The sequence below is a fragment of the Bradyrhizobium sp. WYCCWR 12699 genome (assembly GCF_032144035.1).
Taxonomy (GTDB): domain Bacteria; phylum Pseudomonadota; class Alphaproteobacteria; order Rhizobiales; family Xanthobacteraceae; genus Bradyrhizobium.
In genome coordinates, this window is the sequence record NZ_JAVTJN010000021.1 from 36,032 (window position 1) to 135,875 (window position 99,844).

The 99,844-nt window shown below is 58.4% G+C and carries 83 protein-coding genes and 23 pseudogenes; 66 read left to right on the forward strand and 40 right to left on the reverse strand.

From position 1 onward, the window contains the following. Both tnpC and RPS27_RS09250 read left to right on the forward strand, forming a co-directional pair. A pseudogene (gene tnpC / locus RPS27_RS39685) lies at positions 1–1,188 on the forward strand (IS66 family transposase); the annotation flags it as partial. Positions 1,189–1,217: 29 nt separating this feature from the next. Beyond that, on the forward strand, positions 1,218–1,808 hold the full coding sequence (locus RPS27_RS09250) for a YecA family protein (protein ID WP_128955102.1): 591 nt from the start codon (positions 1,218–1,220) through the stop codon (positions 1,806–1,808). 123 nt (positions 1,809–1,931) lie between these two features. Here the strand turns inward: RPS27_RS09250 and RPS27_RS09255 are convergent. After that, positions 1,932–2,308 (reverse strand): annotated as a pseudogene (locus RPS27_RS09255) (response regulator transcription factor). On the opposite strand from RPS27_RS09255, the gene RPS27_RS09260 reads away from it, so the two are divergent. Together RPS27_RS09260 and RPS27_RS09265 are read left to right on the forward strand one after the other, a co-directional pair. Further along, the gene (locus RPS27_RS09260; RefSeq protein ID WP_128955101.1) at positions 2,280–2,636 is read left to right on the forward strand and encodes a hypothetical protein; all 357 of its coding nucleotides are present in this window, start codon (positions 2,280–2,282) and stop codon (positions 2,634–2,636) included. The pseudogene RPS27_RS09255 and the gene RPS27_RS09260 sit on opposite strands and share 29 nt — an antisense overlap. Before the next feature lie 137 nt (positions 2,637–2,773). Beyond that, a pseudogene (locus RPS27_RS09265) lies at positions 2,774–3,908 on the forward strand (IS3 family transposase). A gap of 273 nt (positions 3,909–4,181) precedes the next feature. Here RPS27_RS09265 and RPS27_RS09270 read toward each other — a convergent pair. Further along, positions 4,182–5,054, reverse strand: a pseudogene (locus RPS27_RS09270) (nucleotidyl transferase AbiEii/AbiGii toxin family protein). After that, complete coding sequence (locus RPS27_RS09275; protein ID WP_232995616.1) at positions 5,044–5,571, reverse strand: type IV toxin-antitoxin system AbiEi family antitoxin domain-containing protein; 528 nt, start codon at positions 5,569–5,571, stop codon at positions 5,044–5,046. The pseudogene RPS27_RS09270 and the gene RPS27_RS09275 overlap by 11 nt, the downstream one beginning before the upstream one ends. 24 nt (positions 5,572–5,595) lie before the next feature. Here RPS27_RS09275 and RPS27_RS09280 point away from each other — a divergent pair, with 24 nt between their 5' ends. Genes RPS27_RS09280 through RPS27_RS09290 form a run of 3 tightly spaced genes read left to right on the forward strand, consistent with a single transcriptional unit; the run spans position 5,596 to position 7,482 of the window. Continuing rightward, positions 5,596–6,123, forward strand: a complete 528-nt coding sequence (locus tag RPS27_RS09280) for a metallophosphoesterase (protein ID WP_167506287.1) — start codon at positions 5,596–5,598, stop codon at positions 6,121–6,123. Continuing rightward, positions 6,120–6,725: a hypothetical protein gene (locus RPS27_RS09285; protein ID WP_167506286.1), complete on the forward strand. Its 606-nt coding sequence runs from the start codon at positions 6,120–6,122 to the stop codon at positions 6,723–6,725. The genes RPS27_RS09280 and RPS27_RS09285 overlap by 4 nt, the downstream gene beginning before the upstream one ends. Then, complete coding sequence (locus tag RPS27_RS09290) at positions 6,706–7,482, forward strand: ATP-binding protein (RefSeq protein WP_128929785.1); 777 nt, start codon at positions 6,706–6,708, stop codon at positions 7,480–7,482. Before RPS27_RS09285 ends, RPS27_RS09290 begins: the two co-directional genes overlap by 20 nt. A 589-nt stretch (positions 7,483–8,071) precedes the next feature. Here RPS27_RS09290 and RPS27_RS09295 read toward each other — a convergent pair. Further along, complete coding sequence (locus RPS27_RS09295) at positions 8,072–8,542, reverse strand: hypothetical protein (protein ID WP_128958632.1); 471 nt, start codon at positions 8,540–8,542, stop codon at positions 8,072–8,074. A 104-nt stretch (positions 8,543–8,646) separates the two neighbouring features. Between RPS27_RS09295 and RPS27_RS09300 the strand changes: the two genes are divergently transcribed. Together RPS27_RS09300 and RPS27_RS09305 are read left to right on the forward strand one after the other, a co-directional pair. Then, on the forward strand, positions 8,647–9,495 hold the full coding sequence (locus RPS27_RS09300) for a hypothetical protein (RefSeq protein ID WP_128958633.1): 849 nt from the start codon (positions 8,647–8,649) through the stop codon (positions 9,493–9,495). Further along, the gene (locus RPS27_RS09305) at positions 9,455–10,186 is read left to right on the forward strand and encodes an ATP-binding protein (RefSeq protein ID WP_128929783.1); all 732 of its coding nucleotides are present in this window, start codon (positions 9,455–9,457) and stop codon (positions 10,184–10,186) included. The genes RPS27_RS09300 and RPS27_RS09305 overlap by 41 nt, the downstream gene beginning before the upstream one ends. Before the next feature lie 352 nt (positions 10,187–10,538). Here RPS27_RS09305 and RPS27_RS09310 read toward each other — a convergent pair whose 3' ends face one another. From RPS27_RS09310 to RPS27_RS09325, 4 genes are all read right to left on the reverse strand, one after another. Continuing rightward, positions 10,539–11,630 (reverse strand): hypothetical protein, encoded by a 1,092-nt coding sequence (locus tag RPS27_RS09310; RefSeq protein WP_206733199.1) that lies wholly within the window; start codon positions 11,628–11,630, stop codon positions 10,539–10,541. A 14-nt stretch (positions 11,631–11,644) separates the two neighbouring features. Beyond that, positions 11,645–12,007 carry an ABC transporter ATP-binding protein gene (locus RPS27_RS09315; RefSeq protein WP_206733200.1) on the reverse strand — a complete coding sequence of 121 codons (363 nt, stop codon included), beginning with the start codon at positions 12,005–12,007 and terminating at the stop codon, positions 11,645–11,647. A gap of 393 nt (positions 12,008–12,400) precedes the next feature. Next, positions 12,401–12,781, reverse strand: coding sequence for a hypothetical protein (locus tag RPS27_RS09320; RefSeq protein ID WP_206733201.1), 381 nt, complete (start codon positions 12,779–12,781; stop codon positions 12,401–12,403). An 8-nt stretch (positions 12,782–12,789) separates the two neighbouring features. Then, positions 12,790–13,557, reverse strand: a complete 768-nt coding sequence (locus RPS27_RS09325) for a hypothetical protein (RefSeq protein WP_206733544.1) — start codon at positions 13,555–13,557, stop codon at positions 12,790–12,792. Here RPS27_RS09325 and RPS27_RS09330 point away from each other — a divergent pair. Further along, positions 13,556–13,804, forward strand: a complete 249-nt coding sequence (locus RPS27_RS09330; protein WP_206733545.1) for a hypothetical protein — start codon at positions 13,556–13,558, stop codon at positions 13,802–13,804. The two genes, RPS27_RS09325 and RPS27_RS09330, sit on opposite strands and share 2 nt — an antisense overlap. Before the next feature lie 237 nt (positions 13,805–14,041). On the opposite strand, the gene RPS27_RS09335 is transcribed toward RPS27_RS09330, so the two are convergent. The 3 genes and pseudogenes from RPS27_RS09335 to RPS27_RS09345 form a co-directional block, all read right to left on the reverse strand. Then, positions 14,042–14,437: a hypothetical protein gene (locus RPS27_RS09335; RefSeq protein WP_206733205.1), complete on the reverse strand. Its 396-nt coding sequence runs from the start codon at positions 14,435–14,437 to the stop codon at positions 14,042–14,044. Then, positions 14,409–14,699, reverse strand: coding sequence for a hypothetical protein (locus RPS27_RS39690; RefSeq protein ID WP_347339917.1), 291 nt, complete (start codon positions 14,697–14,699; stop codon positions 14,409–14,411). Before RPS27_RS39690 ends, RPS27_RS09335 begins: the two co-directional genes overlap by 29 nt. Next, a pseudogene (locus tag RPS27_RS09345) lies at positions 14,696–14,985 on the reverse strand (chorismate-binding protein); the annotation flags it as partial. The gene RPS27_RS39690 and the pseudogene RPS27_RS09345, both read right to left, overlap by 4 nt. A gap of 154 nt (positions 14,986–15,139) precedes the next feature. Between RPS27_RS09345 and RPS27_RS09350 the strand changes: the two are divergent. The 4 genes and pseudogenes from RPS27_RS09350 to RPS27_RS09370 form a co-directional block, all read left to right on the forward strand. Further along, positions 15,140–15,481: a hypothetical protein gene (locus tag RPS27_RS09350; protein ID WP_128929782.1), complete on the forward strand. Its 342-nt coding sequence runs from the start codon at positions 15,140–15,142 to the stop codon at positions 15,479–15,481. After that, positions 15,478–15,981: pseudogene (locus RPS27_RS09355) on the forward strand (helix-turn-helix domain-containing protein); the annotation flags it as partial. The gene RPS27_RS09350 and the pseudogene RPS27_RS09355, both read left to right, overlap by 4 nt. 526 nt (positions 15,982–16,507) lie before the next feature. Then, positions 16,508–17,322 (forward strand): annotated as a pseudogene (gene ltrA, locus RPS27_RS09360) (group II intron reverse transcriptase/maturase); the annotation flags it as partial. Further along, positions 17,313–17,687, forward strand: a pseudogene (locus RPS27_RS09370) (IS630 family transposase); the annotation flags it as partial. The pseudogenes ltrA (RPS27_RS09360) and RPS27_RS09370, both read left to right, overlap by 10 nt. 100 nt (positions 17,688–17,787) lie before the next feature. On the opposite strand, the pseudogene RPS27_RS09375 reads toward RPS27_RS09370, so the two are convergent. Together RPS27_RS09375 and RPS27_RS09380 are read right to left on the reverse strand one after the other, a co-directional pair. Continuing rightward, positions 17,788–18,854: pseudogene (locus RPS27_RS09375) on the reverse strand (hypothetical protein). 245 nt (positions 18,855–19,099) lie between these two features. Then, complete coding sequence (locus tag RPS27_RS09380; protein ID WP_232995615.1) at positions 19,100–19,690, reverse strand: DUF6088 family protein; 591 nt, start codon at positions 19,688–19,690, stop codon at positions 19,100–19,102. A 246-nt stretch (positions 19,691–19,936) separates the two neighbouring features. Between RPS27_RS09380 and RPS27_RS09385 the strand changes: the two genes are divergently transcribed. The 4 genes and pseudogenes from RPS27_RS09385 to RPS27_RS09400 form a co-directional block, all read left to right on the forward strand. Then, positions 19,937–20,494, forward strand: coding sequence for a hypothetical protein (locus RPS27_RS09385; RefSeq protein ID WP_128930177.1), 558 nt, complete (start codon positions 19,937–19,939; stop codon positions 20,492–20,494). Then, complete coding sequence (locus RPS27_RS09390; protein WP_308421722.1) at positions 20,491–21,171, forward strand: hypothetical protein; 681 nt, start codon at positions 20,491–20,493, stop codon at positions 21,169–21,171. The genes RPS27_RS09385 and RPS27_RS09390 overlap by 4 nt, the downstream gene beginning before the upstream one ends. Positions 21,172–22,088: 917 nt before the next feature. Further along, complete coding sequence (locus tag RPS27_RS09395) at positions 22,089–22,418, forward strand: hypothetical protein (protein WP_128929781.1); 330 nt, start codon at positions 22,089–22,091, stop codon at positions 22,416–22,418. Beyond that, positions 22,409–22,890, forward strand: a pseudogene (locus RPS27_RS09400) (transposase); the annotation flags it as partial. The gene RPS27_RS09395 and the pseudogene RPS27_RS09400, both read left to right, overlap by 10 nt. Before the next feature lie 51 nt (positions 22,891–22,941). Here RPS27_RS09400 and RPS27_RS09405 read toward each other — a convergent pair. Further along, positions 22,942–23,858, reverse strand: a pseudogene (locus tag RPS27_RS09405) (IS3 family transposase); the annotation flags it as partial. Between the two features lie 835 nt (positions 23,859–24,693). Between RPS27_RS09405 and RPS27_RS09410 the strand changes: the two are divergent. The 5 genes from RPS27_RS09410 (at position 24,694) to RPS27_RS09430 (ending at position 29,332) form a co-directional block, all read left to right on the forward strand. Continuing rightward, positions 24,694–26,283 carry a hypothetical protein gene (locus tag RPS27_RS09410; RefSeq protein ID WP_232995614.1) on the forward strand — a complete coding sequence of 530 codons (1,590 nt, stop codon included), beginning with the start codon at positions 24,694–24,696 and terminating at the stop codon, positions 26,281–26,283. Between the two features lie 9 nt (positions 26,284–26,292). Continuing rightward, positions 26,293–26,973 carry an HAD family hydrolase gene (locus RPS27_RS09415; protein ID WP_128929780.1) on the forward strand — a complete coding sequence of 227 codons (681 nt, stop codon included), beginning with the start codon at positions 26,293–26,295 and terminating at the stop codon, positions 26,971–26,973. 3 nt (positions 26,974–26,976) lie between these two features. After that, entirely contained in the window at positions 26,977–27,882 is a 906-nt protein-coding gene (locus tag RPS27_RS09420; RefSeq protein WP_128929779.1) for an NAD(P)-dependent oxidoreductase, read from the forward strand. 308 nt (positions 27,883–28,190) lie between these two features. Then, positions 28,191–28,361: a transposase gene (locus tag RPS27_RS09425; RefSeq protein WP_232995656.1), complete on the forward strand. Its 171-nt coding sequence runs from the start codon at positions 28,191–28,193 to the stop codon at positions 28,359–28,361. A gap of 743 nt (positions 28,362–29,104) precedes the next feature. After that, a complete protein-coding gene (locus tag RPS27_RS09430) occupies positions 29,105–29,332 on the forward strand; it encodes a hypothetical protein (protein ID WP_188637434.1) in 228 nt (75 codons plus the stop codon). Positions 29,333–29,348: 16 nt separating this feature from the next. Here RPS27_RS09430 and RPS27_RS09435 read toward each other — a convergent pair whose 3' ends face one another. Continuing rightward, positions 29,349–29,555, reverse strand: a complete 207-nt coding sequence (locus tag RPS27_RS09435; RefSeq protein WP_373291724.1) for a transposase — start codon at positions 29,553–29,555, stop codon at positions 29,349–29,351. A 193-nt stretch (positions 29,556–29,748) separates the two neighbouring features. Between RPS27_RS09435 and RPS27_RS09440 the strand changes: the two genes are divergently transcribed. Further along, positions 29,749–30,708 carry an IS110 family transposase gene (locus tag RPS27_RS09440; RefSeq protein ID WP_232995613.1) on the forward strand — a complete coding sequence of 320 codons (960 nt, stop codon included), beginning with the start codon at positions 29,749–29,751 and terminating at the stop codon, positions 30,706–30,708. 372 nt (positions 30,709–31,080) lie between these two features. Here the strand turns inward: RPS27_RS09440 and RPS27_RS39695 are convergent. Both RPS27_RS39695 and RPS27_RS09455 read right to left on the reverse strand, forming a co-directional pair. Beyond that, positions 31,081–31,622 (reverse strand): annotated as a pseudogene (locus RPS27_RS39695) (transposase). Further along, positions 31,577–31,879, reverse strand: coding sequence for a transposase (locus tag RPS27_RS09455; RefSeq protein ID WP_237866556.1), 303 nt, complete (start codon positions 31,877–31,879; stop codon positions 31,577–31,579). Before RPS27_RS09455 ends, RPS27_RS39695 begins: the two are co-directional and overlap by 46 nt. Here RPS27_RS09455 and RPS27_RS09460 point away from each other — a divergent pair. Next, the gene (locus RPS27_RS09460; RefSeq protein WP_128929778.1) at positions 31,878–32,213 is read left to right on the forward strand and encodes a DUF4365 domain-containing protein; all 336 of its coding nucleotides are present in this window, start codon (positions 31,878–31,880) and stop codon (positions 32,211–32,213) included. The two genes, RPS27_RS09455 and RPS27_RS09460, sit on opposite strands and share 2 nt — an antisense overlap. Before the next feature lie 87 nt (positions 32,214–32,300). Then, a complete protein-coding gene (locus RPS27_RS09465) occupies positions 32,301–33,011 on the forward strand; it encodes a hypothetical protein (RefSeq protein ID WP_128929777.1) in 711 nt (236 codons plus the stop codon). A 4-nt stretch (positions 33,012–33,015) separates the two neighbouring features. Here the strand turns inward: RPS27_RS09465 and RPS27_RS39700 are convergent. Beyond that, a pseudogene (locus RPS27_RS39700) lies at positions 33,016–33,117 on the reverse strand (transposase); the annotation flags it as partial. A gap of 52 nt (positions 33,118–33,169) precedes the next feature. Between RPS27_RS39700 and RPS27_RS09470 the strand changes: the two are divergent. The 4 genes and pseudogenes from RPS27_RS09470 to RPS27_RS09485 all read left to right on the forward strand — a co-directional run. Then, positions 33,170–33,461 (forward strand): annotated as a pseudogene (locus tag RPS27_RS09470) (transposase); the annotation flags it as partial. Positions 33,462–34,085: 624 nt separating this feature from the next. Further along, entirely contained in the window at positions 34,086–34,403 is a 318-nt protein-coding gene (locus RPS27_RS09475; RefSeq protein WP_232995611.1) for a transposase DNA-binding-containing protein, read from the forward strand. Positions 34,404–34,553: 150 nt separating this feature from the next. Then, positions 34,554–35,063 (forward strand): hypothetical protein, encoded by a 510-nt coding sequence (locus tag RPS27_RS09480; RefSeq protein ID WP_232995610.1) that lies wholly within the window; start codon positions 34,554–34,556, stop codon positions 35,061–35,063. Between the two features lie 132 nt (positions 35,064–35,195). Continuing rightward, positions 35,196–35,408 (forward strand): hypothetical protein, encoded by a 213-nt coding sequence (locus RPS27_RS09485; protein WP_232995609.1) that lies wholly within the window; start codon positions 35,196–35,198, stop codon positions 35,406–35,408. A gap of 196 nt (positions 35,409–35,604) precedes the next feature. Here RPS27_RS09485 and RPS27_RS09490 read toward each other — a convergent pair whose 3' ends face one another. Together RPS27_RS09490 and RPS27_RS39705 are read right to left on the reverse strand one after the other, a co-directional pair. Next, positions 35,605–36,297 (reverse strand): substrate-binding domain-containing protein, encoded by a 693-nt coding sequence (locus RPS27_RS09490; RefSeq protein WP_232995608.1) that lies wholly within the window; start codon positions 36,295–36,297, stop codon positions 35,605–35,607. A 147-nt stretch (positions 36,298–36,444) separates the two neighbouring features. Then, a pseudogene (locus RPS27_RS39705) lies at positions 36,445–36,567 on the reverse strand (LacI family DNA-binding transcriptional regulator); the annotation flags it as partial. A gap of 103 nt (positions 36,568–36,670) precedes the next feature. On the opposite strand from RPS27_RS39705, the gene RPS27_RS09495 reads away from it, so the two are divergent. Then, a complete protein-coding gene (locus RPS27_RS09495) occupies positions 36,671–37,906 on the forward strand; it encodes an NAD(P)/FAD-dependent oxidoreductase (protein ID WP_232995607.1) in 1,236 nt (411 codons plus the stop codon). On the opposite strand, the gene RPS27_RS09500 is transcribed toward RPS27_RS09495, so the two are convergent. The 3 genes from RPS27_RS09500 to RPS27_RS09510 form a co-directional block, all read right to left on the reverse strand. Next, positions 37,903–38,325, reverse strand: a complete 423-nt coding sequence (locus RPS27_RS09500) for a MocE family 2Fe-2S type ferredoxin (RefSeq protein ID WP_373291727.1) — start codon at positions 38,323–38,325, stop codon at positions 37,903–37,905. The genes RPS27_RS09495 and RPS27_RS09500 overlap by 4 nt on opposite strands. Before the next feature lie 359 nt (positions 38,326–38,684). Continuing rightward, positions 38,685–39,536, reverse strand: a complete 852-nt coding sequence (locus RPS27_RS09505; RefSeq protein ID WP_128955100.1) for a sugar phosphate isomerase/epimerase family protein — start codon at positions 39,534–39,536, stop codon at positions 38,685–38,687. 7 nt (positions 39,537–39,543) lie between these two features. Then, positions 39,544–40,830 (reverse strand): NAD(P)/FAD-dependent oxidoreductase, encoded by a 1,287-nt coding sequence (locus tag RPS27_RS09510; RefSeq protein WP_128929774.1) that lies wholly within the window; start codon positions 40,828–40,830, stop codon positions 39,544–39,546. Between the two features lie 247 nt (positions 40,831–41,077). Here RPS27_RS09510 and RPS27_RS09515 point away from each other — a divergent pair. The 16 genes and pseudogenes from RPS27_RS09515 to RPS27_RS09590 all read left to right on the forward strand — a co-directional run. After that, positions 41,078–42,193, forward strand: a pseudogene (locus RPS27_RS09515) (DDE-type integrase/transposase/recombinase); the annotation flags it as partial. A 104-nt stretch (positions 42,194–42,297) separates the two neighbouring features. Next, on the forward strand, positions 42,298–42,663 hold the full coding sequence (locus tag RPS27_RS09520) for a hypothetical protein (protein ID WP_128929773.1): 366 nt from the start codon (positions 42,298–42,300) through the stop codon (positions 42,661–42,663). Positions 42,664–42,839: 176 nt separating this feature from the next. After that, the gene (locus RPS27_RS09525; RefSeq protein ID WP_128955099.1) at positions 42,840–43,853 is read left to right on the forward strand and encodes a sterol desaturase family protein; all 1,014 of its coding nucleotides are present in this window, start codon (positions 42,840–42,842) and stop codon (positions 43,851–43,853) included. 94 nt (positions 43,854–43,947) lie between these two features. After that, positions 43,948–45,039 (forward strand): substrate-binding domain-containing protein, encoded by a 1,092-nt coding sequence (locus RPS27_RS09530; protein WP_128929771.1) that lies wholly within the window; start codon positions 43,948–43,950, stop codon positions 45,037–45,039. A gap of 38 nt (positions 45,040–45,077) precedes the next feature. Continuing rightward, complete coding sequence (locus RPS27_RS09535) at positions 45,078–46,616, forward strand: sugar ABC transporter ATP-binding protein (RefSeq protein ID WP_164934141.1); 1,539 nt, start codon at positions 45,078–45,080, stop codon at positions 46,614–46,616. Beyond that, positions 46,613–47,647, forward strand: a complete 1,035-nt coding sequence (locus RPS27_RS09540; RefSeq protein ID WP_128929769.1) for an ABC transporter permease — start codon at positions 46,613–46,615, stop codon at positions 47,645–47,647. Before RPS27_RS09535 ends, RPS27_RS09540 begins: the two co-directional genes overlap by 4 nt. Positions 47,648–47,660: 13 nt before the next feature. Beyond that, positions 47,661–47,902: pseudogene (locus RPS27_RS09545) on the forward strand (hypothetical protein); the annotation flags it as partial. 563 nt (positions 47,903–48,465) lie between these two features. Next, positions 48,466–49,761: pseudogene (locus tag RPS27_RS09550) on the forward strand (extracellular solute-binding protein). A gap of 85 nt (positions 49,762–49,846) precedes the next feature. Further along, on the forward strand, positions 49,847–50,782 hold the full coding sequence (locus RPS27_RS09555; RefSeq protein WP_232995606.1) for a carbohydrate ABC transporter permease: 936 nt from the start codon (positions 49,847–49,849) through the stop codon (positions 50,780–50,782). Between the two features lie 107 nt (positions 50,783–50,889). Beyond that, the gene (locus RPS27_RS09560; protein ID WP_245470880.1) at positions 50,890–51,654 is read left to right on the forward strand and encodes a carbohydrate ABC transporter permease; all 765 of its coding nucleotides are present in this window, start codon (positions 50,890–50,892) and stop codon (positions 51,652–51,654) included. Next, entirely contained in the window at positions 51,651–52,592 is a 942-nt protein-coding gene (locus tag RPS27_RS09565; RefSeq protein WP_128929766.1) for a ribokinase, read from the forward strand. The genes RPS27_RS09560 and RPS27_RS09565 overlap by 4 nt, the downstream gene beginning before the upstream one ends. Before the next feature lie 136 nt (positions 52,593–52,728). Next, positions 52,729–53,361, forward strand: a pseudogene (locus RPS27_RS09570) (SDR family NAD(P)-dependent oxidoreductase); the annotation flags it as partial. Next, positions 53,354–53,751: pseudogene (locus tag RPS27_RS09575) on the forward strand (hypothetical protein). The pseudogenes RPS27_RS09570 and RPS27_RS09575, both read left to right, overlap by 8 nt. A gap of 186 nt (positions 53,752–53,937) precedes the next feature. Beyond that, positions 53,938–54,180 carry an HAD hydrolase-like protein gene (locus RPS27_RS09580; RefSeq protein ID WP_232995604.1) on the forward strand — a complete coding sequence of 81 codons (243 nt, stop codon included), beginning with the start codon at positions 53,938–53,940 and terminating at the stop codon, positions 54,178–54,180. Beyond that, positions 54,180–55,292: an ABC transporter ATP-binding protein gene (locus tag RPS27_RS09585; RefSeq protein WP_128929765.1), complete on the forward strand. Its 1,113-nt coding sequence runs from the start codon at positions 54,180–54,182 to the stop codon at positions 55,290–55,292. Before RPS27_RS09580 ends, RPS27_RS09585 begins: the two co-directional genes overlap by 1 nt. Before the next feature lie 34 nt (positions 55,293–55,326). Beyond that, positions 55,327–57,102, forward strand: coding sequence for a phosphoenolpyruvate hydrolase family protein (locus RPS27_RS09590; RefSeq protein ID WP_188637435.1), 1,776 nt, complete (start codon positions 55,327–55,329; stop codon positions 57,100–57,102). Positions 57,103–57,109: 7 nt separating this feature from the next. Here RPS27_RS09590 and RPS27_RS09595 read toward each other — a convergent pair whose 3' ends face one another. The 4 genes from RPS27_RS09595 to RPS27_RS09610 form a co-directional block, all read right to left on the reverse strand. After that, complete coding sequence (locus tag RPS27_RS09595; protein WP_232995603.1) at positions 57,110–57,661, reverse strand: hypothetical protein; 552 nt, start codon at positions 57,659–57,661, stop codon at positions 57,110–57,112. Positions 57,662–58,500: 839 nt separating this feature from the next. Further along, complete coding sequence (locus RPS27_RS09600; RefSeq protein ID WP_128929762.1) at positions 58,501–59,406, reverse strand: NAD(P)-dependent oxidoreductase; 906 nt, start codon at positions 59,404–59,406, stop codon at positions 58,501–58,503. Between the two features lie 12 nt (positions 59,407–59,418). After that, complete coding sequence (locus RPS27_RS09605) at positions 59,419–60,090, reverse strand: HAD family hydrolase (protein WP_128929761.1); 672 nt, start codon at positions 60,088–60,090, stop codon at positions 59,419–59,421. An 8-nt stretch (positions 60,091–60,098) separates the two neighbouring features. Then, positions 60,099–61,688 carry a hypothetical protein gene (locus tag RPS27_RS09610; RefSeq protein WP_232995602.1) on the reverse strand — a complete coding sequence of 530 codons (1,590 nt, stop codon included), beginning with the start codon at positions 61,686–61,688 and terminating at the stop codon, positions 60,099–60,101. Positions 61,689–62,690: 1,002 nt separating this feature from the next. Between RPS27_RS09610 and RPS27_RS09615 the strand changes: the two genes are divergently transcribed. Then, entirely contained in the window at positions 62,691–63,896 is a 1,206-nt protein-coding gene (locus RPS27_RS09615) for a pyridoxal phosphate-dependent aminotransferase (RefSeq protein ID WP_128929760.1), read from the forward strand. Between the two features lie 1,228 nt (positions 63,897–65,124). Here the strand turns inward: RPS27_RS09615 and nodU are convergent. The 4 genes from nodU to RPS27_RS09635 all read right to left on the reverse strand — a co-directional run bounded on the left by nodU (position 65,125) and on the right by RPS27_RS09635 (position 71,648). After that, entirely contained in the window at positions 65,125–66,837 is a 1,713-nt protein-coding gene (gene nodU / locus RPS27_RS09620) for a nodulation protein NodU (protein ID WP_128955098.1), read from the reverse strand. A 946-nt stretch (positions 66,838–67,783) separates the two neighbouring features. Continuing rightward, complete coding sequence (locus RPS27_RS09625) at positions 67,784–68,482, reverse strand: hypothetical protein (RefSeq protein WP_128929758.1); 699 nt, start codon at positions 68,480–68,482, stop codon at positions 67,784–67,786. Between the two features lie 893 nt (positions 68,483–69,375). Next, entirely contained in the window at positions 69,376–70,158 is a 783-nt protein-coding gene (locus RPS27_RS09630; protein WP_232995601.1) for an enoyl-CoA hydratase-related protein, read from the reverse strand. A 227-nt stretch (positions 70,159–70,385) separates the two neighbouring features. After that, positions 70,386–71,648, reverse strand: a complete 1,263-nt coding sequence (locus tag RPS27_RS09635; RefSeq protein ID WP_128929757.1) for a CaiB/BaiF CoA transferase family protein — start codon at positions 71,646–71,648, stop codon at positions 70,386–70,388. Between the two features lie 202 nt (positions 71,649–71,850). Between RPS27_RS09635 and RPS27_RS09640 the strand changes: the two are divergent. Further along, positions 71,851–73,287: pseudogene (locus RPS27_RS09640) on the forward strand (aldehyde dehydrogenase family protein). Positions 73,288–73,336: 49 nt separating this feature from the next. On the opposite strand, the gene RPS27_RS09645 reads toward RPS27_RS09640, so the two are convergent. After that, entirely contained in the window at positions 73,337–74,692 is a 1,356-nt protein-coding gene (locus tag RPS27_RS09645; RefSeq protein WP_128929756.1) for a PLP-dependent aminotransferase family protein, read from the reverse strand. A gap of 64 nt (positions 74,693–74,756) precedes the next feature. Continuing rightward, a complete protein-coding gene (araD1, locus tag RPS27_RS09650; RefSeq protein ID WP_249798521.1) occupies positions 74,757–75,758 on the reverse strand; it encodes an AraD1 family protein in 1,002 nt (333 codons plus the stop codon). A gap of 864 nt (positions 75,759–76,622) precedes the next feature. On the opposite strand from araD1, the gene RPS27_RS09655 reads away from it, so the two are divergent. After that, a complete protein-coding gene (locus tag RPS27_RS09655; RefSeq protein ID WP_164934143.1) occupies positions 76,623–77,945 on the forward strand; it encodes an MFS transporter in 1,323 nt (440 codons plus the stop codon). Between the two features lie 228 nt (positions 77,946–78,173). Here RPS27_RS09655 and RPS27_RS09660 read toward each other — a convergent pair whose 3' ends face one another. The 7 genes from RPS27_RS09660 to RPS27_RS09690 all read right to left on the reverse strand — a co-directional run bounded on the left by RPS27_RS09660 (position 78,174) and on the right by RPS27_RS09690 (position 85,279). Then, positions 78,174–79,325 (reverse strand): glycoside hydrolase family 88 protein, encoded by a 1,152-nt coding sequence (locus tag RPS27_RS09660; protein WP_128929754.1) that lies wholly within the window; start codon positions 79,323–79,325, stop codon positions 78,174–78,176. Positions 79,326–79,779: 454 nt separating this feature from the next. Further along, positions 79,780–81,012 (reverse strand): NAD(P)/FAD-dependent oxidoreductase, encoded by a 1,233-nt coding sequence (locus RPS27_RS09665; RefSeq protein WP_128929753.1) that lies wholly within the window; start codon positions 81,010–81,012, stop codon positions 79,780–79,782. Then, entirely contained in the window at positions 81,009–81,884 is an 876-nt protein-coding gene (locus RPS27_RS09670) for a sugar phosphate isomerase/epimerase family protein (RefSeq protein ID WP_128955097.1), read from the reverse strand. The genes RPS27_RS09665 and RPS27_RS09670 overlap by 4 nt, the downstream gene beginning before the upstream one ends. Before the next feature lie 17 nt (positions 81,885–81,901). Beyond that, the gene (locus RPS27_RS09675; protein WP_128929751.1) at positions 81,902–82,222 is read right to left on the reverse strand and encodes a Rieske 2Fe-2S domain-containing protein; all 321 of its coding nucleotides are present in this window, start codon (positions 82,220–82,222) and stop codon (positions 81,902–81,904) included. Between the two features lie 129 nt (positions 82,223–82,351). Then, complete coding sequence (locus RPS27_RS09680; RefSeq protein ID WP_128929750.1) at positions 82,352–83,347, reverse strand: sterol desaturase family protein; 996 nt, start codon at positions 83,345–83,347, stop codon at positions 82,352–82,354. Between the two features lie 98 nt (positions 83,348–83,445). Next, complete coding sequence (locus tag RPS27_RS09685) at positions 83,446–84,312, reverse strand: 3-methyl-2-oxobutanoate hydroxymethyltransferase (protein WP_232995600.1); 867 nt, start codon at positions 84,310–84,312, stop codon at positions 83,446–83,448. A gap of 25 nt (positions 84,313–84,337) precedes the next feature. Next, positions 84,338–85,279 (reverse strand): ribokinase, encoded by a 942-nt coding sequence (locus RPS27_RS09690; protein ID WP_128929749.1) that lies wholly within the window; start codon positions 85,277–85,279, stop codon positions 84,338–84,340. Positions 85,280–85,515: 236 nt separating this feature from the next. Between RPS27_RS09690 and RPS27_RS09695 the strand changes: the two genes are divergently transcribed. From RPS27_RS09695 to RPS27_RS09770, 16 genes and pseudogenes are all read left to right on the forward strand, one after another. After that, positions 85,516–86,403 (forward strand): AraC family transcriptional regulator, encoded by an 888-nt coding sequence (locus RPS27_RS09695; protein ID WP_237891805.1) that lies wholly within the window; start codon positions 85,516–85,518, stop codon positions 86,401–86,403. A 428-nt stretch (positions 86,404–86,831) separates the two neighbouring features. Further along, positions 86,832–87,209, forward strand: coding sequence for a nuclear transport factor 2 family protein (locus RPS27_RS09700; RefSeq protein WP_128929748.1), 378 nt, complete (start codon positions 86,832–86,834; stop codon positions 87,207–87,209). 442 nt (positions 87,210–87,651) lie between these two features. Then, on the forward strand, positions 87,652–89,166 hold the full coding sequence (locus RPS27_RS09705; protein WP_128929747.1) for an amidase: 1,515 nt from the start codon (positions 87,652–87,654) through the stop codon (positions 89,164–89,166). A 33-nt stretch (positions 89,167–89,199) separates the two neighbouring features. Further along, complete coding sequence (locus RPS27_RS09710; RefSeq protein WP_128929746.1) at positions 89,200–90,057, forward strand: branched-chain amino acid ABC transporter permease; 858 nt, start codon at positions 89,200–89,202, stop codon at positions 90,055–90,057. A 4-nt stretch (positions 90,058–90,061) separates the two neighbouring features. Beyond that, a complete protein-coding gene (locus RPS27_RS09715) occupies positions 90,062–91,282 on the forward strand; it encodes a substrate-binding protein (protein ID WP_128929745.1) in 1,221 nt (406 codons plus the stop codon). A 78-nt stretch (positions 91,283–91,360) separates the two neighbouring features. Beyond that, positions 91,361–92,398 carry a branched-chain amino acid ABC transporter permease gene (locus tag RPS27_RS09720; RefSeq protein ID WP_128929744.1) on the forward strand — a complete coding sequence of 346 codons (1,038 nt, stop codon included), beginning with the start codon at positions 91,361–91,363 and terminating at the stop codon, positions 92,396–92,398. Beyond that, positions 92,385–93,119 carry an ABC transporter ATP-binding protein gene (locus RPS27_RS09725; protein WP_128929743.1) on the forward strand — a complete coding sequence of 245 codons (735 nt, stop codon included), beginning with the start codon at positions 92,385–92,387 and terminating at the stop codon, positions 93,117–93,119. Before RPS27_RS09720 ends, RPS27_RS09725 begins: the two co-directional genes overlap by 14 nt. Further along, positions 93,112–93,813 carry an ABC transporter ATP-binding protein gene (locus RPS27_RS09730; protein WP_128929742.1) on the forward strand — a complete coding sequence of 234 codons (702 nt, stop codon included), beginning with the start codon at positions 93,112–93,114 and terminating at the stop codon, positions 93,811–93,813. Before RPS27_RS09725 ends, RPS27_RS09730 begins: the two co-directional genes overlap by 8 nt. A 296-nt stretch (positions 93,814–94,109) precedes the next feature. Further along, positions 94,110–94,511, forward strand: coding sequence for an IS66-like element accessory protein TnpA (tnpA, locus tag RPS27_RS09735; RefSeq protein WP_128929741.1), 402 nt, complete (start codon positions 94,110–94,112; stop codon positions 94,509–94,511). Between the two features lie 23 nt (positions 94,512–94,534). Next, positions 94,535–94,726, forward strand: coding sequence for an IS66 family insertion sequence element accessory protein TnpB (tnpB, locus tag RPS27_RS09740; RefSeq protein WP_206733208.1), 192 nt, complete (start codon positions 94,535–94,537; stop codon positions 94,724–94,726). 561 nt (positions 94,727–95,287) lie between these two features. Then, complete coding sequence (gene ltrA, locus RPS27_RS09745) at positions 95,288–96,514, forward strand: group II intron reverse transcriptase/maturase (protein ID WP_128929739.1); 1,227 nt, start codon at positions 95,288–95,290, stop codon at positions 96,512–96,514. A 33-nt stretch (positions 96,515–96,547) separates the two neighbouring features. Further along, positions 96,548–96,742, forward strand: coding sequence for an IS66 family insertion sequence element accessory protein TnpB (gene tnpB, locus RPS27_RS09750; RefSeq protein ID WP_128929738.1), 195 nt, complete (start codon positions 96,548–96,550; stop codon positions 96,740–96,742). A gap of 45 nt (positions 96,743–96,787) precedes the next feature. Next, a pseudogene (locus RPS27_RS09755) lies at positions 96,788–97,597 on the forward strand (IS66 family transposase zinc-finger binding domain-containing protein); the annotation flags it as partial. Positions 97,598–97,799: 202 nt separating this feature from the next. Continuing rightward, positions 97,800–97,934, forward strand: a complete 135-nt coding sequence (locus tag RPS27_RS09760) for a hypothetical protein (protein WP_256436599.1) — start codon at positions 97,800–97,802, stop codon at positions 97,932–97,934. 214 nt (positions 97,935–98,148) lie between these two features. Beyond that, on the forward strand, positions 98,149–99,402 hold the full coding sequence (ltrA, locus tag RPS27_RS09765) for a group II intron reverse transcriptase/maturase (protein WP_128955096.1): 1,254 nt from the start codon (positions 98,149–98,151) through the stop codon (positions 99,400–99,402). A gap of 76 nt (positions 99,403–99,478) precedes the next feature. Next, positions 99,479–99,844, forward strand: a pseudogene (locus tag RPS27_RS09770) (transposase); the annotation flags it as partial.

The window sequence follows — 99,844 nt, forward strand, 5'->3', positions numbered from 1 at the left end:
CTCACAAGATCGGCGAGGACGTCAGCGAGGTGTTGAACGTGATCCCGGCGCTCCTGCGCGTGCTGCGCACGATCCGTCCCAAATACGGCTGCCGCGGCTGCACCGATGGCGCGGTCCAGCCAAAGTGCTGCCGCGCCTGATTGAGGGCGGTATGGCCTCGACGGCCCTCGTGAGCCATATGGTGGTCTCGAAGTTCGCCTGGTATTTGCCGCTGTACCGGTAAGTTCAGATCCTGGCCGGCCACGGCATCCATCTTGACCGCGCGACACTCGCCGGTTGGGTCAAACGTACCGCCTGGTGGCTCAGGAGCCTTTATGAGCTGTAGCTGCGGATCATTCAGGCTGCGCCGCGCGTGTTCTGCGACGAGACGCCGATGCCGGTGCTTGATCCAGGACGACATCGTCCCCGCATCTGCCAGTTCTGGGCGCATGCTATGGATCACCGGCCATGGGGTGGCCCCTCGCCGCCGGCGGTTACCTACGTATTCGCCGACGGCCGCGGCACCGAGGAGATCGCCGGACAGTTGACGGGCTTTTGCGGCGTTCTGCAGGTGGACGGTTATGCCGCCTACAAGGCCGTGGCCCGCCGTCATGGCGGCGCGATCCAGCTCGCCTTTTGTCTCGTCCATGCTCGACGCAAATTCGTCCAGGTGTACAAGTCCACGCAGTCGCCATTCGCGCGCGACGTGATTGAACGGCTGCAGGCGGTCTATGCGATCGAGGCAGAGATCCGCGGCAGCAGTGCGGAGCAGCGGCTGGCCGCCCGCCGCACCAGGAGCGCCCCGTTGATGGTGGCGCTCAATGCGCTACTGATTGAGATGAGCTGTTTTCCCAATCGAAGCTGACAGAGGCGATCAACTATGCGCTCAATCACTGGGACGGACTGACGCTGCTTCTCAGCGATGGCCGCGTCGAGGTCGATTCCAACACGGTCGAGCGTTCCATGCGCCCGATTGCCATGGGAAGACGCAACTCCTTGTTCAGCGGGAGCGAAGGCGGTGCCGAGAGCTGGGCCATCCTCGCGTCGCTCATGAACACCGCAAAGCTCCATGAGCTCGATCCGCAAGCCTATCTGACCGACGTGCTGGAGCGCATTGTCTCCGGTGGAACCAAGAGCCATCAACTGCGCGAACTGCTCGCCTGGCACTGGAAGGCGGCGCGCCAGCGCACCGCACAGGCCGCGGCATGAGCCCGGGTCGTCATAAAGCAGCGTCGTCAATGACGGCAGCCGCGATGCCACTCGAGGAGCTCGAGCGATGGCTGCAGGCTAGGGTCGATCAGCATCCTGACGCCACCAATCTCCCCATGCTCGACGGCTACGTCGCCGCAATCGTGGCCGGACCGGTGTCGATGAGCCCACTCGACTGGATCTGCCCGCTGCTCGCCATCGATGCCGATGCCTTCAACCACGGCGGCACCCCGGAGTTTGCAGCCATATCGGCTGTCGTCCTGCGTCACAACGACATCAGCAACACCCTCTCGACCGCACCCGACAGGTTCGCGCCGATGCACCGGCGTAAACCCAGTGGAGACGTCGATCCGCGACCATGGTGCCAAGGCTTCTACGCCGCGATGCGGCTCAAGCTATTGGCGTGGGCACCGTTGCTGGACATCGGCAACGTCAATCACGGCCTACTTCTACCTATCCTGCTGCACTGTCGCGACGATCAGGGCCGACCGCTGCTTGGACCGCCACGAAGCGGCCGCGAGACCAAGAAACTTCTGCGTAACGCCCACGCCGATATTCCCACGGCGGTCGAAGCCTTGCGGCAATACTGGATGCCGATCCGCTACGCCCGCGCTCACTGATCACTGCGGACGTGGGAGCTCATGCCGGTTACCTTCAAAATAACCGCGGCAGCGCAACCTACGGGAATCTCGCAATGCATCCCCGCTTTGGGACTGAAGGCCGTGGGGAGGGGGCCAAGGTCCTCACGCGTGTGTGTCGCCTGACCCCGGCAGTACAATGGTCAAACACTTGATCAACGCAGCCGTGGAAAACGGTTTGGCAAGAAAGCAGATCCCGCCAGCCTTGATCGCTCGTGCGCGCACCCCATCGCCGTGATGAAGATGAACGGCATACGATGACCGGGGCTTCGCATATGCATCAGCAGGTCAATTCCGCTCATCATGGACATTTGGACGTCGGTAATCACGCAGGTCGTCTCGGCCAATGCCGCAGCGCGCAGGAACTCCTCGGCGGAGGCAAAGGCAAGGACCGCGTATCCGTACGATGCCAGAAGATTGCTCGTTGCACTGCGAACGGATGGATCATTGTCGATGACCGAAATGATAGAAGGCTTTGACAAACTGATTGCTCGTGATCCGGGCTGCTCCGCCTGCGGAATGTTCACAGTAGAGGGGCTACGAGCCACATCAGAGGTTTGGGAGCAGCTTGAGTGTCGGGAGAAGGAGACGCTGCAAGACGCGGAACGTCTAACCGAGCAACTTCTGGACCGGCTGATTTCCGAAAGTTTGCCGGACGAATCCGTAACCCAGGATCATGTCAATGTACTGTATCGGCATTGGCCATTGCCGATGTACAATCTCGACCTCCATCCGATCCCGGTATCTCTCGAAGAGCTGAAGGCCGAGCAGGAGCGCCTCCTCTGGGCAGAGGTCGGCGACCCTCGATGACACTGACGATTTGAGTGATCAATCCGATATCAGCATGAGTTTGCGAGGTTTGAGCTGGTCCCGCAAATCTGAACAGCGCGATAAGTGGAGTTTCTGCCTGACGGCGGGCAAGATTGACCCGCGAATCAGGAGCGACGATGAGCAGACGAGCACGGCGGAACGACACTGCGGCTTTCACGGCGAAGGTGGCGCTTGCCGCCCTCAAGGGTGACGGCACGCTGGCACAACTGGCGGAGCAGTTCGACGTTCACCCCAATCAGATCACATCGTGGAAGGCGCAGCTCGAAGGCGGCGCTGCCGATGTGTTCGGTCCGGACGGCGGGAGTCGGATCGCCGAACCCACCATCGACGTGAAGTCGCTGCACACCAAGATCGGCGAGTTGACGCTGGAGAACGAGTTTTTAGAAGGAGCGCTCACCAAGGCGGGATTGCTGAGCGCAAAGCGATGATCGACCGTGAACACGATCTGCCGATCAGCAAGCAGGCGGAAGCCCTGAGCATCAGCCGCGGCAGCGTCGATTACCTGCCGCGTCCGGTGTCGCCCAAAGACCTCGCGCTGATGCAGCGGCTCGACCGGCTGCACCTGGAGTTTCCATTCGCCGGTTCGCGTATGTTGCGACGCCTACTGGCTGCAGAGGGGTGCAAGATCGGCCGCCGGCATTTCAAACCGCTGATGCGGCGGATGGGGATAAAGGCGCTGTACCGCCGTCCGCGCACCACCCAACCCGAGCCCGGGCACAAGATCTATCCATAGCTGCTGCGCGGTATGGAGATCACGCGTCCGAACCAGGTTTGGGCGATGGACATCACCTACATCCCGATGGCACGAGGCGTCGTTTATCTGGCCGTGGTGCTGGACTGGGCGACCCGCCGGGCGCTGTCGTGGCGGCTGTCGATCACCATGGAGGCCGCATTCTGCGTCGCGCCACTGGAAGATGCCATGGCCCGTCACGGCAAGCCGGAGATCTTCAACACCGACCAGGGCTCGCAGTTCACCGGCGCGGCGTTCACCGGAGTGCTCGCTGACAATGACATCGCCATCAGCATGGAGGCCGCGGCGCCTGGCGGGACAACGTGTTCGTCGAGCGGCTGTGGCGCAGCGTCAAATACGAGGAGGTGTATCTGCGGGCCTACGACAGCGTCAGCGAAGCTCGCGCCTCGATCGGCCGTTATTTGGACTTCTACAATTGCCGCCGTCCACATTCGAGCCTTGACGGCGGCACACCGGATCAAGCCTACTTCACCTCGCTGCCGCTTCGCACGGCAGCCTAAACCCGGCAGAGGCTCCACTTATCGACGCGCAGTTGCTGTTCAGACAACCGGGACCAGGTCAGTTACGCGGCCAAGGTCATTCGAATGGGACGCCTTCTTTGGTGTACCCAAGTTTGTCGGCGGCGACCACTAGTTCGTCTCAGGGTGGGTCGCGCATTTATATGGCTTGGTCACGCCTTGGTCGAAATGCATCTCGCCGAGGCACGAAGAGACACCCGCTATAGGGGCTATGACCGCAGCTTTTCGATCTCCGAACGCAACTGCGCATGTTTTTCAGGATTTTGCGTTTTCAATTTTGCGATATTGAGCAGCTTCCGCCGAACCGCCGGTAATTGCGCGGCCTGCGGTAAGCCGATAGGCCTCGAAGTCCGGCTCGCCGTCATGGAGCGTTAGCAGAAAGCGCATCGCCGCGTCGTCGAGCCGTGCAAGCATATCGGACAATAACCGCGACCGCGCTGCCTTGAGCTCGTTGAGGCCGACGGGCGGCACCGTCACTCCCTCGAACTCCTTGGCAAAGATGTCATCAAGTTCTGACAATGACGGACGGACGAGTTCATGCGGAGGACGCCCCGAACTTGCGACGTAGACGAGGAACGTGCGGTAGAGCGCGTCGGTCAGTTCTTCATTGTCATACAGAAACTTCACCTCGAAGAGGTCGCGCGGATGCTGTCGGTCGACAGCAGCATTGAGCTTGCCGCCGAAGAGATCCTCGAATGCCACCACTTGCATCTCCGCAAATCCGAAGGCTTCGGCGGCCGGATCGCTGACGACGCGAAGCTCGGGAGCGTGAACCTTGCCGCATGCGACAGGTGACGTCTCGACTTTGATTTCGGCGCCAGCCTGCCGGACGAGGAGCCGCGTGTCGTTATTGTCGCTGCCGGCGATGCGCTGAACGCTGACGCCGCGGAGATCACGCTGAATATCCTCGCGAATGCGATCAAGAGCGGCGTCGATCCCTGCGAGGGTTGCGTCGCGGTCGCCGATCGGCAAGTAGACGAGGTCAATATCGACCTACAGTCGTGGCATGTCGCGATAAACGAGATTGATCGCGGTGCCGCCTTTCAGAGCGAAGCTGTCCTGACTCGCGATGTAGGGCAATGTCCGGACCAGCAGCTCCACCTGGCGCATGTATCGTTCACGCGCCATCGACCGTTTCCTGTGGCACGAGCTCGGCCGGAACTGTCATGCGACAGGTCGGGTGAAGCCGCCCGCCTTGCACAAGGCTGCGGTCACCGCGGCCCAATTCTATATGGGCGGTGTCGATGTGCTTTCGCCACGGATGTACATGCTTGTCCGCATAAATGAAAAACAAGCGCTTGACTTTGATGCTGCGGCACTCCTCGAGCAGTTGGTTCAGCAGTTTTGGTCGCAGGCTCACCAAGCCCTCGAACAGCGTATCGACCTTTTGGAAGCTTTCATCCGCAGGGAGCTCATCCAGCATTTCGAGAATCGCTCTCTCAGGCGAAGACATCCTGATCGGCCATCTCCAGGGGCTGAGCGCAAGTTCGCTGTTATCGTTGTCCGACAGGCTGAATGCGGCATCCTCGACGCCGACCGGCTGAGATCCAAACGGTGCGTCGGATGTCTGAGCGGTCAGGAAGGTCCCGCGGCTGAAAGAATCCGAACGGCGACCCGAGCAGCCTTCGAGGACCTTGTCACCCAAGCGATCAACGGACAGGTTGCTTTCATGATCATCGCCGGCGATCTCTATGATGGCGACTGGCGCGATTTTCAGACCGGGCTCCTTTTCGTCCGGCAGATGGGGCGCCTGCGCGCGGCGAACATCCCGGCTTTCGTTCTTCACGGCAATCACGACGTTGAAAGTCAGATCACTAAACGGTTGCCACTCCAGGACAACGTGCAGGTGTTCAGCTATCGCAAATCCCAGACCTTCAAACTCGACGATCCTCGCGTTGCGATCCACAGTCAGAGCTTCCGTATGCAGGCGACGACGGATAACGCGGCGGCGGCTTATCCACCGCCCGTGAAGGGGTATTTCAACATCGGTGTTCTACACACCGCCCGTGGAGGACCGAAAGGCCCCCATGAGAATTACGCACCGGGTACGCTCGATGAACTGGTAAACAAGGGCTACGACTACTGGGCTCTTGCACACGTGCATCAGGGCGGCGTGCTGCACGAGCAGCCGCACGTCTCTGCGGCAACCTGCAAGGCCGCCATATCCGCGAAGCCGGCGCAAAGTCGGCGCAGTTGATCACGGTGAGGGACGGCGCGCTGCAAGGCATTGAGCCATTGCATACCGACGTCGTGCGATGGATATATCTCGACGTGCCGGTTGGCGAACGCGCACGATTTGGGGACGTCATCGATCAAATCAAGAGCATCATCGGCGAGGCCACCAGAAACGCAGAGGGCCGGTTGCTGGCCTGCCGCATCCAGCTGAGCGGCGCGACCGCTCTCCATGGCGAGTTGCTGGCCTCCGGGCTGCAATTGCTGGCGGAAGCGCGCGCCGCAGCCCTCGCGCTCGGTGAAGAGGTCGCCTGGATCGAACGCGTTATCAATGTGACCAGATCGGCATCGGCGGTCTGCATTCTGTCGGATGGGAGCGCGATCAACGATCTCCCTGTCCTGCTGGCTCATGCTGCGGACGACGCTGACTTGCAGGCGGAGATCGCGAGCGATCTGGGCGATCTCGTCCGCAGGCTTCCGCATGATGCCGCGCTGGATATCGACGATCCGCTTCTGGAGGCGGCGATCAACAAAGACTTTGGCGCGGTGATTGAGCAGGCAGGCGCATATCTGAGCGCGCGCTTGGCTGCGAGAGAGGCGGTGATCCATGCGTGTCCGTTCCCTTGACCTGATCCGGTACGGACACTTCACCGAAGCCTCGCTTCATATTCCGTCTGAAGGGCCCGATTTTCATATCGTGTATGGCGAGAACGAGGCCGGCAAGTCGACGACGATGTCGGCGATTGAAGAGCTGCTGTTCGGGATTCCGGGTCAGTCTGCAAGAAACGTTCTTCATGAGAACGCGGCGTTGCGCATCGGCGCGACGTTGGAACGTGAGGGAACGGAGCTATCGATCCGGCGGCGCAAGGGCAACAAGGACACGCTGCTCGGCCTTGACGAGCTGCCTCTTCCTGCGGGCGACGGGCTGCTTGGACCGTTGGTCGGCGGGATAGATCGCGCATTCTTCTGCCGGATGTTCTGTCTCGCCCATGAGCGCCTGCGCGATGGCGGCCGGGACATCATCCAGGCCAAGGACGATGTCGGCGCGACCTTGTTCGCCGCGGGGGCGGGCGTCTCCGGTCTTCGCGATCGACTGGCGGCGATGCAGGAAGAAGCGGACGGGCTGTGGGGCAGCCGCAGGGCGGGGCACCGGAAATATTACCAGGCGGAGGAACGTCTCAAAGAGGCCGAAGCGACGTTGCGCCAACACACGGTCACCGCGACCAAATGGCAGGAGCTGAAATCCGCCTATGAAGAGGCGCGCGACGCTGTGTCCAGATCGAGAAAGAGATCGAAGAGCAAGTCGCCGAGCTCGCCAAAATCGTGCGCGTCCGGCGCGTTTATCGCAACGTACGGCGTCTCGGCGAAATCGAATACGAGATAACGGCCCTCGGCGTCGTTGCCGATCTGCCCGCTGATGCCGCGAAGCAATTCGACAAGGCGTCGGCCGATAACGCCGCCGCGGAGGCGCGCATCACAGCCTTTCAGAAACAGATAGCAACGTTCAGCGCTGAGCGCGCCGCGATCGCGATAGACGATAACGTTCTGCTCCATGAGGCGGAGATCGAACGCCTGTCCAAGCTCAGAATCCAGCTCGCTTCGGGAAGAGCTGATTGCCAAAGCGGCGGGCGGAGCTCGCAGCGGCGGAAGACGCTCTCAAGTGGGCCGCGTCCGAACTGGCTTGGACGGGTGAGACCGCCGAGCTGGTTGATAGAATCCCGCCGCGTGCCAAAGCTTCGGCCGTGCAAGGCTTGCTGACCTCTCGCGGCGGCCGCTTTGCGGCCGTCGAGAATGCCCAGAAGACCCTTGAAGACGCGGGCGAAAAGCTGGCCAATCTCCAGGCTCGCATTGAGGCGATCGGGACCCCCCAGGATCTGTCGGGCTTGGCGGGCGTGGTCAAATCCACTTCCGCCTTGGGCGATCTTGACGCTCCTCTCCTGGCTACCCAGCGAGAGTATCGGGACGCGGATGAACTATGTCGGCAGCAAATGGCGATGATGAATCCCGCGGTCGTTGACGAGACGAGTTTGCGCGCCATGAAAATCCTGGTCGAAGCCGCAGTGAAGGCACATCGCGACGCGGTGCGCGATCTTGAAGGCCGTACTCAAAGCCAGCAAGCGGCTATCCGCGATCCGACTCGGGCTGTCGAGAACAATCGAAAGTCCTACGCGCGGTTGGTATCCGATGAAAAGATCGTGTCGGCCGAGGATTTGACGAAGCTGCGGGAACGCCGGGACGCAGGATGGCCTATCATCAGGCGTCGGCATGTCGACAATATCGCAGTGCCGGAATCGGAAGAGCGCGCCTTCGCAGATGGCGACGCGCTGCTCCACGCCTATGAAACGGCTGTCGGCCATGCCGATGCGGCGGCGGATCAGCGGTTTCAGAACGCAGAGTCGACGGCTGCGGCCATGGTGCTGGCTCGGCAGATCGCCGACCAGCAAGACGCTCTCGACTCCAACAAGCAAGAACTTGCCTCGTTAGCTGCAGAGCGGAGCGCCTTGGCCATGCCTGGGCCGGCATGTGGAACGGTGTCACGGATGGCCCGTTGCCCCCTGACGAGATGCTCGACTGGCTCGACGCGAGGGCCGATCTGCTGGATCAGATCGCCAAGCGCGACGGCGCAGCTCGCTCGGCAACGTCGCTGCAACACGAAATCGCAGAAGCCAAGCGACAGCTAGTGGGCTTGCTGCAGGATACGGCGATTGCGGCCTCGGCAGGCAGCCTGCCCCTGAACGGCATTTTGGCGACGGCGGAAGTGCGCATCCGCACGGAAGAGGCGAATGCGCAAAAGCGGACCGAGCTTGCGCTCGATGAGCGGAAGCTCAAGGCCGACGTCGAGCGCAAGCGCGGTGTGGTCGAGGGCGCCGAGAAAGAACGCGCCGCCTGGAATGCGCAGTGGAAGGACGCCTTGGCGGCGCTCAGTCTTTCGGCTGAAGGTCCCATTGAGACCATTCAGGAGCAAATCGACGCGATCGACCAGATGCGCGAGACGTCAGTTAAGATTGCGGACTTGCAGCACGAGCGAATCGGAAAGATCGAGCGCGACATCAAGGCGTTTGCAACGGAGGTCGAAAGGCTCGTTGCATCGGTGTCGGTGCAGCTGGCGGGTGAGGACGCAGACGAGGCCGCCCTCAAGCTTCATGCACGATTGAATGCGTCGAAGCAGGCGCGTGACTCACTTAACGAGAAGAGTGAAGCGGTTGAAAATCTTCAGAAGAAGCTGGACGACTGCGACAGGTCGAGAAATGACGCGCGGGTCATTATGACAGGGCTCCAACGGGCGGCCGGCGCTGGAACGATCGACGCGTTGCGCGAAGCTATTCAGCGGTCTGACCAACAACGCGCGCTCAAGGATGAACGGGCGCGGTTGCGCGACGCTCGAAGCCGATGGTGACGGTCTTGGCCTAGTGGTTCTCGCCGAGGAGTGCCACAGCAACGATCCCGACCAGGCTGCGGCGCGGGAACAGACTTTGAAGAAATCGCTCGAAGAGGTCCGGGAGCGGCAACTGACCAATATCCAGCACAGTAAAGATACCGAGCGCGTATTCGAGGCCGTCGGCGGCGACGCTGCCGCGCAATATGCGCGCGTTCGTTCGGCGTCGGTGATCCTCAGATGGGCGATCGAGCGGTTCCGGCGTGAAAAGCAGGCGCCGCTGCTCAAGCGAGCCGGGGAATTGTTCTCGATCCTGACCGCCGGTTCCTTCGAACGGCTTACGCTCGCATACGATGAGAAGGATGTTCCGCACCTAGCGGGTCTGCGCGGGGATGGAGGCGCCGTCCCAGTATCAGGACTGAGCGAAGGCGCGGCCGATCAGTTGTTGATGGCCTTACGCATCGCTGCCGTAGAAGAGTATCTTACGCATTCCGCGCCAGCGCCATTTATCGCCGATGATCTTTTCATCAATTATGACGATGCGCGGGCTGCGGCTGGTTTCAAAGTCCTGCAACAGCTGGCGGAAAAGACGCAAGTGCTCTTCTTCACTCATCATCAGCATCTGGTCGGCGTTGCCCGCACAGCTTTCGACGGGCATGTGGCGACCGCGGTTCTCGAACCCCGCGGGGTTCCGATAAAGAACGTGGCCTGACGGGTAGACGGCATCAGCGCGAGGGATCGAAGCCGGACGGCGGGTGGGCTCGTTCACGAGCCCGGCCGGTGAGCCAGCACGCGGAGCGCGCTGCCGAGGCTATTCCTCAAGCCGCCATCGGCTATGCAGGGGCCTTGCCGATGGTAATCGCATCGCCGACAAAGCACCGCAGCGGCGTTGATCTTCTTTAGGATCTCGATGGGCGAGGTTGAAATTGGATGAGATTGCGGGCGACTTCAATTTCGGGAACTGCAAAGACTGGCCGATAGCAGTGAGGCGACTATCTGCACTCTCTGTTAGAAAACGGGCGTTCGGTGTACCTGCGAACGATCCGAACGACTCCGTCGCCTGATCACGCGCAATCATACAGCACGCCAACGACTCCTCGCGCAGTGACCAAGGTCGGTATCACGCCGAAGATATCGGTCGCCTCGGTCGCGAGGACAATCGACGAACCGAGGCCGCCGATCGTCTCGAATTGGCGGAGGTGAGCCAACTTACCGGGCAGACGGGCACCGACCCGCTTGAGAATGCTCGTACCATCATCGAGCGTTACTGCGACAAGTGTGTTCTCCCATCGATCGAGATAGCCAATTGTTAGCTCGGCGCCGCCCAAAATGATCTGACCGGGAAGCGCGAGTGGAACGGCGCTGTCCTCTCTGACGCGGTAAGCGACGACGACGTGCGCAAGCTCCGGCACCATATCGACAGGCGTTGCCTCGCCACTTCCAGGCGGCGGCGGCATATCGGTGAAGATTGCGCCGACAATGCGGTGCACGCGCAGCTTGCTCTCGTCGAACGTCAGTGTCGGGCGCGAGGTCCGCGGGTCGGGCATCTGCGCAGCTAGCGAGACACCGATTGCGCCACGTGACGTCACCAGCCGTCGTGCCAGCACTCGATTGCGATACTGAGCAATCACAAGATGTTGGTCGCGGCCAGGATAAGGTTCAACCTCGACGATCGCGACCGCGCCGCCGGGGATAGCAAAGCCCAACGTGTCGCCGCGGACGTAGAAGAGCGCTTTGCCCTCGAACCATTCGCCACTAAGCCGTTCGACAGCAACATCTTGCGTCCCGCCCACGGGCAATTCGCCGACGAACGCGGCGATTTCTGGGCAGAGCGGAACGGAAAAGGTGGGGCGGATGATCGGCCGCAAGGGCGCGACGTCCGTTCTGCTCTCGGAAGGCGCGAGTGGCTCGCGCCACCGGTACAAGCGAAATTGTTCGTGGACCTTTTCGATGCTGGTCCGCAGCCGCGCGAAGTCGGCTTCGACAGCCTTTACGTCCATGTAGCTGATCGACGCCTTGTCGTGGTGCGACGTGTTGAGGACACGCCGCGGCTCCGCCCCTTCGGCGAGGGCGGTATCCTCCGCGAACCGCTTGACGACCGGATTGGCAAACAGTTCGCCTGTCCCGATCGAGACGAGCCCGCGCAGCTTGTCCATCAGAGGGATGAGCGTCAGCGGCTTCGTCGATGTGGCATACGCGGGATGAGCAACATCATCGAATAGATCACCGAGCCGCGATTCGAGGAAGACGCGCAGGCCGCATAGTTCTGTGCGTCAGAAGCGGAATCGGAGTTCATATGAAACGCGTGGCGCCCGCGATCGATCTCCTCGATCGCTGGCGAGACGATGAGAGTCGGCCGCACCGCGTTCACCGGGTGGACAGATAGATGCTCAACGCGGTCGGCGGCACGATTCTCGGCAACGAGCGAGCGGGCGAACTTGCGATCGTGGGTGGTCACTAGAAGCTGAGCGCCCGCCTCGGCGAGCCCAGCCAAACCTCGCGCGAGGCGCTCGCGATTGTCGTTGTCGAGCATTCTGCGGGTCGTCGAGCACCAGCAATGACAGACCGCCGCGGGTTGTGAGGACGTGCTCGCGGAAGGCGAGAAAGAAGCCGAGCAGCGCGCCGCGCAGCGCAGAAGCGTTGGAGACATGCTGGGCAGGTGCGGTCACGCCCTCGCGGCCGACCTTGAGCTCAAGTACGCCCCGTGCGTCCATACCAGTTCCGGTAAGGTCGGGAGCAAAGCCGGTCGCGTTGCGGTAGATCGCGCGCCGCCAGTGCTCCGACCGGTTGTGCAGCTTCGCCCGTAGCGCCTCAACCTGAGACTGGGCGAGCTCGGCGAGTGGCACAAGCAGATCAAGCGCGGATACGGCCCTGCAGCAGGCGTCCATACGCGCCTGCTTCGATGCATGTTCCACGCGGGCGGCTTCTATCCGGCGAACATATTCGATCGCGGTATTAAGCGGCGCGACGCCCTCAACGATCGCGAGCAGCGATGACAATCGGCGGCCGATCGCCCGGCTCGCGTCGGCGGCACCGTCCTGGCCGCGCCGAACGGCTGGAGGAAACTCTTCAGTGCTGCGGCGTTGGCTCCGCGCCATTCGGCGAACGCCAACGCACGCACAGTGCGGTCGACTATCCGCTGCAACGCCGTCGTTCCAGTCACCAATACGGCAGGCAGCACACGAGTGTCCGGTTCTTCGAAGGCAGGCAAAGTCGCGAGGCGCTCATCCACGAGCGCCGAAGCATCGGCGCGAAGCGCCGATAGCGCACCGCGGAACGATTCCGTCCCGAACAGTTCGTCAATCAATCCAGCTCTCAATAAGTCGATGGGTGACCCTGGCAAGTCGCCGCGGGTTTCCTTCGCGAGGGTAGGCGGAAGATCTTGGAGGAGGCGACTGCACCAGTGCGACGACATTCGGCGACGGTGCGCGCGATAACCTCGCGGTCTCGCGTGGCTTCCGCTAGGTGGTCGCTGACCGTATTACCAGTAACCGGATCGCATTCCCCGTGGAGCGGGCCGACGCAAACCGGGCACATGCCGTCATCGGCATGGCCATGCTCGTGCATCCAGGCGGAAAGCCTAGCGTACAGCTGCGCCCGCCGCGCGCGGTCGGGGCTCGCAGCAAGCGCGGCCAGCGTCGCCGCCTCGGCATCGATCTGCGCCAACAGTCTGGCGACCACCGCGATCTCGTCGGCGCTCGCCGACAGGGCCGAGAGCCGCGCGATGGAGGGCAACTCGCTGAGATGCTTCGATAGCTGTTCGATGGCTGGCCGAATGCTCGCCTCGAGGTCGTCGCGGGCCTTCTTGTCCTCGGGGTTGAATTGTTCGCCCAATACTTCGCGCGCCTTGGCCAGTGCCGTCGCCTTCAGGGCCGCGAAATGCTCATTGATCTTCTGGATTCCGCCTTTGGAATCCTCAGCATCGACCGCAGGTGCATCTCCTTCGAATGCGATGGCGGGAAATTCCGCGACGGCGCCGGCGAGGTCGTCGGCAGCCTGCTGGTAGCGTTCTACGACTGATGCGTTGGGCTTCGAGTTCCTTGGTCGTGCGCTTGGCAATCCGCTCGGACGCTTTACCGGCATGCTTGGCGAGATCGACGAGGTCAGCGAGGCCGGTCAGGCGGGCGACTGCCTCGCCGAGTTGCGACGTAGAGCCGACCGCCAGAAACGGCAGCAGCGCGGGCATGGTCGTCGCAATGCGCGAGGCAATTGGGTCGATGCCGATTGCGTCGAGATCGGGCGGTGTCTCGGTGATCTTGCCGCGCGGGGTGCGGCCCTCCTGGTGGCGGAGGGGTGGCAGCGGGTCACCGTGGGCGTCGACGAAGGTTAGCTCGACCCAACTGTCGGCTGGAATCGCCTCGCCGTCCGCAGGCAGATCGCTAGCTTTGTGTGGCATAGGCGTGATTGCCGACATCGGGTGCGTCGTTACCGTGTCGTCGTTGCGCGCGGCCTCGCAAACGAACTCGGTCGGTCCCTCCTCGGGTGGGCGCTGGGAGCGGATGAGGTGACCGGTCAAACACCAGACGATGGCGTTGGCGATGGACGTCTTGCCCGAACCATCGGCGCCCTAGGTGACAGTCTTGCCAGATTCGAAGACGAACGTGTCGGGAGGCGCGGTGGAACGACCGTAAACGTGCAGCCCAGCAAACCGGTGTGCGACGACCTTTACCAGCCGCAACACTTTGACAGTGCGAGCTTGACCATCATCAGCCGCGGTCTCCAGCGTCGGCGGCTCCGTCCCAATGACGTTGATGATTGCCTCGACGTCGCCTGCGGAAAGATTACCGGCCCACTTGCCCCGATTGCGGCGATACCAATCCAACACCGCGCGGGCATCGTCTGAGTCTATCGAAAGATGGTCGCCCGCGGCGACAGCGACGGCTCGCCCGCCGATCAAATCGGCGAGCAGTGTGTCGGTAGTAAGCAGATGAATGTCACGCGGTGCCGGTGAGTCTTCGTTCACGTTTGCCCCCTTTGCCGGCACTTACCCTGTGAACGCTTATCAGTCCAGCGAATTGAAGGTCCGGCAGCGGCGATGTTCCTTGCGGATCCAAATTCAGGACCGGCAACTTGAGTACAAGGCTGACCGCGCGCGGCTTGAGGCCAACAAGATCGCTGATGCTCGCCAAGTCGTTTCGGACGACCTCCGTTGCTTGATCAAGCTCGCGGAAATAGCGGGCAATGTTGAAGGCGAAGGAATCGTAGTTGTCAATGATGGCAATCAAAGTGCACCAGCTGCTTCAGCACGAAATGCATCAAAGATCCGCTGAGCCTTGGCGAGCGTCTCCTCGATTCGGCCTCTGGGTCCGACAGCACCGTTATTCCACCGCCGGCATGAAATACGGCCAGGTCGTCGTCGATCGTGACAGTGCGGATCGCAATGTTCGTGTCCATGTGCCCGTTGAAGCCGATCGCCCCGCAATATACCTCTCGCGCCACGCGCTCGATTTCCGCAATAATTTCCATCGAGCGCACCTTCGGTGCCCCGGTGATGGAGCCGCCGACGGCGCATCCACACGACAATACATCATTGCGCGATCGATCAGCATCACGCGGCCCTACTGCGCAGGGCGGTATCACTACCGGGGGTTGACACGCAAAGATTTGTTGCACCACTATGGCCAACCGATACTAGGATGCAGACCAATCGAGCGCGGACGCGAACTTGACGATCGAAACAGCCACAATCCCCATCGTCCGGACACCGAAAACCAACGGCATCGTCCCCCTCGATCTCGTCGAAGCGATGTCAGTGGTCGCCGCCTCTCGCGCCACCCTCGCGATCATCAAAGCCTACGAAGCGGCCGGCGTGACCGGCAATGTCATGGTTCCGCTCGTCACAGACTGTCCAGTTGATCCCGCCACACTCGGCCGGGCAATACGGCGGGTCTGGAAAGCCGCATTGGAGGATGTTGGAAACGGAGGCTCCGTACGGGTCGAACTCCGACCTAGAGCGGTTCACAGATTTATTGAATCGGAAGGGATCCCGGATCTGGGGCGAATATGATTCAAGATGCTGGCTGGGCTGGAGGCCAGCATCTGATGGTCCGACCAATTTCCAACGATTTGCGTAAGCGCGCGGTATCCGCTGTTGCCAAGGGTGAGAGCTGCCGATCTGTGGCGGAACGGTTTGGCGTTGCGGTCTCGTCAGTCGTGAAGTGGTCTCAGCGTTATCGAGCGACCGGCTCGGTAGCCCCCGGCAAGATGGGTGGTCACCGCAAGCCTGTGCTTGATCCGCACCGGGCCTTCATCGTCGAGCGGATCACCGAGACGCCGCACCTGACGCTGCATGGTCTGAAGGCAGAGCTGGCAGCCCGTGGGGTCAAGGTCTCACACAACGCAGTCTGGCTGTTCCTGCGCCGGGAGGGGCTGCGGTTCAAAAGAACACTGTTCGCCCTCGAACAGGCTCGCGCCGACGTCTCTCGTAGGCGCCTGCGTTGGCGATCTTGGCAGGCCGGGCTCGATCCGGGCCGGCTCGTCTTCATCGATGAGAGTGTGCTGCAGACAGCGGAAGGAGTTCAAATGAACTAAGACCGATGGTGAAGCTGCGAGAAAGATGGGGGCGGGCCCCCGAGATCAGCTTTCAGGGGCGGGTCTCAAACCAATCCGAGCTGCTGCGGTAAAGAGCTGTGGTGGTGAGCGTCGGATCAGAAGTTCGGAATATACCGAGCAGGTGAGTGTCCGAAAGACGAACGAAAGTGAACCCTCCTGAGACGCGTCGTTATTAATTCAAGTGTCGTCAAAACCAGGACCGTCTCGTCAACCTGGGACACGTCCGCCAGATGCCTGACGACTGGGCGGGCGGCGACCGGCGTAGAGGGGGCGTGAGTCGGACACAGGCTTTCGCGTGGAACTGCAGGAACCAGGCTCTTGATGCCAAGGGAGAAGCGCAAGCGGTGCCAACCGCGAGGCGGGAGTACCGATGCAAGAGACTGGGGCGGACCGATCCGTAGGAGCGTTGAGGGCCCTGTAATGGGGACGGAGCAAAGGGATCGGGTCAGGTAGTCGTACTCTTGGACCAACTGGAAACAGGATGACTTCGAACAGTGCGATAAACAAGCCGTTCTCGATTGAGAAGCGGCGAGTGTACGAAGCGTACAAGGCGGTCAAATCCAATCGCGGAGCGGCTGGAGTGGACGGACAGACCTTCGAGATGTTCGAGAAAGACCTTGCAGGGAATCTCTACAAGATCTGGAATCGGATGTCGTCGGGGGTGTACTTTCCACCTCCGGTGCTCGCCGTCTCCATTCCAAAGAAGACCTGCGGCGAAAGGACTTTAGGTGTGCCCACTATCAGCGATCGGATGGTGGTCAAACGGATGATTGAGCCGGAACTGGAATCCATCTTCCTGCCGGACTCTTACGGTCACAGGCCAGGAAAATCGGCTCTGGACGCCGTGGGCGTCACGCGTCAGCGGTGCTGGAAATATGATTGGGTCCTGGAGTTCGACATCAAAGGACTGTTTGACAATCTCCCGCATGATCTTCTTGCTGAAGGCGGTCCGGAGACACGTGAAATGCAAATGGGCGCTGCTCTACATCGAAAGATGGCTGACGGCATCAAGGGAAAAGGACGGGAAGCTCGTTGAGCGGATCCGCGGAACCCTCAAGGGGCGTGATCAGCCCAATACTGGCCAATCTGTTCCTGCATTATACGTTTGATCTCTGGATGGCGCGGACACATCCCGACCTTCCTTGGTGTCGGTATGCCGATGACGGACTGGTGCACTGCCGGACCGAGCAAGAAGCAGAAGCCATTAAGGCGGAGCTTCAAGCGAGGCTGGAAGTGTGCGGACTTCAGATGCATCCGACGAAGACGCAGATCGTTTACTGCAAGGACAACTCACGGCACCCTTCGTCTTCGACGGCCCGATCAATGGCGAATGCTTCCGCGCTTACGTGAAGCACCTGCTCCTGCCGACCTTGCGCGAGGGCGATATCGTCATTCTCGACAATCTCGGAAGCCACAAGTCGAACGCTGTCAGACAGATGATCAAGGCGGCTGGCGCCAGGCTCTGGTACCTGCCGCCATACTCGCCCGACCTCAACCCGATCGAGCAGGCATTTTCCAAGATCAAACACTGGATGCGGCAAGCCCAGAAGCGCACCCTCGAGGACACCTGGCGCCATATCGGTCACCTCGTCCAGGAGGTCCAGCCCCGCGAATGCGCCAACTACTTCGCAAACTCAGGTTATGCTTCAATCAAAATGTGAAACGCTCTAACGAGGACGCGGTCGATATCATCGCAGGACCTGCAACGGACATCCGTCCCGACAAGTCGAGCAAAGCCAGCTTCCCGCAGCCGTCGTCCTCTTAGAATCCATACGGCCGTTCGGCCCAGCGCAGAAGCACTCGAGCATCCCGATTGGGCAAGATGACACGCTGATCGCGGAGGCCCTTGGCGATGGTTTGACCAACCTCCGGCTCGACGCGATTGCCATGCGTAATCAGAAAAAACCAGCCGAATGGAACGCCGACTTCACGGTCGATCGCTTCCACGCGGTCCATCAAGAAATGGACGGACGCACCTCCCACGCCAAGCCTCTCGTCCGGCAGATGAAGGGGACGCGGCACAAATCCAACCTCGCGCGTGCCTTTGTGGTCGTAGTCGCAAATATCGAGGGCCCAGTGCGCGTAGACGCGTTCAGCCGAGGCGCTCGATTCGTCCCAGTCCTGGAAGAAACGGTTCTCCCGCGGTACGAACTCGAACCAGTCCGGCACCAGTTCAAGAAACGGCGTCTCGGTTGTGCCCTCCCGTGTCACTTCACGCACCGCACGACGTTCCATCTCCGGCCGCTGCGCCTCGCGCCTCTCGCGCTCGAGTCGGGCGCACCGCGTAAGGTAACTCCGAACGTAGATGACGCTGCTGCCCGCGCGCCCAAGCATCCGATAGAGCGGACCCGCGATGACCTTGTTGTCGGACATCTCTTCGTGCGTGATCCATGACGGATCGAGTAATTCGTCCTTGCCCCAAGGGCGGTACGTCGATTGACGATCGGCCCCGCACGCGATTCGACTTCCCGGCCGAGACGGATTTGCACATAGTCCGCCGCGCCCGATCCAGTCGGCGCGAAGGCGTAGACCGTCTTACCGCGCCATTCAGAAGTCTGAAGATCGCTCTGGCGCAATCGCGTCCAGAGCGCGCCGATGTCGCCGTTGTTCTTGGCAAGCTCGGCTTCCATCCACGACCGGTATTCTGCGATCCGTGTCCCGTCAGCGGCGATCACCGAGCGTCTGTCGCGCCAATACTGGTCATCGATGGCCGCCGTCGAAAATGGGAATCCAGCAAACGTCTCTGTCAGCGCGGCCGCCAGCGCCGTTTCGTTAGCTCCGATCGGAAGACGGGCGAGGACCGCCTCGATCGTGGCGGGATCGGGCAGTCGTGCGGAACATTCTCCGGAGGCTCATCCATGACTTGATCCCATCATCGGAGCCTGTTTCGCCGCGCGCTCGATCTCTTCCATTGACGCCAGGATGTGCTCGAACCGAAGCCCCGCCGCAAGATCATTGGCGTCATGTTCGCATAGTCACGCGCGAGCGCGTCGATCGGCGCACGAGGCCGGTTCGCTGTCGTTAAGAAAAGATCGAACTTCTCGCCGGATGACCTCCTTGCAAGCTGCGCTGCTCACGAGCCATCCTCCGGTATGGCGTCGTCACGCTCGAGCAAGGGCCTAAGGAAATCCTGCATCCAGATCGGCATAGCTGACAGACCTGCGCGAAGATCGTCGCGAATCACCCTTCCATGCTGCGGATTTGCAAACAGTCTGTTCAGGAGGTTCACTATTGGCTGTCGATCATACCTACTTGTCATCATGTCCTGCATCCAATAGAGCGCCTGCACGACGCGCATGCCTGGACGTCCGGCCCAATAGAGACGGCTGGGCGCTGCCGACTTGAAATGGATGACCTGCTTTCCAAGGATGATCGGCTTCAGGCGGGCGTCGATCAGGACCTCGATGCGCGATGGGACGGCCCTGGTGAAGCCGAGATCATTCGCGGTAGTCATCCCGTCAACCACGACGCGGGCTTGGTCGCGGCGCGCCACGGCCTTGATGACGGCGCGATAGTCGGGGATTCCCAGCTTGCCCGTGAAATTGCTCTTTCGCGGCCGGTCGTAGAGGCCACGATCGAAGCGGCGTAGTTCGCCAGCCACGACCAGGCGCTGCAACGCCTTGTCGACGGTCGCACGGCTTCCGAAGTCGGCGAAATTGTCCATACCTCTGTGGGTGCCGCGTCGATGCGGGCAATGAGCCGCGATCGGAGGTCCGGGGTCGGCTCCTTGAGCGTGTCCGAAATATGATGTAAATTTCGGTCGGAAGCAACTCAGCTGCGATGGAATCTTTGACTGGAACTCGCCCGTTTTGAGCGGTCAAAGGACCTAAGACCTCGGACCAGTTGACGGACACCCGTCTGCACGCATACTGTCCTCAGTCCTAGGACAGAGGACATGCGCGCGGAACCCATGAAAAGTCAGGATATTGTCGTCCTGCTGAAGCTCGTGTGCTTGCAGGATCATGAGCACGCCGGCGGGGTAGGCCCCTTTGGCCAAGATGGCGAAGACCCATACTCGGTGCGGGGACTCGAGACGTCCCTCGGAATCAGCAAAACCGAAGTCGCCGCCTCGATCAAGCGCAGCCTTGCATCGGGTATGGCAATTAAGCGCCCGATGACGAGCCGTCCCGATCCCAATCGCAGGAACCTGCGCGACTTCATCACATACGGCCTGAAGTTCGTTTTTCCGGCAAGCCCGGGTCCCATGCAGCGCGGCATGCCAACGGCATTCGCCGCCCCGGTCCTGAAGGACTTACTCTACAGCGCGGGTAGCCTGATTCATGTTTGGCCTTATGCGCGCGGCCGCGAGATGGGGCAGTCCGTCGCGCCGCTGTTCAAGACTGTGCCGAAAGCCGCCGAGAGGGATGATCGCCTCTATGCCTATCTGGCTCTCGTCGACGCAATACGGCTCGGCAATCAGCGCGAAGCGAGTCTCGCGGCCAACTTGCTCAAGGAGAGACTAGGGTGACCATCCAGGGGCATCTCAAGGAAATGCTGAAGACAGTCGCCGGCGCACTCGGCGATGAGCTGCGTGCGCGATTGGTCTTCGTCGGAGGCTGCACAACCGCTCTCTACATAACGGATCCGGTCACCCTCGAAGGAGTCAGATCGACAGATGATGTCGACCTGATCGTGGATCTCGTCGGCTTCCCGGAGTGGGCAAAGCTGGTGGATCAGTTGCGAACGCAGGGTTTTTCCGAGACACCCGAGGACAATGTCATCTGTCGGATGAAGCTTAATGAACTCAAGGTCGATTTCATGCCCGACGACGAGAAGATCCTCGGTTTCAGCAATCGTTGGTACGCAAAGGGCATCGAAACAGCTGTTGAGACGCCCCTGGATGATGCCATTACGATTCGTCGCCTCACGCCGCCCTTGTTCATCGCAACGAAGCTGGAGGCTTATCGCGGAAGAGGTAGTGGGACCTTATCGGCAGCCGCGACGCCGAGGACATTCTCCTGCTCGTCGACGGGCGGGAGGAACTGCTTGACGAAGTTGCCGCCTCCGATGCAGACATTAGCTCATACATTGCCGAGCAATTCGGAGCGCTGCTCGCAGATCGCGACTTCGATCATTTCCTCGAAGGAAATATTCGCGGCCCGGTGGGGCGTGCTGACATTGTTCGCGACCGATTCGTTGCATTGAGCCAGTTGGGCAACGGCTGATATGGCGTTTGCAATCCAATGGCACAGCCAGCAGGGAACGAGGACGACCGACAACCGGGATTGCGCCGGGATCGGCATACGCCAGACGTCGGCCCTCGCCATAGTGCTCGACGGTTCGACCTCTGGAGCAGAGAGCGGAGCCTTTGCCCACGAGATTGCGCGTCGGATGGTCGATTGGTACGTGTCGACCGACGAAAACATCACCGCGGGGGTTCTCACAGCTCAACTTCGCGCGACGCATGCTAAACTGTCGAAACAGTTTCGGAGGGATTCGGCGAGTTACCTTCTGATGCATGTCGGCGCTGCTCAAACAGCTCTCGTTCTGCACGCAGGCGATTGCCTGGTTGGCCGTCAGGCGCCGGCGGGTCCGATGTCCTGGCTAACCCAGCCGCACACGCTTGCCAACTCGGTGTCGCAGATGACGATCGGCGACCTTGCGAACGATAGCGGTCGTCATCGCCTCACGCGAAGCTTCCGCTCGCGAGAATTCGTCGAGCCAGCTTTCTGTTCAATTGCGCTGGACGACACGCCAGTGCTCGTGGCGACTGACGGGTTCTGGGCCGAGCTGGATCATCGCCAGCAGAGCGCTTTCATCCATGGTCGCGTTCCGGAGAACGCCGGAGAGAGACGACCGCAGCGTACTTCAGATCACACGACTCGGAAGAGGCGGGTTGTCCAAGGTCTCACGGAGCGAGCCTCCTCGCAGAATCTACATGGTCTGCAAGCGCAAAATTGTCGCAAATTTTGCCCCTCTCGATCGAGACAAATTTCGTGGCGTTGAGACGTGACAGATTTTGTGTGGAATTGACCTGGCATGGACGAGTTTTTGGCTAACGAGATTCTAAATTTCTTCTCTTACGGTGCCCGCGGGCAATTGAAGACCGTGGAGTGTTCTGGATGTTTGCCAAGTTGATGCTTCGCGTTCGTGGTCAGCTGATTGCGGGTTTTGCAGCGGAATGTGCGATCATAGCGCTCTCATTCGGATATGCGGTTTTCGCAGTTAGCGGAGTCTCAACCACCGTCAATGAGATGGTGGGTCTTCGTACGCCGGTTGCGATCGCCAGTGCCGAGTTGGCCGGCAATACCGTAGTCTTTGTCGCTTCCGAGAAGGCTTCGGCTAACCTAGAGTCGGTTGCCTGCGCCACTGAGCAGATGAGCTCATCAGTGACCGAAATCGGCCGCCAAGTGTTGGATGCCGCGCGCATTGCGAGCGCCGCGGTTCGATAGGTGCCGTCGGCGACATTCGGCGCTTTGCCGATCCGACCAGGCTGGTGAGCTACCTGGGGCTGAACCCGAGCGTCAGGCAGTCTGGCGAGGGCCCCTACCATGGCAGGATCACCAAGCAGGGCTGCGGCCAAGCTCGCGGAATGCTCGTCGAAGCAGCATGGGCTGTAGCCCGTTCGGCGGGACCGCTGCGTGCATTCCTTCAACGTGTCGCTGCACGACGCGGCAAGCACATCGCGGCAGTCGCGACGGCGCGGAAGCTGGCGATGATCATCTGGCATATGCTGACCAAGAGCACTGACTAAATCTGGACGAGGCCGGCCCTGCTGGCGCACAAGTTCCGGAGCATCGAACTGCGCGCTGGACTACCCACCAGCCATGCCAAGCGTGGATCGGCCTATGATACAACATCCCCGCGAAGAGGGCTGAGGAACGAGCAGGCGTGGAATGCGCCGAGAAGGAGTATACGAGATTGGCGGCCAAAGCCGCGATCCCGACACAGCAAGGCTTCTGCAACATAGGGCTTGTCTACAACATCCGTGTCGGTCGGCTTGCCGGGCTGCGAGAAGTCCAGCATGACGCCGCGCTGGTAGGCCCACAGGTCAAGATCGCGCGACACGAACTCGCTGCCTTGATCGACGCGGATCGTGGCCGGGAAGCCCGCTTCTTTGCAGGCCCTTTCCAGCACCGCCACGACGTCGGCGCCGCGGAAGGTGAACCGTGGCGCCAGCGCCGGTGAGAACCGTGAGAAGATATCGACGATTGTCAGCACGCTAAGCTTGTGTCCTGTTGCCAACTGGTCATGGACGAAGTCCATCGCCCAGGTCTCGTGGATCGCGTCGCCGGCTTGCGATCATCGCGCAGCTTGACTTTGACGCGGCGCTTGGGCCTTTTTGTTGCGCAATTGCAGGCCCAACTCGCGATAGACGCGCCGGGTCTTGTTCTGGCACGGCGCCCATCCTTCACGACGCAGCAGCACGTGAACGCGGCGATAACCGTAGCGAATGCGGGCATGACAGGTCTCCTTGATCTTCTGCTCGAGGGCAGCTTGGCCGGAGCGACGGGACTTGTAGTGGTGGGTCGACCTGTCAAACTAAAACGCCGCACAGGCCCTGCGGATCGAGACCTGCCATTCGTTGCGGACTTCGTCAACCAGCTTGCGCTTCCGGCAAGGCCTCATAGCCTTCGGCGGATCACGTCCTGCGGCATCTCCTTGTCGAGCGACAGGCCCGCGACCAGTTTCTTCAGCTTGCCGTTCTGGGCCTCGAGCTGCTTCAAGCGCGGCATCTCCGTCGGCAGCAGTCCGTCACACTTCTTCTTCCAGTTGAAGTAGGTCGCTTGGCTGATCCCGACCTTGCGGAAGATCTTCGCAGCCGGGACGCCATCGTTGCCCTGCTTCAGGATGAACGCCTTCCGGGCGTCCGAGAACTTCGAGGCCTTCATCGTCCTTCGCTCCTCCCAGCCGAGGGGATTCGGCAGCGAAAACTCTAGCCAAAGTGGTCCAGCTTGCCGGCCTCAGATCATGTCGTTGAACCGACACGCACGATGGTTTCACCGAAAGGGTTAAGTGTTGGCGCCCTGCCTTCGGTCATGAAGCGCTCGAAATTGAGCGATCTTAACGTCGCTACCGTGTTGCCCCGTTGCGAGCGCTTCTAAGCCTGCTCGTTGTCGTCGCGCTCGCGCACAACCGTTCGGCGCGGCGAAGGACGTTGATCATCGAGAGGAGATCGTCAGCGTCGGCTTCAATGCGGCTCTTCACTCGCATCCCAGTCGGAAACTGAAGATGTCGGCGACCGCGTCCAAGACCTGCTCGCCATCTGTCTGGAGCCTCTGATTCCGATCCTGCGGTGTTTGAAAAGGCGGTAGGCCTGAAGCAGGTGCTCGATTACGACTCGGTCGCCGGATCAGAAGGCCTGGTGCGGCTCGAAATCGTCATGCTCGCGCATGTGAGGGGACTGCGTCGCAGGCAAGCTCGAGCGGGTCCGTGGGACCATAGGACACCGAGAACCAACAGTCAGAGCTTGGCTCTTTTCGTACCAACGCGTCGCGCTTCAGACAACGTGTCGGGAGTCGGACGACGCGAAATCATCGCTGGCAAACCAAATGGCCAACTCTTTTCGAATTCCGTCGGCTCTGGGGGCGCGAGCCGAGTGATCTAAGGGCTGGTATGGCGCTTGCTTAAAGAGAGGCGGAACCACGTCTACGCCCCCTGGCGATTAAATACCTTCGCCTGCGATGGACCTAGGAGATCGGTTCTTTAGCACGAGGAGCTAATAGCATGTCCGGTGTTGCTGCTGCGTTTCTATGCTCTTCAAGCAAGTCACGGGCGACGGTTTATGATCGGCTCAAGCACATGGTTCCGAAACTTGCATTTCGCGGTCAGGCGGGGGTCGGCATTGCAGCTTTCATGCACAAGGAAGGTGTTCGATATGCGAGAGCGCTTCAGTCCTCATGCGACTCAGTGCGCATTGAGCACGATGAACAGGATCCGAATTTTAGGCCCCATGTTGCAATCGCCCATATCCGTAGCCGATGCCGCGGAATCAGCGATGGCGGGGACCTTCAGCCAATTCACAACAATGCGGGCACCAGCCGCAGTTTGGCAATTTCTCTAGATGGAGCCTTGGTCAATGGCCGTGAACTCAGGGGAGAATTGCTTGCCCAGGGCTATAGGTTGGGCAGCAACACAGATGCTGAGCTCTTGCTCAAGTGGATTGAAGGCTCTTGTGAAAGAGACTATTGGCGGCACGGTCTGCCCGTCAATTACGAAAACATCTTTCGCGACATTGATGACCGAATTGATGGCGCTATTAGCGCGATTCTCCTGGACGGAGAAGGAAATCTGGTTGCATACCGTAATCGATGTGGTTTGCGTCCATTGGAAACTATGCAAACAGATGACGGGTTCTTGCTGGTTGCTTCGGAAAATTGTGCCTTTGCCGATCTGGAGGGTAAGACACAGCAAATCTTACCAGGGCACATCAGGTATGTAGACGGGAAAATGGGGTACTGCGTTGATCGTTCCGTGAGCAACGGGCAATACAAAGCCAAACTCTGCGCCTACGAAGCTCTTTACTTAGGAAATCCGAACACATCGGTCGAAGGCCAATCACATTTCGAAACCCGTTACAACATCGGAGCCGCCCTTGGTGGCCTTGTTGCGCAGCGACTGCAAGGAGAACTAGGCTCCACACTCACAATCGTTTCCTCCATGCCGCATACTGGCGGGCCGTACGCTGATGGTCTGTTTGCATCTCTCGTCGAATACGGCGTGTTCGCCCAGCGTCGGGAAGTAGTCTCAACGCAATTTTTTCAGCGAACTCTAATCGGTACACCCAGCGAGCGAAAATGTCTCATTGCTCAAAAGTACCGCGTATCGGAAACGAGCCTTGCTGAAGCCGCGATAATAATTGTCGACGAGGCCCTCATTCGTGGCGATACCAGTCAGGCTGTCACGAATATGCTGCTTGCCGCTGGGGCCAAAGCCGTACATTGGGCGATCGGTTCGCCGCCCATAGTGGCTCCTAACTACTACGGCATGGGTATCGACACACTAGATGAGTTGGCATTCTGGCAGATATGGAAACAATTGCCGCCTGAACAGCGCACGCAAATCCTTCGCTTTCACAAGATGGAGCCGCAAGATCTCAAAATCATCGAAAGCAATATCGCGGCATCCATCAACGCGGCCACGATAACGTATCTGCCGTTTCCACTTCTAGTATCGTTGTTGCCCTGCAGGCAAGACGGCGTCGATTTGTCACCGTTTACATTCGAGATGCCAACCCCTGCGGGGCAGAAGCGCGCGAATAGGAACTTGCGCGAATTAGCGGCCGATCTTCCCTATTCGGAATCGATCCTTGCTTGAGGTCAAATCATGAAACCGGTTCTCGTCTTTGATTGGAATGGAACGCTGCTCGATGATACGTACGCACTGCTCCAAACGACAAATGCCATACTAGATCGCTTTGGTCATGCAACAATCGACATGAGCACCTTCCGGGAACATTGCGATGTTCCGCTATCTCTTCTTTATCGCAGTCTCGGAATGTCGCAAGACGAGGTTGCGACGGTGGATCGCGATGGCAGTGCAATCTTTCACGACACGTACGAACCTCTTGCGGGTAAAGCCGATCTGCGCGAGGGCGCGCGCAGGGTGTTGGAGTTAGCGCACCAAGAAGCAGCTTCGTCCATCATCGTGAGCAACCATATAGTCGATCCTCTGCGCTCCCAATTGAGAAGACTTGGGATCGACGACTACATCAACGATGTGCTCGCCTTTGAAAACCGCACTACCCAATATAAATCGATGAGCAAGGGAGAGCGGCTTCGTCTATACATGCAGAAAAACAACCTGAAGCCGGCGTCAACCTTCATCATCGGCGATATGCCGGTCGAAACGGATATCGCGCGCAATCTCGGACTCGTAAGCATATCCATTACCGGTGGATTTGTTTCGGAGTCGCGCTTGCGCGCGGCGCGTCCTGACTACACGATTAACAACCATCATGAGCTGTTACCAATCTTACAAAGGCACGGGTTTTTTCGGAATGCATAAATCATGATTGGCGAGGAATCATCACCCAACGTCGCTCCTAAAACGGCGAAGCAGAGAATAGGCCTTATCGGAGCTGGACGCATGGGAACCGGTATCGGTATCAGCCTATTGCGTCACCAAATCGAGCTGCATATCAAAGCGAACAAAACTCGCTTCGGTGCGGATCGCTTGACTGGTGCAGGTGCCCATGAACATCCTTCGATCGCCGAGTTGGCGCGGCATGTAAACGCCGTCGTGTTATCCTTGCCTTCCAGCCGCGAGGTTGAGGCAGTATGCCTTGGGCAAGATGGGCTGTTCGTCCATATGCCCCGAGGAGGGTTGATAATTGACTGCTCGACGTCTTATCCTGCTTCAACGGTCGCACTGGCTGAGCAGGCGCAAAAATGCGGCCTAAGCTTTATGGACGCTCCAGTAACGCGGAGCCCCGAACAAGCAGAGCTAGGCCTTCTCAACGCGATCGTTGGATCGAATGAAAAGCTTTTTCCTGTCGCTGAGGGCATTCTTGGTGCGTTTTGTGAGACCGTTCTTCATGTCGGAGATGTCGGACAAGGTCACAAGCTCAAGCTTGTTTACAACAGCATGACTATGGGGATAGCGGCGGTAGCCGCGGAGGTTTGCCAGTTTGCGTGCGGCCTTGACGTCGATCTCGTAACACTCCGCTCTCTGGTTAGTCGGGGCTCCACCAATAGCGGAATATTTCAAGCCTTCGTGTCCTTTTTGTTAGGCGAGAAACCCGATGTTCTGGCAATCTCAATCGCGAATTCCGCAAAGGATATTGAGTGCGCTGTGCGCCTGGCAGGCGAGAGCGCAGTTCCGGTGCCGGTCTTGGCTGCCGCCGCACACAAATTAAATGTCTCAGTTGTTGCGGGCAAAGGCGAACTCACACTACCTCATCTGTCTCGCCCATGAGCTCCTCGGCCTATTCATAGCAATCGAGAGCGGGCTCTAACCGCGGAGCGAGTGCAGATCGTCGTTATGGAGAGGTGTAGCTGGCGGGGCCGCGGCCCTCTATCGGTCTGCGCATTTTCATCGATGCAGTGTACGCATCCGGGCAACCCTACGATTACCCACATTTTTTGAGGTGTACTGTGCCGAAAAACTTGAGTCGCCAGAAACGCTTGTGATTCTTTGACGGGTACCTGATTCGAGAAGAGGTGCTCTATGGACTGACTTCACGCGCGCGGGATGAGAAGGCGGATCGGTTGACGTCTGACGCGGTGACCTGGTTTGACCGTGAAGCAGCGCTTTGCGAATTCCATGACACTCGGCTTGGCGAGAGAATTCGCATGCTGCTGAAGCAGATCGGCGGAGACATCGGACAGAGCATTCCGATGGTGTGCCAAGACTGGGCTAATACCAAGGCGGCCTATCGTTTCTTTCTCCAATGAACGAGTAAGCGAGGCCGACATCCTGTCACAGTGCCGGCCTTTGGCATGAGTTGCATCGTGTCGAGACATGATGCATCCGCGCCACGTCCGCGTTTCACCGTATTGGCGACCGGCGCGAGTACATCTGATTGGCAGCTTCATTCCACGAGGCGACCTAAGTGCGGCAAGGCCGCCGCTTTTGTTGACCAGGCGATTGCCGGCATCTGAGCCGCTTCGCGCGAGAAGATCGGTGCTTTCCCGGTACGACGTTTGGAATTGTGCGAACGGATTGTCGGGCGGAGGGAGCTCCAGCCACTCGTCGTCGTACTCGGGACGGTCGTGCTCGAGTCCGTAGTCGAAATCTTCGACCACGTGGTGGGAGCCGGTGTTGGTTTCCTGATGGTTCTCGACGCCCTCCGGATACTCCCAGACCCTAGGGAAAGTCTTCCCAATTCCGGATGCTTAATAACGGCTTCATGGTGGAGCTCCGGTCCCATCTGTCGCTCGTCGCTGCAAACGGCGTTCCAGTCCAGCAGGTCCGAATCGATTTCGTGTATCTCGCCAAAACGTCGATGTCTGATACGGGCGGTTCCATTGCAGTAGACGTACATCACCAGCGATTTCCCGACTCTTTCCGATGGCATCATACCATCGGAGCGCGCCCGCGGTCGAAGCGGATTGTCGATCGCCGATAACCGACGAAGGAGTGCACGACCGGCGTCGAGCAATGGACAGGAGTCGGATCCCGCGCCCAACATACGGCCATGAAGAAGGTCGTGAAAAGCGATGTCATCGGACAGCAGGGAATGTCCCTCATCGAGGGAATCGTTCTCTTGGAGTTCATGTTCTATCCGACCGGCGGCGTCGAAGCGGAGATCGACGGCTTCATCGAGTTGCGTGACGCCGAAACGGGCGAGGTCGCAACTGGTAGTGTCCAGTATCTTTCGCACATTGATCAGGCGACGACTCCGGTCTCAGAGAGTTGCTGCTGATAGAGCGGTCGCATATTCATGTAGCATTTGGTCGACCACGCGTTCCGGCAATGTGCCGCAGCCGTGCCACTGCCAAGTTGAGACAGGATTGACCGTCAGGAAAGGCGCCGATGACACGGGTTCGTCGCCGGATCTCCTTCATGATGCGCTCGAGCGGATTGTTAACCGGTATGAGGATGGCGCGGTCACTGTTTCCGCTACTGGCTTTTCGAACTGGTGGCATATGCTGCGAGTATCCGGGATAGAGGCTCCGGGAGCACGAAGGTGCGGGCGGCCGGTTCGTACGATGAGCTGCGAGCTCGTTTTGTTAGGTGGCCGCCTCTTACGACTCGCCCGGTTGCGCCGAGAGCGCGAATCCGTAGTTGTCGTGTCGCCCGCCGCTCTCGTTATCAACGTGGCGGGTAGGAAAGACGGACATGCGACGCGTAATCGGAATGGATATCCACCGCACCTTCTGGGAGGTGGCGATTTGGGAAGGAGGCGTGCTGCGGCACGCAGGCCGGGTCGACATGACCCGCGTGGCACTTGAAGGCTTCGGGAGGACGCCTAAGCCGACGGACGAGGTCGTTCTGGAAGCGACTGGCAATAGCATGGCAGCGTCGCGCGTACTGTCGCCTTTCGTCGCCCGGGAGGTGATCGCCAACCCGCTGCAGGTGAAGGCGATCGCCCATGCGCATGTGAAGACCGACAAGGTTGATGCAGGCACTCTCGCGAACCTTTACGTCGCGGGCTACTTGCCCGAAGTGTGGACGCCGGACGCGGTTACCGAGCGATTGCGCCGGCTGGTGGCGCGGCGTTACCAGATTGTACGTCGTCGAACACGCGTAAAGAATGAGGTGCATGCGATCCTTGCGTCGCATCTTGTTCCGAAGTGCCTTCACTCTGACCTGCTCAACCAGCGCGGCCGAGTGTGGCTTGCACGGCAGGTCGTGCCGGCAGATGAGCAGCCGGCACTTGAGCGGAATATCCGTGAACTCGATCGGCTCGCCGAAGACCAGGCGGAGTTGGACCGCGAGATCGCACTGAGTGTCATGGGCGACAGTCCCGTGCGAAGGCTGATGACGATCACGAGCGTCAACCTAACGGTGGCCGTCGGCATCATCGCGGCGGTCGGCGACGTCACGCGAGTCAAGAGCCCACAGAAGCTGGTGAGCTACTTCGGCCTGAATCCACGGGTACGCCAGTCGGGCCTCGGCGCTGCCCATCATGGGCGCATCAGCAAGGTTGGTCGCAGCCACGCGCGGGCGATGCTGGTCGAGGCGGAATGGGGTGCTGCAAAGAGGCCTTGTTCGTTCGCATCAGGGCGAAGCGGGGGCATCAGATCGCGGCGGTCGCGCTTGCCCGTAAGCTCACTGTCCTATGCAGGCATCTGCTGACCAAGCAGGAAGACTATCTTTGGGCGCGGCCGGCTCCGGTGGCGAGCAAGATGCGCGCCATGGATGGAGGCTCAGGCGGGGCGGCCGCAGAAGAAAGGCAATCGCCGGGGGGACCACTTACGCCTATAACGTCAAGTCTCTGCGCGACCAGGAACGTCAGGTCGCCGAACTCGCCGAGAAGAGTTACGTACGATTTGTAACGTACTGGAAAGTATGTCCGCCGAGGGCGCGGCGCGCGGACGCCTCAACCCGATAAGGCTTGAATAGGCTGCCTGGCCGCGCTTCCAGCCGACACGCCGCTCTTCGCCACGAGGTCGCCCGCGCCAACCGCGGCGCGGCTCTCTTGGGTATGAATGGCCTTGAGCATGTGGCTCACCTCGCGGACCCGGGTCGACGGCACGAGGCTGAAGACATTGCGATAAAAATGCACCATGCGGCGCTGATAGCGTACCCCCCGTAGTAATCCGTAACGCTTTCGGCAAGACCTCGGCAGGCATCGGAAACCACCAACTGCACGCCCTTGAGACCACGATCGACGAGATGCCGCAAAAACGATGACCAGCCGGACTTGCCTCCGTGGCACCTTCACAGATGCCGAGGATCCCCCGGAATCCCTCGGCATTGACGGCCGAGGCCATCAGCAGCGACACGTTGCGAACTTCACCGGCCCAGCTGCGCTTCATCACAATGCCATCGAGATAGAGATACGGATGCTCGTCCTCGATCCTGCGATTCCGCCATGCCTCGATCTTGGCATAGATCTTCTTGTTCAGGTTCGACACTGTGCTCGGGCTGACCCGGGTGCCCCACAGCGCCTCCGTGATGTCTTCGACCCGGCGAACTGAAATCCCGGCCAGATACATCTCGATCAGCGCCTCCTCAACCGAGCTCTCCCGCCTCTGGTAGCGCTCGATAGTCGCCGTCTCGAAGGTTTGCCGCCGTAGCTTCTGGCCTTCAAATTGACGTCGCCCGCCTTGGTTTGCAGCGTTCGTTCGTAGCTGCCCGCCCGCGTGTCCTGCTGGGCCTGGCTCCGCTCATAGCGTCCGACACCGCACAGCAGGTCCGCTTCGGCCTCCAGCATGGCATTCAGCGTCTCTTCTACCGTTCCGCGGACCATCTCGCCCAGGTGATCGCGAATCCGGGCTTCATCTATCTGGATCACCTGACCCATGGCATTCCCATCGTTCATCCAAAGCTCCTTCATTCTAGAAGAAGCCGTCAGTGCTGAAAGAGCGAAAGATTCTGTACGCAACCTGCTCCTGCGGGTCCAGGGCAAGGCCACTGAGCGCGAACGACTGCAGGTGGAGACCGAGGAAACGTTCGAATTCGCGTGCGCCGACGCTGACATCGAATACTGGACCAAAGGCACGGCTCCCGTCCTGCTGATCGTCGTGGCTCTGAAGACGCGGAAGGCCTACTGCAAATCGCTGAAGGAGTGGTTTGCGGATCCGGAGCGCCGTAAGTCCCGCAGGTCGTCTTCGAGAAGGCGAACCTACCAACGCTAAGGGGTGTCCCAATGGGGCGATCTGAGTACAATAGGACCTATGCTTGGTGGCAGGATTAAGCCGCCACACTAAAAGCGAGGACTACGCATGCGCCCGAATTATCTTTTCGGAATGAGGCAAGCCGCGAGGCAAGCAAAGGCACTCCAAATTCCCGAAATCGCCGCTATCGAGTTTGGCGTCGCTGGCGGTATGGGACTGCTGGAGATGGAACAAGTCGCTGAGAGTCTTCAGGCTGAAACGGGAGTTCGCTTCCGACTCTACGGCTTCGATCTGGAAACTGGCTTGCCACCCTCTGACGATTACCGAGATCTGCCATACCTCTGGCGCGCCGGTTTTTTCAAAATGGATAGGGCTAAATTGGAGCGTCAATTAAAGCGCGCCACCCTGATAATCGGCAACGTCGGCGAGACGGTTCTGGCGTTTATCGAACGCTATTCGCCACCTGTTATCGGCTTTGTGTCTTTCGACCTCGACCTCTATACAAGTACTAAGCCGGCACTAAACCTTTTCAACTCTGCTGCATCTCATTTTCTACCACGGACCTTCTGCTACTTTGACGATATCGTCGGTGATCTTGATGAAGTACACTGCGAATGGGTTGGGGAACTTCTGGCAATCCGGGAATTTAACGATGCTCACGCAGCGCGGAAAATCGCAAAGATAAACGGTCTGTCTTGGAAGTTTGGCGCACCAACGCAGTGGCATGACCAGATCTTTGTGTTGCACCTGTTCGATCACCCCGCCTACAAGCAATACATCAATGAGCGGACGGACTGGCAACTGCCCCTACCAGAATAAGTTAGCTGGTCCCGGCCTTGCGGCAGATCTCCGCCACCGCAACCCCGTCACTGCCCTGCTTCAGGATGAGCGCCTTCTGGGCGTCCGAAAACTTCGAAGCCTTCATCGTCCTTCGCTCCTCCCAGCCAGGGAACCGGTGCGAAAAACTCTAGCCAAAAATGGTCCAGTTTGCCGGCCTCAGATCAGAAGATGGACGGGCAAGGTTCACGGAAGAGCAGGTTATCGCAGTGTTGAAGGAGCATGAGGCTGGAGCGACGACAGCAGGCCTGGCTCGCAAACACGGGTCTCCGAGGCGACGATCTACAATTGGAAGGCCAAGTTCGGCGGCATGGAAGTCTCCGAAGCCAAGCGGCTGAAGCGCTCGAGGAAGAGAACGCGAAGCTGAAGAAGCTGCTGGCCGAGCAGATGCTCGATGCGGCGGCACTGCGCGAGCTTTTGTCAAAAAATGTATGGTTCACCCCGTCCGTGTAAGGGTTCGTAACAACGAAAATGACACTTCCAGTTGCATAAATGTATCCGGCCTCTCGTGAGTGGACTGCTGTTGCAGCCAGGCCATGATGAGATCTGCGCACGCCGTTCCCAATAAATGGTTCGGGCACGAAGCCCGTTTTTTGCACAGGCCTTACGGCATGTTGATCCACTGTTTCGTCATCACTGTTCCCGAGCCATGCAATCGAAGCCAGCGTCAGGTGAAAGCAGGATCTCTGCGTTCGTAGAGAGCTCAAGACCACCCAGACAATGCGTGCGGATTCCGAGATGATGGTGCGCACCGTACCGACTTGATGGCGCGCAGGGTTCCGAAATGATCGCGCCCAGCATTCCGAGCATTTTCCGCGCAGCATTCGGATTTGATCGCGCGCAGATTCGGATGGTGTGAGGCCCGATCGTTGGGCCAATTCTCCGGCTGGAAGCAGCTGGGAGGATTGGATGCCGACGAGGAGGGTTATCATGCGCCAGGTGCGCGAGATTGTGAGGCTGAGCCTTGCATCGGGAGGCGTCCGACGCGATGACCTGGTTTGATCGTGAAGCAGCGCTTTGCGAATTCCAGGACGCTGGACTTGGCGAGAGATTTACATGCTACTGAAGCAGATCGGTGGAGACATCGGCCAGAGCATTCCGATGGTTTGCCAAGACTGGGCGAATACCAAGGCGGCCTATCGTTTCTTTTCCAATGAACGAGTAAGCGAGGCCGACATTCTGTCTGGTCTCTTTAAATCGACGCGGGAACGTATCGCGGCTGCGAAAGGTCCTGTTCTTGTCCCGCATGATACGACCGAGTTCACCTATCAAAGAGAGCGCCCGGATCTGATCGGGATGATTAAGCGCATCCCCAAAAGCAACTCCCGAAGATTGGACGGAAAACCCAAACGTACACGACATGCGGAATATTGATGCATTCGAGCTTTGCGGTGACCCTCGAGGGGCTTCCACTGGGGCTCAGCGCCGTGAAGTTCTGGACCGAAAGAAGTTCAGAGGGGGCGCCGCGCTCAGGCGCGAGGTCAACCTGACACGGATCCCCATTGAAACCAAGGAGAGCATTCGGTGGCTGGAGAACCTCAAACAATCCACGGAGCTTTTCGAGAAGCCACGCAGTGCATCCATATCGGTGATCGTGAGGCCGATATTTATGACTTGTTGTGCGCCGCCCAAGAGGTTGGAACGCATTTCTTGGTAAGGACCTTTGTCAATCGCCTGGCAGGCGATGGCGATCATACCGTTGCAACGATAATGGACGAGGTCGTGGTCAAAGGCCTCCACCGGATCGAAGTCCAGGATAGCAAGGGCAATCCAGACCAGTCTGTTCTTGAAATCCGGTATCGTAAAATCGGTACTTTGCTACCGATCGGCAAGCAGTCGCGGTATCCAACTTTGACTATGACAGTGATCCACGCTGATGAAAGAGGAGCGCCAAAGAACAGAAAGAAGATTGAATGGAAACTCCTGACCGATCTTCCAGTGCAATCGGCGCAGGGCTGCGATCGAGAAACTCGAATGGTATTCCCTGCGATGGAAGATCGAGGTCTTCCACAAGATACTCAAATCCGGCTGTAGGGCAGAGGAGGACTCGCAACTGCGGACTGCTCAGCGATTGACGAATCTGATCTCGGTATTCTGCATTGTGAGCTGGCGCATTTTTTGGATGACGATGCTTAATCGTTCAGCGCCAAATGCCTCACCGGATTTGTGCTGACCAAGGCTGAAAGCCAATTGCTTGATCGGCTCGTCGAAGACAAGAATCCAGTCGACACACAACGAAAGACATTGTCGCATTATCTTATCAAGATCGCCAGGCTCGGCGGCTATCTCGCCCGCGCCAACGATCCGCCACCAGGGAATCTGATCATATGGCGCGGATTATCGCGATTCATCGATATCGCAACGGGAGCGAAACTCTGACTCAAAAAATGTGGGTAATCGCAAGCATCACCGGACGGATACCATCAAGCTTGGCCCACGGCGAGTTCGGGCGCCTTTCGGCCGAGGGCAGGCTGCTCGTCAGCCGCGCCAAACGCAGCATTGCCGCTAGCGCGCAGAACGCGCCGGTCGCGATGAAAAAGAGCGGCCCTCGCAGGACTCTGGATACTGCACAGTCTTAGATGTTGTATTTCGTGTGGACGGTAAACGATACTATCCCGGCCTCGGGCGCGTGAGCCGTTAGGCCGAAGCGGGCTAAGAGAAGAGCTACCGACCTCGATGCTTGTTCTTCCGGGTTCTGATCAATCGCCAGAGCAACGACGCCGGTCTTCATCATCTGTCTGACCTCGTCGCTAAGGTCGTGCGCGATCACGATTGGTGCTCTGGCCAACCACGGTGCCACTGTGTGGGCAAGCCCATTTTTTGATCCCGCGACGTAGATACCGCTGACAGCATCCTCGGACATTCCTTTAGGGCACTCATCGCTCTCCATTATCTCGACGTGTATCGGAGAAGAAAGTTCTGCCTTCACACCGTCTCGAAATCCACTAATCCTAGAGGCCTCCGCTCGGTATTTCAGATCGGAGCAGACCGCTAAGTAGATTCCCCGATTGACCATCCGGGACATGAAGAATGCCGCAGCTCGTCCGGCTCCGTAGTGGTCAATCCCGACGTAGGCCAACCGTGGTGTCGTCGGCAGGTCTGATCCGAGAGTAATGACAGGGGTCCCCGATGAGGTCACCGAGGCAATCGCATCTATCATTTGATCTGTCTCGGGTCCGTACACTATCACCGCGTCTGCCTTGGCCGCGCGAATCAGACCCGGGACCGCTTCCGCATGCCGCTCCTCGAATAGGACGCGTTCGATCACAAGGGATTTTGTAGTTTGCGCGATTTGGCTTTCAAACGCTCGGGCAAGCCGCAACAGAAGGGGCGTCCTTTGCGAAGGCATTATTACCTTGACTCGAAAGAGCCGACGATGGGGCGATGGAAGAGTCCGACTGATCCCCAGCTGACGAGCAGCTTCGATGACTTTCAGCGCCGTCTTCGGGGATACATTAGCTCGTTCATTGAGGACGCGATCGACCGTTGCAATTCCGACGCCAGCGAGCTTGGCTACCTCGTTCAGCCCAGGTTTCATTCGCTTCGGCTTTCGTTTTGCGGTATGTTTGTTGACGATAGCCCATCGCAGGTCAACACCGCACTTCGCACCAAGATGTCATGGATGCACAGGATTATAACTGATGACTGAGCGATGCAGAATAGTCATCGTTGGAGGGGGGCACGCCGGCGGCAGATTGGCGCAACTCTTGTCTCGCGGCCCCGATCGCGTCCACGTGACCCTCGTCGGGGCCGAGCCTATCTATCCCTACGAACGACCTCCGCTATCTAAAGGAGTTCTCCTGGGCACCAGCGGGCTCGATGACTGCGTGTTGTGGAAGCCTAACGACCCAGTTTGGGAGCGTGTAGAGACCCATCTCGGCGTCGCCGTTGAAGATGTTGATCGCGTCCGGAAAAACATCCGACTTAGCGACGGTAAAGTGATTAGATACGATCGATTGGTTCTCGCTACCGGCTCTCGAGTTCGCGGGTTTCCGGTGCAAGGAAGTCAGCTCCGCGGCGTCTTTAGCCTTCGAAGTTACGCCGATGCTCAAACCGTTTCTAAGTACTTCCTGGCATCAAACCGAGTGGCCGTCGTTGGTGGCGGATTTATCGGCCTCGAAGTCGCGGCGGCCGCCGCACAGCGCGGCATCCAGCCACGAGTGATCGAAGCTTCCGACCGACTGCTTTCTCGCTTGGTGCCGCGACTGGTAGCAGATCGCCTTGCCGAGACGCACCTCCACGCTGGTGTGCAATTGACGTACGGGGCCATGGTCGAGAGGTTCGTTTCCAATGGCCATGGTAGCCTAAAGCGCGCTGTTCTCAGCAATGGAGATGCTGTTGACTGCAGTGTCGCCGTCGTTGCCGTTGGTGTTGAACCTGAGATATCCCTTGCGATTGGCGCCGGCTTGGAGATCGACATTGGTGTAATAACTAACGAGCAGCTGCGTACCTCTGATCCCAACATATTCGCCTGTGGCGACATTGCCGCCTTCTGGCATCCACTTTACCAACGGCATATACGTTTGGAGTCGTGGCAAAACGCGGAGGATCACGCAAGAATCCTAGCCGCCGTACTGCTGGGCGAAGAAGTTACGGCGCCGTCAGTCCCATTCTTTTGGTCTGACCAGTACGACCTCTCCCTTCAAATAATGGGGTTACCTCATCTCGGTACGTCGACAAGGCGAAAACCGACAGCGTCTGGAAGCGCGATCTTGCTTCACTGCGACGCACTTGAACGACTCGTCGGCGCGACCGCCATCGGACCCACGGCGCTCATCGGGCGAGAGCTGAGAAAAATGCGTCAGCTGATTGCTTCACGCGCTATCTGCAACTCTGTCACGCTTGACGGAGCCGAGTTAGAGGTCGTTGCGGGTTAAGCCCGTCGAGGTACCAAAACGGTGACCGCTCCATCCTCGATTCTCACCTCGTACGTGCGCAGGTTTATGCATACCGGAGCGCCAAGTGCCTTTCCCGTCATATAGCTGAACCGTCCAGAGTGACGGGGGCACTCCACCGTGTGGCCCTCAACATAACCATCGGACAGGTGGGCGTGTTCATGAGTGCAAATATCGTCTGTTACGAAGATTTCGCCCTTCGGGGAGCGAAATATTGCGTATGAATGCCCGTCAAACTCCCAGCGACGAACGTCTTGAAGCCGAATATCCTCTACCTTGCACGCAAACACCCATGTACGAGCGGTGTCGTCAACCATCTTCAAATCTAGGCTCATGTTGAACTTCTCTTCCCTCTTTAGAATATGCTGAACGTCTGGCGCCATCACTTTTGCACCTGACATCGAACCCTTCGTCGATCGATCCGGCGGCAAAGTCGGGCTATCATTAGGTCGACTTCTAGTTCTCCCGCGTACCCGTCGACCTCATTGCACCTTTGGATCTTCTCAATAGACCATGTATGCATGCGCCGCTTCCGGCCGGGCCCCCCAAACCGATGTCGACCAAGATCCCAGCGCTCTCATAGCTCAAATCAACAGAAAGAGGCCATCTGGATCAGCACACGAAGCGTGTATCGACGATACAACAAATCGCGATCGCCTTGATCTGGACACCTACATCTGCAGTCTACAGTTTGCAGTCTTCAGCAGCGGAGCAGTAGTGGGCTGTAACGTTTCCTGAGTTCAAGCGCTGTCGTTGTGCTCTACGCGTTGTCTTCCAGGTGGGCTCCAGACTTGTCCCAAGCCTTCCTGACGCATTCTCGAAGCATCAGGGCTTCGCTCCAGCGATCCGTTGTATCTTCACCATCTCGACCGGTTATCGCGTACGGCCGCGGCCCCAACTCGCAAGTAAACGCCAATGCCTCTCCGTCCGCCGCGCGCCGGCGCCAACTCCGAAAGCCGTAGCCCCACCACTCTAAGAACTGGTCGAGCCACATTTGGTGCTGCGGGAAGCTAATCTCGATTTGTATTTGCTCGCGGCTTGCTACCCTACCGTGGAACGCCCAACACCTATCCAAAACTTGATGGATGTGGCTGTTATTCTCCTCGGTAATTGGCCATGAGAACTCGCGCCCAACAACGAAGTGCGAAATATCCCCCAGCAGCTTGAGATCGGGGATTCGTTCAAGTAGATCGAGTGTAAAGAACAGGTCGGTCGTCATCCGGTCGCGATGTGTCTCTATATAGACGGGAAAATCGACCTCCTCGGCAAGCCGCAGCCATCCTTCTAAAAGCGGGATGCAATCATCCAAGCGACGTGGCCGTACATCTGGTTGAATCTCAAGATGATGAAGACCGAATTCCGTTGCATTTTCGAGCACTGGCTTGAGCTCATCGATGGTCTTCGGAAAACACTGGCCTTCGGCTGTCAACCCGTTCGCCTTCAACAGGCCATGCAGCTCGCGTACGTACTCCCGGCTCCGCCAATCTGCGCTAACGCCGTCATAGCCGGCATCTTTGATCATTCGGATGTTTTCCTCAAGCCCGCGTTCTGGCTCCGTCGCGCTTCGCAATTCCATGGCCCAAAGCGACTGAAAGAACAGGATGGTGTTCATGTAGTGTCTACCTTCGAACTGCTGAGAGAGCGGCTTCATGCGTTGAGTGGGCGTTGACGGCATCTGACTGCAAGAGCTTTCTCAAATCGTAGCTTGGGTCCTGCAGGACGGAAGGCGACGGGCGAAGGCGCCTCTCAATTATCGAGGTCGCGACTCGGACGATCTTTGCTACTTGCGATAGGCTACCGAACGCCGCCGTGGCCTCTAGAACGCCAAATCTGTCTAGGAGAAACGTTACTATACCCCCATCGTCTAAACTACGATTTACCTCGACCTGCGATTTGTTCGGAATGCCAGCAACTTGGAATACTTTGTCGAATTGATCAGACCACATCCATGGAACTGCCCTATAGGAAACCTTTCGTCCCAAAATGTTCAACGCGGCAGTGCCCCCCTGGTCCAGCGCATTCTTCCATGCCTCCAATCGTATCGTGTCTTTACCCGTCGACGCCGGATATCTTGCTGCGTCTCCGGCGGCGAAGATCCGAGAGTCTGCAGTTTGGAGGTATTCATTGACGAGAATGCCGTCGTCAGTGGCAAGGCCAGCCTTCTGCGCCAATTCAACGTCGGGATCCGCGCCAACAGCAACCAGAACTGTGTCGGCTACGAATTCCTGTCCTGATCTGAGTCGCACGCCCTCGACCATGTCGCAACCAATGATCGCCTCCACGTCCGCTCCGAGGAAAACCTTGGTGCCGTTGGAACGATGCAGTTCTAAGATTCTATCGGACGTCGAGATCGGCATCACGCGAGACAGCAGAGCGGGTGCCTTTTCCAAAACTGTTGTGTCAACACCTCTTGCCCGGGCAGACGCCGCGACTTCCAATCCGATCAGTCCTCCGCCGATAACGACAAGCCTTCGTGCCGGCATCAATCTCTCTCGGAGAACGGCGGATTGATCCAACGACCGCAGCGCGATCACTCCCTTCGAGCCGACGCCAGGCAACTGCGGAAAACGCGGTTTTGCTCCTGTCGCGAGCAGGAGGTAGTCATACCGAAAACGATCTCCTCCAGCGAGTGTAACGCTCTGTGCGTCCCGGTCGATTGCTTCCGCTCTGACCCCAGAGCGGAAAAGGATTCCGTTCTGGTCAAGCCAACCTGGGGCAAGAGCCGCTACGCCGCTGAAGCTCTCCTCTTGAGTAAGGACTGACTTGGACAGAGGCGGACGCTCATAAGGGGCGGACCGTTCCTCCGTTAGGAGTACAATCTCGTCGGACCACCCATGCTCCCGTAGTGCGCGAGCTGCACTCGTCCCAGCATGTCCAGCACCAACTATGACAATTCTTCGAGCCATCACATCAAGTCCGAACTGTGCGAGCTTGGAGGTTAGTCGCCGACATCTGATTTAGGCTATTCTGAACCTGATGTTTTTCCATCATGTTTACGATTCGTAGACTCGCTCGTGTGCGGGGCGCCCCGAGTCGGCGGCCTGCCGGCGTAGGATCAACGCCATGTAGTGTGGCGTGTTCGCCGTCAGCGCCTCTGAGACCAGGACTTCACGAAGGAGGATTTCTGGTTCATCGTTGCCGTACGGAGCGAAGTTGAAGCAGAAATCCGGGCCGGACAAAGCCCCGGCAGAACAAGTGCTGAAGGACAACCGACGCCAGGCACCTCGGCAGTATTCAGCGGAAAAGAATATCCGTATCGTGTTGGAAGGATTTGCGCGACGAGGAGAATATCTCCGAGCTGTGTGGCCTCGATGTATTATGGCCGGTCCAAGGAGTTCCTTGAGGCTGGCAAACGCCGCCTTGGGGGGCGACACTGCCCGCTCAGCCACGTCCGGCGAGGTCAAGGATCTTCGTCGTGAAGCCTCCGAATTGAAGGAGGTGGTCGCCGATCGTACCCTGGAGAACCGCTTACAAAAAAGAGTTGAGCGCGGCTGGGGAGGACGAGGCATGAGGTATCCTGCGTTCGCGAAGGCCGAGATCATCGCGCTGGTCGAGCAATCACCATCTGCGTGCCAGACGCACGCTCGAGAAGCTCGGCATCCCGCGAGCCGCATTTTATCGGTGGTACGATCGCTACCGTGCGGTTGGCGTTGAGGTACTGGCTGAGTATCGCTCGAAGTCGGACATGGTCTGGAATCGGGTTCCTGACGAAGTCCGCGGTCAGATCATCGATCTGGCGCTGGAGATTCCCGAGCTGTCGCCGCGCGAGCTGGCGGTGCGCTTCACCGATGACAGAAAGTACTTAGTCTCCGAGGCGCTGGGTCTATCGGCTGCTGAAGGCGCACGACCTGATCACCAGCCCCGCCTATGAGGTGATCAAGACGGCCAACGAGTTCAAGGACAAGACCACGGCGATCAACCAGCTCTGTCAGACTGACTTCGCCTACCTCAAGATCACCGGCTGGGGCTGGTATTATCTGTTCACTGTGCTCGCTGACTTCTCGCGTTATATCGTGGCGTTGAGGATGAGCCCAACCATGTGCGCCTCCGACGTTACGGCCACGCTCGACCGGGCGCTTGTCGCCTCAGGCCTGGAGTACATCAATATAAAGCAGCGGTCACGGCTTCTCAGCGACAACGGATCAAGTTACGTCGCGGATGATCTGGCCACCTGGCTCAAGGGCAAGGACATACGGCCTGTGCGCGGTGCGCCAATCATCGCCAGACCCAGGGCACTGGCATCAGACCTTGAAGAACCGCATCTTGCTGAGCGCATCAAGCGCGAGACCATCGCAATCCGTCGCTTGCGGCATCGACTGCAGGCAGCTTAACCTCTAGCCCAAGATGATCCGGAGCCTCCCTTCTCGAAATGCATGAGCGGTCTCAAATTATCTGACGACGGACACAACGCGAACATTGCGGCGCCGTGGTCGAAGTTGGCGAAGAGTTCGGCCGCGGCGGTGAAGGTCGTGTGGTCCGTTGTGAGCAAGACGCCAAAGTTCGTCGCCGGTGGCGCAGCCCTCAGCGTACAACGGTTCGCTGCTAATAACGCGAGCGACCGGTTCGCGGCGAAGTCGTTCACCTCGAAGTGGCGCCCGGCGCAATCCGTTGTGGCCGCTCAGATGCTGCATCGCGGTTCGAAAGGCAGTGATGTCTGGTGTACCGGTGTTTCGATAGCGAGCACGCTAAGTTGCATCAGTTGCCGATCTGCAATCTATACTCTCGACCGCTATACGTAGCGTGCAGGGGAGCAAACGAGCCGTACAATGACGAGCGTTTAGCGGCCGTGGCGACAATGCAGTAAGCCGTAGCTCGACATTTTGATGGATTTCAATCAACCTAACCATCGAGCCATCCAACGCTCTGCCATATACTGAAGAAAATATAGGGGTGGATTGCGCGCCAGGAGGAAGCGATGATGGAGGAAACTAAATTCGGCCGTCGCGACGAGTTTGGTCACTACGCGCCTAAGGAGCTCATCAGTTATGGGCCGTTGTTCACGTTGCCTCCGAAACCTATGGCGGTGATAAAGTGGTTGCCAGGGTACTTTTTGCCTTGGAACCTGCTGCTTATCGTGTTCGGGATCGGTTATTGGCTCTTTCTTGCGCCGTCTCTTGAACAAATGAAGACACTCGAGATCGGCTGGGTACTTTATCTCGTTCTCCTCAACTATGCCATCGTCGTCCTTTGGTATGGCGCCTGGCACTCTTGGCTCTACGTTTTGCGACGGCAGGAGACGCGCTTTAAGTACAACCCGCGTTGGCCCACGGCCAGAGCTACTGTTTTCGTCTTCGGCAAACAGGCTTTGGACAATATTTTCTGGACGATAACGAGCGGCGTTCCGGTCTTTACAGCATATCAGGTCGCGGCGTTTTATCTTTATGCCAACGGCTACGTGCCTCTCATCACCTTGTCAGACAACCCAATATGGTTCATCGTCCTGCTGTTACTCGTCCCATTCATTCATGAGGTCCACTTTTACGCGGTTCACCGCCTGCTTCATACTCGTCTCCTCTACAAGTACGTTCATTCATTGCACCACAATAATACGAACGTGCTTCCCTGGTCGGGATTAGCGATGCACCCGGTCGAACACATCCTGTATTTTTCTGTCATCGTGTTGATCGCTGTCTTCAATTCACATCCAATACATATGCTTGCCATGGTGATGCGCGCGGGCCTCGCTCCAGCAATTGCCCATACCGGTTTCGATCGAACCGAGCTGGGGGGCGAGCGCACCGTCCCATCTGGAGTCTACGCTCATTATCTTCACCACAAGCTTTTCGAGGTGAATTACGCTGATGGGGCGGTCCCACTAGACAAGTGGTTTGGCAGCTTTCACGACGGCAGCCCTGAAGCCGATGAGCGTCTAAAGCTTCGTATGGAACGGCGTGCTGAAGCTTATGCCAAGAAGGACGCTCGAGCCTGACTGGGTGCTCAACGTACCCTAGAATCCTATTGAAGAACTCAAGCCGCACGGAGAACTCCGCGGCCAAGCACCACGTCAGCAAAGGGGAAACGTTATGATTGTGGCAAGGATTGTTCGTCGCGCATTTCTCGCAGGCGTCGCGGGGATCGCCCTTACAAGTGTAGCGTTCGCAGACGGGCCCACTCCGATTCGAGTTAAGTCGGACGCGCACGCCGAGGTACCGCAAAAGTTTAAGAATCACGCGGTTAAGATCGCGGTTGTCCGCCAGCTCAACACTGGCGACGTGTATCAGGAGTGGATTGCCGGCGTTGAGGCTGAAGCGAAGAAGCTCGGCGTCAAGCTGACGGTCTACAACGCCGACGGCGACAATGCGAAGCAGGCGCTGATGCTGCAGCAGGCCGTAGCCACTCAGCCGGATGCCATCGTCATTGGTTGGGGATTTGGTGATAGTCTGCGCGACGGCATCAAGGCGGCCGCTGACGCCAATATTCCTGTCGTGACCTACTACGTTTCGGTCGAGCCGTCGGACAAGGTCATCACCGTTGATCAGGGCGACAAGCTGATGATGACCGGCATCCTTGGTGCTCTGAAGGCCCATATCGGCGGCGACGGTGCAAAGGCTGACGTCATCTATGTCTATGTGCCAGGCTATCAGGCGCTCGATCTGCGCAACGAAGTCTGGAAGGAATTCTTGAGGGCCAACCCTGGCGTCAATACGGTAGCGACGATCGGCGTCGTCAACGCCAACACTGCCGCCCAGACGGCCGATCAGGCCAAGGCAGCGCTGACTGCCCATCCAAACGTCAAGGCGATTGTCGCGCCGTATGATGAGTTCACCAAAGGCGCATCGCTAGCGATCAGCGAACTCGGTCTGGCGGACAAGGTTAAGACCTATGGCATGGACATCTCAACTGCCGACATCGCGGTAATGACGAAGCCACACAGTCCTTGGGTGGTCACGGCTACCACCAACCAGTCCAATGTCGGCTCGGTCGTACTGCGGGTGGCCGCGGCCAGGATTGCCGGCGACCTCATCGGCAACACGCTGAGCGTGCCGCCGCTGGTTATCACTCAGGAAGAGCTGCGCACGAACAAAGTCGAGAACATCGAACAGCTTGGTGCGGTCTTTCCGGATCTGAAGACGCCGGACGTGGCGAAGGCCCCTTGGATGGATAAGATGAAATGAATCGGTCCACGCAGGAAAGCCTCGCTGGAGGTTGCCCTATGTCCGAGCGAACGAGAGCCCTCGTCGAGTTCCGCAACATCACCAAGCGCTTCGGTGCCACGCAAGCGCTAAAGGGTGTGAGCTTCTCGATTATGCCGGGCGAGACGCTGGGTCTGCTCGGTGCCAACGGCGCCGGCAAGTCCACGCTCATCAAAGTGCTCTCCGGCAATTTCCTGCGCACGTCCGGCGAAATCCTGATCGAGGGCGAGCGGACCGAAATCCGCTCGCCGACCGAAGCGCGTGACTGCGGCATCGCGACCGTTCACCAGAACATCGACGATGCCGTGGTGTTCGGCATGACAGTGGCAGAAAATTTGCTGCTCGACGATCTCTCGACCGCCGACTCGCCCTTCTTTCTCAACCGCCGCAGCGTCATGGACCGCGCGCAGCAGGTGCAGCAGAAGTTGGGCCTCAAGCTACCGCTGGAAGCTCCGGTGGAGGAACTGTCAGCGAGCGGTCGGCAGGAGGTGGCGATCGCGCGCGCCCTAGTGAAGAACCCTAAGCTGTTGATCCTCGACGAGCCGACTTCGACGCTGTCGGCGCGTGAAGCGGAAAAATTGTTCGAGGCGGTGGCGGACCTCAAGCGGCGCGGTATCGCGGTGCTTTACGTCTCGCACCGCATGAGCGAGAGCCAGCAACTATGCAACCGCGCAGTCGTTTTGCGCAATGGTCAGATCGTTTCCGAGCACCAGTCACCGCTCGATACGAATGCGATAGCGACATCAATTCTCGGCGATCTGATCTTGTCGGCGAAACATGTCATCCGCCGCTCGGACCAGGTGCCGGTGTTTGTCGGACGCGGCTTGCGTGTGCGGCCCGATGCGGTGCCCGTCGACCTGACGTTCCGCAAGGGCGAGGTGATCGGTATCACCGGGCTCGTTGGCGCCGGGAAGACCGAGCTTCTGGAACAGATTTACGGTGCTATGCCGCTGGTTTCGGGCAAGATGCTGCTCAACGATCGGCCCTTCAAGCCGCGCGACGCAGCCGATGCGCTGACGAGGGGCGTGGCGATGGTGCCGGAGGAGCGCGCGAAGCAATCGATCTTCCCTGGCGAGGGCCTGGCGAAGCATTGCTCGATCGGCGCAATGGGATTCTTCAGCCGCTATGGCTTCATCGACCTACATAAAGAAGTGGCATTCACCCAGGATATCATCCGTGACTACAACGTCAAGTGTCCCGGCTGGGATGCCCCCATCGAGGCGCTGTCGGGAGGCAATCAGCAGAAGCTGTTAGTCGGCCGCTGGCTCAAGCACGGCTGGTCACTTCTAATTCTTGACGAACCGTTCCGGGGAATCGACATCGGAGCGCGCGGCATCATCTCGGACGCGCTGCGGGCTTTCTCGGAGTACAACTCGGTCGTAGTCTCGTCGTCGGACCCTGAGGAAGTGGTGGAGGTCGCCGACCGCGTACTCATTATGGTCGAAGGAGCGATCGCGGGCGAAGTTATGGCGGATGCGCTCAGCTCCGAAGAGCTTTCTGAAATCATGAGCCGGACCGGTGCAGCTCGGCAAGGCGTAAGTGGGGGCACCCTTCAATGACAATCCAAAACTCGCTCGCGCAGCCGGCCGAGCCTGGATCCACCCGCGGCAGCGCGGAAAAGCTGAAAGTCTTCATCTACCGCTACGGGCTTTTGGCCGTTCTGGTGCTGATGATTCTGTTCTTCTCCTGGCAGCAGCCGTTCTTCCGCACGTTCGCCAATGCAATGTTTATCCTGCAAGCGGCCTCGGTGGTCGCGGTGATCGGGCTTGGCGCCACGGTTTCGATGACGGTCGGCGGATTCGACCTGTCCGTAGGAGCGTCGATGTCGCTTGCGGTGATGGCAGCAACCGCGGCGATGGTGATCGGCGACCTCGGTGGCGCCCCAGCGATTCTGATCGCCGTGGCGGCGGGCGTCGCGGTCGGCCTATTCAACACTTTTCTCATTGTCTACGCCCGCATCCCCGATCTGGTGGCAACGCTCTCCGGCTTGTTCCTCATCAACGGGTTGACCTTGCTCGGCGTCTCGGGCCAGTCGATCGCGGAGGGTATGTCGTTCAACGGCAATGTCGCTCCGGGCAAGTTCTCGCCGCTATTCGGCTGGCTAGGTGGTGGGCGGCTGTTCGGTATCCCAGCGTCAGTCGTGGTCGCAGGTCTGATATTCATCGTCGTCATTGTGCTGCTCAATTACACGCGGTGGGGGCGGGCCTTCTACGCCGTTGGGGGCAATCCGATCGCAGCCGCGGCGGCCGGCATCCGCGTGGCGCGTTATCGCATGGCGGCATACCTGATCTCCGGCGCGTTGGCAGCAATCGCCGGAGTCATGTTAGCGGCCCGCTCCAACCGGGGCGACGTCAATGTGGGCGACGCGTACTTGCTGCAGGCCGTGTCCGCCGCGCTCGTGGGATATGCCGTGCTTGGCGCCAACAAAGCGAATGCCGTCGGTACGCTGGTTGGCGCGGTCTTCGTCGCCACACTAATCAACGGACTGACAATGTTCAATTTCCCGTACTACGCGCAAAGCTTCGTTCAGGGAGTGCTGCTCGTGGTCGCGTTGCTGATGAGTTACACGCTTGGCCCACGCCGCCGTTGAACTTAGTTCTTGGTCGGCGATCTTGTGCGCGGTTGACGAACAAGGAGCTGTTACGCAAGAGATCTCCTCCAATATCCAGGAGGCACACACGGGGCCCGCCGAGTGGCTTCGAGCATAGCCGACGTGAAGCGCCGCGCAACGGAGACCGGCTCGGCTTCGAGTTAACTGCTCACCTACGCGCAGATGCTGTCCAACGACAGCGCGCGGCTGAAGACAGAGGTCCGGAGATTCCTGATGACGGTTCTTGCAGCTTAAAGCCGTCTCGGCGCATTCGGAGGAACGGTACGGAAGACGGAAAACCGTGTGAAGTACTGCAGTGGAGGATTGAAACCTTTGCCCTATCGCGCACTCGAGAACGGTCATTGTGAACCTCGCTAACCGGCGCGTGCACAAGAGATTTCGGAGCCGCCACATCCCAGGACAATCGACTGTCGTTTGACTGCCGAAGCTACGAGGCGTCAGCGTCATAAGTTTGCTAATTGATCCTTGAGGATGACTGCTGCCAGTCCAGCAAATTGGTAGACAACGTGGCTTGAGTACGCCTGACGCGATCCGCGGATCACTTTCTGAACTACCGATTGTTCGACGTTACCCAATCTTACCCAAAGAGAGTTCGGAAAACCGCTTACGACGGAACAGCGGGCGCTAGCCTTGCCGACACTGCGGCCTCTCGAAGAGGAGGGGGCACGAGGTTTACGGGCCAAAGAGCTCACCGGAGGGGAATCATGCCAAGGAAGTACGCTGCTTGTCCGGACCGTTCAGCAAATTTTGCTAGGAAAGCTACCCTTATCTGCTCCACGCTTTTGGCCGGAACGGCCATGGCGCTTACCCACGCCAAGGCAGACGACATCAATTGGCGCCAGTTCGAAGGCGAGTCGATCGTCTGGGCCTCCGATATTCATCCATATGCCGATGCGGTTGCAGCCCAGCTGCCGGAATTCGAGAAGCTTACCGGCATCAAGGTGACGCCGGAGCTTTATCCGGACGATGCGTATTGGAATAAGTTGACGATCCAGCTCAGCACCAAATCACCAAGCTGGGACGTTGTCGGTACGGGCATTCAACCGGCTTGGGATCTTGCGCCCGGTCAATTGCTTGAGCCCCTCGACCGCTATCTGAACGATCCGAAACTTACGGCGGCCGGCTACGATTACAAGGATTTCTTCCCAGCACTACGAGATGCGCTGACTTGGAAGGTCAAGGAAGGCCAGATCGAGCCGGGAAGCGGGCAGGTGTGGGCCATTCCGCATGGCTTCGAGAATATCCAACTGTTCTAACGGAAGGACATCCTCGACAAGTATGGCATCAAGGTCCCTACGACCCCGCCGGAGATGTCCGCGGCATGCGAAAAGCTGAAGGCTGCCGATCCGACGATTACGCCCCTTGGCGTCCGCGGTGTGCGGTTCTGGAGCAGCATCCACACGGCCGCAATCTCGATCGCCAGGTCCTACGGGGTGCACGATTTCACCGTCAAGGACGGTAAGCTCGACACCGGCCTCGACTCACCCGAGTCGATCGCTTTCCACAAGGACTATGTGGACATGATCAAGAAGTGCGCGGCGCCCTCCTTTGCTAACGACAATTGGTACCAGGTGGTCGAAGGCATCAATTCCGGCCGCACAGCCATGGCGATCGATTCCAACATGTTTGGCTTTTGGAACGACGTTGCCGGCAAGCCAGCCTCAGGCAAAATAGCATTTGCGCCGCCCTTGCGTGCTCCGAATGCCAAAAACTTCGAATCCAACATCTGGATCTGGTCTTTGGCGATGAATGCGGCATCGCAAAAGAAGGGAGCTGCGTGGCTCTTCATCCAATGGGCGACTTCGAAGCAAGTGAAGCTCAACGGTGCCGTGGCCGGCAAGCTCGTCAACTCTCCGCGCACCTCGACCTGGACTGACAAGGCATGGCTCGAATACGCGGCAAAGCCTGAATTCAACAACTTTGTCGACACGTTCAAGAGCGTGCAGGACCGGGCAAAGCTGGCCTTTACAGCTCGCGTCGGCTTTGCCGAAGCAATGAATGCCTGGGCCGTTGCCATGCAGAAAATGGTCAACGGAGCTGACGTGAAGGCGACATTGACAGACCTCGCGGCCGAAATCCGATCGACCATGTGAAGTGCCGAGGGGGCGGCGGCGACCCGCTGCCCCTTCTTGCAATTAGAGATGTAGTCATATGGAACTTCGAGGATACGACGCAATCGTGACGCTGCAGTCTTCGGCCAGCCAACTTGCCTCCTCACAGGATCGGCGGATCAAGAGCGCTGAGGAGCCGCGTCTTGACTGGTGGAGCATTGCAGCAATTGCGCCAGCCATCGTCATACTTGTAGGATTTCTGCTTCTGTTCTTCTACGGCGTCTATCAGTCGTTGACTGACCTCAGGTTCGGTCGCCCCTTGGTCCACTTCATCGGCCTCAACAATTACGCGGCGCTGATTAAGACAGAGGATTTCTGGAATAGCATTCGCGCGACGCTGGTCTACTCTGGATCCGCCGTCCTTGCCGAGGCAGCCTTCGGTCTCGCGCTTGCCAAGCTGTTCGCGACCGAAGTCTTCCTGGCCCGCGTGATGCGGCCGGTCATTCTCCTGCCCCTCGTCCTACCCCCGATGAGCGTAGCGCTCATGTGGACGACCATGATGGACCCACAAAACGGGATCATGAATTATCTGTTGTCGCTTGTCGGGATCGGCCGATTTGCCTGGATCTCAGATCCCGTGACCGCAATGTTCTCCCTGGTCCTGATCGACGTATGGACCTACACGCCCTTCTTCGCACTCATCATCTTCGCCGGCCTTCAGGGCATCAATGAAGAGGTGAGAGAAGCCGCGCGCGTTAACGGTGCGAAGGGCTTGGCGACCTTTCTGCACATCGAGCAGCCTCTGATTGCTCCCTACATTCTGATCGCGGCGGTGTTTCGGCTGATCGAGTCTCTCAACCAGTTCGACATCATCTTCGGGACAACCCAAGGCGGGCCCGGCAACAGCACTTCGGTTCTTTCGGTACGTGCCTACATCACCGCGTTCCAGAATCTCGCTTTTGGGCGTGGCGCCGCACTGATGGTGGTCAATTGGCTGATCGTGCTAGTCGGGACGTTCGCCATGGTCAAGCTCTGGCGCTTTGTTCGCCAGCGCGTCAGCTGAAGAGGCCGCGCATGCGCGTCAATCGTTCGACTCCCGCCAATCTGATCCTCAACCTGCTCGTGGGCGTTTGCGCATTTATCCTAGCTTTTCCGCTTATCTGGATATTGATGATGTCGCTGAAGCAGCAGGCCGAAGTCATGACCTGGCCACCGACCTTTCTGTTCTCGCCGACCCTGGAGAATTTTCGCGTGCTGTTTGATGTCGCCCAGGCGGGGGCGACCAGCTATGGCACCATCAAAGTCGATTTCTTGACGCCGATCACCAACAGCGTCGTCATAGCGCTGGGCTCGGTCATCGTGTCTCTGCTCGTGGGCGTGCCGGCCGGCTACGTGCTGGCGCGGCGCGACATACCTCTCAAAGAGGACATTGCGTTCTTCATTCTTGGATTCCGCTTTGCCCCGGTTCTCCTGGTCGTCATCCCGCTCTTCAGCGTATTCCAGACCATCGGGCTATATGACACCTATCTCGGCATGATCTGGGTCTACCAGGTGGTCACACTGCCGATGATCGTCTGGCTGAGCCGCTCCTACATCGAGGACATCCCCAAGGACATCGAGGAGGCGGCTGCCATGGACGGCGCCAAACCCGTTCGCGTCGTGCTGCACATCGTGCTGCCACTGTTGAAGCCAGGACTGATCGGAGCCTCATTGCTCATCTTCCTGCTCGCCTGGCACAATTTTGCCCTCGGTCTAATGCTGAGCTCGACCAAGGCGCCGGTGACGGTCGCTCTGCTCAAGCTTCTCAATCCGGGCGTGCAGTTCTATCCCGTCATGGCGGCCGGGCTCGTCGTGACGATGATCATTCCCGTCATCCTGATCGTCATTGGCCAGCGTCACCTCGAACGCGGCCTCACCTTCGGTGCCGTAAAATGAACACCCGGCCATTGATGTTCTTCGGAACGACGAATCTCGATCTCTGCTTCAACGTCGAGCGACTGCCGACTCCAGGTGAAAGCCTGATGGGCGGCTTGACCCGTTACCCCGGAGGCAAGGGCGCCAATCAGGCCGTTGCTGCCGCCCGGCTTGGCCTCAAGCCACATTTCTACACGCGTCTCGGCGATGACGATGCCGGCCACTGGCTGTTGCAGTCCCTGATGCAGGCCGGCGTTCGCGCAGATGCCATTCAGATCTCTGCGGGCGAGGTCTCCGGTTCAGCCCTGGTCATGGTCGGCGACGACGGCTCGAACATGATCGTCATAGACCCTGGCACGAATTTGAACGTGACACCCGAGATGATCGAGCGCGCGGCCGAGTTCATCGCGCGCGATGCAATCGTTGTTGCGGAAATGGGGATGCCGATCTCGGCCCTTAATCGGCTCTTCGAGATGAAGGCGGACAAGGGTTTTGAACTCATCTTCAAGCCGGCGCCGGTCAGGCCCGGGCTTTCACCGGCCGCGTGGGCAAGCGTTGACTTCGTCACGCCGAACCAGACGGAAGCCTTTGAGCTCACAGGGATCGAAGTCCTCGACTTCCACACAGCCGCGGGCGCGGCCTTAAAGCTTCTCGATCTCGGTCCAGCTGCCGCCCTAATCACCTTGGGCGCGCAGGGCGCTTACTATGCCGACAAGAAGCAATCTTTTTCTCTGCGCGCCTTCCCGGTGAAGGTCGTGGATACCACGGCCGCAGGGGATGCTTTCAATGGCGCCTTCGCCGCTTCATTGGCTGAGAGCCTGCCCTTGAGGGAAGCCGTACGAAGGGCGCTCGCGGTGGCAGCCCTGTGCGTGACGCGCCGCGGTGCTCAAAGCTCGATGCCGAGCCGCGAGGCGGTTGGCGAATTTCTGCAATCACAAACGATCCTGGAGTTGGAATGACTGAACAGTTCTCAGTTTCGGATAGAACGGTGCTCGTAACCGGAGCCGGTGGAGGCATCGGGTCGGCCATTGTTTCAATGCATTCCGGGCGGGAGGGGCGAATGTCCTTGCCACCGATGCTAATCTCGCAAACCTCAGGGAGACCTTGGCTGGCCTGCCCCATGGCAACGGCGTACTGCCAATGGCGATGGATGTCGCGCGGGAGGACGATGTCGCAAGGGTGCTAGATGAGATTGCCAGACGTTTCGGCCGGCTCGATGTGCTGGTGAATAACGCCGGCATCAAGTCTGCCGAGCCGCTCCTGAACGGCAATTCGGAAAAGATCGAGCGCACGATCCAGATCAACTCAGTCGCTGTCCTGCGCTCCTCCAAACTGGTGGTCGACCGGTTCATGAAGGCGAAAGGTGGCCGTATCGTCAACGTCGGCTCCTCGCTGTCCTCGCAAGGTGCAGTCTTCAACTATCAGGCTGGCGGCGCCGACTACTGCTTGTCCAAGGCGATCGTCCACGATCTCACCAAGCTGCTCGCCTACGAATGCGCGCCGCTCAAGATCAATGTCAACGCAATCGCCCCTGGCATTATCGACACGCCCATGCACGGGCGTCCCCGGGAGGAGACCGAAGCCCGCCATAGTGGCCGGATCCCGCTGGGACGCGTGGGTCTACCGGAGAATATCGCGGGTCTTGCTGTCTTTCTCGCAAGCCCCGCGGCCTCATATATGACCGGGCAGATTCTTCACGTGAACGGCGGGATGCTGATGAATGGCTAATACCGCCCCGGCCCATAACTGGCCGCAAGTCAAAGGTATCATTTCGGATCTCGATGGCGTGGTTTATCGCGGCAACGCGGCGATACCAGATGCTATCCAGACATTTGGAGCTTGGCAGACGGCAGGATTGCCGTTCTGCTTCGTGACTAACAATTCCACCCATACCCCCGAAGATGTCTCCGCAAACTTGCGAGTTTCGGGCTTGTCGTCACGCCGAAAGACGTTGTCACGAGCGCCATCACTGCCGCCGAGCTCATTCGCGCGACATACAAGGATGCAACGCGCGTATTCGTCGTGGGCGCGCCATCGCTGGTGAAGGCCATCACCGAAGCGGGGCTCGATGTGACCGATCGCGAACCCGATGCCGTGGTCATGGGCCTCGATCGCTAGATAACGCATGAGAAGCTGCGGATTGCGGTCGAAGCGATCCTGAACGGTGCCGCATTCGTCGGCACCAACCCCGATCTCCTCCTGCCGACCGCAGGCGGTTTCGAACCTGGAGCAGGAGCAACGATCACAGCTGTAGCTGCTGCCACAGGCGTGAAGCCCTTGATTGTCGGGAAACCTGAGCCGCACATGATCGAGACGGCACTTTCCCGTCTCGGGACGGCGCGCAACGCCACATTGATGATTGGCGACCAGATCCAGACGGATATCCAGGCCGGAAAGCGAGCGAAGCTACCGACGGTGCTGGTCACGACCGGCGTGCCGCCCCGCGAAGACCCATCCCTGGTGCCACCTGATTTTATCGTCTCCAGCCTGGCAGAGATTGAGGTCCCGGCGGCGCTGGTCGAACGGATTCGACAGAGGAGTTCGTGATGGCCGATGTTCGTTTGGAAGGCGTCAACAAGGCCTATGGGACAATCCAGATCCTGCGGAACATTGATCTCACCATCGATCACGGCGAGTTCGTCGTGTTCGTCGGACCTTCGGGATCGGGCAAGTCGACGCTGTTGCGAATGATTGGAGGACTAGAACGAATCAGCGGCGGCCGGCTTCTGATTGACAACGAGCTCGTCAATGATGTCGATGCGGCGGATCGAAACCTCGGGATGGTGTTTCAGAGCTACGCGCTCTATCCGCACATGACTGTGCGCGAGAACCTTGCCTTTCCTCTGCGAATGGCAAAGGTTGCGAAGACCGGGATCGAGACCAGGGTCGCCGAGACTGCGTCGCTGCTACAGATCGATCATCTTCTGGACCGAAAACCCCGACAACTCTCGGGCGGCCAGCGTCAGCGCGTTGCGATTGGCCGCGCAATTGTTCGCGAACCCAAGGTGTTCCTATTCGACGAACCCCTGTCGAACCTTGATACCGAATTGCGGGTGCAGATGCGGGTTCAGATTGCCAAGCTCCACAAGCAGCTTGGGAATACCATGATCTACGTGACACACGACCAGGTGGAAGCCATGACAATGGCCGACAAGATCGTCGTACTCAAGGACGGCAACATCGAGCAGGTGGGAAGCCCGCATGATCTCTATCACAATCCGGCATCCCGGTTTGTGGCCGGATTCATCGGCTCACCCAAGATGAATTTCCTGGGCGGCCACATCGAGGCGGCGCACGAGGCGGGCATGGACGTCAGGCTCGACGCCGGGGCGACAGTCTCCGTCCCCGTGCAGCCGGATCAATTGCTCGTCGGCAAGCCGATCACACTCGGAATTCGCCCCGATGACTTCTCTCCATCTGCGGCGGAGAGGAAAGAGATCGCGATCGAACTCGACGTCGATTTCGTCGAGCATCTTGGCAGCGTCACCTACATCTACGGAAACGCTGGCAAGGAATCGGTGGTCGCAAAGGCGCCAAAGCCGGAGTCACAGAAGAGGTCTGGCAAGGTTCGTCTTGCGGCGTCGCCGGCGGACTGCCACCTGTTCGTGACGAACGGAAAGGCGCTGCGCCGGTTGCACGCGCCCGCAAATTGGAGCTAGTTTTCGCAACCGCCGTGCAGGAGGCGGGCAAGTCATGCACACGCGGACAGACCAGGCAAAGGGCGGCGGCATCAGGCGGTTCTTCCGCAACTCCCGCTCCTTTATGCTTGGGGCTGGAATAGGATCGGGCATGACCGCGCGAGCGGCCGAACGGGCGGGCGCGGATTTCGTTCTCGCCCTTAACGCCGGCCGATTTCGCGCGATGGGGGGCTCTTCGCCAGCCTCAATTCTTCCAATCCGCAATACAAACGAATTCGTGGCGGGCTTCGGCCGGACCGAGATCCTGCCCTCAACGAAATTGCCGGTATTTTTTGGCGCTTGTACCTTCGATCCGCAGCTGGATATCGACCGCTTTCTCGACCGCATCATGCGATGGGGTTTTTCAGGCGTCACCAATTTCCCGTCCGTCATCCACATTGATGACTACAGGAGATCACTGCTTGAAAGTTGCGGGCTCGGCTACGAGCGGGAAATCGAACTCCTGGTCAAAGCCGCAAAACGCGGCCTAATGACCATCGCTTATACTCGCACCCAGTCCGAAGCAAGGCGCATGGTTGAAGCTGGAGCTGAAGCCATCTGTATCAACTTCAATCTCAACCGCGCTGTCGAAAGCGGATGCGACTTGTCGATCAGCCTGTCGGAGCTTGCCGCGCGAACGAGCGCTGTTGCGCGTGTCGCTCAATCCGTCGACGTGAACGCAATTTGCCTGCTTGGTGGCGGGCCAATCACGAAGCCTGACGAACTCCTGGACATCTGCCGAGAAACGGGTGTGCAGGGTTTCATTGGCGGTTCGTCGCTCGACCGCATCCCGCTCGAAATGTCAGTTCTCGAGGTAACCTCGGGCTTTAAGACCATCCACTTATTGCGAGAGAAGGTCGATCTCCTCGAGCGCCAGCTCCAGTTGAGCGGATTCCGGCATGGCGTCATCGCGCAGTCCTCGATCATGAAGCACGTGCTTGAGACTGCAAGGCGCTTGGCAAGTAATCCCAATTCTGTGCTGGTGTGGGGCGAGGCGGGATCGGGAAAGCGAAGGATAGCGAACCTCGTCCATGCCTTTAGCGATCGGAGACACACGAAGGCCGCGCTGTTTCATTGCCGCCGAGGGCCGGCAATCGACACGGTCGGTGCGCTGTTCGGTGCCGAGAGCGCTGAGAATAGGAGGCGCCAACTGTCGCTCCTCGAAGCCGCAAGTGATTCCGCGCTCCTGCTGACGCATGTCGATCAGCTGTCGCGAGATGGGCAAGAGCGTCTCGCGGACTATCTCGAGACGGGTACTTTCACGCCGCTGAACGGCGTATCCGTTGTAAGGTCAAACGCCCGGATCATCGCAACCGCGACAGTGACCCGCGGAGCAAGCTTGGAAAGTGTTCTATGTCCCCGCCTTCTTGCCTTCTTTGCCGGGCTTGACATAGAACAACCCGCTTTGCCAAACCGTCTGGAGGACCTTCCACAGCTCATTCAGCATTTTGCCGTCGAAGCCAAGGGGGATTCGAATGCACAAACGCTGGCAATAGAGAAGTCCGCGTTCTTGGCGTTAGCGGGCCACCATTGGCCCGGAAATTTGAGAGAATTGCGCCAGATCGTCAATCAACTGGTGATGGTGAAAGACGCGCATATAACTGCTGACGTCCTCAAGCCGCTTCTGAACTCGACGTCGCCCGCTCGGCCCAAAGGAGCATTCTCCGAGCGCGAGTGGTTCATCGAAGGCCTAAAACGAAACAGGCTCCACCGTGGCAAGACCGCACAATCTCTTGGGCTTTCAAGGAAGACGCTTTACAACAAGATAAAGAAACTGCGGATCCTAGAATAGCCTACCCTCATTTCTTGCGTCGGGTTTGCTGCGACGTAGTCGCATGCAAAAACGAGAACCTTGGCATCGACGATGCCTGTTGGCCAAGGCTGATCAACCCCATTTCGTCGCAAATCCTACGCGCAAGAGCCTCTTCGGGCAAATACACAATACCTTCGAGATGCGCTCCAAGTCTCGTCTCTGCCATCGTGATCTCAGAATCCTTGGCAGCAACAAACAGGATTTTGAATCCCAGGCTGGCGAACCATTCCATACGTCGAAGTTCGAGCTCCAGTCCGGAGTTAATTGGCATGCCATCCGTAGCCTGCTCAATGATAGATGCAGGTGGGAAATTTGTGACGCCGGAGATTCTCGCCTCTTTCAGCAAGTCGGCAAAATCCTCCCAACAGGCAAAGGGATCGATCATGACCATCGCCGCGTAGGCGCGAATGGACGCTTGCTTGTCGAGGCTGCGCAAATCTCGCAAAAGACAGTCATTCCAGTCGACGACAGGTAAAGTCGCCATTACGAGCATCGAGTCTGCTGGAAAGCTCCGCAGGGACGGCGCGTAGATTTCCAAGGGCGCGCCTCTAGATGCGGCCGTTAAGCGCGTGGCAAGCTTGCAGCTGACTATACCCATTCTTACCCACCCGGAAGTATCGCCGATGTTATACAATGCTTCAGCCCGGTCTAGACCTCCTATTGTTGAGAATGCTCCGGGAGGAAATTCGTGTCTCATTATTTGGCGGACGGCCAAGCGTCGGTCCCGGATGGAGCCTCGCCTGTAAATGTTTCAATCCGTGCGTGTGAAAGCCGGCGTCACCCTTGTCGGTGGTTGGTTGAAGCTGAAGCAAAAATCACCCGCTGGATCCTTTCGCGGCCACTAAGGGGAAATCTCGCGGCCGCCAGTGATGGGAAAGAGGTGTTCCGCTTCACCGCAACCTTCAATGGTCTGGATCACGCGCAAGCGCCAAAGCCCGTGCCGACCCTCGCTCTCCGAATGCGAGAGTGGCGGCGCAAGTCTCCAGCCTGGTCCAGCGTCTCGTCCGGAATCTCTCCGAACTGGGGGGCACCAGGAAAATCTAATTCAATCGGTAATTTGGTCGCGGTGGTCTCCGGCGTCCTATGTCGATGCGTTGGGCGACCAACTATCCGATTTGTCGCCTGCTAACGATAGCCTTCGGCTCCGCTGGCAGACCGGTTCGTCTGCCTTCCTCCCTCAACTTAAGCCGCTGTTGGAGAAATCTGACAGCGGCTTTTTCTTAAAGGACACTAGGCATCTCATTCATTGAAGCGCGAGTGTCGCTAACGAGCGCGCCAATCCTCAAGGGCGGGACCCTTCCACGCTCTCGGCATTGAAGGAACACGCCCGTACCTCCAAAGGCAGTGAGATAGTAAAATTCGATTAGACCGAAGACTTTATGAGTGAGACAAATGAGGTAGAGTCAGTTCGCCTTTGCCCGAGGCAACCGAGGCGTTTAACTTGTTCGCAGCCGCAGCTAGGATCGGCACCGAAACTACGTTCTCGCCCGCTAGGCGCACAGCGCAATTAATATCCTTTGCGGAATTGGCAATTGAGACGGCCAGAACATCGGGTTTTTCGCCCAACAAAAAGGCAGCGAAGGCTTGGAATATTCCGCTGTTAGTGGAACCGCGGCTGACCAGAGAGCGGAGTGTTACAAGATCAATGTCAAGAGCCTTTGCGAATTGGCAGACCTCTGCTGCGACGGCCGCTATGCCCATAGTCATGCTGTTGTAAACAAGCTTGAGCTTATGACCCTGTCCGACTTCTCCGACATGAAGAACGGTCTCACAAAATGCAGCAAGAATGCCTTCCGCCACAGGAAAGAGCGTCTCGTTCGATCCAACGATCGCATTGAGAAGGCCGAACTCAGCTTGTTCGGGGCTACGTGTTACTGGGGCATCTACAAAACCTAGGCCATGTTCTTGAGCCTGCTCCGCCAGTGTAACTGTCGAAGCAGGATAAGATGTCGTGCAGTCAATTATCAAACCGCCACGGGACATATGGACAAAAAGCCCATCCTGCCCAAGGCACACTGCCTCAACCTCGCGGCTTGACGGTAGGGACAACACCACAGCGCTTACATGTTGCGCCAACTCAGCGATCGAAGGATGTTCACGGGCACCGGCTGAAGCAAATCGATTCGCACCGAAACGATTCTTGTTGGCTTTGATATGCAGTTCAATTTGATGACGCATCAGGCTAATACCCATTCCAGTTCCCATTCGCCCGACGCCGACAAGACCTATTCTCTGTTTCGCAGTGCTAGGACCTGCGTTTGGTGATGATGCCTCGCTGAACATGGTTCATGCACTCTAGAAAAAGCCGTGCCTTTGTAAGATAGGCAACAGCTCATGATGGTTGTTAATCGAATAGTCAGGATTTGCCGCCCGCAAGCGCGAGTCCGAAACAAAACCTCCGGTGATCGATATGCTTATGAGTGCGAGATTGCGTGCGATGTCCATTTCGATCGGCATATCGCCGATGATAAACGTCGACGCCGGGTCGAGGCTGTACTTCTGCATGTAGAGGCGAAGCCGCTCTCCTTTGCTCATCGATTTGTATTGAGTGGCGCGGCTTTCAAAGGCGAGAGCTTCGTTGATGTAGTCATGGATTCCAAGTCTTCTCAATTGGGACCGAAGGGGGGCAACGATATGGTTGCTCACGATGACGGACAAAGCTGCTTCTCGGTGCGCTAGCTCCAGCACTCTACGCGCGCCCTCGCGCAGATCGGCGCGATCCGCAAGTGGTTCATAGGTGTTGTGAAAGACAGCGCTGCCATCGCGATCCACGGCCGCAACCTCGTCCTGCGACATTCCGAGATTGCGATAAAGAAGAGATAGCGGGAGGTCGCAATGTTCCCGAAACGTCTCCATATTGATCGGCGCGTAACCAAAGCGGTTCAGAATAGCATTAGTCGTTTGAAGCAGTGCGTGCGCATCATCGAGCAACGTTCCATTCCAATCAAAGACGAGAACGGGTTTCATTAATGACCTCAAGCGTGAACTGATTGCATGCGGGGAAGATCAGCCACCAATTCGCGCAGATTCCTGTCCGCCCGCTCCTGTCCCGCCCGAGTTGGCATCTCGAATGTAAAGGGTGACAGATCGAAGCTCTCCGGTCTCAGGGGCAGCAACGATTCTAGCAGTGGGAAGGGCAGATACGTTATCGAGGCTGCGTTGATGGATGTCGCGATGTTGCTTTCGATGAGTCTCAAAACGTGGGGTTCCATCTTGTGAAAGCGAAGGCTTTGCGTTCGCTGCTCGGACGGCAGTCGTTTCCAAATCTGCCAGAATGCGAGCTCATCGAGTGTGTTGATACCCATGCCGTAGTAGTTCGGAGCCACTATAGGCGGCGAACCGATCGCCCAATGCACGGCTTTGGCTCCGGCGGTAAGGAGCATGCTCGTGACAGCTCGACTGGTATCGCCGCGAATGAGTGCTTCGTCGACAATTACTACGCTGGTTTTAGTCAGGTCAGTTTCCAGTACTCGGTACTTTTGAGAAATGCGGGACTTTCGCTCGTCGGTCGTGCCGATGAGCGTTCGCTGAAGAAACGTCGTGGCGACCACTTCACGACGCTCGGCGAGCAGCCCGTATTCCGCGAGAGATGCGTACAGGCCATCGGCGAACGGACCACCTGTACGCGGCTTGGAGGAAACGAGTGTGCAGGTAGGATCTGCTTCAGCTTGCAGTCGCTGCGCAACAATCCCACCCAAGGCAGCACCGATATTGTACCGGGTTTCGAAATGTGAATGGCCTTCGACCGACGTATTCGGACTTCCTAAATAGAGAGCTTCGTACGCGCAGAGCCTGGCTTTATGTCGCCCGTTGTGCACGGCACGACTAACGCTGCCCCCCGTCGTTCCGTCCACATACGTTATGTGGCCCGGCGAGATCTGCCGCGTCTTACCCTCGAGAGCGGCAAAGGCACAATTTTCAGAGGCGAAGAGCAAGAACCCGTCATCTGTTTGCATGGTCTCCAACGGTCGCAAGCCGCTTCGATTGCGGTAAGCAATGAGATTTCCGTCTCCGTCCAGGAAAAGCGCGCTAATAGCGCCGTCAATACGATCGTCAATCTCTCGAAAAACGGTTTCGTAATTGGCCGCTAGACCGTGGCGCCAGTAGTGTCGTTCACAACAGCGTTCAATACACTTGAGCAAGAGCTCAGCATCTGTGTTGACGGTTGATCGTTGCTCCTGGGCAAGAAAGGCTCCCCTGAGTTCACGAGCATTGACCAAGGCCTCATCCAGAGAAATGGCCAGATGGCGGCTGGTGCCTGCATTGTTATGAATTGACTGAAGGTCGACGCCATCACTGAGTTCGCGGCATCGGCTACGGACTTGAGCGATTGCAACATGAGGCCGAAAACGCCGATCTTGTTCGTTGGGATCAATGCGCACTGAAGCGCTCGATGACTGAAACGCTCTCCCATATCGAATACCTTGTTTGTGCATGAAAGCCGCAACGCCGACCGCCGCCTGGCCACGAAGCGCAAGTTTCGGGATCATGTGCTCGAGTCGATCATAAACATCCGCCTGCGAATTGCTTGAAGGACAAAAAAACGCAGCAGCAACGCCGGACATGCCTTTACCCCTCTTGTCGAAGAACCGATGTCCCGGCTCGCATCATTGGCGAATGCACCACGGCGTGACGACGTGGCTCTGCTCTCTTTAAGCAAGCGCCGTACCACTCCTCAGACGAGCTGGCTCGCGCTGATGCAACAACGAAGGTCGAGATACGCAAACAGTTTGGCGACCCGCGATGAGCTCCGTGTCCGAATCCCGACATTCTGTCTAAGGTGCGACGAGCTCGTCCGAAAAGTGTCAGGCGCCGACCGTTGGTCTGAGACTCTCACGCTCGCGCGTGGGTACGAGGCAGTGTCCTCACATTAGCGAGCATGACCAATGCGAGTCGCGCCAAGCCGGCCGCGGGGCTTTGCTGGCATCCAGCAGAAGGAAGTATTGCCCGGATGAACTACCAACAATAGTGATTGATCAAGAGATGGTTTCTTGGCAATGAACGGTGGGTAACTGCTGCGGATCACGCGCTGATCGCAAGGCAGATGGGAGGAGGTCGGCAATTAAGATCAACCACAATCGACTATCGTCAACGGGCTAGTCGAGGCGGCAAGGCGGGTCGCAGAACGATCACATGGAGGTTGTGGCGTGTTGAGGCTGAACGCTGCCATGCGCTCGTTGATGAAGACAGGAGCTTCGGCAAGTTGGCAGATGGCACGACTCGTGGCGCGCTCACCAGCCCGCATTGCATGGTGGCGTCCTGCCGAGCGACATCGGGGTCCAAAAGTCGATCTGTTTGTTCCCAGCATTATCGCCGTGCCAATACTACTGAAGGTCGGCTGCGGTTGGCTCTGGTCCGCGTCTTGTGCGTGTTCGGCTTCAATTCCGGAGTAGTCGCAACCACGTGTTGTGCATATTGAGAAAGGGCTTGGTGGTTTCGGTGAACTCTCGGCGGTTGGGAAGAGCTTGTTCAACCCGAAGAGCGATATCTCCGAAACAGATCAAGGAACGTCCGGTCACGCGGCTGGGATCACTTCACAAGCGCGACAACTTTGCAGGAGAGCGCCTATGCCGTCGCGCCCGATGTCCTTCCTTTCTAGATCCCGAAAAGCCGGCCACGACTTAGCCACGGTAGCTGTGATTGGGCGCCGGTTCATTGATCTGGCAACCGACGAAATCGTCGTCGAGCCGTCCTCATCAGTGTGCGAAGGAGCGATGGCTGCGGTCAACGCCGAAGCGAACCGCTATGTCGATCTCATTGGGCTTACGCCCCTTCGCAGGGCCGTCGCCGAAAAGCTCTCGGTCGAAACGCGCGTTGGTTGGAGTGCGGAAGAGATCGTAATCACTACGGGCGCGCAGCAAGCGCTGCTCTATGCGGCCGTGACTGTCCTAGCGCCGGGCGACGAGGTTATCATTATTCGCCCCTGGCGGCCGATATTGCTGTCCCAGGTCGTTCTCGCTGGTGCAGCACCAGTGTTCGTTGATGCTCGCTGCCCGAGATATATTCCCGATATCAGTGCAATCCGAGTTGCTGTCACACCGCAGACGAAAGCTATAATAATCAATTCGCCAAATAACCCGACCGGCGCAGTCTACAATCGAACGATACTACAAGATATCGGCGAACTCGCTATCGAACGCCAGATATGGATCATTTCCGATGAGTGCTACTCGGGACTGGTATTCACTGGTTTTCGTCACCACGAGTCGATCGTCATGGCGCACCCCCGGGTACGTTCGCGGACGATCATAGTCAAGTCGTTTTCAAGGGAGTTGATGATAACCGGCTGGCGCTTGGGCTATTTCGCCGCGCCCGCGCAGCTCGTTTCCGCGGTAAGAAAGCTTCAGAGCCATGCAATCGCAACTCCGAATGTAATCGCGCAGCAGGCGATCCTGCACCACCTTCAAGCCAGCGATGGCAGCTTTGAGGAGCAGATCTATCAGCGTCTTGTCGACGCTCGCAACATAGGTCTTCACATCCTTTCTGATCTACGCGATGTAACTCCATCCCGCGCCGATGGTTCGTTCTGTTTTTATCTCAATCTGAGTCGGCTTTTGTCTGCTTTGCGGACTGAAGGCTCAGTGCGATCTGCCGATGACATCGCACGAGTGCTCCTCGAAGAAGCTAATGTAGGATGTGTTCCAGGCGACGCTTTCGGCGACGCGAACGGCCTACGTCTCTCCTTCGGTGCTCCACCGGAGCTATTGGAGATGGGGCTCAAACGCATCGTCGAGGCGCTCAACGGTCTAAGGCGCGGGCAGCCAGGGACCTAACCGCATCAGAAATGAAGGAATTTGAGCTGAGTGTCCGTCGTTCACCTCATCCATTGCCGCTAAGCGGCGGATAGGGCTTTCGATATCTTGTTAACGGCGAGATTGCTCTATTTCAAAATTAAGCCCTAGCGATGCCGCCACTTCTGGCGATCAATCTCCTGATCTGGTCCGTGATAAGGGCATCGCTGTGAGTCTCACTCAAGAGTCGAGCTCAAAACGTCTAACGTGGGCCAGTCATAAACTGCAAAATCGAACTCGATCCGAACCATAAGAGTCCTTACTAGCGGCGGCGGCTTGTTCCAACGGGGAGCGCAGAGGAAGCTCTGGTGCGGCATAAGCCACGCTCGTTCAACATGGATGGCAATGTAGGGTTAAGCGGTCCTCTGGTTTGCTGCGGCCACAGACAGGTGCAGCAGGACAATCGGCGACGACAGGATCTTCGAGTGCGGACGGCAAGTGAGCTTGTTCGCTTACGATCCGTACATGGTCGGTCGCTGGCGGGGGTTAATCGTGAATCAGGTCTGCCGTCAATTTGAACTGTCACTGCCAGCGCGGCCCAGACGTGCTTTCGTTCATCGGCAGGAGGGATGCTGACCAAGGGACGTTGTCGGTCACCGAGGCGCCGCGTTCGTTCTCGATCCGATCGATGGTACTACCGAAGCACCGAAGCGCGCGAACCCGCCACCTCAACACCATCGCCGAGCGCGCTATGCGAACTTCATTCGTATCAGGTGTCATCCTCTGAGGTCGGGGATCCAGGATGCCCACTCGCACCCTGCTAAGCTCATAGGCCGTTGGTCCTGCGACTGCTGCACCCGAAAAGCAGCCGTACTCTTTTCGGACTCGGATATGCGTCAAGCCATTCCGAACACATCCGCTTACTACAGCGCGTGGATTGTGCTGATCCCGGCCAAAACAGTTGGCGTTTCCCTTGGCAAGCGAGGCCACGTGCGTATTGCGTTGCACTGTCAGATTGCGGCCATGCCGCAACTCTAAGTGATCACGTTGGTGTACTCGTGCCGCCTTACAAAAACTAATCGCTCGCGCCAACTGCGACACAAGTCAAATCCTGGCGGCTGGATGAGGGCGACGCTCAGGGAGGCTGCATTCGTCGCCGGAGCCGCTCTACCGAGTATTACTCAAATTGCGTTGTGCGCCCTCTAGAACAGGCTATTATAGCGCGACAATCTGGTTGGGAAGCACTGTCACTGATTGTCGCGCCGCACGGTTATCGAGCTTTGGTCCACAGTATGCCGTCGCCCCATACGTGCTCGACGCGTCCCCACTCGCAGGCTGCTGCGACATGCGGGAAGAACCCACGTCCATGGTGGTTTGCACTCGTATTGCAAAGCAGCGGAATGCCTGTGAGCTTTTCGTATTCGACGAGAAGCTCGGCGACTTTGTGCTGAGAGGTCCTGCAAATCGTCTGCAATCGCGCCGATCCATCGAGATGTACAACAGCGGGGATTTTGTCCCGCCATTCTGGTCGTGTCTGGTGATCGAAAAGCATGTAAGGGTCCGGTGTTCCGGGACTAAATATATCCGGCGCACGATCCTCTAGGCATATCGGAGCCACTGGCCGGAAGTGTTCGCGAAGTTTGATGTCGTTGAGATAATCCTTCATTCGCGGCGAGGTCGCGGGGGCGAGAATGCTTCTGCTACCCAACGCCCGAGGCCCAAGCTCGGCGCGGCCGGTAAGAAAAATCACGGGCTTGTTGCCGGCAAGAATGGTCGCAAGTTCATGCAGACTACACGGCGCGGCCTTCCATTCGGGGGGTACATCTCGACGTTGCAAGGCTGGACCACTATATACCGACCATTCCAACGGCGAGAAGCCTTTTTCCACCACCATTGCGCAGCAAGCGGCACCGATTGCCGAGCCACTGTCATTCGGAAACGGGGGCACCCAGACGGCATCGAACAGGCCTGTCGCACGTAGTGCGCTGTTCCATTTGATATTGAGACCGCAGCCACCTGCTACGCACAGATTGCGCGCCCCAAGATATGAATGCCGCTGCAAAGCAAGCGCCATTTTGCGGACGAGGAGACGCTCGAGGAAGCAATGAAACGATGCCAGCACATCTTCGGGGGCCCTGGCCTTTAGGTGGCGCGCGCTGGCGTCGAAGAAGTCATGCACAGCCGCAAGCGCGGACTCCATGCTCTCAATGTCTGTACGGAAACTGGCAAGTTTCGTGTCGGCCGCAAAGCGCTCCTGGTAGAGTTCCTCAAAGACCGTGACAATGTTTTCAATGACAGACCCGAGCGCGATATACGCCATCAGCTTGCCGGCTACACCCAGGTTAAGCTTGCCGGCACCGCCCGGGTCCACCTTGCCGGGGCCACCCAGGTCCCAGTTAGCGCGGTTCGCCTGCTTATACGGTCCAAAATGAAGTCCCGCGGCGGCATAGACATGCCCAATCACCGGGAACAGGCATTCGATGAACTGAGCGCCTCGATGTTCTACGTGATAAAGACGTGGAAAGGTGCCGCCGTCCCACACGAGGCAGAAGGCGGGCTGTCCAGCTTTGGCAAAGGGGCTGGTGCAGTATGCGGAGGCTACATGGCCTGTGACGTGCGGATAGCTTCTATAAGGGAAATCGCTGCCATCGAGCCTAAGACCAGAGCCATCGCACGAGGTGAGAAGGCCGTCGGCATGGCGTTCAACATAGGGCGCCCCTTTGAGAGTGATCGGTGTCGTCCCGCTGAGAACCTGGAACTGCGACTCCGCCACCCCCGCCCAGCCATCGATGACGAACTGATCAACTTCTTGCGGATCCAGACCGTGTTCGGTCAAAGCGACGACGATTGCATCGAGGTTGTCGATTGTTTGATACCGCGGATTGTTGCTCCGTTTCTCCTGCTCGATACAAAAGATAAGCCGTCCGTCCTCAACAAGAGCAATCCCGCCGTCATGTGTCAGCTTGATACCGCAGATGCGCATAGTGCCTCCTTGTCTGATGCCGGCAATTCGATTGACAAAGACCGAATCGAACTTAGAAAGATGCGAATAGGAAATCGTCGTGGATCGATTCTGGCACCGCTCGCGCTCGACGTCGGTCTAAGGTTGCATTCCACATACCCACGACCGTCTCGGCACTAGCAGCGTGACCCCAGCGCGGCGATCCGATTACTAGATGCCGCACGTAGCGCAGTGCACGATCTAGACCAATGCAAATCGCAGGAATCCCTCGCGGTTTCTCGGCCGACTCTCGCGTTCGCAAACTGCTTGGCGGGTTCCTGACATCAGACGAGTGTGTTTTCGGACAGAAGCATGCGCTACGCCAATTGGGAGGTGCTATCCGACCTACCGCCGCGAACTGGACTCGGCGGTCGGTTTGGCTTCTCCGGTCAACAGCGGAAGTACCGCAACACGCAGATCATTGATGCATCGATCATCGAGAGCTACCGCGTGCAGGCCAAGCGGACGAAGGAATTTGGCCGACTCGGCGCGATGTTGACGTCGACGGGCGGCTCGAGGTGCGCAGCCTCTCCAAATTTATTGTCGTCGTCGGCGCACCTGTCGAGGCCTTGCGTGACGTGTCGCTCATGGCCAGCGAATTCGTTGTACAGCCTGGCCTTGAAGTCCGTAAAGAGCCAGGGCCTCAATCTAACGTTGTTGTCGAGAAAGCTTGGCGATCGTCGATCAAGTAGCTAGACGGCCCGCAGCTTGTAACTCCAACACAAAGACTTCGAGCCGCCGTATCGCGCGGCAGCGAGGCACGGGAATTGCCAAGCCGCTCCAGCCAGCAAATCACCTCTATCGCCATTTTTCCACCATTGTGAACCCATTCATATTTCTGAGATCAACATTTTAGTGGTCTCACGTGCGCGAGCGAAGACCGCCGACTAGATAGGCATGTTGGTCGCGGGAAAGTTCGGTTGACTCTTTAGTACTTTTCAAATCCCACCATTTTCATGGTCCAGCGGCTGACACCCCCCTTGTCGTCGCGATGAATGAACATCTTCCTGATTGTAGTCTCGAGGTTTCTACGCTCGATCGCGGGCAGGAACGGAATGTCGAGCCGACGTGTCTGAGCGAATTTCTCAACTACGGTCTCAGTTGAATTGCAGGAAGGCAATCGTGCGGCAATCCCGTGCGTGGTATGTAGATCCTCGATAAAGTAGAAACCGCCAGGCTCGACGATGGGAAACAGCTTCGCTAGAGCAAGCTGCTGGTGATAAGCTGCGTGCGAAGCGTCATCAATGATGATCCTTACGGGCGGGAGCGAGTTCGCTAGGCGTTCCAGGGCTACCGTATCGCCCATGTCAAGGCGCTCGAAACGGAACCGGTCCATCTTAAAGGCGCTGAAATCGGCAACGTCGCATCCGATGATCTCGGCTTTGGGAAAGAACTCCAGCCACATCTTAATAGACGGAATGTCGTCAACCTTGCGACCGACCACTACATCGGGATCGAGAGAGCCGTTTCCGTGTTGTAATCCAATCTCGACCATCGTGAAAGGTTGCTGGCGGAATTCTTCGAACAGAAAAGAGTAGAAGCTGGTGTAGCCGTGGGCGTCGCCTACCTCATTCCCCTTGTCGGTTCCGAGGGCATTAGCTCGCTTGGTCAAATTCGGTGCGCTCATTGCAGCATTTCCTATTCTCGGATGGAGCATTACACGGCGGGTCAGCTTCTGAGTTCAAGAAGCATACCAAAACCGTCAGTCTGAGTTTCCTTCTTATTCTCATCTGGCACGTGTCTCAGGTAGAACGGGTGTGTCGTGACTCCGACAGTGCGCCGCATGCTCCTTCTCGGTTCTTTAACGCGTCCCCCACGTGCAAATGCGGCGGCTGATGGTGACTCCGCCCACCGCCCCGACAGCGGCAGTGTGGTAGCCTCTCCCGGCATCTGCACCCCTCGCTACGGCTCCAACAGCGCGATGGGATCTCGGGGGATCACGAGTCACGTACTGGCGTTTGCGCTGAGTGACCGACGGGCGCTGGAAGGTCACAAGTTATTCCAAGAAACCGGTAGCCGCTTTGAGATGTATTACTGCAACCGCACAGATCCGCGCGAACGAGTAAGGTCGACGGTCGCAAATGCCGCATCGTCTTAGTCGCCTTACGACTGAGCTTCGACTGGCTCGCCTCAATCGACTAGATCCAACTGGGCACCCTCTTGTCTGAAGCATATACGGCGCGGCGGTCTGTATTTCTCCTTCCTAGCAGTCCCGATATTCTCAGCCGGGACAATCGTACCCAGAATATCTAAGTACCGATGCAATTCGACCATTGCGACCAGAAGCAAACCGGCGGCCAGCTTTAGCTCAGAGCGACGCGGTTGCGCCGCCGATTGAACTCGTGGCTCTCGCCGGGAGCGAAGATGACAGGGTGATCGAGACGATCAACGATGATCCGGCTAGGCCATCGTAGCTTCCAATGCCTCAGCACCACAAGCAGCCCGACGGCTCTCGTGCGGCGCTCGCAAATCTGCTCGCTTTGTATTGTGTTCCTAAGAGCAGAATTCTGCAAAGGGGTTCTATTTCCCCTGGTAATTTGGGGGCCGCTTCTCGAAGAAAGCGTCCATCCCTTCCTGCTGATCAGAAGTGGTGAAAGCAACCCGGATCGCTTGCCGTTCAAATTCCACACCGGCATCGAGGTTCGTTTGATAGGCGGCCAGAACGGCAGCCTTCGCAAGCTCCGTCGATCGAGGCGGCTTCTGTGCGATTATTTCCGCAATCTCGAGCGCGCGTGCCCGCGCCTGGCCCGTTTCTGTAACCTCGGAGACCATTCCTGCCTGCATTGCGGCACGGGCCGAAATTGATTGGCCAGTGAGGATCATCAGCATGGCAAGCGATTTGCCCGCCACGCGTGTCAACCGCTGGGTTCCGCCGTCACCCGGCAAAACGCCGATGTTGATTTCAGGTTGACCGAAGAGCGCGCCTTCGCCTGCGATAATGATATCGGCCAGCATTGCAAGTTCGTGACCGCCCCCAAGACAAACGCCCTCTACGGCAGCTATGATCGGCTTGAGACAGTTGGTGAGGTCGCGCCAATCATTGCGTCGGGCGAGATTGTTAATGGCCTCGAAGCCGCGTTGTTGCATCTCCTTGATATCCGCGCCCGCGCAAAAGAACGTGTCGGTGCCGCAAAGCACGATGCAGCGGACGTCCTCATCCAAAATTGCGTCTCGGCAGGCCGATGCAAGTGCCGCGATAAGCTCATTGCTCAGGGCATTTCGCTTCGCCGGCCTGTTCATGCTCAGCAGGCGGACGTGCGGGAGAGGGGAAGTGGATAGCACGAGTTCGGATTTTTGGATCACGAGAGAATTCTTCCTGGAGAATGGGAGAAGAACCAGAACTTCTTCTCGACTTGGATCGGGATGCACCTTGCGTAAGCTGGCTTGCAGCGAGCTTCGGAGAGATCATTGCGTTGCACACAATTCGCTGCCATTCATCCGGGCAAGCTGCCGAGGACCCGAGGTTGATATGGTTGCTATCGTGCGAGCAAGGCCAGGAAAAACAGACACCACATTGTGGTTTGGGCGGGCTATCCGAAAGCCTTTCTGCTTCGAGCCTCCTGAATCGCCTGCTCCGAGAAGCCAAAGGAAGTCAGGACCTCCTCGGTAGCGGCACCGATCGGCGCGGGGTGAATCCGGACGGCTGGAGGTGTGCGTGAGAGCCGGACTGGCAGTCCGGCGAGCGAAACGACTCCTCGCCCGGGTACCTCAACCTGCCACATGATGCCGTTTTGGCTTGCCTGAGGGTGGCTGATCGCTTCTGGAATTTCATTCACAGGTGAGCAGAGCAGATCCACGGAAGCCAGACGATCGAGTACCTCCGAAGTGTTCAAGGTCATCAAAGCCGGCGCACAATATTCCTGAATGGCGGTCAGATTTTCGATCTGCTTTTCGCGTGTAGCGAGTTCAGGCCGCGTGCTTATGTCCGGTAGATCGAGCGCCTGGCAAAGCAGGCCAAGCGGGTTGTCGCGAAAGAGCATTACAACGGCTACCCAACCGTCCGCGGTCCTGACGAGCATCGCCTGACGCGTCCAGTCGGTTTTCACACCATAGATGCTCTCGCTGGCGATTTCGCACAGCTGCATAGCGAGCGAAACATCGAACAGCGACGTCGACACCAGTTGTCCCCGGCCCGAGGTCTGGCGTTCGATGACGGCGGCAAGAATGCCCTGGACGAGCGACATCGCCGCGCCATAGTCGACAATAGGAGAGTTCGTCAGCTGCGGAGGCTGGTGCTCCTGCAGTCCTCCCCGTGCCAACCCGCTAAATGCCTGCGCCAGCATGTCCTGGCCCGGACGATCTGCAAGCGGACCTGTTTCCCCGAAACCAAACCCCGCAGCATAGATGAGACGGGGATTGCGTGTGCTAAGATCCTTATAGCCGAGGCCCAGCCGCTCCATCACGCCGGGGCGGAAGTTGTGCATCAACACGTCAGCGCGGTCGACCAGGGTCAGCAAGATCTCAAAGGCGGCCGGGTTCTTCAAATCCAAGGCGAGTGTCCGCTTGTTTCTGCCCATCGCAGCGTAATACGCGCTCATCCCGCCGACGCGGGTGGCCTCAAAATCAAGCCCGCGCGTGATGTCACCTTGGGGACGTTCGATCTTGATGACGTCCGCGCCAAAATCCCCCAACACCTGTCCTGCAAGCGGCACCTGCATCACCATGCCGACTTCCAGAACGATCAAGCCGTCAAGGGCGCCACGCGCTACGGAGGCAGTTGCTTTATCGCTCACGACAGGCCTTTCCCTCAGATTGGAACGCTCGATACTATGCCGCGCGATCGTCGCCGTCAAGATTACTATATCCCATTATAAAATTGATATATTGCAATGCGCTGCGAAACCGGCTTTGAATGCGATTGCCGAATCGAGGCGCCGAACAGGCGTTTGGGCCAGCACCTGCCGGAAAGGGGATCACTCCCTGCCGCCGAAAAGCAGGTGCCGACGCAGTTGGACGTCCTGAGACGTTCTGCAAGGCTTGGTGACGGGGGGCCTGATGACGAAGAACTACATCGCCGGTGAATGGATTGCGGCAGCCAAGGCAGTCGCGAACATCAACCCGTCTGATACTCGCGACATCGTAGGCGAGTACGCCCAAGCCTCTGTAGAAGAGGCGAAGCGTGCGATCGATGCGGCCCATGGCGCCTTTCCGGCTTGGGCGCGTTCGACGATCCAGAGCCGCCACGACGTTCTGAAAGCCGTGGGTGACGAGATATTGGCCCGCAAGGACGAACTCGGACGCCTGCTCTCACGTGAGGAAGGAAAGACCTTGCCGGAGGGGATCGGCGAGGTCGCTCGCGCCGGCCAGATCTTCCATTTCTTCGCGGGTGAGTGCCTGAGGCTGAGCGGCGAGAAGCTGCTCTCCGTGCGAGCCGGCATAGACGTTGAGATGTCCCGCGAGCCGCTCGGCGATCACGCCATGGAATTTTCCTATGGCCATTCCGGCCTGGAAGATCGCCCCGGCACTGGCCTATGGCAACTCCGTCGTGTTCAAGCCTGCAGAACTGGTCCCCGCCTCGGCAAACGCCCTTTGCGACATCATTGCGCGCGCCGGCGTTCCCCCCGGCGTCTTCAACCTCGTCATGGGGAGCGGCTCGGTCGTGGGCGAAACAATGCTCGCCAGTACGAAGGTGGCCGCGATCTCCTTCACCGGCTCGTTGTCGACCGGCCGGCGCATTGCCCAAACCTGCATTTCTGCCGATCCCATGAAGAAGATGCAGTTGGAGATGGGGGGCAAGAATCCAATGGTGGTGCTCGACGACGCCGACCTAAAGGTGGCCGTCGAATGCGCGATCAACAGCGCCTTCTTTTCGACCGGCCAGCGCTGCACGGCCTCATCTCGCCTCATCGTGACAGATGGCATTTACGACGCCTTCCTGGCAGCTATCACGGAAAGGATGGATGCGCTGGTCGTGGATGACGCCTGCAAGCCAGGAACGCAGATTGGGCCGGTGGTTGATCAGAAGCAGCTGGAGCAAGACTTGATGTACATCCGCCTCGGCCAGGACGAGGGGGCCAAGCTCGTCGCTGGGGGCGAGCTATTGAAACGCGATGCGCCCGGTTTCTACTTGTCGCCCGCGCTGTTTGCAGAAGTCGACAATCGGATGCGGGTCGCGCGCGAAGAAATTTTCGGCCCGTGGCAGCACTGATCCGGGCGCGAAATTATGACGAGGCCCTTGAGATCGCCAACGACACCCCATTCGGACTATCTTCCGGAATCTGCACCACAAGTCTGAACTATGCCAGCCATTTCAAGCGCAACGCGGAGGCTGGCATGGTGATGGTCAACCTGCCGACGGCGGGCGTCGACTATCACGTGCCCTTCGGCGGCCGCAAAGGTTCGTCCTATGGATCACGTGAGCAAGGGCGCTACGCTGCAGAGTTCTATGCGACTGTGAAGACAGCCTATGCGTTTGATGGAGGTCCACCATGAGCGTGATGGCGGCCGCCTGAAAGCGCCCGAGTTGAACAGTTCTGCACGTTCAGATGATTGACATGCTGGCTTCGTTGCCGACTTCGAGCGAAGCTGCGACCTGGCGGAGCGCCCATTCGAGATCTTCGATGTTTTCGGGAACGCCGATCGATATCCTCAGCCCCGAGATCAAGGAGGGATCAACCACGAGCGCCGAGGGCGGCGTTGTGATGACGCCCCGTTGCAATGAACGGGCTGCCACCTGTTGAGCAATGTCGCTTGGCAGGTCCATCCAGATGTGAAAGCTGGCCGGATGATCTGCACGTATATGCGGCCGGAGGATTTGGGAGGCAAGCTTCACGCGCTTCTTCGCCTCCTGGACCAGAGACTGCTTCACGCGCGCGGCTGTTCCCGTGCGGATCCATTCGGATACGATGAAGGTTGAAATCGGCGAGGCCATCCAGCAGGTCGCGCGCATAGATTGATGAATCTGCGAAAGATAAGGCTCGGGCGCGACGAGCATTCCGATGCGCAGACCCGGCGCCAGGCACTTCGACAGCGTATTGACATAGAAGGTCCGCTCCGGCGCCAATGAGGCGAGCGGCTCGCTGGTCTCGTCCAGGAAGCCGTATGCGTCATCTTCGATGATCAGGATGTCCCGCTTACGCGCGATCCGCACGATCTCTCGCCGGCGTGCCGCGCTCATGATTCTCGCGGTTGGGCTCTGGATGGTGGGAATAGCAAAAAGCACCCGCGCTGCCCCGCTTGCCGCCGCTTTGTCGAAAGCGCCCGGCAGCAATCCTTCGCCATCCATCGGCAGCCCGATAAGGTCGAGCTTTGCGAAATGAGCATAGGACTTCATGCCGTGATAAGTGCCGGCCTCGACGAAGACTTTGTCACCAGGCTGGCAGATCGAGCTGAAGGTCAGCGCTATCCCGTGCTGTGCTCCATTCGTAATAACGAGGTTGTCCGGATTGGCTTCGAAGCCCGATTGACGAAATAGGCCGGCGAGCTGGGCCCGGTGTTCGGCAACACCAGAGTGGGAGAGGTATCCCACGTAGTCGGAGATGTCAGCCGTTGGAAACGTAGATGGGCTCTCAGCTAGCACCTTGGGCAGTAACGCCGGCCCTGGGATGTTGAGGCTGAGATCGACAACCTTGCCACCGGACGCAGGGGTCGGCCTCTGTGACGCGACAAACGTCCCGCGGCCGACGTGCCCCAGAAGCAGGCCGCGCCGTTGACCTTCTGCATAGGCCTTGATGACCGTTCCGACGCTGAGGCCGATCTCCTCTGCCAAATCACGCTGGGTAGGCAGCCTTGTTCCTGCCGCAAGAGTTCCTGCCGCGATGTCGTGTTCGATGGCCTCGACGAGCCGGACGAACAGGGGAGCGGTGCCAGCCCGCAGGTGAGGGTGCCATTTCTGCATTTTGATTGCTTATCTCAGAATACCGCGCTTTCGCTATCCCAATTTTTGGTCCACCAGATCAAGCTCATAGCGGCCGCACCCTCACGATCTCTGTTTGCTTTTCCTCGATGAGCGAGTTGCGCAATGGCCGCCCGAAAGCCGGAGATTCGATCTCGAAAGCGTCACCGCCGCGCAGCTTGACGCCGGCCGAAAAGCTTAAGGCGCTCGCGCCGAAGAAATAGACGTGGACGTCGCCGGGCCGACGAAACGCGCGGTATTTGAAGTGATGGTGCTCAAGATTCTCAATGGAATGAGACATGTTGTTCTCGCCCGAGATAAAGCTTCCGGACCAGATCGCTTCGCCAGCTCGCAAGACGCGGACCGTTCCGGATACCTCGTCCGGAAGATCGCCCACGAGGAGTTCGGGACCATAGGAGCACTGGCGCAGCTTTGAATGAGCAAGGTAGAGGTAGTTTCGCTGCTCCATCACATGATCGGAGTATTCGTTGCCGAGGCAGAAGCCGACACGCAGTACGTCGCCTCCCTCGCCAATGACGTAAAGCCCTACAATTTCGGCCTCCTCGCCCCCGTCTTCAGCATAGGACGGCAACGTGAGGGGTTGCTCAGGTGCGACTGCCCAGGAGCCATCACCCTTATAGGCCCACTCTGGCTGGACCCCGATGGATCCCGGCGGAGGCTTTCCACCGTCCAGGCCAAGCTTGAACATCCGCATTGAATCGGAAAGTTCGCCTGCGGCCAATTTCGCGTGCATGGCGTCGCGCGACTCGGCGCTACCGAGGTGCGTAAGTCCAGTCACCGCGATCATGCAACGCGAAGGATCAGCGTGGTCGAGAGGCGGCAACAGCCGCTTCTCGCGGATGATCGCATCGTAATCGACCTTCTCTCCGAAGCCGCACCTTTGGACGCATTCGGCAAGCGATAGCCGGGAGCGGGCTGCCTCCAAGGCTAATTCGCGTACACTTGTCCGATTGTTCACGAGCACAGGGACCCCGTCGCCCGCCTGGAGCGCAGCGACATGACGAGAACCGTTCAGAGATACAAATTGGATGAGGCGCACGAGATCCATTCCAGGTGAGAGCCAGCCGCGCTGATTGCGGCAAAGCCAGACTGACATTCAAATTGAGATAGGTCAATGTGCTTGGCTAATCGGGGGTGCCAATATTTCATGAGCGATTTCAGTCGTATAGATGTATCAATCCTTCAGCTAGAATGATGGCTACCAGATTGATATATCCTAATTGTATTTGAGATAGTCTATTGCTTGACATTGGCCCGTCATTGTGATGGTCTCGCTCGATATTGGGCTAGTGCACAGAGATGCCGGCCGTCATGGGAGACGAAGCGGTGGAGGCGATTTACTGGTTTCATGGGAGGAGCGGCTGGGCTGGCGATATTGCAGTCCATGCCAAGCTTCTCGCCAGCCCGCGCCCTTTACAACCATCCCTCTCGCGCTCGCGCGAGCCCCTTTGTCTTTCCGCGCAAGTCCTTGTGATCCAAGCGGCGGCCCCGAGACGATCTCATCATTCACCTTTTCCAGGTCAGTTCGGCTTACGTAAGCAGATACTCGATCAGCTCGCATCGTTTGCGCGGAAAAGTAGGAAACGTTCGCCTCGCCAAGCCGAGCGGACGTCTCAGCGCGGAGGAGTTTGTCCGCCTGCCTTGAATCGAAAAACTTAAGCGTCCCGCAGAAGGGCGCATTGCTACAGGAGGGACCATGGAGTTGGGACATAAGCCCGCCCGCGGGCTGTTACACAGACGATTGGAATGAAGGAAGCCCGATCAGCTGCCTTCGATCGCGCCAGCGTCCATTTACGGGCGTGCCGCCAGAAATCTCAGCGCCTTGAGCAGGCCAACAAGCGACAGGCCGGCGCGCATTCGCGCTTGCCGCGCAAGGCTTAAGCAGTCTTACCCAATGAGCGGAAGCAGACCCATGCAAACAATGGCCCAACCTTCTATCGATTTCATTCAGCCCGAGAAGCAAGTTGCAACGAGATCAATGACTATTGGTCTGGGCGGAGGCGTCGCGCTGGAGTGGTATGACTGGCAAGTCTACGGCTTCATGGCGGCTTTTCTATCTCCCCACTTCTTCCCTTCAAATGACCCGGTCGTTTCGCTGCTGGGAGCATTTGCCGTATTTGGAGCCGGATTCATTGCGCGGCCTCTGGGAGCGGCTTTGCTTGGTCCTATCGCAGATCGCATCAGCCATAAACGCGTCATGATGATCGCTGTTACGGTCATGGCGCTATCTTCGTTCCTGATTGCGATCTTGCCGGCTCATAAGGACATCGGGACCCTTGCCACTGCAGCGCTGGTCATTCTTCGACTGATGCAAGGGCTTGCCACTGGCGCAGAGGCGGGCGTCGCCAATGCAATCGCCATCGAGTTGGCACCACCAGGTGAGGAGGGGCGGTATCTCGGCTTGATCAACGGTACATTCATCATGTTGGGTTCGATCGGAGCAAGCCTCGTCGCTTTTCTGGTGAGCGCGGCCGTCGCCCCCGAGGTCATGCGCGAGTGGGCTTGGCGAGTGCCGTTTGCGGTCGGAGGCCTGCTTGGCGTCCTCATCTTCTTCCTGCGCCAAGCAATCCCGGAAACATTGATCGCCCGCGCTATGCATCATGACGAGATGTCGCGCGTTCAGAAAACCACCGGCGGCGTTTGGAAGGCGCTCTGGAATGTGCGACTGTCGCTTCTGGCCGTGATTTTGGTGATCGGCTCGGTGCAGCTCGCCAACTACACGTACAACGTGGGCCTGCCCAACATCGCCAATGGTGTTTTCAAGGAAAACAGCACGTGGGTGTACGGCATCCTGACCCTCATGGGATTTTGCTGGATGGTCTTTTCACCTGCCATCGGTGCGTTTGCAGACAAGATAAAGCCCTCGCGCGCGTTCATCTTGATGCGCCTTCTGCTCATCCCAGCATTCTTCCTGACGCTGCTCTATTCACACCAAAGCCTTCTGACCTACGCCATGGTGATGCTGGTTGGCGGGGCCATGGTGGGCTGCAATATGGCTCTCTACAACTTCATAGCCACAACCTTGATGCCGCGCACAGTGAGAACGACAGGCGTCGCCCTTGGTTACGCAATCGGTGTGACAATTTTCGGCGGTACCACGCCCTACCTGCTGGTATGGTTGCAACGCGAGGACATGGCATGGATGTTCCCAATCTACGGGTCGCTCGTCGCTTTGCTCAGCGTGGTCGTATATCAGATCGCTAAAAAGCGCGGCTGCATCTATGTAGGCGAGTGATAACAGTCTTGTTAGGGCACTCCAGAGAGGTCCGGCCGATCGGCGGCTCCCCTCTGGAAAGGCAATGGTCTCAGTGGAACAGCGGCTGAACAAGAAACCCTTGATCTCTCCAGCCGTCAAATGCGCCCCTAGGTCCGTTCCAAGCCGCTTTAAGGATTTCGGCCGGGGTAACGCGAGAGTGACACAGAGAGCGCTCGCCGCTGGCCTTCGCCAGCAGCGAGTGCCATTTTAGATTTCTTCAGGCCGCAACCTGCCGGTTAGCAAATGAAGCGCCTCGAACAAGTAGTAGCTACCAAAGATCAATTCGGCATTACTGACGTAGTCCTCGGCTCTCGAATCCCCGCGCTTGTTGAAGCATCCTTCCACCAGCATGCCGGCTGGACGGCTATCGTTCTTATGAACCGGAGTGAGATATCGTTCGACCAGCGCCAAAGCGGTGCGTTCTCCGGCGCTACGGTATTGCCGCCGCTTACTGTCAGTCGGCGCAATCGAGCTCAATTTTAGAAGAGCCGATGCCATAAAAGCGGTCGCCGCAGTGTCCCGCTCGACGTTGGGCGCTTTAGGAGCGTCAAAATCCCAGTACGACACGCAATCATCTGGCACATGGGCGAGCCACCAGTCGGCCCCGTTCATGGCGGCTTGACGCCATCGCTCCTCTCCGCCGCCGGAAAAGTAGCTGATCGTCGAGCACACCACGCCCCACGCCTGTGCTCTTGCCCAAACGCTGTTCTCGCTGAAGCCCTTGTGTGTGTAGCGTCGGAGAACCTTGCCGGTCTCGGGATCGAGGGAGGAGGACTGGATGAAGGATCCGTCCTCACGCTGATGGACGGTCAGAACTTTATCCGTATGATTGGCAGCCACTTCGCGCATCGCGCGGTCGTCTAGAGTTCGAGCGGCCCAAAACAGCAGCAATGAGACGACCAAACTGTCGACGCTGCTTGCAGTGGCTCCCACGTCAGCGCCCTCCTCGGCATTCGCGCCAAGGGGCACAAGACCAAGGTGATGGTTGTAGCGTTGCTTCAGATCTCGTGCCGCCGCAAGGCCGAGCGTCCGCGCGCGGTGACTTCCGGTGAGCAGCGAACCCAGTCCGGCCCCGTAATAGAAGGTCGCAGCCTTGAACGCGGTATCGGCCGAGACGCGCGGTTCAAGACGCTCGCAACCTCGTTCTGCAAGATCTCTGAAGCGCTCGCCGCCGTTACTCCGCGAGGCAAGCCAAAGCATCCCCAGCCAATAGCCGCCGGTCCAGTCTCCGTTTGAAGTTGTCGTCCAGGTGCCGCTCTCCGGATCTGCCCAATGTGGATAGGCGTCGCCAACTTGTTGAGCTGTATTCTCGATCCGCCGCATCATACGTGCGATCGCTTCTTCCCAGTCTATGCTCATCAAAGCTCCTCGTGAAAATGCAGGATGGTTCCACCTGAAAGCGGGTTCTCACCATTGCTTCACTTGAGAGCTTCTCATGATTATTGCATTATATCAATCTGAAATTGGGATAGTGTATTTGCTCAACGAGGTAGGTCTTGCTACATTCAATCGGGCTCCCAGCGTGATGCCGCCAGGTCCCGAAAAGCAGCGCATGATGTTCAGCGCGGTATCAAAGTAGTCTGCGTTTGCTTGCAGGGATATTGGCGCACAGTGGAGCGCTGGCGCGCCGGCCCGAAGTTGATCTATCGATCGAGCCTTCTCAACGGTCGTCCTGGCTCGACAAACGCCGCATCCAGCCTCTGACGAGGGATTGCCGCTACGCCCAATGGGCGAGCATTCGGTAGCCCGCGTGGCGCATGTCCTTTTGCCAGGTGACTTGCTTGCCGGGTGACCTGCGCCGCGGCAGTAGTCACTAAAGAAGCTGCTTCAAGTTCAGCGCCGGATTAGCGAGCGCCTCTGCCTCGACCTTCAGTTCCCGCCTAATGATCGTCTCTGCAACTCGGATTTCCTTCGCAACGGCGCCGAGGCTTCCAAACCCACAAGCAGCCACGAGGCGCCCGCCGTCGACAAGGGAGAATAGAAGTTGGCCCCTCGGGCCTAGGCTTCTGACGACCGGGATTTCTCCGCCGCAGCAGAGGCCGACCATTTGCAAAGTCTCATCGTATTGGTCCGACCAGAACCAGGGGAGATCGTCATACGGACGATCCTCGCCCACCATATTCGCCGCCGCAATCACCCCTTGCCGCTGCGCGTTGCGCCAAGCTTCCAGCCTGATCCGCTTTCCGTAAAGGCGATGTGGAAAGGAACAGCAGTCCCCCGCTGCGAATACGCGCGGATCCGATGTGGCCAGCATTTCGTCAAGCGCGATGCCGTTGTCGACAGCGAGCCCCGCCGCTTGCGCCAGTTCGACGTTGGGGGTTGCACCGACCCCCACGATCACGAGATCGGCAAGATGTCTTTGGCCCCCGGCCAGTACCACGCAGGAGCGTCCTTCACAAAGCTCGATACGTTCAACGACTGCCGTTGTCTCGATCCGTACCCCAGAACGCTCGTGCTTGGCCCTGATCAGTTCAGCTATGCCAACTGGCACTGCCCGGGAAAGTATGCGCGATCCTGCTTCGAAGACGATGACCGAAGCGCCTCGCAAGATCGAGCTCGCAGCAACCTCGAGCCCGATAAAGCCGCCGCCGATCACAGCCATCTCGCAGCCTTGGCCGATTAACTCGCGAAGGCGTGTGGCATCCTCATACGACCTAAGCGTTGCGACCCTTGATCCCTCAGCAATTGGCACGTTCAGGTCACGCGGACGAGCGCCAGTGGCCAAGAGGAGGCGATGATAGCCTATCTTGGCCCCATTCGAGAGAATCACCATGCTGGCCGTGCGATCAATCGAGACCACCTCACAGCCGTGGCGATAATCGATCTTCAATTCGGAAAGCCGCTCTGACGTCACAATCGTCTTCGGCCCAGGCCTCGTCTCATCGACCAGAACTGCTTTGGAGAGAGGAGGGCGCTCATACGGGAGACTGCTTTCGTTGCCGATCAACACCACGCTCTCTTCCCAGCCGCGCTCGCGCAGCGCCAGGGCGGCTGCCGTGCCAGCTTCGCCGGCGCCAACAATGGCAATCGTCGAATGAGTACTCAAATGGCCACCCCTCTTGCAGGCAGAGCCTGCTCCTCACTGGCCACGCTATCGAAGAGGTCACGGACTAGGGACCTAAGAAGAAGAGCTTCCTCCCAACGATCCGTCGTGTCCTTGCCTTGCCGATCGGTGATCGCATAGGGCTGCGGGCCAAGTTCGCAGGTAAAACTAAGGCAGGCACCCGTGCCTGCGCGCTTTCGCCAGCTTCGGAACCCGTATTTCCACCACCCCAGGAACAGATCCAGCCATATCCTGTGCTGAGGAAACGTGATCTCAACCTGAATTTGCTCGCGAGATGCAACCCGTCCATGAAACGCCCAAGCGCGATCGAGCACCTGCCGCACCAGCGCTTCATCCTCGTCCGAGATGGGATACCAGAACTCCCGACCCAGCAGGATGTGCGACAAATCGGCAAGGATCCGCATCCCGGGCACCTCGTCCATCAGATCGAGAGTAAAGAGGAGATCCGTGGTCATCCTGTTGCGATGCGTTTCGAAGTAGATCGGCATGCCTGCCTCTTCCGCCACCCTGATCCAGCCATCCAGCAGCGGGATACAATCGCTGACCCTGCGCGGACGGATGTCTGGCTGGACGTTGAGATGCAGAACGTTGATCTGCTTGGCGAGGTCGATGGCAGACTTCAAGTGATCGATCGTCTGCGGGAAGCACATGCCCTCGACTGCAAGCCCGGAACCGTTCAAAGCGCGTGCGATCAGGTTGACGCGTCCTGGATCATTGCAGGACGTAGAGATCCCGTCGAACCCCGCTTGCTGTATCATCGCCAGGTTTTCATCGAGAGAACGTTCGAAACCGTCAGGCTGCCGCCGCTCCATGGCCCAGAGGGACTGCAAGACAAGTAAACGCTGTGAGGTCATCCGCAGCTCTCACCCGCTCAGACCTTGACCATAACAATGCCATTCTCGATTTTTACCTCGTAACTCTGCAAGTCGACGCATGCGGGCAGCGCACGCGACTCGCCCGTTCGATAGTCGAAGGTGCCGAAGTGTTTCGGGCATTCGATAATTCCGCCATCGACAATGCCATCCGCAAGATGGACCTTCTCGTGTGAGCAGTGGCCGTCCATCGCGAAGTAATCGCCCTCGGGCGAGCGAACAATCACAAACGTGCGGCCGCCGTGATCGAGGCGGCGAACCTCTTCAGGCCTCAAAGCGTCCGCAGCGCAGGCCGCCACCCATTCAGCTTGTTTAGTCATATCTAGTCCTCAATCTTCAACTGGCGGCGATCAATCGGCTGTGGCTCAGTCGCGCAGCGTGCGCCAGTACCGTTGCGGCGCAAGGGCTGCCTCAACGTGACAGGCCTTCGGAGCCTCCCCGCTTCGGCGCTAACCGCCGCGCACCCACTTCTTGGCCTTTATGCGCTTATACATTCTCTCGTCGGCCTCTGGAGAGCCGTCGTGAGCCGTGCCGAACCACTCGTCGAGCGGGATGCGGCGTTCACCGTAGTTCACCTCGAAATACTTGTGGTGCAGGTAATGGTAGAAGTTGTCGGTGCTGATCGCCTTCGCATCATCCACGACCACGCGGTCGAAACCGGTATGTGACTTTGCGGGGGACAGTCCCGCGTGCATCAGCTGAAACATTGCGTGCAGCGGATGGGACGGAAGAACGAAATGAATCAATACCCCTGAGAAGTAAGCGATGTGTTCCAGTGTCGACGCCGAGAGGCCGGACCACGGCCCCGGATTGACGTTCTTGTGGTGGACCTTGTGGATGAGATGGTACAGCGGCCCAATATGGATGAGGCGGTGAATGAGGTAAAAGTGCAGTTCGCGCCACGCCGGCATCACCAGCACGAGTGCAGCACAATATAGCGGATGCGCTGCGAAATCGACGTAAGGCAAGCGGTCGTTCGCGTACATCCACCAGGTGAGCGCCTCATATGCACTCCATACAGGCACGGCGCTGCACATGGTCCAGAATATGTTCTCGGCCGTCTGACTTCCGAACATGAAGGTCGGGTTGTGCGCATCCGGCCACTTTGCATTGTATTTAAACGCCGTCTGCTGACGCCGCTCGATATAAAGAATGAAATGGAAGGTGCCGTAGAGGAGGAGAGTCAAAGCGGTGTTACGAAGCAGAATGAGCAGTATCCAGTCGGCGTGGAGTTCTCGCATCGTATCGAGCGATGGAGTGAGATAAGTCCACGATACAAGAGAGATCAGGAAATAGACCGTATTCCAGGGCAGGAGATAGCCCGGTAACCAGCGCAGTATTTTCAGCGGTTGCACCGGCCAGACAAAAATCGGCGCACGTTCGGGCTTCTTCTTTGGTACCCAATTGCCCCGCTTATCGCGCGTGCCGTACAATGCTTCGTCCATATTGCACTCCATTGCCGCTTCAAGGCAGACAGCTCGTGTGTTAGATCCTTCGCCGGCTGATTGAGATCAGCTCTCGTCGCCGTCGCAAGAGCTTTAGATCAATCGCCAAAGCCCGAGTCTTTTAGTCTCGACACGAAGGCCGCATATTCATCGTCGGCGATGTCCGATATTTCCTGCGGGCCTGGAAAGCCATTTGCGGTGACGTCAGCACGGAATGCGCTGAGAGCTTTCACGCGCTCCTGTTTGATGCGCTCCTGCAGGGCCTGAAGATCTCCATAGACCCGAGCGTGCCGGGGCCGCCGGCCTTCGCCACCGCATATGTCCTCGGTGAATAGAAAGATCACGTCAGCATCCGGTCCGGAGCCGAGCGAGACGGTCACCAGTCCGATCCGCCGGCGAATTTCCGACATGACCCGGGCTGGGATGACCTCGCATTCCACCGCAAAAGCGCCGGCTTCTTCTAGACGTCGGAAGCGCTGGAAGAGTGCCAAGGCTTCCTCCGCATATTTGCCGAAGGCGCGAAGCCTTCCGAGCCAGGTCGATTTTCTGGGAACGAGGCCCAAGTGACCGACAACCGGAATATCCTCGGCCGCGAGCATTGAGACGGTCGCCATGCCGCGTGCGGTGATCACCGCATCGGCCCCGTCGCTTAGCGCCTTCAAGGCGGTACGAAGGATGTCGTCCTGTGTTACAGCATCGGCAAAGCCCAACGCGGCGGTGACGAAGAGGTGCTTTGAGCCCCTCCGTACGGCTTCCACGTTGCGGGCGCGGGTCACCAGCATTTCAATGCCGGCCTGCTCCGCGGCCGCTGCCTCCTCGGCGGTCTCGGCAGTGACCTGAGTGTAGCGCTTGCCCGACTTTCGGGAAGCGCGCAGGTCGGCCACCGTCACCGTGCGCTCGGCCTCGCGCGCCGCCCAATCGTAAATCCGCGGCATATCGTTCCAGTTCTCACTGTTCGCGCCCAAGGCGCATTGATTTCTTGTTGCTCTCTCATTCTGCAGCCGAGGCGCGCATTGTGCGATACATCTCGTCTGCTGCGGCGCGCCTCGCCATGCCGGGAATGACCCCTAGCTTTGTGCAGACCAGGGCACCGCAGCACACCCCGAAGCGCGCGGCCTCGATCACATCCCGCCCTTCCGCCAGAGCCACGGCGAAGCCGGAATTGAACGCGTCGCCAGCACCCGTCGTGTCCACTACGTCGACCACTGCAGCCGGAATGGTGGTATCGACCTTGTCGGTGACGATCAGTACACCACGGTCGCCAAGCGTCACGATCACGTTGGCGGCCCCGCGCTTGCGCAACAGATCGACCAGCTCGCGCGAGGGCCGCGGATCATCCGGGCGCAGACCGAGCAGGATGCGAAGTTCGCTTTCATTCGGCGTCAGGAAATCGACCAACGGGAAGATTTCATCCGGCAGCGGTGCGGCCGGCGCCGGATTGAGAATGGTTTTCTTACCGTATTTGCGACCGAGCTCCATCGCCCGCATAGCCACCTCGACCGGCGGCTCCAGGACCGCCATGACGAGGTCGCTCTCGCGAATGCGGCTCTCGGCGCGATCGACAAAAGCCGGATCCATGGCGTTTGTGGCGCCATAATCCATGATAATGAAGTTCTCGCCTCGCTCATTGAGGATGATGAAGCCAACCGCCGTCGGCTTCTCGGTGATCTGCTTGACATGCGCCGTATCGACGCCCTCGGCCTTGTACAGATCAATGCCAATATCTGCGAATTGGTCTTTGCCGATGATCGCAACCAGCGACGAGTCCGCCCCGAGCCGCGCAGTGGCAACAGCCTGATTCGAACCTTTTCCGCCCGGGCCCATATCGAAACTGCTGCCTAACATCGTGACCCCGAAGACCGGGATGTTCGGAGCGCGAATGGTCAGTCCTACGGCGAAGCTGCCGACGACGGTAATTCTCGGTTTACTCATCAATTCCTCCCCTGAAAGTGCCTGAGATCAAGGCGTGGCGTGGAATGCCTCCACCACGTCGCCACAAGGGCCCTGCGCGCGGTGGCGCAGTTTCGTGGGCCGTGAGCATCGGCACCGGTCCTCCCTGAGCTCCCTCAGCGATCTCTATGGATACAAAACGTGCATCCGGGAGCCTGATCACGAGCTCATTTGTTAGTCATTGACATCGAGCCTAGATGCAGAAAGCCCCAGCGGGAATGGACAAAGCACGCTTCAATTTATATAAAACGCGCATGGCCGGCTTGCCGCAGCGCACACTTTTTCCTGAGAGCCATCAGTACGTCCTCCCTGATGCTGCCTGGACCCGATGCGCCTTTACGGTACTTAGGGCGGGCAAGGCCATCACCGCACGTGATCATCACATCGCTCGAGACAATTATCCGGGCCAGGACATTCTATACTGCTCCGCTGGGCGCGGCTTTGTAGTCAGCGAAGGCAGGACATCGACTGTTGAGCGCGGTCAGTTGATCTGGATTGCCAACGAAACGTCGCATGCGCACTGGCCGGATGAAAATGATCCCTGGACTGTTCTGTGGGTGCGGATCGACGGGCCCGACTGTGCGGCCATTCGGCGAAAGGTGTTCGGCACCGGAGCAACGCTAGCAACGATATCAGTGCCGAACGAGATCGAACGGTGGTTCGCAAGACTATTTGATGTCTTGCGCGCCAGGGATGATAACGTCGATTTGGCACTTAACTGCCTCGTGGCGGAACTGCTTCACCTCATCGCAGCACCTTCCTCGAAGCACGGTGAATCCCGTCTCCCGGCCCCATTGCGAGCCATCATTTTAAAGATGCGGCAGTCCCCGGAGCGATCCTGGCACGCCGATGAACTCGCCTCGGTCACTGGCCTCAGCGCCGCACAGACGCGGCGGCTATTTCAAGGGCATCTGCAGATCAGCCCAAGGCGCTTGTTGATTCGAGAGCGGATCATGATGGCGCAAAAGCTGCTCTTGGAAAGTGACGCTGGGCTCGGCGCAATCGCCGAACGCTGCGGTTTTTGTGACGTCTATCACTTCAGCCGTGAATTTAAGCGCAGCACTGGCACCAGTCCCAGCACCTGGCGGCGAGCTGAGGGAAGATAAGCCGGTGTATCAGGGCTGCGTCGTATACGCGGCGATCAAGGGCTCGAAGCAGCGACTTCACGTCGCTGCCCCTGATCCTCTGCGAACACTTCTGAACTCGGTCCGTACTTGTTGAGTTCGCGCCAATTCTTTTGCGGCCCCATCACCAATTTGGTGTGGACCCGGACGGGGTGGCGAAGGTACTGCTGGCTCGCAATGAGAACATAATGACCGACAAGCTGCATAGAGGAGGCGAGCTTGCAAAAAACGTTGCGCTCCGCTGACAAGCAGCGACCTCAACAAGATCGTGGATGAGCGCGCAGTCGGAAGCATGAACGAACGGATCAAAAATGCAGTGCATATGCAAGAGGTTTCCTTATATCAGATGGTAAGGCCAACCCACTCTTATCGCTTCCGGTCGCCATTTCTCCGCTGAAGAGGCGTTCATCGTGAACAACGACAAAGTTGTGCTGGATGTGCGTGCCTTCTTGGAAGCTTGGGCGCGAGCGTTCAACTCTGGCAAGCCGGAGTATCTTGTTGCGTTATACGCAGATGATGCCTTGCTTCACGGTACGTCTAGTTCCACGCTCTACATCGGTGTCGCAGAAATACGCACCTACTTCCATGGCACCGCAAGGGTAAAATTTGACGTATGTCATTGCGTCAGCTTGGCGGCTGACATTGTTATGGCCGTCGGAAATTATGTCTTTTCTGAAACGCGGCATGATCTGCAAGTGGCGACACCCGCCCGATTTACGTTTGTGCTGCGCCGTCATGATGCCTCCTGGAAGATTTTACACCATCATTCATCTACCACCCCCCTTTAGGTGGATTAAGGTGGTGGCGAATGCGCGTACGATCGTGAGCTTGGCGCGCGGCAGTTCGCGCCAGTTAGGGGAAGCGCGTGATCGCCGAAATTGGCTGGTTGTTACTTTGAAATGCTTAGGCCTCTGATGTAATCCGCTGCATTGTCAGATCCGTGCCATATTTCAACTCTAAGGTGACGAGACCGGTTCACTTGTCGCCTTACCAGCCCGTCAAAAAGACCTAAGGGCTCAAAGACAAGCCGGCGAGGCAGGACAGATCGGCGAAACGCCTGCACTGGCAGACGCATTCAGCGTCGTTTTACCCAATATTACCCAACTTGCGTTGCGCACCTTCTGGGGCCGAGCGCCCTGCTGCGCTTTACCTACGGCTAATCTGATAAGCGGCCACGACAGAAGAACGCCGCGTGTCCCAATGACGGGATCAACCTTTCAGGAGAGCCGCGTGTCAGTTTCCCTTCCGACTCCCACCCAGCTTCTCGAAGTTGCCAAGCAGTGTGGTCTTTCGTTGACCGACGAAGATGTCGCCTCGTTCCGCGGTTTGATGCGGGGCTCGCTGGACGCATACAATCTCGTTGCCGCGATGCCCGACGAGTTGCCCGTGGTCAAATATCCGCGGACGCCCGGCTATCGGCCATCGCCAGACGAAAACACTCGCAATGCTTGGTACCGCAAAACCAACATCAAAGGCGCCGGCAGCGGAAAACTGAAAGGCAAGACCGTTGCCTTGAAGGACAACATTATGTTGGCCGGAGTGCCTATGATGAATGGCTCGGCCACCCTCGAAGGCTACGTACCCGATTTTGACGCCACCATCGTTACACGCATGCTTGATGCTGGCGCCGAAATTGTGGGCAAGGTTCACTGCGAAGCCTTCTGTCTCTCTGGCGGCAGCCACACCAACGCGACTGGCCCGGTCCACAATCCACACAAGATGGGCTATTCGGCCGGCGGTTCTTCCTCCGGAAGCGGGGTTGTGGTCGCACTACGCGAGGTCGACATTGCGATCGGCGGCGATCAGGGCGGTTCGATCCGAATGCCATCCTCATTCTGCGGCACGTACGGTATGAAGCCGACTTGGGGTCTCGTTCCCTATACAGGAATAATGCCGATTGAGATCTTTATCGACCACACCGGGCCGATTACGGCAACGGTGGCCGACAACGCCCTGCTACTCGAGGTGATCGCCGGCGACGACGGCTACGATTCGCGCATCAAGGCTCCGAAGGTGGATGAATACACCAAGGCCTTGGGTGCGGGCATCAAAGGGATGAAGATTGGTATCCTCAAGGAGGGCTTCGAGCAGCCGTCCGCAGAAGCTGCCGTGAACGAAAGCGTGCGTGAGGCCGCAAAGCGCTTCAAAGATCTCGGCGCGACCGTAGAGATCGTCTCGATTCCGATGCACCTTCTAGGCGCGGCGATCTGGACCCCCATCGGAACTGAGGGGGCTGTCCAGACCATGATGTTCGGTGACGGCTATGGTCTCAGCCGAGGCGATCTTTATCCAACCTCCCTGATGGATTTCCATCGCGGGTGGCGGCAGAAGGCGGACTCATTGTCCGAGACTAACAAGCTGTTTATGTTGTGGGGGACCTATATCAACAACACCTTCGGGTCCAGGTTTTACGGCAAGGCGCTCAACATCTCCCGCCGCCTCGCTACGGCATATGACAAAGCTCTCGAGAGCTATGATCTCCTCCTCATGCCGACGACGCCGATGAAGGCAACCCCGCTGCCGCCATCCAATGCCAGTCGCGAGGACTACTTCACGCGCGCGATTGAGATGTTCACCAACACCGCGCCATTCGACATTACGCATCATCCAGCTATGTCGCTGCCCTGCGGAATGGTCGACGGCCTGCCAGTGGGCCTAATGCTGGTCGGTCGCCACTTCGAGGAATCCACCATCTACCGCGCCGCCCATGCCTTCGAACAGATAGGCGACTGGAAGAAGATGTGAGGCCGAGACGATAGTGCGACTGGATCGCGGCATATGACTAGTGCATTCATGGCGGCATTCGAGATCCTGAGCTTCGGTGCGATTATCGTGTTGATCGTGCTTGGGCTAGGAATCATCGCGAGCATGATGGGCATCTTCAACTTTGCCCAGGGTGAGTTCGTCCTGCTCGGCGCTTATATTACTTATCTCGCCTATAGTCATGGTCTCCCGGTTTGGCTCGGTATGGCGGCGGCACCGATCTTAGTCGGATTGCTGGGTTTCGTACTCGAAGCGCTCATCATCCGCCGCTTCTATGCCGCACCGATCGTTGCAATGCTCGGCACCTATGCGCTCGGTCTTATCATCCGGGAGTCTGTGCGGGGCCTAATTGGCGGGTTTTATCTGACGGTTCCGGAGCCTATCGGTGGATCCATAGATATCGCCACGATACACATCTCAGCTTGGCGCTTTACGATTCTCGTGATCACGGCTTTGGTGATGGGGGGCTGCTTTCTGCTCCTGTCCCGCACAAGCTTCGGCTTGCGCGTTCGGGCGACCCTGGAAAATCCGGCGCTAGCGCGCGCCTCCGGGGTTTCGACGAATTTCATCTATGGCACCACCTTTGCCTTCGGCGCAGCTTTGGCCGGGCTCGCCGGGGCGCTTATCGTGCCGGTGTTCGATCTGTTTGCAGATCTCGGAATTCGCTTTCTGATCCAGGGATTTGTCGCCGTCATGCTTGGCGGTGTCGGCTCCTTTATGGGCCCAGTGGCAGGAGCCGGTATCATCGGCGCTCTCAGCGCGGCGCTGCCCTGGGTTATCCCTCCGGTCCTCGCCGATGTGCTCGTCTTCTTGCTTGCCATTGTTTTCATCAAGTGTCGGCCGCAAGGCCTCATCGCGCAAGGGGGAGTGTAGTCATATGGCTGTTGATCGACTCAATTTCACACGCCGTCGTTTCCTTTCGAACTTTGCCTTCACGGCCGGTGCAATCGCCACAGGAGCGAGTAGCTGGGTGATCCGTCCCGACTGGGCCAATGCGGCCGAAGGTCCCATCAAGGTCGGCATCGCGATCGATCTGACCGGCCCGATCGGCTTTGCCGGAAAGGCGGATGCCAACGTCGCCAAAATGGTCATCAAGGAGATCAACAATTCAGGTGGTCTTTTGGGCCGGCCGATCGAGCTGTACATCGAAGACACCGCCTCCAATGAATCGGTCGCTGTAGGCAACGTGCGCAAGCTGATCCAGCGGGACAAGGTGGACATGGTCCTAGGCGGCCTCGCGAGCTCAATGCGCAATGCGATCAAGGATGTGATCGTTTCTCGGGGCAAGACGCTCTATATCTATCCGCAATTTTATGAAGGGGGGGAATGCACGCCATACCTGTTCTGCAGCGGCGCCACACCGGCGCAGCAATGCGACACATTTATCCCGTGGCTGATCAAGAACGGCGGCAAGAGATTTGCCCTTCCAGGTTCCAACTACATTTGGCCGCGTAACCTGAATGCATATGCTCGCAAGTTAATCGAAGCCAATGGCGGCGAGGTCGTGTTCGAGGAGTATTATCCTTTAGACCAAGTGGATTTCTCCGCCACTGTCCACGCGATCATGTCCAACAAGGCCGACACCGTCTTTAACACCGTTATTCCACCCGGCGTCGGTCCTTTGTTCAAACAGCTCTATGAAGCGGGCTATCTGAAGAACGGCGGACGGCTTGCTGCCGTCAACGAGGACGAGAATTATCTCAGCCTCCATCCGGTCAATGAGATGGAAGGGCTTGCGAGTTGTCTCGATTATTACAAAGCCGTCGCCAAAGATGACCCGGTCTCCGCCAGAATTCAGGCTGCCTATGATAAGGACTATCCAGGCGATTCTCTATTTGCCGCGAGCAGTGCCGCTCCCAGTACATATCGCGGGCTGAAACTTTGGGAAGCTGCCGTCAAAGAGGCCGGAAAGGTCGATCGCGAGTCGGTTGCTGCGACGCTCGATCACGCAAAGATCGCGGAGGGTCCGGGCGGCCCCGCCGAGATGGTGCCGGGCAAGCGGCACTGTAAGATGAACATGTACACGGCCGTGTGCAAGAGCGGGGTTTTTCAAGTCGTGCAACGCAGCAATGGGCTTGTCGATCCCGGGCAATGTTGACGAATCACTGTGAAAGCGACAAGCGCGGTAGAGAGGCCATCGGTGCCCACGCTAGAAGTGAATTGTGCGACGGCTGACATGGCTGAAATCGCCTTTGCAGGACAGGTCAGTCGTGCACGACGTGTCCTGCTCATCATCGAAGGACTAGTGCTGATTGGAGCACTAGTCCTTCCGGTGATGCTTCACGACTATCTTACGGTGTTTGCCACTCGCGTTGTGATCCTGGCGCTCTTCGCTCTCTCGTTCGATCTGGTCTGGGGCTATGCCGGAATCATGAGCTTTGGGCAGGCCCTCTTCTTCGGCTCCGCAGGCTACGGCGTTGCGCTGCTTGCGCGCGACCTCGATATCACCTCAATCCTTTTGGTACTGCCGGCGGGCACGCTGATTGGCCTCGTATTCGCGCTGCTACTTGGTGGGTTCCTCCTACTCGGACGGCATCCGGCCAGCATGATCTTCGTTTCGCTCGGTACGCTCACCGGTGCCTATGCGGCGGATCGCCTCGCGCGTGGCTGGTACTATCTCGGCGGCCAGAACGGCATTCCCTCGATTCCGCCGATGACGCTCGGCTCCTACGAATTATCGGAAGGGTCGAACTTTTACTATCTGGCACTAGGGCTTCTTGTCATCGTCTACGTTGCATGCCGTTTCCTGGTGCGCTCGCAGTTCGGTCTTGCACTCGCAGGCCTCCGCGAGAACGAGCAACGCATTGCCTTTTTCGGCTACCGGACACAGCATCTAAAAGCCATAGTGTTCGCGATCGGTGGCGCCATCGCAGGCCTGAGCGGCAGCCTCTATGCCTTCCACGAGGGTTTTGTGTGGCCCAATATGATTGGCGTTGTCGTCTCCACGCAAGTCGTGCTCTACGTTCTGTTCGGCGGTTCCGGCACGCTGATCGGTGCGGTGATCGGTACGGCGATTGTCGAAGGTCTCTCCTTCTGGCTGTCGGACAATTACCGCGATATCTGGCCGATCATCCTGGGCGTGCTCCTGCTCCTGGTAATCCTTTTTCGGCCGCTTGGGCTTATCAGCCTGGTGTTGACGGAGCGCGAGCGGGTAGGCAGTTTCGCCGCCAAAGCGCAAGACAAGAAGAGGGCGCAGCATCATGCCGCTTCTTGAAGCTGCAGGCATTCGAAAGATCTTCGGCAAGCTCACGGCAGTCGACGGTGCGGCGCTCACCGTCCGCGAGAACGAGTTCCACGGGTTGATCGGGCCGAACGGCTCGGGGAAAAGCACGCTGATGAAGTGCATCGCGGGGGCGGAGGTACCGACGCAAGGCAAAGTCCGATTCATCAACACTGATATTACCACATTCACCCCCACCGAGCGCGCGCGCGCTGGCATGAGCCTGAAGTTCCAAATCACATCGGTTCTGCCATCCCTCACCCTCTACGACAACATCCTCCTTGCCCTGCAGGGGCACTGCTCTCTTTTTGATCTTGTGTTCTCGCGCAGCCGCAGACAGCTGCACGACCAGGTCATGATGATGCTCACCCAGTTTCGTCTTGCCGATCGTGCGTTCGATGCAGCAGCAGCGCTATCCCATGGCCAGCAGCAATGGCTGGAGATTGCGATGGCGCTCGCGGGAAAACCCCGGCTCCTGCTGCTGGACGAGCCTACCGGAGGCATGAGCCTGGAGGAGCGTCGCGTCACTGGCGAACTGTTGCGACCAATAAAGGAGCACTGCTCCCTCGTTATCGTCGAGCACGATCTCGATTTCATCCGCGACATTTGCGACCGCCTCACCGTCCTCGACCAGGGCCGTGTGCTGGCGACAGGAAGCGTCGCTGAGATCCAGGCTGACAAAAGTGTCCAGGAGATCTATTTGCGCCGTGCTTGAACAACGCTTTCTCGACATAAGACATCTCGACGCCGGTTATGGTCGCAGCCAGGTGCTGTTTGACCTGAGCCTCGACATTCCGTGGCGTGGTGGTACCGCCGTGCTTGGGCGCAACGGTGCAGGCAAGACCACGCTTATGAAAGCTATCGTTGGCGAGCTACCAAGCTGGAGAGGCGAGGTAGTCTTCGATGGCCACGATTTCAATCGGCTCCAGACCGAGCAACGCGTGCGCGCCGGCATCGGCTATGTGCCGCAAGAGCACTCAGTGTTCTCACGCCTTTCAGTGCGGGATAATCTTGCAATGGGCTCCCTCTTCAACACCGACGCTTCGGCGATCGATCGGGTCCTGGCGATCTTTCCCAAGCTCGGCCACCGCCTGGACCAGGCGGCTGGTACGCTTTCTGGTGGCGAGCGTAAGATGTTAGCGATCGGGCGCGCCCTCCTGGGGAACCCAAAGCTGCTGCTGCTGGATGAGCCGACCGAGGGCGTCTGGATCGGCGTCATCGAAGAGATTACCGAACGTCTCATTGAACTCGCCAAGGAAATCGCGGTCATCATCGTCGAACAGCACCTCGATCTCGCGTTGCGCGTGGCGAGCAAGGCCTATGTCCTTGATCGCGGCCGTATCGCACTACAAGGCGCTGCAGCCGATATCCGCACGAATCCGGAACTTCTGCGCTACCTCGCGCCTTAAGTGGCGCGTTCCAGATTGCTTTGACGGCCGACGCTAATCGTAGACCGGTTCGGCTGACTTCTCCCTAGATTTGAGCGGCTGTTTGGAAAACTCCAGCAGCGGAGTTTGCTGACTTGACCTCAGCAACTTGACGCGCCCGCTACGGGCTCACAGGCGCGCTGGGCCCCATTCTGCGTTCGAAGCGAGCCGACATTCTCGTCCACTTGAAAGTACGCCTCCGACGAGGACCGTCTTGCGTGACGGGTGGTAATTCGCGAAGCGTGTGACCTTAAGTCTAGCTTTAAGGTCATCAGGCGATGCGGGTCGAAGTTTTGGGCGGGCTTGAGCGGCGGCGGCGTTGGTCGCAGGACGACAAGGCACGGATTGTCGAGGAGACGCTAGTACCGGGCGCGAAGGTAACTGAAGTCGCGCGGCGCAACGGAGTAGCGGCCAGCCTGGTGTTTACCTGGCGTCGACAAGCACGGACATCGGAACAAGTTGCACCATCTTTTACGCCGGTGCAGATCGCCGCCGTAGCGGCCTCGGCTGAAGAAACTGCGAAGCTTTTGCCTACGGTTGATGGCCGAGTTCGCTCGGCGGCAGCCGCACGTACTGGATTGATAGAGATCGATCTCGGCAACCGACGGTGCATCCGGGTGGATGCGCACGTCGATCCGGAGGCGCTGGCGCGGGTCCTCGATGTGCTTGGACGCCGATGATTGCTGTACCAGGGAATGTGCGAGTGTGGCTGGCGACAGGCTACACGGATATGCGCAGAGGCTTCCTGTCGCTGGCCCTCCAAGTTCAGGAGGTGCTGCGCAAAGAACCGCTCAGCGGTCATTTGTTCGTCTTCCGCGGTCGCCGCAGCGATCTTGTGAAGGTGATCTGGCACGGTGTGCTGCAGAGCATGAAGGAGGTGAATAACCGAATTTGATGCGTACAGCTTTATGAGAGATGGAGGACGGCCCTCCTGCATCGGCGTTCCAGGCGCAGGTGCAAAACCACGACACTGTGGCTTCGTTTAAAAGGCGCGGTCATCAGCAAGTGTTGCAAAAGTCCCGGGTTTACGGGGCAGGTAAGTATCCAGAAGGCGAGCGAAAGCAAATCTTCCGATGACGCGTCGAAAATTACTAAGGCGTCGCCAAAATCAGGGGCGCGTGCCATCCCTGAGATCAATCCGTGAGACGCCTGGATTACTGCGCGGATGGCGACCGGCGTTTAGGGGACGCGATCTGGATACAGGCTCTTGTAGAGAACTGCAGGAACCAGTCGTTGTGATGCCAAGGGAGAAGTTCAAGCGGCACACACCGCGAGACGAGAGTACCGAAGCACAACACTGGGGCGGATCGGCTCGTAGTAGTGATGAAGGTGCTGTAATGGAACTGGAGCGAAGGGGCCGAAACAAGTGGGTTGCGCCCATATGCAACTGTGATGAGCAGGAGGACATGTGAGTGTAACCGGACGTAAGCAGTACGATATCGACAAGCAGACAGTGATGAAGGCCTACAAACTGGTCAAAGCCAATGCGGGCGCGGCCGGCGTGGATAAGGTATCGCTCGAAGCTTTTGAGAAGGACTTCAAGGGCAACCTTTACAAGGTCTGGAATCGAATGTCTTCTGGCAGCTACTTTCCACCTGCCGTTCGGGCTGTCCCCATTCCCAAGAAGAACGGCGGACAACGCATTCTAGGCGTGCCGACAGTAGCAGATCGCGTGGCGCAGACGGTCGTCAAGCTTCAGATTGAACAAGTACTCGAGAAAATCTTCCTTCCCGATTCCTACGGCTACCGGCCCGGAAAAGCCGCGCTGGACGCCGTCGGCATCACCCGGCAACGGTGCTGGAAGATGGACTGGGTGCTGGAGTTCGACATCAAAGGCCTGTTCGACAATATCAGCCACCAGTTGCTTATGAAAGCCGTCAGGAAGCATGTGCAAGACGAATGGGCTCTGCTCTACATCGAACGCTGGCTAACAGCGCCGATGCAAGGCAAAGACGGAGCGATCACCGCTCGCGACCGGGGTACACCCCAAGGCGGCGTGATCAGTCCCGTCCTTGCCAATTTGTTCTTGCATTATGCGTTCGATATATGGATGGCGCGAAACTTCCCGCAGTCACCGTGGTGTCGATACGCGGACGACGGGCTCGTACATTGCCGAACCAAGGCTGAAGCGGAAGCCATCAAGGCGGCGCTGCAGGCGAGGTTCAGGGAATGCGAACTCGAAATGCATCCCGACAAGACCAAGATCGTCTACTGCAAAGATAGCAATCGCCCGGGTAGCCATGCCAGTCAGTCATTTGACTTTCTGGGATTTACCTTTCGACCGCGCAGGGCAAGAAACCATCAGAAGAAAGAAAACTTCTGTACGTTCTCGCCAGCGGTCAGCAGGGCGGCAATGAAGTCTATGCGGATGACGATCCGGCAGCTCCGGCTCAGGCTTCGCTCGCAGACGGAAATCGACGCAATCGCCTTGGAACTGAACCCCGTCCTTCGTGGATGGATGCAGTACTACGGCAGATATGGGCGGTCAGAAATGCATAACCTGTATCGATACGTCGACGAATCTCTAAACCGCTGGGCGCGACGCAAATACAAAGGGCTGAAGAATGGAAAAGTCAGGGCCTCCACCAGGCTCAGGCTGATCCGCTGCCGTAGGCCGAAGCTGTTCGCTCATTGGACGATGTTAGGTTCTGCTTCGTTACTTGTTGAGAGCCGTATGACGTGAGAGCGTCACGTACGGTTCGGAGAGCGGCTCCGGGTGCAACTCCCGGGGCCGACTCACCATGGCCAGGGAGCATGCCTGTTCACTAAGAGACTTGAGAGAGGAAGGTTCGTCTGGCCATCGGTTGCGGGCGAAGCGGTGACGATCTCATCGGCTCAGATGAGCTACCTGTTGTCCGGAATCGATTGGCGCAACCCTCAAGAAACTCATCGTCCGACGCGTGTCGGATAGCCGTTTTTGGTTTGAATCTGCGGCTTGATCTGATTCAATGGCTTCATGACATCGAAGCCGGACGATCTTCCGTCGGATCTCGCGAGCGCCTACCTTGCGCTGCTGGCCGAGCGCGAGGCGTTGCAGGCTGAACGCGATGTGGCAGTCGCGGATGCCGCCAACGCGCGGGCGGAGCTGTCGGACAGCGAGGTGCTGATCGCTCATCTTGAGCTACGGATCGAGAAGCTCAAACGCGAACTGCACGGGCTGCGCTCCGAGCGCACGGCGCGGCTACTCGAGCAGTTGGAATTGGAGCTCGAAGAACTCGCCACCACGGCGACCGAGAATGAGCTGGCTGCGCAGGCTGCCGCCGCAAAAACCCAGAGCGTAAGCGCCTTCACGCGTAAGCGGCCGGTGCGCAAGCCGTGGCCGGACGACATCGAACGTGAGCGCGTCGTTATCGAGGCTCCAACGACCTGCGCCTGCTGCGGTGGATCGCGCCTTGCGAAGCTAGGCGAGGATGTGACCAAGACGCTGGAGGAGATTCCGCGTCGCTTTAAGGTCATCGAGACGGTACGCGAGAAGTTCACCTGCCGTGATTGCGAGAAGATAAGCCAGCCGCCGGCACCGTTCCATGCCACGCCGCGCGGCTTCATCGGTCCGCAATTGCTGGCGACAATGCTGTTCGACAAGTTCGGCATGCATATCCCGCTCAATCGCCAGAGCGTGCGCTTCAAGGCTGAGCGGATCGACCTGCCGCTGTCGACGCTGGCCGACCAGGTCGGCCACGGAACCTTCGCCGTCATGCCGTTGTTCCAGCTGATTGAGCGCCATGTCCTCGCCGCCGAGCGGCTGCACGGCGATGACAGTGTTCTGCAGAAGCACACAGAAAGGATGATCAAAATGATCTGAAAATCTGTGCGCGCAAGCTGTGGCAGCGATGAGGGTAGGCCCCTCGGGATCGACTTTCAGGAGTAGGTCTCAAATCACTTCAAGCGGCTTCGCTTAAGAGGCGCGGTCGTGAGCGTTGAAGCTAACGGTCGGGGGAGACCCGAACGGATACGCGTCCGAGAGACGAATGAAAATGAACCCGCCGATGAACCGTCGTAACGTGGAAATCGTCGTCAAAACCAGAGGTGTGTCGTCCCTCTGGGATGAGCCCGCCGGGAGCCTGATGACCGGGCGGGCGGCGACCGGCGTTGAGGGGGCGTGAATCGGATGCAGGCGCTGCCGCGGAACTGCAGGAACCAGTCGCTCCGATGGAAAGGGAGAAGCACAAGCGGAGAAGACCGCGAGGCGAGATTACCGACGCGGAGCACTGGGACGGACCGATCCGTATTAGCGACGAAGGCTCGTAATGGGGCCGGAGCGAAGGGATCGGATCAGGTGGGCTGGCCATCGTCGCAACTGGCAACAGGAGGACGTCGATGAACCAGCCGAGCAAGCCGTTCAACATCGACAAGAGAGAGGTGTACGAAGCATATCTGCAGGTGCGATCCAATGGTGGCGCAGCCGGTGTCGACGGAGTGACGATTGAGCAGTTCGAGTCCGACTTGAAGGGAAATCTCTACAAGATTTGGAATCGAATGAGTTCAGGCGCTTACTTCCCGCCGCCTGTTCGGGCTGTCTCCATTCCAAAGAAGAGTGGAGGCCAGAGGATCCTCGGGGTGCCCACCGTGGCGGACCGCGTGGCACAGACAGTTGTTAAACAACTGATTGAGCCGGCTCTTGACGCAATCTTTCTGGCGGATTCCTATGGCTACAGACCCGGAAAATCGGCTCTCGATGCCGTAGGCGTCACGCGACAGCGGTGCTGGAAGTATGATTGGTTTCTAGAGTTCGACATCAAAGGATTGTTCGACAATATCGACCACGAGTTGTTGCTACGGGCCGTCCGGAAACATGTGACGTGCGCATGGGCGCTGCTCTACATCGAACGATGGCTGACAGCGCCGATGGTGCAAGAGGATGGAACGATAATCGAGCGAAGCCGCGGCACCCCACAAGGGGGCGTGGTGAGCCCGATCCTCGCCAACCTCTTCATGCACTATGCATTTGATCTCTGGATGGCGCGGACGTTCCCCGATCTCAGGTGGTGTCGGTATGCGGATGACGGGTTGGTACATTATCGGAATGAGATGGAGGCGCAAAGCGTTCGCGAAGCGCTCCAGGCTCGGCTGGCGGAGTGCCATCTGGAATTGCATCCTACGAAGACGAGGATCGTCTACTGCAAGGATGATCGACGCCGAGGTAAAAGCGAGACGGTCATGTTTGACTTTCTCGGTTATTGCTTCCGGCCACGATCGGTCCTGGGGCCGCATTCGCAGAAGATGTTCTGTGGGTTCACCCCGGCGGTCAGCAAACCAGCGCTGAACGCCATGCGGGCGAAGGTCCGAGGCTTGAAACTTCGCAGGCGAGCCGAGGTGACGCTGGACGATATTGCTCGCGAGCTAAACCCGATGGTTAGGGGGTGGATCGCTTATTATGGGCAATACACCCGCTCAGCGCTTTATCCGCTGGCGCGCTACATCAACCAGACGTTAGGTATTTGGTTGAAGCGAAAGTACAAGCGCTTCCATCACCGTTTAGGACGCGCGCGTCTCTTCCTGGAGAAGATCGCGCGTGAGAACCGCAGGCTCTTTGTGCATTGGCAACTCGGCGATGGCGGCAAGATTGCCTGATGGGAGCCGGGTGAGGCGAGAGTCTCACGCCCGGTTCTGCGAGAGGCTGGAGGTGAAATCCCTCCGGCCTACTCACCCCACCATCCGGATCCTGGCGAAGGGCAAATGCACGACCGGCCGGATCTGGACGTATGTGCGGGATGACCGGCCGTTCGCCGGGCCTGCGCCGCCGGCGGCGGTCTATTATGCCTCGGGCAACCGACGGGGCGAACATCCTCAGAGGCATCTGGCCGCCTTCGCCGGCATTCTGCAGGCGGATTGCTATGGCGGCTTCGAGCCGTTGTTCGATCCAAAAAGGAAAGCAATGCCGATCACGCCGGCATTTTGCCTGGCCCATGCGCGGCGGGGATTCTTCGAGCTGGCTGACATCGAGAAAGCCGCCCGGGAAGGCAAGGGCAAACCGGTCTCCCCGATCGCGCTGGAGGCGGTCAGGCGTCTTGAC

What these genes read in the sequence shown, in the direction of transcription:
- RPS27_RS09250 (WP_128955102.1), top strand. Translation starts at nt 1,218, where the DNA reads ATGACGGCAGCCGCGATGCCACTCGAGGAGCTCGAGCGATGGCTGCAG.
- RPS27_RS09260 (WP_128955101.1), top strand. Translation starts at nt 2,280, where the DNA reads ATGACCGAAATGATAGAAGGCTTTGACAAACTGATTGCTCGTGATCCG.
- RPS27_RS09280 (WP_167506287.1), top strand. Translation starts at nt 5,596, where the DNA reads ATGATCATCGCCGGCGATCTCTATGATGGCGACTGGCGCGATTTTCAG.
- RPS27_RS09290 (WP_128929785.1), top strand. Translation starts at nt 6,706, where the DNA reads ATGCGTGTCCGTTCCCTTGACCTGATCCGGTACGGACACTTCACCGAA.
- RPS27_RS09305 (WP_128929783.1), top strand. Translation starts at nt 9,455, where the DNA reads ATGAACGGGCGCGGTTGCGCGACGCTCGAAGCCGATGGTGACGGTCTT.
- RPS27_RS09310 (WP_206733199.1), bottom strand. Translation starts at nt 11,630, where the DNA reads ATGGACAAGCTGCGCGGGCTCGTCTCGATCGGGACAGGCGAACTGTTT.
- RPS27_RS09315 (WP_206733200.1), bottom strand. Translation starts at nt 12,007, where the DNA reads ATGCTCGACAACGACAATCGCGAGCGCCTCGCGCGAGGTTTGGCTGGG.
- RPS27_RS09330 (WP_206733545.1), top strand. Translation starts at nt 13,556, where the DNA reads ATGCTTGGCGAGATCGACGAGGTCAGCGAGGCCGGTCAGGCGGGCGAC.
- RPS27_RS09325 (WP_206733544.1), bottom strand. Translation starts at nt 13,557, where the DNA reads ATGCCGGTAAAGCGTCCGAGCGGATTGCCAAGCGCACGACCAAGGAAC.
- RPS27_RS09380 (WP_232995615.1), bottom strand. Translation starts at nt 19,690, where the DNA reads ATGGACAATTTCGCCGACTTCGGAAGCCGTGCGACCGTCGACAAGGCG.
- RPS27_RS09385 (WP_128930177.1), top strand. Translation starts at nt 19,937, where the DNA reads ATGAAAAGTCAGGATATTGTCGTCCTGCTGAAGCTCGTGTGCTTGCAG.
- RPS27_RS09395 (WP_128929781.1), top strand. Translation starts at nt 22,089, where the DNA reads ATGTTTGCCAAGTTGATGCTTCGCGTTCGTGGTCAGCTGATTGCGGGT.
- RPS27_RS09410 (WP_232995614.1), top strand. Translation starts at nt 24,694, where the DNA reads ATGTCCGGTGTTGCTGCTGCGTTTCTATGCTCTTCAAGCAAGTCACGG.
- RPS27_RS09415 (WP_128929780.1), top strand. Translation starts at nt 26,293, where the DNA reads ATGAAACCGGTTCTCGTCTTTGATTGGAATGGAACGCTGCTCGATGAT.
- RPS27_RS09420 (WP_128929779.1), top strand. Translation starts at nt 26,977, where the DNA reads ATGATTGGCGAGGAATCATCACCCAACGTCGCTCCTAAAACGGCGAAG.
- RPS27_RS09430 (WP_188637434.1), top strand. Translation starts at nt 29,105, where the DNA reads ATGAAGAAGGTCGTGAAAAGCGATGTCATCGGACAGCAGGGAATGTCC.
- RPS27_RS09435 (WP_373291724.1), bottom strand. Translation starts at nt 29,555, where the DNA reads ATGCCACCAGTTCGAAAAGCCAGTAGCGGAAACAGTGACCGCGCCATC.
- RPS27_RS09440 (WP_232995613.1), top strand. Translation starts at nt 29,749, where the DNA reads ATGCGACGCGTAATCGGAATGGATATCCACCGCACCTTCTGGGAGGTG.
- RPS27_RS09460 (WP_128929778.1), top strand. Translation starts at nt 31,878, where the DNA reads ATGGCATTCCCATCGTTCATCCAAAGCTCCTTCATTCTAGAAGAAGCC.
- RPS27_RS09455 (WP_237866556.1), bottom strand. Translation starts at nt 31,879, where the DNA reads ATGGGTCAGGTGATCCAGATAGATGAAGCCCGGATTCGCGATCACCTG.
- RPS27_RS09465 (WP_128929777.1), top strand. Translation starts at nt 32,301, where the DNA reads ATGCGCCCGAATTATCTTTTCGGAATGAGGCAAGCCGCGAGGCAAGCA.
- RPS27_RS09475 (WP_232995611.1), top strand. Translation starts at nt 34,086, where the DNA reads ATGCTACTGAAGCAGATCGGTGGAGACATCGGCCAGAGCATTCCGATG.
- RPS27_RS09495 (WP_232995607.1), top strand. Translation starts at nt 36,671, where the DNA reads ATGACTGAGCGATGCAGAATAGTCATCGTTGGAGGGGGGCACGCCGGC.
- RPS27_RS09500 (WP_373291727.1), bottom strand. Translation starts at nt 38,325, where the DNA reads ATGTCAGGTGCAAAAGTGATGGCGCCAGACGTTCAGCATATTCTAAAG.
- RPS27_RS09505 (WP_128955100.1), bottom strand. Translation starts at nt 39,536, where the DNA reads ATGAACACCATCCTGTTCTTTCAGTCGCTTTGGGCCATGGAATTGCGA.
- RPS27_RS09510 (WP_128929774.1), bottom strand. Translation starts at nt 40,830, where the DNA reads ATGGCTCGAAGAATTGTCATAGTTGGTGCTGGACATGCTGGGACGAGT.
- RPS27_RS09520 (WP_128929773.1), top strand. Translation starts at nt 42,298, where the DNA reads ATGAGCGGTCTCAAATTATCTGACGACGGACACAACGCGAACATTGCG.
- RPS27_RS09525 (WP_128955099.1), top strand. Translation starts at nt 42,840, where the DNA reads ATGATGGAGGAAACTAAATTCGGCCGTCGCGACGAGTTTGGTCACTAC.
- RPS27_RS09530 (WP_128929771.1), top strand. Translation starts at nt 43,948, where the DNA reads ATGATTGTGGCAAGGATTGTTCGTCGCGCATTTCTCGCAGGCGTCGCG.
- RPS27_RS09535 (WP_164934141.1), top strand. Translation starts at nt 45,078, where the DNA reads ATGTCCGAGCGAACGAGAGCCCTCGTCGAGTTCCGCAACATCACCAAG.
- RPS27_RS09540 (WP_128929769.1), top strand. Translation starts at nt 46,613, where the DNA reads ATGACAATCCAAAACTCGCTCGCGCAGCCGGCCGAGCCTGGATCCACC.
- RPS27_RS09560 (WP_245470880.1), top strand. Translation starts at nt 50,890, where the DNA reads ATGATGTCGCTGAAGCAGCAGGCCGAAGTCATGACCTGGCCACCGACC.
- RPS27_RS09565 (WP_128929766.1), top strand. Translation starts at nt 51,651, where the DNA reads ATGAACACCCGGCCATTGATGTTCTTCGGAACGACGAATCTCGATCTC.
- RPS27_RS09580 (WP_232995604.1), top strand. Translation starts at nt 53,938, where the DNA reads ATGATCGAGACGGCACTTTCCCGTCTCGGGACGGCGCGCAACGCCACA.
- RPS27_RS09585 (WP_128929765.1), top strand. Translation starts at nt 54,180, where the DNA reads ATGGCCGATGTTCGTTTGGAAGGCGTCAACAAGGCCTATGGGACAATC.
- RPS27_RS09590 (WP_188637435.1), top strand. Translation starts at nt 55,327, where the DNA reads ATGCACACGCGGACAGACCAGGCAAAGGGCGGCGGCATCAGGCGGTTC.
- RPS27_RS09600 (WP_128929762.1), bottom strand. Translation starts at nt 59,406, where the DNA reads ATGTTCAGCGAGGCATCATCACCAAACGCAGGTCCTAGCACTGCGAAA.
- RPS27_RS09605 (WP_128929761.1), bottom strand. Translation starts at nt 60,090, where the DNA reads ATGAAACCCGTTCTCGTCTTTGATTGGAATGGAACGTTGCTCGATGAT.
- RPS27_RS09610 (WP_232995602.1), bottom strand. Translation starts at nt 61,688, where the DNA reads ATGTCCGGCGTTGCTGCTGCGTTTTTTTGTCCTTCAAGCAATTCGCAG.
- RPS27_RS09615 (WP_128929760.1), top strand. Translation starts at nt 62,691, where the DNA reads ATGCCGTCGCGCCCGATGTCCTTCCTTTCTAGATCCCGAAAAGCCGGC.
- nodU (WP_128955098.1), bottom strand. Translation starts at nt 66,837, where the DNA reads ATGCGCATCTGCGGTATCAAGCTGACACATGACGGCGGGATTGCTCTT.
- RPS27_RS09625 (WP_128929758.1), bottom strand. Translation starts at nt 68,482, where the DNA reads ATGAGCGCACCGAATTTGACCAAGCGAGCTAATGCCCTCGGAACCGAC.
- RPS27_RS09645 (WP_128929756.1), bottom strand. Translation starts at nt 74,692, where the DNA reads ATGCAGAAATGGCACCCTCACCTGCGGGCTGGCACCGCTCCCCTGTTC.
- araD1 (WP_249798521.1), bottom strand. Translation starts at nt 75,758, where the DNA reads ATGGATCTCGTGCGCCTCATCCAATTTGTATCTCTGAACGGTTCTCGT.
- RPS27_RS09655 (WP_164934143.1), top strand. Translation starts at nt 76,623, where the DNA reads ATGCAAACAATGGCCCAACCTTCTATCGATTTCATTCAGCCCGAGAAG.
- RPS27_RS09660 (WP_128929754.1), bottom strand. Translation starts at nt 79,325, where the DNA reads ATGAGCATAGACTGGGAAGAAGCGATCGCACGTATGATGCGGCGGATC.
- RPS27_RS09670 (WP_128955097.1), bottom strand. Translation starts at nt 81,884, where the DNA reads ATGACCTCACAGCGTTTACTTGTCTTGCAGTCCCTCTGGGCCATGGAG.
- RPS27_RS09675 (WP_128929751.1), bottom strand. Translation starts at nt 82,222, where the DNA reads ATGACTAAACAAGCTGAATGGGTGGCGGCCTGCGCTGCGGACGCTTTG.
- RPS27_RS09680 (WP_128929750.1), bottom strand. Translation starts at nt 83,347, where the DNA reads ATGGACGAAGCATTGTACGGCACGCGCGATAAGCGGGGCAATTGGGTA.
- RPS27_RS09690 (WP_128929749.1), bottom strand. Translation starts at nt 85,279, where the DNA reads ATGAGTAAACCGAGAATTACCGTCGTCGGCAGCTTCGCCGTAGGACTG.
- RPS27_RS09695 (WP_237891805.1), top strand. Translation starts at nt 85,516, where the DNA reads ATGGACAAAGCACGCTTCAATTTATATAAAACGCGCATGGCCGGCTTG.
- RPS27_RS09710 (WP_128929746.1), top strand. Translation starts at nt 89,200, where the DNA reads ATGACTAGTGCATTCATGGCGGCATTCGAGATCCTGAGCTTCGGTGCG.
- RPS27_RS09715 (WP_128929745.1), top strand. Translation starts at nt 90,062, where the DNA reads ATGGCTGTTGATCGACTCAATTTCACACGCCGTCGTTTCCTTTCGAAC.
- RPS27_RS09720 (WP_128929744.1), top strand. Translation starts at nt 91,361, where the DNA reads ATGGCTGAAATCGCCTTTGCAGGACAGGTCAGTCGTGCACGACGTGTC.
- RPS27_RS09725 (WP_128929743.1), top strand. Translation starts at nt 92,385, where the DNA reads ATGCCGCTTCTTGAAGCTGCAGGCATTCGAAAGATCTTCGGCAAGCTC.
- tnpA (WP_128929741.1), top strand. Translation starts at nt 94,110, where the DNA reads ATGCGGGTCGAAGTTTTGGGCGGGCTTGAGCGGCGGCGGCGTTGGTCG.
- ltrA (WP_128929739.1), top strand. Translation starts at nt 95,288, where the DNA reads ATGAAGGCCTACAAACTGGTCAAAGCCAATGCGGGCGCGGCCGGCGTG.
- RPS27_RS09760 (WP_256436599.1), top strand. Translation starts at nt 97,800, where the DNA reads ATGAAAATGAACCCGCCGATGAACCGTCGTAACGTGGAAATCGTCGTC.
- ltrA (WP_128955096.1), top strand. Translation starts at nt 98,149, where the DNA reads ATGAACCAGCCGAGCAAGCCGTTCAACATCGACAAGAGAGAGGTGTAC.